This window comes from Caballeronia sordidicola (genome assembly GCF_000729995.1).
In the GTDB taxonomy this organism is placed as follows: Bacteria; Pseudomonadota; Gammaproteobacteria; order Burkholderiales; family Burkholderiaceae; genus Caballeronia; species Caballeronia sordidicola_A.
In genome coordinates, this window is record NZ_JNFG01000009.1 from 115344 (window position 1) to 230686 (window position 115343).

Annotated in this window: 89 protein-coding genes and 9 pseudogenes (1 of these 98 only partly in view); 37 read left to right on the forward strand and 61 right to left on the reverse strand. The window is 56.9% G+C overall.

The window, feature by feature from the left end; genetic code table 11:
- The first annotated feature begins 51 nt into the window (after positions 1-51).
- The 6 genes and pseudogenes from FH08_RS48295 (at position 52) to FH08_RS53985 (ending at position 4982) form a co-directional block, all read left to right on the forward strand.
- A complete protein-coding gene (locus FH08_RS48295; RefSeq protein WP_051888060.1) occupies positions 52-423 on the forward strand; it encodes a DUF805 domain-containing protein in 372 nt (123 codons plus the stop codon).
- Between the two features lie 7 nt (positions 424-430).
- Positions 431-2692 (forward strand): FAD-binding protein, encoded by a 2262-nt coding sequence (locus FH08_RS0109960; RefSeq protein WP_031358180.1) that lies wholly within the window; start codon positions 431-433, stop codon positions 2690-2692.
- Positions 2689-3783, forward strand: coding sequence for a hypothetical protein (locus FH08_RS0109965; protein ID WP_031358181.1), 1095 nt, complete (start codon positions 2689-2691; stop codon positions 3781-3783). Before FH08_RS0109960 ends, FH08_RS0109965 begins: the two co-directional genes overlap by 4 nt.
- Before the next feature lie 168 nt (positions 3784-3951).
- Positions 3952-4341, forward strand: a pseudogene (locus FH08_RS48300) (tyrosine-type recombinase/integrase); the annotation flags it as partial.
- A 117-nt stretch (positions 4342-4458) separates the two neighbouring features.
- The gene (locus tag FH08_RS0109975; RefSeq protein WP_035565811.1) at positions 4459-4857 is read left to right on the forward strand and encodes a hypothetical protein; all 399 of its coding nucleotides are present in this window, start codon (positions 4459-4461) and stop codon (positions 4855-4857) included.
- On the forward strand, positions 4854-4982 hold the full coding sequence (locus FH08_RS53985; protein WP_268810826.1) for a hypothetical protein: 129 nt from the start codon (positions 4854-4856) through the stop codon (positions 4980-4982). Before FH08_RS0109975 ends, FH08_RS53985 begins: the two co-directional genes overlap by 4 nt.
- On the opposite strand, the pseudogene FH08_RS53290 reads toward FH08_RS53985, so the two are convergent.
- Positions 4935-5267: pseudogene (locus FH08_RS53290) on the reverse strand (IS4 family transposase); the annotation flags it as partial. The gene FH08_RS53985 and the pseudogene FH08_RS53290 overlap by 48 nt on opposite strands.
- 203 nt (positions 5268-5470) lie before the next feature.
- The gene (locus tag FH08_RS0109990; RefSeq protein ID WP_031358184.1) at positions 5471-6541 is read right to left on the reverse strand and encodes a helix-turn-helix domain-containing protein; all 1071 of its coding nucleotides are present in this window, start codon (positions 6539-6541) and stop codon (positions 5471-5473) included.
- 469 nt (positions 6542-7010) lie between these two features.
- Here FH08_RS0109990 and FH08_RS0109995 point away from each other — a divergent pair, with 469 nt between their 5' ends.
- Entirely contained in the window at positions 7011-7229 is a 219-nt protein-coding gene (locus FH08_RS0109995) for a hypothetical protein (protein ID WP_031358185.1), read from the forward strand.
- A 95-nt stretch (positions 7230-7324) separates the two neighbouring features.
- Here the strand turns inward: FH08_RS0109995 and FH08_RS0110000 are convergent, their stop codons facing one another.
- The gene (locus tag FH08_RS0110000; protein ID WP_031358186.1) at positions 7325-8410 is read right to left on the reverse strand and encodes an IS630-like element ISBmu8 family transposase; all 1086 of its coding nucleotides are present in this window, start codon (positions 8408-8410) and stop codon (positions 7325-7327) included.
- Between the two features lie 68 nt (positions 8411-8478).
- Positions 8479-8984: pseudogene (locus tag FH08_RS51755) on the reverse strand (IS4 family transposase); the annotation flags it as partial.
- Between the two features lie 125 nt (positions 8985-9109).
- Here FH08_RS51755 and FH08_RS51760 point away from each other — a divergent pair.
- Both FH08_RS51760 and FH08_RS53990 read left to right on the forward strand, forming a co-directional pair.
- Positions 9110-9235, forward strand: a pseudogene (locus FH08_RS51760) (IS6 family transposase); the annotation flags it as partial.
- A gap of 144 nt (positions 9236-9379) precedes the next feature.
- Positions 9380-9451 (forward strand): hypothetical protein, encoded by a 72-nt coding sequence (locus FH08_RS53990; RefSeq protein ID WP_268810825.1) that lies wholly within the window; start codon positions 9380-9382, stop codon positions 9449-9451.
- Between the two features lie 84 nt (positions 9452-9535).
- Here the strand turns inward: FH08_RS53990 and FH08_RS0110015 are convergent, their stop codons facing one another.
- Complete coding sequence (locus FH08_RS0110015; RefSeq protein WP_031358187.1) at positions 9536-9916, reverse strand: type II toxin-antitoxin system VapC family toxin; 381 nt, start codon at positions 9914-9916, stop codon at positions 9536-9538.
- Positions 9916-10119, reverse strand: coding sequence for a type II toxin-antitoxin system VapB family antitoxin (locus FH08_RS0110020; protein WP_031358188.1), 204 nt, complete (start codon positions 10117-10119; stop codon positions 9916-9918). Before FH08_RS0110020 ends, FH08_RS0110015 begins: the two co-directional genes overlap by 1 nt.
- Before the next feature lie 431 nt (positions 10120-10550).
- Here FH08_RS0110020 and FH08_RS0110025 point away from each other — a divergent pair, with 431 nt between their 5' ends.
- The 5 genes from FH08_RS0110025 (at position 10551) to FH08_RS0110045 (ending at position 15341) form a co-directional block, all read left to right on the forward strand.
- The gene (locus tag FH08_RS0110025) at positions 10551-11954 is read left to right on the forward strand and encodes an ISNCY family transposase (RefSeq protein ID WP_031358189.1); all 1404 of its coding nucleotides are present in this window, start codon (positions 10551-10553) and stop codon (positions 11952-11954) included.
- Positions 11955-12230: 276 nt separating this feature from the next.
- Positions 12231-12629, forward strand: a complete 399-nt coding sequence (locus FH08_RS0110030; RefSeq protein WP_031358190.1) for an MbcA/ParS/Xre antitoxin family protein — start codon at positions 12231-12233, stop codon at positions 12627-12629.
- Positions 12626-13027 carry an RES family NAD+ phosphorylase gene (locus tag FH08_RS48315; protein ID WP_235210325.1) on the forward strand — a complete coding sequence of 134 codons (402 nt, stop codon included), beginning with the start codon at positions 12626-12628 and terminating at the stop codon, positions 13025-13027. The genes FH08_RS0110030 and FH08_RS48315 overlap by 4 nt, the downstream gene beginning before the upstream one ends.
- A gap of 196 nt (positions 13028-13223) precedes the next feature.
- Positions 13224-13511, forward strand: coding sequence for a hypothetical protein (locus FH08_RS0110040; RefSeq protein WP_051888066.1), 288 nt, complete (start codon positions 13224-13226; stop codon positions 13509-13511).
- A gap of 459 nt (positions 13512-13970) precedes the next feature.
- Entirely contained in the window at positions 13971-15341 is a 1371-nt protein-coding gene (locus FH08_RS0110045; protein ID WP_031358192.1) for a hypothetical protein, read from the forward strand.
- Between the two features lie 922 nt (positions 15342-16263).
- Here FH08_RS0110045 and FH08_RS0110055 read toward each other — a convergent pair.
- Both FH08_RS0110055 and FH08_RS0110060 read right to left on the reverse strand, forming a co-directional pair.
- Positions 16264-18000 carry an IS1634 family transposase gene (locus FH08_RS0110055; RefSeq protein WP_031358193.1) on the reverse strand — a complete coding sequence of 579 codons (1737 nt, stop codon included), beginning with the start codon at positions 17998-18000 and terminating at the stop codon, positions 16264-16266.
- Between the two features lie 507 nt (positions 18001-18507).
- Complete coding sequence (locus FH08_RS0110060) at positions 18508-19653, reverse strand: integrase domain-containing protein (protein WP_160172451.1); 1146 nt, start codon at positions 19651-19653, stop codon at positions 18508-18510.
- A 1974-nt stretch (positions 19654-21627) separates the two neighbouring features.
- Between FH08_RS0110060 and FH08_RS0110070 the strand changes: the two genes are divergently transcribed.
- The 5 genes from FH08_RS0110070 (at position 21628) to FH08_RS0110095 (ending at position 25456) form a co-directional block, all read left to right on the forward strand.
- Positions 21628-22458 carry a hypothetical protein gene (locus tag FH08_RS0110070; protein ID WP_031358196.1) on the forward strand — a complete coding sequence of 277 codons (831 nt, stop codon included), beginning with the start codon at positions 21628-21630 and terminating at the stop codon, positions 22456-22458.
- A gap of 6 nt (positions 22459-22464) precedes the next feature.
- Positions 22465-23031, forward strand: coding sequence for a hypothetical protein (locus FH08_RS0110075; RefSeq protein WP_152602784.1), 567 nt, complete (start codon positions 22465-22467; stop codon positions 23029-23031).
- Positions 23032-23987: 956 nt separating this feature from the next.
- Positions 23988-24317 carry a hypothetical protein gene (locus tag FH08_RS0110080; RefSeq protein ID WP_051888069.1) on the forward strand — a complete coding sequence of 110 codons (330 nt, stop codon included), beginning with the start codon at positions 23988-23990 and terminating at the stop codon, positions 24315-24317.
- A 43-nt stretch (positions 24318-24360) separates the two neighbouring features.
- A complete protein-coding gene (locus FH08_RS0110085) occupies positions 24361-24618 on the forward strand; it encodes a hypothetical protein (RefSeq protein ID WP_031358199.1) in 258 nt (85 codons plus the stop codon).
- A 607-nt stretch (positions 24619-25225) separates the two neighbouring features.
- The gene (locus FH08_RS0110095) at positions 25226-25456 is read left to right on the forward strand and encodes a hypothetical protein (RefSeq protein WP_031358200.1); all 231 of its coding nucleotides are present in this window, start codon (positions 25226-25228) and stop codon (positions 25454-25456) included.
- 165 nt (positions 25457-25621) lie between these two features.
- Here the strand turns inward: FH08_RS0110095 and FH08_RS52935 are convergent.
- Positions 25622-25822: pseudogene (locus FH08_RS52935) on the reverse strand (tyrosine-type recombinase/integrase); the annotation flags it as partial.
- Between the two features lie 1340 nt (positions 25823-27162).
- Between FH08_RS52935 and FH08_RS0110105 the strand changes: the two are divergent.
- Positions 27163-28167: a LysR substrate-binding domain-containing protein gene (locus tag FH08_RS0110105; RefSeq protein WP_051888070.1), complete on the forward strand. Its 1005-nt coding sequence runs from the start codon at positions 27163-27165 to the stop codon at positions 28165-28167.
- Positions 28168-28608: 441 nt separating this feature from the next.
- Here the strand turns inward: FH08_RS0110105 and FH08_RS0110110 are convergent, their stop codons facing one another.
- The 10 genes from FH08_RS0110110 to FH08_RS0110155 form a co-directional block, all read right to left on the reverse strand.
- A complete protein-coding gene (locus tag FH08_RS0110110) occupies positions 28609-29766 on the reverse strand; it encodes a nuclear transport factor 2 family protein (RefSeq protein ID WP_031358203.1) in 1158 nt (385 codons plus the stop codon).
- Positions 29767-29918: 152 nt separating this feature from the next.
- The gene (locus tag FH08_RS0110115) at positions 29919-31463 is read right to left on the reverse strand and encodes a methyl-accepting chemotaxis protein (RefSeq protein ID WP_031358204.1); all 1545 of its coding nucleotides are present in this window, start codon (positions 31461-31463) and stop codon (positions 29919-29921) included.
- Positions 31464-32434: 971 nt separating this feature from the next.
- Positions 32435-33334 carry a hydroxymethylglutaryl-CoA lyase gene (locus FH08_RS0110120; protein ID WP_031358205.1) on the reverse strand — a complete coding sequence of 300 codons (900 nt, stop codon included), beginning with the start codon at positions 33332-33334 and terminating at the stop codon, positions 32435-32437.
- Positions 33331-33549, reverse strand: coding sequence for a hypothetical protein (locus FH08_RS0110125; protein WP_031358206.1), 219 nt, complete (start codon positions 33547-33549; stop codon positions 33331-33333). The genes FH08_RS0110120 and FH08_RS0110125 overlap by 4 nt, the downstream gene beginning before the upstream one ends.
- Positions 33550-33690: 141 nt before the next feature.
- Positions 33691-34761, reverse strand: coding sequence for a porin (locus FH08_RS0110130; protein WP_031358207.1), 1071 nt, complete (start codon positions 34759-34761; stop codon positions 33691-33693).
- A gap of 91 nt (positions 34762-34852) precedes the next feature.
- Positions 34853-36034, reverse strand: coding sequence for a thiolase family protein (locus FH08_RS0110135; protein ID WP_031358208.1), 1182 nt, complete (start codon positions 36032-36034; stop codon positions 34853-34855).
- 25 nt (positions 36035-36059) lie between these two features.
- Positions 36060-36836 carry an enoyl-CoA hydratase/isomerase family protein gene (locus tag FH08_RS0110140; protein ID WP_031358209.1) on the reverse strand — a complete coding sequence of 259 codons (777 nt, stop codon included), beginning with the start codon at positions 36834-36836 and terminating at the stop codon, positions 36060-36062.
- 8 nt (positions 36837-36844) lie between these two features.
- The gene (locus FH08_RS0110145) at positions 36845-38218 is read right to left on the reverse strand and encodes an MmgE/PrpD family protein (RefSeq protein ID WP_075583313.1); all 1374 of its coding nucleotides are present in this window, start codon (positions 38216-38218) and stop codon (positions 36845-36847) included.
- Between the two features lie 26 nt (positions 38219-38244).
- Positions 38245-39465 (reverse strand): CaiB/BaiF CoA transferase family protein, encoded by a 1221-nt coding sequence (locus FH08_RS0110150; RefSeq protein WP_031358211.1) that lies wholly within the window; start codon positions 39463-39465, stop codon positions 38245-38247.
- The gene (locus FH08_RS0110155; RefSeq protein WP_075583314.1) at positions 39462-40748 is read right to left on the reverse strand and encodes a CaiB/BaiF CoA transferase family protein; all 1287 of its coding nucleotides are present in this window, start codon (positions 40746-40748) and stop codon (positions 39462-39464) included. The genes FH08_RS0110150 and FH08_RS0110155 overlap by 4 nt, the downstream gene beginning before the upstream one ends.
- A 420-nt stretch (positions 40749-41168) precedes the next feature.
- Between FH08_RS0110155 and FH08_RS0110160 the strand changes: the two genes are divergently transcribed.
- The 4 genes from FH08_RS0110160 to FH08_RS0110180 all read left to right on the forward strand — a co-directional run bounded on the left by FH08_RS0110160 (position 41169) and on the right by FH08_RS0110180 (position 45343).
- Complete coding sequence (locus tag FH08_RS0110160; RefSeq protein ID WP_031358213.1) at positions 41169-41777, forward strand: flavin reductase family protein; 609 nt, start codon at positions 41169-41171, stop codon at positions 41775-41777.
- A gap of 100 nt (positions 41778-41877) precedes the next feature.
- Positions 41878-43236 carry an MFS transporter gene (locus FH08_RS0110165; RefSeq protein ID WP_051888072.1) on the forward strand — a complete coding sequence of 453 codons (1359 nt, stop codon included), beginning with the start codon at positions 41878-41880 and terminating at the stop codon, positions 43234-43236.
- A gap of 213 nt (positions 43237-43449) precedes the next feature.
- The gene (locus tag FH08_RS0110170; RefSeq protein ID WP_051888074.1) at positions 43450-44373 is read left to right on the forward strand and encodes a LysR family transcriptional regulator; all 924 of its coding nucleotides are present in this window, start codon (positions 43450-43452) and stop codon (positions 44371-44373) included.
- A gap of 244 nt (positions 44374-44617) precedes the next feature.
- Positions 44618-45343 carry an enoyl-CoA hydratase/isomerase family protein gene (locus FH08_RS0110180; RefSeq protein ID WP_031358216.1) on the forward strand — a complete coding sequence of 242 codons (726 nt, stop codon included), beginning with the start codon at positions 44618-44620 and terminating at the stop codon, positions 45341-45343.
- Positions 45344-45419: 76 nt separating this feature from the next.
- Here FH08_RS0110180 and FH08_RS0110185 read toward each other — a convergent pair whose 3' ends face one another.
- On the reverse strand, positions 45420-46217 hold the full coding sequence (locus FH08_RS0110185) for an enoyl-CoA hydratase/isomerase family protein (protein ID WP_031358217.1): 798 nt from the start codon (positions 46215-46217) through the stop codon (positions 45420-45422).
- 152 nt (positions 46218-46369) lie between these two features.
- Positions 46370-47887 carry a DHA2 family efflux MFS transporter permease subunit gene (locus tag FH08_RS0110190; RefSeq protein WP_031358218.1) on the reverse strand — a complete coding sequence of 506 codons (1518 nt, stop codon included), beginning with the start codon at positions 47885-47887 and terminating at the stop codon, positions 46370-46372.
- Between the two features lie 6 nt (positions 47888-47893).
- Between FH08_RS0110190 and FH08_RS0110195 the strand changes: the two genes are divergently transcribed.
- Positions 47894-48145: a hypothetical protein gene (locus FH08_RS0110195; RefSeq protein ID WP_031358219.1), complete on the forward strand. Its 252-nt coding sequence runs from the start codon at positions 47894-47896 to the stop codon at positions 48143-48145.
- A gap of 126 nt (positions 48146-48271) precedes the next feature.
- Here the strand turns inward: FH08_RS0110195 and FH08_RS0110200 are convergent, their stop codons facing one another.
- The 4 genes from FH08_RS0110200 to FH08_RS0110215 form a co-directional block, all read right to left on the reverse strand.
- Positions 48272-49123 (reverse strand): oxidoreductase, encoded by an 852-nt coding sequence (locus FH08_RS0110200; protein WP_031358220.1) that lies wholly within the window; start codon positions 49121-49123, stop codon positions 48272-48274.
- Positions 49124-49140: 17 nt separating this feature from the next.
- Positions 49141-49839, reverse strand: coding sequence for a dienelactone hydrolase family protein (locus FH08_RS0110205; protein ID WP_031358221.1), 699 nt, complete (start codon positions 49837-49839; stop codon positions 49141-49143).
- 130 nt (positions 49840-49969) lie between these two features.
- Complete coding sequence (locus FH08_RS0110210) at positions 49970-50956, reverse strand: aldo/keto reductase (RefSeq protein ID WP_031358222.1); 987 nt, start codon at positions 50954-50956, stop codon at positions 49970-49972.
- 126 nt (positions 50957-51082) lie between these two features.
- A complete protein-coding gene (locus FH08_RS0110215) occupies positions 51083-52183 on the reverse strand; it encodes an alkene reductase (RefSeq protein WP_031358223.1) in 1101 nt (366 codons plus the stop codon).
- Between FH08_RS0110215 and FH08_RS0110220 the strand changes: the two genes are divergently transcribed.
- From FH08_RS0110220 to FH08_RS52510, 5 genes are all read left to right on the forward strand, one after another.
- The gene (locus FH08_RS0110220; RefSeq protein ID WP_031358224.1) at positions 52182-52403 is read left to right on the forward strand and encodes a hypothetical protein; all 222 of its coding nucleotides are present in this window, start codon (positions 52182-52184) and stop codon (positions 52401-52403) included. The two genes, FH08_RS0110215 and FH08_RS0110220, sit on opposite strands and share 2 nt — an antisense overlap.
- 354 nt (positions 52404-52757) lie before the next feature.
- On the forward strand, positions 52758-53660 hold the full coding sequence (locus FH08_RS0110225) for a LysR family transcriptional regulator (protein WP_235210326.1): 903 nt from the start codon (positions 52758-52760) through the stop codon (positions 53658-53660).
- A 142-nt stretch (positions 53661-53802) separates the two neighbouring features.
- The gene (locus FH08_RS0110230; RefSeq protein ID WP_031358226.1) at positions 53803-54495 is read left to right on the forward strand and encodes a dienelactone hydrolase family protein; all 693 of its coding nucleotides are present in this window, start codon (positions 53803-53805) and stop codon (positions 54493-54495) included.
- Between the two features lie 509 nt (positions 54496-55004).
- Positions 55005-55475: a hypothetical protein gene (locus FH08_RS0110235; RefSeq protein ID WP_031358227.1), complete on the forward strand. Its 471-nt coding sequence runs from the start codon at positions 55005-55007 to the stop codon at positions 55473-55475.
- On the forward strand, positions 55472-55633 hold the full coding sequence (locus FH08_RS52510) for a hypothetical protein (protein ID WP_160172452.1): 162 nt from the start codon (positions 55472-55474) through the stop codon (positions 55631-55633). The genes FH08_RS0110235 and FH08_RS52510 overlap by 4 nt, the downstream gene beginning before the upstream one ends.
- A 9-nt stretch (positions 55634-55642) precedes the next feature.
- On the opposite strand, the pseudogene FH08_RS0110245 reads toward FH08_RS52510, so the two are convergent.
- From FH08_RS0110245 to FH08_RS0110255, 3 genes and pseudogenes are all read right to left on the reverse strand, one after another.
- Positions 55643-56179, reverse strand: a pseudogene (locus FH08_RS0110245) (IS30 family transposase); the annotation flags it as partial.
- Positions 56180-56284: 105 nt separating this feature from the next.
- A pseudogene (locus tag FH08_RS0110250) lies at positions 56285-56542 on the reverse strand (IS6 family transposase); the annotation flags it as partial.
- A 239-nt stretch (positions 56543-56781) separates the two neighbouring features.
- On the reverse strand, positions 56782-58686 hold the full coding sequence (locus tag FH08_RS0110255) for a tannase/feruloyl esterase family alpha/beta hydrolase (protein WP_160172453.1): 1905 nt from the start codon (positions 58684-58686) through the stop codon (positions 56782-56784).
- 1142 nt (positions 58687-59828) lie between these two features.
- Here FH08_RS0110255 and FH08_RS0110265 point away from each other — a divergent pair.
- From FH08_RS0110265 to FH08_RS0110275, 3 genes are all read left to right on the forward strand, one after another.
- Complete coding sequence (locus FH08_RS0110265) at positions 59829-61133, forward strand: SGNH/GDSL hydrolase family protein (RefSeq protein WP_051888077.1); 1305 nt, start codon at positions 59829-59831, stop codon at positions 61131-61133.
- A gap of 990 nt (positions 61134-62123) precedes the next feature.
- Positions 62124-62384 (forward strand): hypothetical protein, encoded by a 261-nt coding sequence (locus FH08_RS49400; RefSeq protein ID WP_051888081.1) that lies wholly within the window; start codon positions 62124-62126, stop codon positions 62382-62384.
- Between the two features lie 713 nt (positions 62385-63097).
- A complete protein-coding gene (locus FH08_RS0110275) occupies positions 63098-64003 on the forward strand; it encodes a phytanoyl-CoA dioxygenase family protein (RefSeq protein WP_051888083.1) in 906 nt (301 codons plus the stop codon).
- 264 nt (positions 64004-64267) lie between these two features.
- On the opposite strand, the pseudogene FH08_RS48325 reads toward FH08_RS0110275, so the two are convergent.
- Both FH08_RS48325 and dld read right to left on the reverse strand, forming a co-directional pair.
- Positions 64268-64904: pseudogene (locus tag FH08_RS48325) on the reverse strand (IS6 family transposase); the annotation flags it as partial.
- 280 nt (positions 64905-65184) lie between these two features.
- Positions 65185-66972 carry a D-lactate dehydrogenase gene (gene dld, locus FH08_RS0110285; RefSeq protein ID WP_051888085.1) on the reverse strand — a complete coding sequence of 596 codons (1788 nt, stop codon included), beginning with the start codon at positions 66970-66972 and terminating at the stop codon, positions 65185-65187.
- Positions 66973-67127: 155 nt separating this feature from the next.
- On the opposite strand from dld, the gene FH08_RS0110290 reads away from it, so the two are divergent.
- Positions 67128-68027, forward strand: coding sequence for a LysR family transcriptional regulator (locus tag FH08_RS0110290; RefSeq protein ID WP_031358235.1), 900 nt, complete (start codon positions 67128-67130; stop codon positions 68025-68027).
- 668 nt (positions 68028-68695) lie between these two features.
- On the opposite strand, the gene FH08_RS0110295 is transcribed toward FH08_RS0110290, so the two are convergent.
- The 16 genes and pseudogenes from FH08_RS0110295 to FH08_RS0110380 all read right to left on the reverse strand — a co-directional run bounded on the left by FH08_RS0110295 (position 68696) and on the right by FH08_RS0110380 (position 87768).
- Positions 68696-70021: an aspartate aminotransferase family protein gene (locus FH08_RS0110295; protein ID WP_031358236.1), complete on the reverse strand. Its 1326-nt coding sequence runs from the start codon at positions 70019-70021 to the stop codon at positions 68696-68698.
- Between the two features lie 87 nt (positions 70022-70108).
- A complete protein-coding gene (locus FH08_RS48330; protein ID WP_200878725.1) occupies positions 70109-70939 on the reverse strand; it encodes an alpha/beta hydrolase in 831 nt (276 codons plus the stop codon).
- Positions 70940-71332: 393 nt separating this feature from the next.
- Positions 71333-72973, reverse strand: coding sequence for a fatty acid--CoA ligase (locus tag FH08_RS0110310; RefSeq protein ID WP_031358237.1), 1641 nt, complete (start codon positions 72971-72973; stop codon positions 71333-71335).
- Between the two features lie 210 nt (positions 72974-73183).
- The gene (locus FH08_RS0110315; protein ID WP_031358238.1) at positions 73184-73960 is read right to left on the reverse strand and encodes an SDR family NAD(P)-dependent oxidoreductase; all 777 of its coding nucleotides are present in this window, start codon (positions 73958-73960) and stop codon (positions 73184-73186) included.
- Positions 73957-74505: pseudogene (locus FH08_RS0110320) on the reverse strand (acetyl-CoA C-acyltransferase); the annotation flags it as partial. The gene FH08_RS0110315 and the pseudogene FH08_RS0110320, both read right to left, overlap by 4 nt.
- A gap of 52 nt (positions 74506-74557) precedes the next feature.
- Positions 74558-75409 carry a hydroxyacylglutathione hydrolase gene (gloB, locus tag FH08_RS0110325; protein ID WP_035565818.1) on the reverse strand — a complete coding sequence of 284 codons (852 nt, stop codon included), beginning with the start codon at positions 75407-75409 and terminating at the stop codon, positions 74558-74560.
- Between the two features lie 386 nt (positions 75410-75795).
- Positions 75796-76245 (reverse strand): cupin domain-containing protein, encoded by a 450-nt coding sequence (locus FH08_RS49405; RefSeq protein ID WP_051888087.1) that lies wholly within the window; start codon positions 76243-76245, stop codon positions 75796-75798.
- 52 nt (positions 76246-76297) lie between these two features.
- Positions 76298-76765, reverse strand: a complete 468-nt coding sequence (gloA, locus tag FH08_RS0110335; protein ID WP_031358242.1) for a lactoylglutathione lyase — start codon at positions 76763-76765, stop codon at positions 76298-76300.
- Positions 76766-77409: 644 nt separating this feature from the next.
- Positions 77410-78891 carry an NADP-dependent succinate-semialdehyde dehydrogenase gene (gene gabD, locus FH08_RS0110345; protein WP_031358244.1) on the reverse strand — a complete coding sequence of 494 codons (1482 nt, stop codon included), beginning with the start codon at positions 78889-78891 and terminating at the stop codon, positions 77410-77412.
- A 53-nt stretch (positions 78892-78944) separates the two neighbouring features.
- The gene (locus FH08_RS0110350; RefSeq protein WP_031358245.1) at positions 78945-80102 is read right to left on the reverse strand and encodes an iron-containing alcohol dehydrogenase; all 1158 of its coding nucleotides are present in this window, start codon (positions 80100-80102) and stop codon (positions 78945-78947) included.
- 41 nt (positions 80103-80143) lie between these two features.
- On the reverse strand, positions 80144-81100 hold the full coding sequence (locus FH08_RS0110355) for an alpha/beta hydrolase (RefSeq protein WP_031358246.1): 957 nt from the start codon (positions 81098-81100) through the stop codon (positions 80144-80146).
- A gap of 47 nt (positions 81101-81147) precedes the next feature.
- A complete protein-coding gene (locus FH08_RS0110360) occupies positions 81148-82629 on the reverse strand; it encodes a flavin-containing monooxygenase (RefSeq protein WP_031358247.1) in 1482 nt (493 codons plus the stop codon).
- 139 nt (positions 82630-82768) lie between these two features.
- Positions 82769-83572 carry an SDR family NAD(P)-dependent oxidoreductase gene (locus FH08_RS0110365; protein ID WP_031358248.1) on the reverse strand — a complete coding sequence of 268 codons (804 nt, stop codon included), beginning with the start codon at positions 83570-83572 and terminating at the stop codon, positions 82769-82771.
- Positions 83573-83609: 37 nt separating this feature from the next.
- A complete protein-coding gene (locus FH08_RS0110370; protein WP_031358249.1) occupies positions 83610-84425 on the reverse strand; it encodes an SDR family NAD(P)-dependent oxidoreductase in 816 nt (271 codons plus the stop codon).
- Between the two features lie 494 nt (positions 84426-84919).
- The gene (locus FH08_RS0110375; protein ID WP_035565892.1) at positions 84920-85861 is read right to left on the reverse strand and encodes an aminotransferase class IV; all 942 of its coding nucleotides are present in this window, start codon (positions 85859-85861) and stop codon (positions 84920-84922) included.
- A gap of 446 nt (positions 85862-86307) precedes the next feature.
- Positions 86308-87768, reverse strand: coding sequence for a TetR/AcrR family transcriptional regulator (locus FH08_RS0110380; protein ID WP_160172454.1), 1461 nt, complete (start codon positions 87766-87768; stop codon positions 86308-86310).
- Positions 87769-88154: 386 nt separating this feature from the next.
- Here FH08_RS0110380 and FH08_RS0110385 point away from each other — a divergent pair, with 386 nt between their 5' ends.
- Together FH08_RS0110385 and FH08_RS0110390 are read left to right on the forward strand one after the other, a co-directional pair.
- On the forward strand, positions 88155-89189 hold the full coding sequence (locus FH08_RS0110385) for an AraC family transcriptional regulator (protein ID WP_160172455.1): 1035 nt from the start codon (positions 88155-88157) through the stop codon (positions 89187-89189).
- Between the two features lie 755 nt (positions 89190-89944).
- A complete protein-coding gene (locus FH08_RS0110390; RefSeq protein WP_031358253.1) occupies positions 89945-90829 on the forward strand; it encodes a phytanoyl-CoA dioxygenase family protein in 885 nt (294 codons plus the stop codon).
- Positions 90830-91228: 399 nt separating this feature from the next.
- On the opposite strand, the gene FH08_RS0110395 is transcribed toward FH08_RS0110390, so the two are convergent.
- The 14 genes from FH08_RS0110395 to FH08_RS0110460 form a co-directional block, all read right to left on the reverse strand.
- A complete protein-coding gene (locus tag FH08_RS0110395; protein ID WP_081889425.1) occupies positions 91229-92254 on the reverse strand; it encodes a WD40/YVTN/BNR-like repeat-containing protein in 1026 nt (341 codons plus the stop codon).
- 10 nt (positions 92255-92264) lie between these two features.
- On the reverse strand, positions 92265-94625 hold the full coding sequence (locus tag FH08_RS0110400) for an efflux RND transporter permease subunit (protein WP_075583322.1): 2361 nt from the start codon (positions 94623-94625) through the stop codon (positions 92265-92267).
- A gap of 47 nt (positions 94626-94672) precedes the next feature.
- Positions 94673-96475 carry a DUF1302 domain-containing protein gene (locus FH08_RS0110405; protein ID WP_031358256.1) on the reverse strand — a complete coding sequence of 601 codons (1803 nt, stop codon included), beginning with the start codon at positions 96473-96475 and terminating at the stop codon, positions 94673-94675.
- 590 nt (positions 96476-97065) lie between these two features.
- On the reverse strand, positions 97066-98439 hold the full coding sequence (locus tag FH08_RS0110410; protein WP_326928949.1) for a DUF1329 domain-containing protein: 1374 nt from the start codon (positions 98437-98439) through the stop codon (positions 97066-97068).
- 897 nt (positions 98440-99336) lie between these two features.
- Positions 99337-100218 carry an NAD(P)-dependent oxidoreductase gene (locus FH08_RS49410; protein WP_152602787.1) on the reverse strand — a complete coding sequence of 294 codons (882 nt, stop codon included), beginning with the start codon at positions 100216-100218 and terminating at the stop codon, positions 99337-99339.
- Between the two features lie 153 nt (positions 100219-100371).
- Positions 100372-101880, reverse strand: coding sequence for a cytosine permease (locus FH08_RS0110420; protein WP_081889427.1), 1509 nt, complete (start codon positions 101878-101880; stop codon positions 100372-100374).
- 11 nt (positions 101881-101891) lie between these two features.
- Positions 101892-102110 carry a hypothetical protein gene (locus FH08_RS0110425; RefSeq protein WP_031358260.1) on the reverse strand — a complete coding sequence of 73 codons (219 nt, stop codon included), beginning with the start codon at positions 102108-102110 and terminating at the stop codon, positions 101892-101894.
- Positions 102111-102766: 656 nt separating this feature from the next.
- Positions 102767-103669, reverse strand: coding sequence for an NmrA family NAD(P)-binding protein (locus FH08_RS0110430; protein ID WP_031358261.1), 903 nt, complete (start codon positions 103667-103669; stop codon positions 102767-102769).
- A gap of 96 nt (positions 103670-103765) precedes the next feature.
- The gene (locus FH08_RS0110435) at positions 103766-104653 is read right to left on the reverse strand and encodes a phytanoyl-CoA dioxygenase family protein (protein ID WP_081889428.1); all 888 of its coding nucleotides are present in this window, start codon (positions 104651-104653) and stop codon (positions 103766-103768) included.
- A gap of 313 nt (positions 104654-104966) precedes the next feature.
- Positions 104967-105653 (reverse strand): PAS domain-containing protein, encoded by a 687-nt coding sequence (locus FH08_RS54130; protein ID WP_051888093.1) that lies wholly within the window; start codon positions 105651-105653, stop codon positions 104967-104969.
- Between the two features lie 350 nt (positions 105654-106003).
- Positions 106004-107839, reverse strand: a complete 1836-nt coding sequence (locus FH08_RS0110445; protein ID WP_031358264.1) for an acyl-CoA dehydrogenase — start codon at positions 107837-107839, stop codon at positions 106004-106006.
- Positions 107836-109020, reverse strand: coding sequence for an acetyl-CoA C-acyltransferase (locus tag FH08_RS0110450; protein WP_031358265.1), 1185 nt, complete (start codon positions 109018-109020; stop codon positions 107836-107838). Before FH08_RS0110450 ends, FH08_RS0110445 begins: the two co-directional genes overlap by 4 nt.
- 30 nt (positions 109021-109050) lie before the next feature.
- The gene (locus tag FH08_RS0110455) at positions 109051-111138 is read right to left on the reverse strand and encodes a 3-hydroxyacyl-CoA dehydrogenase NAD-binding domain-containing protein (protein ID WP_031358266.1); all 2088 of its coding nucleotides are present in this window, start codon (positions 111136-111138) and stop codon (positions 109051-109053) included.
- 378 nt (positions 111139-111516) lie between these two features.
- Positions 111517-112899: a TetR/AcrR family transcriptional regulator gene (locus tag FH08_RS0110460; protein ID WP_051888095.1), complete on the reverse strand. Its 1383-nt coding sequence runs from the start codon at positions 112897-112899 to the stop codon at positions 111517-111519.
- 398 nt (positions 112900-113297) lie between these two features.
- Between FH08_RS0110460 and FH08_RS49415 the strand changes: the two genes are divergently transcribed.
- A complete protein-coding gene (locus FH08_RS49415) occupies positions 113298-114413 on the forward strand; it encodes an AraC family transcriptional regulator (protein WP_051888097.1) in 1116 nt (371 codons plus the stop codon).
- A 336-nt stretch (positions 114414-114749) separates the two neighbouring features.
- On the opposite strand, the gene FH08_RS0110470 is transcribed toward FH08_RS49415, so the two are convergent.
- On the reverse strand, positions 114750-115343 hold the 3' portion of the coding sequence (locus FH08_RS0110470; RefSeq protein WP_051888099.1) for an acyl-CoA dehydrogenase. 1197 nt of this gene lie beyond the right edge of the window; 594 of the gene's 1791 nt are visible here — the last part of the coding sequence; the start codon falls outside the window, past its right edge; it ends in the stop codon at positions 114750-114752.

Here is a 115343-nt window from a genome sequence, read left to right on the forward strand (position 1 = left end):
TAGGGCGATTCAGGCCAACAATTGATTCCCGGGAATAGGCAAAAAATAAAAATGCTTTTATCCACTCTCGCCCCCGCTTTCTTTTTGAGCCGCGGCCGGATTACGCGCAGTGAATGGCTGACACGGATCATATTTGCCGCGCTCATGTGCGCTGCCTTCGGCGATCTTGCCGGTTCCTGGTTTGGCGAGATGGGCGCAGCCCTATTTGCGCTCGTCTTCCTTTGGAGCGCGCTCGCACTTTCTACGCAGCGCCTCCACGACATCGGCCGTTGCGGATGGTCTTTGCTGACTGTCATTGTCCCGGTGCTCGGGCCGATCTGGGTGCTGATCCACCTGCTGCGCCGCGGTGTCGATCACGAAAACCGCTTCGGCCCCGATCCGGCAACCCGCTCGGATTACCTCAAAGTCAATATCTCGGAGTGATGCGGACATGGCAACCGTCAACGACGTTACTCAACTGAACCGGATTCCCGTATTTTCAATCGCCACGCCCACAACGACCCAGGAGGTCGTCGAGGCACTTACCAAGACCACCCTGCCGGTGTCCGTGGGCGGCGGTCACTTCAGCATGGGGGGGCACACCGCGAGTCCGGGCACCCTGCATCTGGATATGCGGAAGATGAACAGTGTGCTCCGCTTCGAGCCGCAAACGTCGGTGATTCGAGTGCAGGCCGGGATCCGCTGGTGCGACATCCAGCGCTTTATCGATCCGCACGGTCTGTCGGTAAAGATCATGCAGACCTACGCGAACTTCACGGTGGGCGGCGCGCTGTCGGTCAACGCGCACGGCCGCTACATGGGACTGGGGCCGGTCGTGCTATCGATTCGGGCCATCAGGCTCGTGCTGGCCAACGGCGAAGTAGTCGACGCAAGCCCTACGGAAAACACCACGCTCTTCAACGCGGCGATCGGTGGATATGGCGGCGTAGGCATCATCACCGAAGCGGAACTCGACCTTGCGCCCAATACGCGGGTCAAGCGCAGCGACCGCACGATGCATACCACCGAATACAAGGCGTGGTTCGACACGAACGTGCGCAGCCGTCAAGATGTGATCTTCCACAATTTCGACCTCTATCCGCCGCGATACACGCGCGGCCGTGCGATCAGCTGGACGGTCACCGACGAGCCTGCCACGTCGGCGCGACTGCAGCCGCTGAGTCGCGGCTTTCTTGCAGCGAAGTACTTTCTATGGGCAATCACTGAAACGCCGCTCGGCAAGTTCCGGCGCGAATTCCTGTACGACCCGCTGCTGCATTTTGGCAAGAAGGTGCATTGGCGCAATTACGAAGCCGGTTACGACGTCGCGGAACTCGAGCCGGTCGGTCGCCGCCGGCGCACGTATGTGCTGCAGGAGTATTTCGTGCCCGTGGACGTCGTCGCGCGATTTGCCGAGGCGCTATCGGTGATTCTCTCGCGGCACCGGGTGAACGCGGTCAACATTTCGATCCGCCACGCACTTGCCGACAACCACACGGTCATGGCTTGGGCGCGCGGTGAGACGTTTGCCTTCGTGCTCTATTACAAGCAACGCACCCGGGCGAATGCCATTGAACGCGTGGCGGTCTGGACGCGCGAACTGATCGACGCAGTGCTCGCCGTGGGAGGCACCTACTATCTGCCCTATCAGTTGCACGCGACACACGAGCAGTTTCATCGCGCCTATCCGCGGGCACGCGAAATGTTTGCGCTCAAGCAGCAATTCGATCCGGAGTATCGGCTGCGCGGCGCGCTGTGGGATCGGTACTATGCGCCCGAACGTAGCGCGCCCGAGGCGACGCCATTATCGGAGACGCCACCTGTTTCTTTGCCGGCCGTTACGGTGGACCAGGCAGACCGCGATGGCACCCTGTTCGAGACGATCTATCGCAGCGAGCGCGAAGCCGATCGTTTCTATGCGTTTCTGCACAACATTTTCAACGTGTTGCCCGAAGACCGTCTGCATACGTTGATCAAGGCTTCAACGACCGAACACACTGGCGACGAGCACATCTATCGCGCGATCCAGGCGGGCCTCAAATCGATCACCCCGCGCCTCGCGATGCTCACGCACGCGCTGCCGTCACTGTCGATGCAGAAGGCCGAAATGGGCCGGCAGACCGCCATGCTGCTGGGCGATGCGCCTTTGCAGGACTATGTGGAGATTGGCACGACAGGGCGCTACGTTCGGGCCATGAAGAAATTTCTGCGCCTCAAAGGCAAGGTGACCCTGCTGCATGATGTGCGGCCGGGAATGAGCCCGGTCGATATTGTCGAGCGCGGGCAAATCGGCTCGATAGGCGATTTCCAGTCGTTGAACGACTACGCACCCATCGAGCTGCCTGCCGCCAGCGCGGACCTGGTGAGTTGCTTTGTCGGCTTGCACCACATGGCGCCGGAGAAGCTTGCGCCGTTTCTCGGCTCGATCGCGCGAATCGTCCGACCCGGCGGCTATTTCGTGGTCCGCGATCACGACGTCACATCACCGACCATGGATGCATTCGTTTCGCTTGCCCATACGGTGTTCAACGCGGGCCTCGGCGAAAGATGGGAAACCAATCGATCGGAGTTGCGTCATTTCGCCAGCGCGGACGATTGGATCGCGCGTGTCGAGGCGGCAGGCTTCCGCCATACCGGAATGCGCCTGACCCAGCAAGGCGACCCATCGGACAACATCCTGATGGCGTTCGTGCGCGATGGAGGGGCAGCATGACGCGGTTGTTGCGCAACACGCTGCTCGCGATCTGCGTCGCGCTTACGTTCGCGGCGCAGGTTGCGCGTGCGGCGGAATCCTCAACAGCGCCTGAGACACCGGCTGAGACGCCGGGAGCGTCATTTCAAAGCGCCGTGCCGAGCGCGGATCGCCGTGGCACTGAGCAGACGTTGCTGACTTTTCCCGAGTGGTATCTGGTGCATAGCCCTGCGGAGTACGCGCGGATCGTACAACACGCGCCATCGCACGACTTTCCGTTTCTGGGTCAGATCGGTCAGCTCTGGTCGAGTTACGCGACCGTCACGCGTGAGCAGATGCACGACAACTTTCCGCTCAATCCCAGTTACCACGTGATGATCTGGGTGATCGCATCGAGCACGACCGTGGAGTATGCGCTGCGCTCGCTCTACGAAAATACCGTGGGTCGCGCGAGCTGGCTCCTCGGCGGAAAGACGCTTACCGACGAGGACCGTTATGGCGCCCAGGCGGCTCAGGAGTACGTGGACTTCATCCGTCAGGAGCCCTGGTACCTGTTCGATTTCAGCGCCCGGCTTCATCACCTCTGGAGCGACGTCCCGGCGTGGGGGCCGGGGCTCGCGCGCAAATGGGAACGCCGCTACGCGCTGACCACTGAATATGCAATCAAGGCTGTGTACGGAAAACTGATCGAGAAAGCAACGCGGGCTGCCTACACGCCTGCCCTGATGACGACCGATGTGATCGTCGATCACCTACCCGACGGGTGGTCGGCGCCGGCTCACGTCAGCGTGCTTGCCCGTCTGCCGGACGGTCGGGCGTTGCTTGCGTTGCCGCGCTATTTCGACTTCAGGCTTGCGGCGACAGTGCTTGCGCAACAGGGTATTCGTCTCACCGATATCGCCGGCAACACATCGAACATTCTGGTCACAGTATGGGTGAAAGACGACGCCCCGTTGCCGCCCGGCAGCGGCCGCGTATTGTTCGAACAGCCCCTGACAATGCCCGCCGATACTCGACGCGTCGCGTTGTTGATGCCGGTCGGCGGCCTGTCCGATTTTCTGGCGGCCGCCGGGAAAAACGGCTTCGTGACGGAGCATGTGTACGACTACTGAAGCGGCAAAGGGTGTGGAGACAACAGAAAGAGTGGTCGTTCGACTTATGGAGACCGATCATCCCTTCATGGCCGCGCCAAGGTGGCTGACGCCCATCTTGGGTCGGTCACAACCGGTCAATCGACACGTCCATGAGAATCGCTGACACCCATCAAATAGTTGCACGCCAATCCGAACACGCGACGCGCGTATGCGCACGCCGTCGGTGAGTTTTTCGCCTGGTGCGCGCAAGCGGGTGTGACGTCGATTACCGCTGTGCAGCCGCTGCACGTAGCGGCCTGGATCGAACTGCAAACACAAACGCTGTCAGCGCCCACGGTCAAGCAGCATCTCGCCGCGATTCGCCATCTGTTCGACTGCCTCGTGGTCGGCCAGGTCGTACCGCACAATGCGGCCGCATCCGTGCGCGGACCCAGTCATACGACCCGCAAAGGCAAGACGCCCGTGCTCGATGCAACAGAAGCGCGGCAGCTGCTCGACAGCATCGATGTCAGCACACCCATTGGCCCTAGGGAACGGGCATTGATTGCTTTGATGGTGTTTTCGTTCGCGCGGATCCGCGTCTAGACGCGTTGAAGGTCGATCTATAGATTGCCGCCATCCCGGCATTGTGGTTTCTAACTTTCACTTCAAAGCACGATCGCTTTTGCTTCATTGAACACTAGGAGAAGCACGATGACGATGCTCAGTCATGATTGCCGCGTCAGCTTGTATCGAATCATCTGGGAAAGCGGGGAGGGCAGTGTCCAGGTGTTTGCACTCGAATCCACGCGAGATGCCGCGCGGCGGTTTTTTGAAGCGACGATCGCGCTGATCGCCGGGCGGCCTGGCATCGATCTGGAGTTGTACAACCTGGTCTCGTACCGCGACCTGGTCGACAACGGTGTGAGCGAAGACGAAGATCTGCGCGTGTTCGAGATCGGCTCACGTGGCGACATGGTGACCGTATGGGCCTATAAACCGCTCTTTCTGACGACCGACCCGACGCTCGTAGGCAAGTGGGCCGAACTGCAGGCGGAACTCGCCGCGCAGGCCGTACGAGCGGCGATGCGACGCATCGGAGGAAAGCGATGACGCAGCGCATTTTGAAAACCGCGATCGGTGGTCGGGCGGTGACGGCTCTGATGGGCTGGGACAAGCCTCTGCAATATCACTTTATCTCCGCATGGCAAGCACCGGTTGTGCTTGGCACGCACTAGCCAATCGGCCGGCGTGCCCAGTTCGCGCGCGGCACATCATCGCCACCAGATCGGCGTCGCGATCGGCGACGTACACCAGTCGCGTCTGCGGCAGGTCAACGGCCATCCCGGTGACACGTCCGTAGCCTTCGATCCAGCGCGTACACCGTCGGCATCACGCTTTTCACGCGCCCACATCCAGGCATCAAGCACGCCCAGCGCTTCGCGCTCCGGCCTCATAGCATAGATAGGATGCAGGTACATGCTGCATCGTGCTTTGTAGTACAGGGGGCGGCCCACAGAGCTTCTTGGCGGCTATTTTCTGCTCGAAGCCACCGATTTGGGCCCGGTTGCTATAGAACTCAAGAATCTCGACAGGCTGCACGACCGGATTACAGTTCGAAACGACGAATAGACACTACACTCGCTCGGATACTCGGATGTAGTCTACTTGCAGACAGTAGACTGGGAATGTTCGGCTTGGGAACCTTGAACCGATCCCGTCGGCGTTAACGCTGCGGACGGGATCGGCTAGGCTCCAACTTCGTCCTGCTCGACCTGCCGAGTGTCGTGGAGGGAAGTTCGCCAAATTGGTGGAAATAATCTTGCGCAAATCTAGCAAAATGAAAGAACCCCCAGCGCATAGCGATGGCCGTCACCGTGGCGCTTGTACCGCGCGCCGCTTTCAGGGCGCGCCGCGCGCAATTGAGCCGTCGCATCCTCAAGTATGCAAGCGGCGCGACACCGTGAATTTGCAGGAAGCAGCGCTGAAGCGAGGCACGGCTGACTCCCAGCCCCTGGCACAGAGTCATCACCGTCAACGGCTCTTCAGGGCTGCTTTCGATCAATGCTCGCGCCGCTTGGGTGATTCGATGCGCATTACCCAACGGCATCTGAGAGGATCTGGCGGTCGAGTTGCAAAGGATGCGCAGAGTGCGCTCTAGCACGACCTTTTCCAGGTATTCGTGATTCAATCCCTCAAGCTGGCTTGAATCAGGCGAATGTCGAAGCGACATCAAGGTCTCGAGCATGTCGTTTAGATCACTGGAATCAATGCTATCGAACAACAGCGCCTGGCACCCGTCTCCCGCCAGGTCGTAACCCAAGGTGTCGGCTGCTTGTAAAAATCGGTCCTGGCGGATCCGAAAATAGGCGATCTCACTTGGCGGTAAAAGCACTTCGTACTCGTTGTTTCCCGGCAGGTAGGCGACAGTCCCTTGGGAAATTGCATCGAGGTCGCATCGTGCCCGACCTGAGACCGAACGGACGAAGCTCACCGAGCAGTAATCGGGCGGGAAATGTAGCCGCTTCAGCACGGTGCGATTCTGTCGTTCAGCAGCCACGAGTGTGTCTTGAAAACCCAGTTGCTGAAACCGACCGGCAAACGCGCCTCCATCAACCTGGTCATACTCGGTCGGCATCCATTGACGCTGAACGACTGCGGCGTCCTCTGCATCGGTCGTCGCAAGATCCAGCCACGAGAGCCCGACATCGATATCCGCCACGTGCTCCTCCGATGCCTGTTGGGTGACCGCGTCGCCTTGGGCAGCCACATCCACTGATCGGTCGGGTATATCCATGCGTAAATTTCCATGCGTGACTAATTTCGGATATACGAGGGGTAAACAATCAAGTAATTTTCTTCTCGATCAGCAATTATCTCTCGGCTCAACGCTTTGGTGTGCAGCCCGCGATAACCTAGCGTCGCCAAGGGATGAATGCCGTTTATGCCAATATAGTGATGGTCGATTTTTTTCCTGGTTTTGAGCGGTGATACCGGAAGCCATGGAAACAAAGGGATCCAGACCGTAGCCAGCTGGAATTGGTGCGGCAAGCTTAAAGATAGGCAAGTGTAAATATTCACTTTGACGGGGTCGTGGATAACGACATCCCTTTAGGGTCTGTGCTGCCTTCCTCTGGCCGCACGTGCCGCGCATTGCACGAACGGGACCATGCAGTTAGCGACACCGAAACGGTTATCTGTTCCGCGTGTTGCTTCGAACTCGTTCCATAAAAAGCAAAAAATAACATCTACCCGGGGAGTAGTGAATGAATCATCGGCAAATCGAAACGGATATTCTTCATCTGGAGCAGGTAATCAGAAAAATTTCCGCTGATGACCGAATCCCGTTGTCCTACTGGCGTAACCGGGTTGATTTGGTCGCATCCAGTGCGCTTGTGCCCGCGCAGCAATCGCGCATGCAGCGAATCAACGACCGGCTCGAACAGCTTGAGGCCAGCATCGGATTGAACTGCTCGCTGGCTTAAAGCATCTCCTTACACAACTGACGTCGTCGTCGCGTGACAAGCTCAATGTATTTGCGGCGATAGGAACTCCTCTGGGTCTGGGCTAGTGGTCAGCGTCAAACAGATTGCATCTTATTCAGTTTGGCCCTGGCACGCGTGACTTTCGCGAGGATGTCGGAGGCTTTTGCTGTCCAGATGAATGGTTTCGGATGACGATTGTGCTTCTGCACGTACTGTTCGATTGTGCTGACCAATTCGGGTACCGAGCGGAACGCCGCACGTCGCAACTGGTTCACTGATAAGTCACGAAAGAAGCGTTCGACCATGTTGAGCCAAGAGGCACTGGTGGGCGTGAAATGCATGTGGAATCGCGGGTGCTTGGCAATCCATGCCTGTACTTCGGGATGCTTATGGGTTGCATAGTTGTCAGCGATCAAATGCAGCTCCTTGTCCTTGGGCGTGTTGCGATCGATCTTGCGCAAGAAGCTCAGCCACTCCTGGTGACGATGTTTAGTCTGGCACTGGCCAATGACACTGCCATCGAGCGTGTTCATCGCGGCAAACAGCGTCGTCACACCATGGCGCTTGTAATCGTGCGTCATCGTTTGAGCGCGACCTCGCTTGAGCGGCAAGCCCGGCTGGGTCCGATCAAGCGCCTGGATCTGGGACTTCTCATCGCAGCACAGGACCAAGGCGTGCTCCGGGGGATCGAGATACAGCCCGACGATGTCCTCGAGCTTCTCGGCAAAGTGCTTGTCGTTCGATACCTTGAAGCTCTCTAACCGATGCGGCTTGAGGCCATGCGCCTGCCAGATGCGCCGCACGCTCGCCTCACTTATGCCGGCCACCGCTGCCATGCTGCGTGTGCTCCAATGCGTCGCGTTATCCGGACGTTGCTGCGTCGTCAGTGCCACAACGGTCTTGACCTTGCGCGCGGAGATCTTCGGCTTGCGCCCGGGTCGCGTCTCATCCCGCTCGATCCCCGTCACACCGTCAGCTATAAAGCGAGCGCGCCAGCGTGCTACTGTGCCTCGCCAGATAGCCAGGTCCGCACCTATCTCTTTGTCTGTCTTGCCCTGCGCTGCAAGCAAAATCATCTTGGCGCGCTCAGCTAGTCGAACCGGAATCGTTCGGCCAGTAGCCCACGTCTTTAACTGTTTGCGCTGTGCTTCACTTAGCTCAACTTTCGCCGCGATTCGCATGAGTTCTCCCTCCGTATCAAGGAGACTCGTAAATCGCGATTAAGTTGCATTATTTGTGACGCACTACACTAGATCGTTTTCGCACCGGGTTCGCCGTCCCCTTGCGCCCGAGGAATCCGCCCACGCGTGCGATCAGTCGCGACACTTCGTTGAGCTTCGGCTGGGCAGGGCGGCGCACTTTCATGAGCAGGTAGGCACTGCGAATTTCATCTGGATCAAAGAACAGATGCGCGTCCAGATCAGGGCAAGTGCGTTCCTGGCGCATCAGAAGGCCACGCGCCAGGCCGCCACCAGGAACAGCGCCAGCGCTCGCTCAAGCTGTTGGATCGAGCCGAGCTGAAGCGCCTAGACGCGGCAAGTATTCTTCAAGATGTTGAACAATATCTCGATTTCCCAGCGCGCTCGGTACCAGCCAGTCGGCCGGCGTGTCCAGCGCCTGGGCGCGCTCCATCAGATCCGCTTCGCGGTCTGCCACATACACCGGGTGCGTGGACGGTAGACTCGGCGCCATATCGGCAATGCGCTCATAGCCCTCGATCCAGCGCAGACTTTCCTTGAGGCCGCCGCGCTTGCCGGACTAGACAGGCCGCGACGCGGTTGCGTCGATCAATCGGCTAAATCCTCGAGTACAGAGCGGCAAGCGGCGTTTCGCGTGGCGATTCACCAAAAGTCCTAAGGGCTTTTCGGACGGCTTCGTGGCTGTATGTCGCGACGCTCCTCGTATATCTGCGCTACAAGCTCAGCCCGCGCGATCTCGTCGACATGATGGCTGAGCGAGGTTTGTCGCTTGCTCACACGACGATCCTCCGTTGGGTGCCGCGCTATCGGCGCATGCAGCATACTTCCCGGATCCTTTAGCTCAAGCAGTGTGAGCGCGATTGGCTACGATCTGGATAACCAGACCCTTCAAGTGGAGTTTCTCCAATGTACAGATACGCGGGCATCGGTCAGGGCGAATATGAATACTTCATGGGTGCAGACTCTAAGGGAAAGTATTTTGTTGCCAACATCAAGGATCGCTACGCATGTGTGAAACTGTGATCGGCCCCGTCCATTTGGACGAAGCAGGGAATCAAGGGTTTTGGGTGCAGTCTTCGCTGACCGATCCCGATGAGCGACGGGTATTCAATGCGCGTCGCGCGGATAGGCGACGCCGAGTCGGCGCGCGAGCGTCGCGAGCCGGTTGTCCAGCGTCCAGACCTGGGCACCAGGGGTCATCAAGGTCGAGGCCAGCAGCGTCAGGTCGACGCCGCCGCATCCTTGGCCATACAGCCGCTCGGTTTCGATGAACCGCATGACCTCGCTCCATGTCGCTTGCTGTACATGCCGCAGCAGCCCGATGTCGTGGAGGGACCGTGCCCGTGGTGCGGGTGGGGTTCCGCAGGCGAGTTCAAGGAGCACGAGCGGATGGGTAAGCGCCTGATCGGTGCTGACCAGATGAACGAGCGTTTCGTTGCGTCGGCGGAAATGGTCAACCCACACCGAGGTATCGATCAGGACGTTCACTATGCGTCGGTCTCTGGGCGACGTCGTGGAATTTCGCGCATTTCGGGGATGGTACCGCCAAGCATGGCGAGGCGCTTGGCTGCCTGGATGCGGACGAAGGTCTGCATCGCGACCCGGAAAAGATCGGCCTTGTCCGTCCCGGGATCGGCGAGTTCCAGCGCTTCTTGATAGAGCGTGTCATCGATCGTAACGGTGGTTCTCATGGCGGTCGCCTCCTCATTTGATGCATTCAAGCATCAATTGTAGCATCAAACCAGACGGCTAATTGCCCCGTCCGGCGGGTTCGTCATGGCGGCGGCCGGGCGGCGCCAAGATTTCAAGCCACAGTGGCGCCGACGTTGAACCCGTTGACCAGCAGAGGGACTTTTCGGCCCGTTGAACCTCTGCCGGATTCGGGCAAAGAAAGAGCATTTGGCATTCGCTAAGCGCTTGATAATATCGGTGACGAACTAGGGATTCGCGCCCCGGACCTGCGGATTACGATGCCACCCTGTGTGCTTAATTTGACATAATCTTATTTATCAATTTTAAGTATGTCAGGGCTTTTTAGAAATGTCCGGTTCTAGCTAATTAGAAATGTCCGATTCCGTCCTCCTGGCGCACGCTGACAAAGCGCGTCGTCAAGGGGCCGATCATGAATGAGCGTGGCTTTGTCACGGTGAGTATGCGTGAGCTCGAGCGGATCAAAATTATCGCAGCGGTGGCCGAGCATCGACTCAAGGTCGTGCAGGCGGCTGAGCGTCTGGATCTGTGCGAACGGCAAGTGAGCCGATTGGTCCGTCGCTATGAGACCAGCGGTCCTGCCGGACTGGTATCAGGCCGGCGTGGGCAACCAAGCAACCGCGAGTTGCCCATCGATTTACGGGCTCGGGCCATGGCGCTGGTGCGCGAGCGTTACGCGGATTTTGGGCCGACGCTGGCCTGCGAGAAGCTGCGCGAATGTCATGGCGTGGAGCTAGCCAAGGAAACCGTACGGCGCTGGATGCGTGACGCAGGCCTCTGGATTCCGCGCAAGCAGCGCCCGCCCAAGATCCACCAGCCGAGGAACCGGCGTTCGTGCGTGGGCGAGCTGATCCAGATCGATGGCAGCGACCATCGCTGGTTCGAGGACCGGGCGCCGGCGTGCACGCTGCTGGTGTTTATCGATGATGCGACCAGCCGCCTGATGACGCTGCACTTCACCGCGACCGAATCGACCTTCAGTTATTTCGAGGCGACGCGCCAGTACCTCGACACGTATGGCAAGCCCGTGGCGATCTACAGCGACAAGGCGAGCGTGTTCCATTGCAACAACCCGGCGAGCACACCCGGCAAGGGCGTGACCCAATATGGGCGGGCCATGTTCGAGCTGAACATCGACACTTGGTGCGCCAACAGCAGCCAGGCCAAGGGCCGCGTGGAGCGCGCCAACCTGACCTTGCAGGACCGGCTCGTGAAGGAGTTGAGATTGCGCCACATCGACACGAAGGAAACCGCGAACGCCTATGCGCCGCACTTCATCGCTGACTTCAATGGCCGCTTTGGCAAGGTCCCAAAGAGCGCATTCGATGCACATCGGCCACTGCGCGACGACGAAGACCTCGACCTGATTCTGACCTCGCGTGTGCCTCGGCGCGTGTCAAATTCGTTGACGGTTCAATACGACCGGGTGATTTACATGTTGGCCGATACGGTCGAGAATCGAAGCCTGATTCACAAGTATCTGGACGTGTTCGAATACCCCGACGGACGCATCGAAATTCGTGTCAATGGGGCCGCTCTCCCCTACGTCGAATACGACCGCCTGTCGCAGATCGATCAGGGTGCAGAGATCGACAATAAGCGCCTGAGTCACGCGTTGCAGTTGGCTCAGGTGATCCAGGCGCAGCGTGACGACAGGCGTGCATCAGGTTCCCCCTCACGAACCAACCAGGGGCAAGCGCCACGGACGAAGGAGCGTAAAGCGGGGACCAAAAAGCAGCGCGAACTAACACTTGATGACCTGAATGCAGCGGTCTTGAGAACCGCCGAAAGGCGCCTAGCCGCGGTGGGGAAATGACCCTTTTAAGAGAGATTAAACCAGCTGAAACCAGCCTAAAACCCGACATTTCTAATTAGCTGGAGCCCCGACATTTGAACTTAGCGGGGACAAAGTATGTAACGGACTACCTGATAGAGTGATTGAACCCGGATTCAACAACGAGGGCTGCCTTTGCCCTGGCGCTGCGAGTCTGTTTGCGTGAACGTCTGCGCGCCAAACTCCAGATAAACGCCACGAAGTATTGTGCTGTTAAGCTGCTATAATAGTGCAAATGTTGTGCACCAAGGAGTTGAGATGGACCCATCGCTCTCTCAAGCCGTCGGTCATCGCGCAAGCTTCGAGCAGTTCATGGAATCCCTTCGTGACTCGGACTCGCCGGCGTTGTCTGCACGTGCATTTGGACAAGCGCTGAAAATTGACCTGCAAACCTTGGCCCAGCAAGCCCATGTGCACCGAAATACGCTCAGCCGGGCGCCTGGCTCTGAGAGCGTGCAACGGTTCTTGCGCGAGGCTATACGTGTCCTTCGCGCTGCGAGCGATGTTTGCGGCGACGTCGAGCGCGCGATGTTTTGGTATCGAAACGAACCGCTGCCCGTATTTGGCTACAAGACCGCCGAACAGCTCGTCTCCGATGGGCGGGCTGACGATGTGATCCGCTATGTGGTGTCGCTTGAGGCGGGCGCTGCCGGATGATTGTCACCCAGCTTGACCGCATCACCGCCTACCGGGTTCACACGCCAAAGTGGGCTTCGATGCCTTTAAGCGGCGCAGGCGCAGCCACCCACGGTGGCCGCGTCAATCGGCCCGGGATCGAGGCGCTTTACCTCGCGCTCGATGTACAAACGGCCATCGATGAATACAAGCAGGTCTCGACGCTGCTGCCACCGGGTACGTTCGTAACCTATCAGATCAGCGCCGCACCGGTCGTTGATTTTCGTGAAGGGTTTAACGCGCGCGAATGGGACCCGCTCTGGGAGGATTTCTATTGCGATTGGCGCGCGTTGTGGTTCAACACTCGGATTGAACCGCCCAGTTGGGTGATTTGGTGCTCAGTGCCGGGGCCAAAGGTATTCTTTTCAATTCACGCGTAGCCTCAACGGGCACCAACCTTGTGCTCTACCCGAGCGTGTTGAACGAGGCCGATACACTGTCGGTGTTTGATCCTGCCGGCGCACTTCCGAAAAACCAAACGTCGTGGGAATAATTGTTCGTGATCTTGGATCGCCCAGTTGGCATATCCTTAGAATGCCGCGGCGCGTCGTCTATCAATCAAGTTGAGAGGGCTCTGTGAACAAACTGTCCGATGAGTTGACCCGTGTTCTCGCGGAAGCCGGCGAAGGGCTCAAGGCACTACAGGAGGACGTCATCACGACCGGCTTCGATCCGGACGATCCGGTGAGTGTCGAAGCCGCCATTCAGCACGTGGAAGACACGATCGACGCGAAGGTTGCGCGTTTTTACGGCAACGCGTTGGTCAGGGAAGCGGCGAACCAGATCAAAGCCGAGTGTCGCGCGAATATCCTCCAACAGGTGCAGTCCGCAGGCACGAATCGCGGCGCGCGGACTCTGCATTAACCAATGGCGGCCGTTTCGAAATTAACGCGCGATGCAACACGCGTCATGCTCAACGGATTGCCGAGAGAAAAGCCGCCGAGGAATTAGGCTCTTCCATAGATTTTGCGATTTCATTCGGGGAGATTTGCTTAGTCGCTAGACTTTCCGAATGCGTCCCTGAGGACTGAGTTCACAAGCTTGGAAGTCGCGTCTTCTCACGCTCAAGCTCCTTCCTGACCAACCTCACTTCGCGTTGTACGGCACATTCGGCACTTATGAGCAGTTCGCCCAAGCGTAGAGATCCTCGCCGTTCGAATCTTCGCTGAAGGTTATCGCTATATGGTGACATGCGTGGCCAGCTTCACCGCGCGCTGGACCGATGGGAAGATCGCACGCGGCCTCTCAACAACGGCGGCACCGCTTCGTGCTCGCCTATAATGCGCGAACTGATAGTGATTTCACGGCGGGGAGCCCCACTTTATGAGTCAAGCACACGGGCGATACTCGGGATCTCGAGACAAAGGCCAGCGTCAATCGCGCCAACCTGCAAAAGCGACATCCCACCGACAGAACAAGCCATACGTAAAAGCTCCACCTACTCGAGACCCGGCCCACACGGCGTCCATTTTCAAAACACGTTCGTTTAAGTTGTTGGTAGATGCAGTGGGCGCGGAGAACATCGCACTGGGACTCGACTCCAACTTAACGCGCGTAGCCGAATTGGTGAATGGCGAGAGATTCACACCTGAGACAGCCTTTCATATCGAAACGACGCTTGGGCTACCCGATGGGTTTTTCGATCAGCCCAATCCTGTCCTTACACCCGAGACCATTGGGCGCTTGAGGTCACCACTTGACTTCATTCATGCGAACGCCGAACCGGAAATTGCGTACGAGCAAGTATTGAAGCCGGCTTCTGTTACACAGGCCAATCAGCACTCTACCCTCACCGATCGCTTGCCCAGAGAATCAGAAATGCCAAAGAAGACAAATGGTGGGTCGCCAAGGACCGTCGCGAAGAGCAACACTACGGCGGCGAAGCCTGCCACAGCAACCCCACTGAAATCGGCACCTGCGAAAGTCAAAGCGTCTTCAAAGTCGGGGGCTCAGCAAACCTTGCCGTTGAACGACGTCGCCGCTTTGGAAAACATTCGTCGCGCCAACTTGCACGTGCTCACGTCCCGCAAAGGATCGAAGGTGCGGCTCGGCGCAGTGATGGAAATCAGCGACTCCAACATGGCCAATCGTTTCTATGGACAGAAACGTATGGATGATGCTGAAGCAAACCGGTTCACCGAACGTCTTGGTTTGCCGACTGGCTGGTTGGACGCTCCGCGTTCAGTCACGGACGTCCCTGAGTCGGTGTCGGATTTGCTTGTTCCCCCGTCGCGTCGCCACGCATCCGATCAGCAAGAACTGCCGCCCGCGATTGAGCCAAAAGCGACAGCGGCGAAGAAGCCTGCGGGTACGAAGGCAAAAAATGCGGGTACTCGACTCGCCCTACTCCCTGATGCGAATGGCACAGGCGGTCCAACAGGCGTCGCGGCTGAGACGAACGTGGTCATGGGGCAACTAAACCAAGCGGCCCCATCCGCTGCCGATCCCGTGACTCGGCAAACCGTTGATAACGATGTCTTGACCTCCACCGCCCGTCAGCAGTTCGCCCCAGCCCCCGTAACGCGGATCATCACGGAGCCGCACCGTCTCACTTCGGCAACCGGCTCGGACGATCTACAAGGGATTGAACCGATAGCGGAAGCGCTGATAAAGACACTCGCGGGCAAAGCACGTACTGGTCGCCTAGATGAAATGAAAGCCTTGGAACTATTGCGACAAATCGTGTTGCTCTGATTTGAATCGACATCGCAATTGACATCACCGATTCGGACGCTTTGGGAGACTCACTGTGATAGCCCGCGTCATGTTGCATGGTGCCCGCAAACCGCTCAAGTTCGCAGCCGGGTTCGCATACCGCAATCAAGATGCTGTCTTTGTGCACGTCAGATCCGACAACTTGAGAACCTAGTCCATGGCCCATTTCCTGAAGGCCGGTTCCTGGCTCGTCCAGGCAGATGTGGCTTGGCACCTCTCGGTGCGCAACCCCACGATATCCGAGACAAGCTCTCGCGTCGTTCACTCAGCAGCGACCATTGTGTCTAGGCGCCGTTTGCATCGTCTGCGAATTCGACACGGTTACGGGCCGCCGCCTTGGCTTTATTGAATGCGCGATCGGCCCAAACGATCGTATCGTCAACCGACGGGCCTAAGCGGCGACTCGCGACGTTAGCCGAGAACGTAAAGTGCATGTCTCCTTTCTCGCTTGTGACACTTATCACGGCGATGCGCTCACGTAGTCTCTCCATCGTTTCCAACGCGTGAGTGTTAACAAATCAGAACGGTGCAAACGCACGTTTTAGCCCGTGAAATGGCTGCTGGAACAAGATTCAACGAATTCGCGTAACGCGAAATCACCGACTAATCCTACCCCGCCACGTACGGGTTTTGGTCCGGTGTCTCTGTCCACCTGTGGGCGTGCCGAAGGGTCTAGGGCGGCGAGCCGCCGCTTACTTCGGCCGCACCTGATAGCTCACAGCGCCCTCGCAGCTAGCAAGTGCAGCGCGATGGATAAGTTCGCGCCCTACACTATCAATTGTGAAATCTTTGTTCGCTCAAGGCGAAGTCTTGTTTCCTTAGTCCGAAGTTCCGCGATGAGGGAGACGAGTTTTCTTTGTGATTCAAGGGTTCGGCTGGAAATCGGGGTTCGGTTTTCTGTCTACGGGCGGATCGTTTGGACGAGGGCGAGAGCACGTTCGTGCCTGGGCTCGGGGTTAGTGGTGATTTCGAAAGTGGGTGCGTCGGGCCCGGCGTTTGGCGTGCGGCAGGTATTGCGCACGAGGTTGGCGAGCTCGGCCATCAAGGTGGCGAAGCTGTGTGCTGGCGTGCCGTCGCTGAGGCAATGGGTAGCGGCCTTGGCCTGTGCCGACGCGGATCGCTGGGCTGGCGCCACCGGGTCGCGCGTGGCCTTGGCCTGCTGCTCGGTATCGGCGAAGGTCAACTCGCGCCATGCCTCACGCAGGTGCCACTCAACGTAGTAGGCGAGCATGCACAGGAAGATGTGCGCGCGTACCCGATCGGCCTTGCGGTGGTGGATCGGGCGCACCTTCAGGTCGATGGTCTTGATCGAGCGGAAGGCCCGCTCGACGTTAGCCAGCGACTTGTAGTTGCGCACGCACTCGGGCGCATCCATCTGCGTGGCGGGCACGGAGGTGCGAACGATGTACAGGCCGTCAAGCGCCGCCTCGCTGGCGAGGCCGTCTTGCTTGCGCGCCCAACTCAGGGCTGCGTCAGCGATGCTCAGATCGAAGTGCTTGGCCACCTTGTACTGATTGATGATCTTGCCCACCCGCACACCGATCGCGTCCTGCCCACTGAGCTTACCCGCGTCCACGCGGGCCTTGATCTTCTCGAGGTGGCGCTCGGTGGCCGCCAACAGCTCCTCACGCTTGTGCGCGCGCAACCGGGCCAGCGCTTCATTGCGGCAGGCCACCAGGCGCTCACCGGGGTAGTCCGGCGAGCTCAGCTCGAGCAGATTGCGCTCATCGAACAAGTCCATCTGAAGATGCCCCTGCTCGAGCAGCGCACGGATCGATGCGCTCTTGAGGGCCGTGATCCAACCGATGCCGTCGGTCTCGCGCATCTCATCGATGGCCTTCTGCGAGACCATCCCCCGATCACCGACCATGACCATGCGCTCGATGCCGAAGTCCTCGCGCAACTTGTGCACCGCGGGCATGAAGGTGCGGCTGTCGGCCGTGTTGCCCTCGTGCACCGACACCGCCACCGGGCAGCCACGTGCATCGGTGAGCAAGCCGTAGTTGACCTGCAGCAGGCCCTTCTTGCCGTCGCGGTTGTAGCCGAGCTTGGCCAGCTCGCAAGTGGTGCCCTCAAAGTAGCTCGACGACAAGTCGTAGAGCACCAAGCCACCATCGCACAGATGGCGCGAGGCTAGCTTCTTCTGGATCGCGTCCTGGCGCTCGAGCAGCCAGTCCATGGCGGCGTACAGATCGTCCTCATTGGCATCTGCCACGCCGAAGTCTTCAGCCAGCGTCGTGGTGTGCCACCAGCGGGTGGTGGCGAGCTTCGTGTGGGGTGCCACGATGCGCGAGGCAACCATGGCCAGCGCCAGCTCACGCTCGCGACAGGGCTTAGAGGCGATCAACGAGGCGAGCCCCAGGCGCTGCATCGCCATTGCCACGGCCTGCACATGGCCGTGCGGACGCGAGCGCGTGATCTCGAAGGCCTGTGACAGAGGCACAAAGGTCTCGCCCTGCAGCGAGCGACGGATGATCTCGATCAGCGGCTCGGGCAGGTGCGAGATGTTGCCCAGCGTCTCGTTCTTGACGGTGCCGCCCTCGCGGTAGCTGCGCCGCAGCAGGTGCGTGCGGTAGACCCGATCCTTGTACTTGCGGGTCGTAGTGACGACGTGAGCGGTGCCAGTTCGTGCTGTCATGCACTTAAATATAGGCGAATTCAATAAAAATTCAAATATTTTAGTGACTACAGATTGAACTCAAAAAAGACCGCTCTCCGGACAAAATCATCAGCACCGACAGGTACTTGCCGTCATCCATGGGACTACAAAATGGACTGAACTCCCGCTTAGTCGTTGGGTTCAACAGCGAAATCACGATCCGTTGGAAAATCATCCTAGCAGTTCCAGGGCTATCCTGACGCAATTTGATGGTCACGGCCGGCCTTTCGGATACGTTCGCGTCACTCTACCCTTTAGCGCATCGAGGAGCGAGTGAATGATTGGACGTACCCCCAGCCGCACTTCTTGGGCCTTTTACTTTTTGCGCCGCCTGAGGAACCACGAGAGAGGTTCCTCAGGCGGCAATTTGCCTTGACGCGCATCCAGTACTTTTGACTTGCCGGTCGACCGTTCTGCTTGAATGGACGACTGTGGACTGTCTGGGGCCACGCCAGACGATGAAGAGGGCGATCCCTCCAGGCGGCCCTACGACAAATCGTTACCGGCAGCAACCGAAACTTCCGGATCCGCAGGCACTCCAATCACCGTGTTTCCCGGCGCCGATGGGGCGGCGTGTTTTGCTGCCTCCGCGGCCTTCTTCTCCTGCCGTGCCTGAGCCATGCCGCCCACGTACGCGCCAAGAATCTGAATGCGGCTATGACCGAGGTCTTCGCTCAACTGTGCGAGGATGCGGTCCTGATCCTCCTTGGGCATCTGGTCTGCGGTTCCGCCGAGCGTCGCCGGCAACATGCCCTTCAGCATCATGCCGTCTTCTGTGAACTGTGCGCGGAGTCCATGACCGCACACGTTTGCGAGCTCCTTGGTGATCCCGATCTTGCGCAGGCAGTAGTAGTAGTGATCGATGTTGGACTCGAGCGTCGATTCCTTTCCGTGTGCGTTCTTGCTCCAGCCGAGGTACCCGCGCTTCGTGGTAATGCGCTTCAACCCATCCAGCACCATGCGCTGCTCCATGCAACGAATTTCAAGGAACCGGTCGCGACCGCCCTTCGGGCCGTCGCTGCCGTAGACCTTCAGCCCATTGCGGTGATCTGCCTTGTGAGGCTTCAGGCAAAGTGCTTCCTGCACGCGCAAGCCAAACGCCAGTTGAGTGAGCAGTATGTACCCGAAGCGTTCGTCTTCCAGAAATGCCTCCTCGATCTTGGCCTGGACATCAATGCCAGATTCGGCCCACGAGGGCGAGACCTTCTTCATTGCCGATATCCGCAGATCCTTAGCCGGGACATCTGGAAGGTAGTCCGCCATTGTCTTGACCATCCCTTCTTTCCCGATCCACGTGGCGAATTTCCGCCAGACCGATAAGTCCCCGGCAATGGTTTTCGGTGCCTTTTGCTGCACGTACCACCAGTGATGCACCATACGGGCGATGTGTCTCTCACCCAAGTTGTACGGATTCTTGATGTGCATCCCCAGCTCGCCGTGGAGCAGTTTCATACCTGCTTCGAGCACAATCGAGTTGTGCTCTTTCGTGCGGTGCGACGCGACTTTTCCGTTGACGCGGGTCCCCCCATATTGGTTGATGATCCCTTGGAGAATGGCTTTCCAGCCAGTCTCCGCAGGTTGGCCATCTGGGCGAAATCCTTCAACCGGGGGCAGTTGGTTCTTCGTCGACATCTTCAACTCCACATTGTGAAATATGGGCATCGGCGTGGTGCCGCTACCCGTTGCGGTCGCAACCATTCCCGCCGCGATACGCATAGCTACGCATCCACCTCAGCGTGGAGGTGTTCGCCTAGCGCACAAAACGCAGAAATGCCTGCACCGGTATCACCGTCCCAGTTCTCGCTCTGGTCTGGTTTCGCCCGACCTGTACTACTTCGGGCATGGAGAGCCGGTTTGCTCCCGCATTTCACATCGTGGTGGACGGGCCCGTGGAGGCGGGTGTCTTAAAAACGTGCGATTCGGCGTGCGGCTCCAGTCCAACTGCTCCAGCACTTCCGCCCCAGCCTTACGGGTGTGGGGTTACCTAGTCCGAGAGAGATTCTTGGACAGGTGCCGGCCCTTTAGAGGGGAGCCACGCCTACATCCTCCCGCTGGCATTGATAGCCGCGAGTTCGGTGCGATGGGATGTGCATCGGTTAATGATCCTGCCTCAGCAGGCGGGGCCCTCCGCGACTCGCCATGGCTGGCGATATCTCGGCCCGTCGCGGGGGACGGCAGAAGCCTCTTATCTCGGGATAGTTCCAGCGGTATGCGAAGCGTGTCTGTCGTGGCGCAGTCTTGACAACCGCCCGCTCGTCCGCACTGGGTAAGGGGTTTGCCTTACCTCTGTCTGGAACTGTTGATGAACTACCCTTGCTTCAAAAAAAACGCCGAGCGGCGTTTTGGACATTCACTTCATGCGTGCAGAGGCAATGGCTTGCGCTAAACACGGGTGGACCACGGGGCGGCGACCTGATCGAGTTCAGATCCCCTCATGCCGCAGAGCGGCGCACAAACCGGTTCGGACGGGTCGCGCAGATGGCAGACGCGTGCGATGGCTGGAGTAAATCACAGGTGTCCTACCTTTGCAAGCTGGGAAAAAGGCTCACTTCGGCGTCACTTTCAGAATATATCGCGCCACCAAAACTTTGAGAATAGCAACAACCTGATGATATTCCTGATGCCCCTGAAACGAGCCCTGAATAGAGACCTGATGCGAGACCTGAGGCCCTTGATAGCAGCCCTGATTAGAGTCCTGATGTCCCTGATACCAGCCCTGATGATAGACCTGATGCTCCTGATGCCATCCCTGTCGGCTCTGATGCTAGCCCGGATGACAACCCTGATACACCCAGCCGTGCGGACCAACATGTCGCCGCCAATCCTGCGTGGGGCAGGCATGTTGCGGGCGAGCGCTAAAGGCGGAAGAACAACCCAACACCGCAATTCCTTGAGAATTGGCTACCTATGGACGTCCACGATTATTTGAAGCGAACGGCAGCGCGGGTCGATAGCAAACTGGCTCCGCACATAGAGGACCTTCGCGTCCTCTATGTCGCCGATGCGTCATTCAATACGATGCGCAAGTACCTTGGTGACGTACATGGAGTGACCGTCACCGTCCAGTCCATATGGGAGTTTTGCAAGCGTCACTTTTCGAAGGAAACCCGTCCCACTAAGGGGGACAAAAATCATTCTGCGTCGCCATTAGAACCGCCTACTGTAATCACGTCTTCGCCACACCAAGGCGCGACTCCTTTTATTCGTGGAGCTGGAGAGGAGACAGGGTTCACTCGGACCTCGGGAGAACAAGGTTCATTGCCGCGACAGTTGCAAGAACAGGCTCCCGAGCAGGGACCTGCCGAATTGCCGAGCCATGAAAGCCAGGGTCCTTTCCCAAATGACGCATCAGAAACACCTGCATTTCAGCCCACTCCGCACGGACAGGCTCCTAACATTGAGCAGTCGCAGCCTCGCGCCCGAGACGCTAGCAAGCTCATGGCATTCTTGTCTGCGCCGGCAATGCCACGGCGCTCTGAAACGGAATCGCAAGAACTCGACGAACGGTCCGAGGCACTTAAAGCAGCGGATCGGCAGCAACGACGCGAACAACCTCGCTAGCGCCTGATGGGCGCGCGGCAATCAACCATTGATGAGGAAGAAAGTATGTCAGAACCGACTCTGGTCGCCCCCACGTCTGCCGAAAGTACCCAGGCGCCGACATCGCCCATTAAGACCTCTCTTGCGGTGCCCGCCCTTCCTCTCACTCCGATTCGAATTCTCCTCCTTGCACAGGTAGGAACGATCGGCAAAAGCACGGTTGGTGCTGTTGTGCTGCACCCGCACCTCAACGGCTCCTTCTATTCGATTGAGTCCTTCAACCAGGACGCTGCGCGGTATGGAATTAAGGTGCAGCGCTTTCTGGCCGAGCAGGATGACCTGAGAGACTTCCAAAAAGCGCTTACAAACGACCCACACAACGCAGTCATCGACATCGGACAGTCCGCTCTGGACGTATTCCTCAAGCGGATGGCCGTCGACCGAATGGTGGAAGACTTCGACTACGTCGTCTCGGTTGCCGACACCACTGATCGCGGGCAAGATGAAGCCATCAATGCATGGGAGCAGTTGATGGCCCTCGGTTTTGCGCCAGAACAATACCGTCTCGTTCTAAACCGCTCTCAGCCAAAGAAGTTAATTACGGCACAATACTCTCGGCTTTTCGCATACAAAGAACAGCATGAGGAATTTTGGATTGACCCAGCTTGCATCCTGCCAGACCTGAACGTCTTCAATGAAATGGCGTCCCAAGGGGTTTCGTGGAACGACGCTCTCAGTCCAGGGATCGACTTTCTGACGCAGTCGCGTCAGCTTCGTCACAACGGCCGTGAAAAGGAAGCTGCGAAAGCCGCTGAGCGAGCCTTGCTGCAGAAGTGGGCCAGAGGGGCAGCTGTCTTCACCGAAGCAGCCTTCGAAGCGCTTGATATTCCCATCTAGATCACCATGAACGGACCGTTGCGGTTGGCGCACGATCAGCCTCTTACAGTCGAAGGGGCGAAATTGTATCTTGTGCTGGAAGAGGTGGATCGCATTGTCGTTACCCTCCAGACTCTTCACGATGCCACCATCCAAAGGGAGACGGACCGGCAAGATGCCACCCTTGCAGCGCAGCGGGGCCACTCGATCGCGGAGAAGGCTTTGGCCGCCTCCATTTCGAAGGCAGTCATCCTCAATATATACGCCGAGCTGACGCCTCTACTCAAGGAAGATCTCAAGGAAGAGAGGGAGAGAAACGCTGCCGCGTCATCAGCGCTAGCAAAAGAGATGACGTCCTCCGCCACTGGAATCATCAGGGACAATGCGGCGGTGATCGCCGACGCGGTCGCTGGCAAGCCGCCTCTGCCGCCACTACCACCTGAAGACGCGCGACTCTTGGAAAAGGCAACGGGGCACGCGATCAGATGTCTGGCTGAAGCGAAGCGGTTTATGGTCTCCGCGACGCATCCTCTCGTATGGTTCACCTGCTGCGTCGTGCTGTACGCCGCAGCACACTCTCTCAAACTCTGGTAGTCCCAATCCCGGGTTCCCTTAGCGGAACCCTCGTACCGTCCACTGCATATCCGCTCGCCGCCATTCGGGAATCCCCGTTAGGGGTCTTGCACACGTACCTAACATCCAATCATAAGCGCCGCTTTGTCGCACAGTGCGACAAAGCGCTTCGCTAACTCATTGATTTTGTTATCCCCGCCACCCCCCCTGCTACTCCATTTCTGCCGCGACCTGAAGGGCAGGCCGTTTGCTCGACTGTTCTCTGAACCCGCTGGAGCGCCCCAAATTCAGCACTAAAAAAACCCTAAATTCCCGTCGCATTTGTCCGATAGGTGAAAGAGCAAGGATTCGGACCGCTTCTTCGCTCGCGCAAGCCGCGGATTCCGAATGCCGGTTTGAAACTCACCGTTTTCGATTCTTGGGTGCCCAGGTCGCGTGGCACTCTGGTTAACCACAACACTTTCAGCATTTGGGAGAGCGACAAATCGCTCACAGAAGTCACTCAGTTTCCCAGACGGGCGACAAAATGTCAGAGAGCATGTCGACACCGGGCGCAAAAAATACGTTAGGCCCTTCTCTCCCGGCGCATTGAGCAGTTGAACCAAGAACACTGATCAAACAGTATGTAGAGGAACTCGATGATGCTGGCGGTGATAACCCTGGTTATCGCGGTAACCTGCCTACCTGTTTCTTGTGGTTGCGGCTCAGCCCGGGGCCATCGGCGCAGACCGAGCAGTCAGCGCGCCCGGAAATGGTATGGCGATCCTGAACGGAGCGAACGGCGCACGCCCAGGGCGATCTACAACGAGGCGATGACTCAAGGAAAACTTCGATGTCCGGTCGTCGGTGGGTAATTGACGCCGCCGCTCTTTCCGCCTGCGCGACCGCTGTTGAGCGCCTTTTGGTTTAGGTGATGTCGCCGATTTAGCTGTGCAGCTAATGCTATCGAATTGTTCCCCCAGACAGGACTACGGAACATGGCACTTTCTGCGCGTGACATCGAGGAAATCTCCGGGCACTTCGCAGCGCTGACGGCGAAGGTGCCCCTGCGCCCCATCACGGACGACCGTGAATATCACGAGGCGGTACGGGCTCTCAATGCGCTGCTTGATGCCGGCGGGGCCGATGAAAAACATCCAGTTGCCCCGCTTGTCGACCTGCTGGGAGACTTCATTGGAGCCTATGAGAATGTCCACTACAGGCTGCCGGACATCTCTTGCTACCTTTGCACATATCGCGCGGTTGACCCTCGGACCACCAACTATTGCCGTCCTTATCTCGGTTACGATCGGAATCTGTCTGTGTGAGTTCGCTACACTGGCCATTCCATCACGCGATCACAGGCAAATCATGGGCACCAAAGCCACGATCCGGTTCCAGCAGAAGGAAGATGATCTACCGGGCTGGCAAGTTTATACGGAGCTGTTTGAGCCGGCGGACGTCGTCTATCTGGAGGTCGAGGGCATGCAGGCCGATGTGACGATGATCGGCAGCCCGAGGGGCAACGTCGCGGGCACGGTACTGTTGCGTCTGCCCGCAGCCACCGCGCGGCAACTGGGCCTCCTGCCGCCCGACTGGACGAATGACACAAGCTGGTCGAAGGAGTAGGACATGATCGAGTATCAGGGCAAGGTGGTCCAGGAAATGGCCACGTGCACGTGTGACCGCTGCGGCCGACGCATGACGCCTGACGCAGCCCAAGGAGAAAAGTCATGAGGTAGATATCACTACCGAGCCCATCATCCGCGGGTTCGAGTACGCCCGATGGCTTCTGGCAATGTAGTCGACACCGGCAAGTTTTGACGCGCGTCGCTCGGCGCGCCGGTGCCGCCGATGCCATATCGACTTGTCTGTGGCTTCAGAGACACTGGTCGTTTGTCCGAAGTGAGGCGTCGCCAGTGATGGCGGGCCTCCCAGTCGGCGAAGAGCTTGCACCACTCGAGCACCGCGATATCGACGAAGTTGCTGTTGCGTGCAGGGCACCGAAGCGCGCACCGCATTCCGCACGCCGCTGCTCGCGGCCGTCGGGCTCGACCTCGCAGGCTGGAAGCAGTACCTCACCGACGTGAAAACGTACCGAGACCACTTCGTGCTCCGGTGCAAGTCTATGCCGAGCGCACGCCAACTGACGAATTCTTGATTGAGGCTGCGCCCAGCCCGGGACGTCTCCTCACGGCCCTTGACACCATCGCGCGCGCAAAAGGAACGCGAAACGATGACGTGGTCCCGACTGCTTGGAATCATGGTGCTCGTGCTGCTGGTCAATGCTGCCAGCGTCGTGGGAATCGTCCTGAGCTTCGCGCTCGTGATGCGCTATCTGGGATCGCTAACGGTGTGGAACGAGATTTTCCCGTGGGCAACTGACACGCTGGACATGATAACGAGCGCTATCGCCGCCATGCAACCTTTACCCGTCCTCCTAAAACGACTGGATCGCGTTGGCTGACCCCACTCGACCGACGCTTGCTCCCCTCTGATCGACCGATTGTTTATGGGAACACGATCGGCCGAAGTCGACCCGCAGCGGCCCGTCAACTTTCTCCATAAGGGGCGGCTTCAGAATTCGGAATTTAAACCATGCTAAGCCGTCCGCGAGTGTGGCCGGATCCAGCTACTGCGTGCCGAATGCTTGGTTCATCTGCCTGGCGTGCTTGACCTCGTCTCCTTGTAGATAAATCGAGGTCGTCGCGATCGACGCGTGGCCCAAGTTGTCGCGTACGGCGGTGAACTCGGCACCGCGGGCGAGCGCATGTGTGGCGTGTCTGTGCCTCCCGTGCGGGCTGGCGCGGCGTAGCTTTTCTGGGATCGCCGGAGTACAGGACCGATGGCGGCCGGGGTTTCGTGCTCCAGGCGGTTCCCTGGCCGTCGCTTTGCCTAATCTGCCGGTGTGGGTAATCGTCAATATCTGAAGCTTCAGATATTTGCGAATCCCGGCCAGACCTCGGAATCGACCGAGGTTGTGAAGAAACGGGCAGAGCAAATCGGCGAGGGTCCGGGTGGACGCGATCGACGGGAGCAACTCTGTCGCTTTTTTTGATTTATAGCGGCACGGTGCACGCTCTTACGTAGTCACCGCGTCTATCGATGACTTCGTACCCAGGACATTCGGATATGCATTGCTCGCTTCAAGTTGTACGCTAGTACGTGAAGGCTCACCTCGGTTCGAACACGCGGAAACGTCTTCGTCAGGAAGTGTGCGGAACCCCTCCAGAACTTGAGCGTTCCAAATGGCTGCTCGACTGTCTGTCGTTGTGGGGCGGCTCAGAAGATATGTGGTAAGTCGAGACGATTCAAACCGCCTCACCGATAATAGCCGGCTGACATGCCCTCTTGGCTTCGCGGATCGCGGCATCAAACGAAACATTAGTCGCTCGATGCCGATGGTCGACCGTTACAAGCCAGACACCGTTGGCACGACACCAAATAAGCCGAGCCTCGTCGACTAATCCTGAAAACCAACGCCAAACATCGGCGTCGGATGAGTTCGCCAGATTCGCTGCGGCTATCCTATTCATTGTCGGCGAATTCTCCATATCGCAAATCTGGTTTGCTCGTGACTGTTTCGCAGTAGGCATTGTCAAGTATCGTGTTTTCGAGAAGGTGGAATGGGCTCGCTATTTTCTTCAAAGCGGTAGATCGCTGGCCTGAATTTCAGCTCCGGCGATCTCGCTGCGTAATTTTGCCAATGGAGCTCTAGAACTTGTGATACATCCCAACGCGCAACACAGCCTGATGGTTATTTGATGATGCACTTCCAATGGCGCTATCAAAGACATCTGCTCGAGTCGCAGCCCCCAAATTTTTCATAAACGCCCGTCGCATAGAGAGAAGTGTGTTTACTCAAAGAATAAGTGGTTGCCAGTCCTACTTTCTGAAAAAGTGGAATCTTCTGACTGTACCCGCCACGATAAGCTATCCGAACGATTCTTCTCATTCGTTGCGCTCTCCGCTGCTTTCATCTGGACCTGCTTATTGTCAACAGTACCTTCTAGGGAAGCTCAAAATTAGGGTGCCAAATTGACGGGTGCAATGTCTATTCAATTTTCGACTAACGCCATTCGAAAATAGATATTGGCAGTTAGTCGACCTGTGGCACGCTAGACAAACTTATTGACCCATGTCAGCGGTCGACGTCCTTAAAGAGCGATGACTATGGAAACAAAATGGCTGGAAGATTTTCTCAGTCTCGCGGAGACAAAAAGCTTTTCCCGGTCGGCCCGCAGCCGTGATTTAACGCAGTCGGCATTCAGCCGGCGCATTGTCGCGCTCGAGACATGGATGGGAACGAAACTGGTGGACCGCAGCGTCAACCCGATCTCGCTCACACCCGCGGGCCGGATGTTCCGGAGCCTGGCAACGGACATTTTGAAGAGCATATATGCTGCCCGTAATATGGTCGGCGGTTATGAACAGTTTGCCGACAGCGATCATGTGATTCATTTTTCGGTCGCTCATACGCTGGTGTTCACGCTTTTCCCGGACTGGCTCAAACGGCTTAACGGCAAATTCGGCGACATCATGGCCCGGGTCCAGGCGGTCAATGTCCCTGAGGGCGTGCAACATCTCCTCGCCGGTGACAGCGACCTGCTGATGGGCTACCACCATCCCAAGCTTCCCCTTGGACTGGACCCCAATCTCTTTCCTTTTCTTACACTCGGCGTCGAGCGGGTCTTGCCGGTCTCTGCCGCCGACAGCAATGGCAAACCATTATTCGAGCTACCTGGAAAAAGCGGCAAGCCTTTGCCTTTGCTGGCTTATTCGTCGGGGGCATTCCTTGGGAACGTGGTCGAAATGCTATTGCTGAATGCAACCGAGCCGTACGCTCTGTATAGATGCTTCGAGACCCATATGTCCGAAGCGTTGAAAGGCATGGTGGTAGCAGGTCACGGTATCGGCTGGCTACCGGAGAGCTGCATAACCAAGGAATTGAGCGACGGCACGCTTGTCAGGGCGAGCTCTGATGCCTGGACTACCGAACTGGAAATACGTCTGTACCGTTCCGGCAAGCAGCGAGGTCGAGCCGCCGAGCAGCTCTGGTCCTACGTTGAAAAACAGATAGTTAAAACGGACGTCAATGGGCCATCGGAGAGCCGGGATCCGTATAGACAAGAATTCGATTCCGCGGAGATTACAGCGCAATCCTCTTCTTCTAGATAGCTCTTTTTGAATGGCCAATTGCCTCCAGTCAATCGGTCGGAGGCTTCTTCATGGTGCGACCATACCACCACGCTGTTATTCGAGTGCAGATCTATTCCGCTGAATTTCATCTCGGCCTCCGTCAAGTAAAAGGGGCTCACCCCGCCTTGACTTTACCCCCGCGCCTCTCGGCACGCGGCTCAGGCTGGCTATATGATTATCAATGCTCCCGCACGCAATGCCCCGCCTGTCGAGGTCGATGCAAGTGTCAAACCTACCGGTCCAGCTCCAACAATGACGACTTGAGTTTCCAAACCAGATCTCCGTTTTCTAGCCACTCCCTACCGGACACAGCAACATGCCCAGTCGGGATAGCGGCTAAGAGTGTCGGGTCAAACACAGGGCGATCTTCGAGGAGCGCCTCGGACCTAGCGCAGCATCGTGGATCCTGTGAATAGTTAACTATCCTTGCTGCAAACGCTGCTCATCCTGATCAACGATTCCGGCAGCGAGCAGCTTTGATCGGATGAAGTTATACGACGACGGTTGAAGCTGGTAGGTGTCGAACTTCACCGACATCCAGCGAATTTTTCCGTTGTAAAGCTCTATGGCTGTGGAACCATTGAGGCCGTTGCGATTCACGCCGGTATTGGAATATGGACCTCCGGCCTTCCACTCAAAGCCCCCGCCAGTTCGCCCGCCGACGATGTGCAGGAGTGTTGAGCCGAAGCAGTCCGGAAGCTCTCCCTGAAGGGTGAAAAACAATTTGGAAATTAGCTCGAGTCCCTGAATCTGTATCGTCTGGTTGTAGTTCCCATAGAGGACAGGACCTTGATGAAGCAACGGATTGACGTAAATCGCATCATCAGTGAAGAACGCTTGAATCGCATTGAAGTCGCCGCTGCTGAGAGCGGAGTGAAACCGTTTCGCGAATTCGATCATCTCTGAAGATGCAGAGGGCTGGCCTGTCGCGCTGGTCGTGAGGGCAAGTTTCCCGGGGGCCGCGAGCGAACTCGAGGAGAGGGGTGTTCCGCCAGGGTGGACTGGAGCAAATGGGAATGCGACGCCTTGAGTGACTGCGGGACCGACGATGTCGCTCTCACCGAGTTCTCTGGAGTCCCAGTAGTCTGTCATCCTTACAACCAGGCCGTTGTCGAAATCAAATACTCTCTGTTCCGTCCCTCCGTTCGTAGAAAAAAAGGCATTGCGTACGGTGACCTGCTCAACGATGGCGCCGAAGTTGATGTCGCCCGTAACACGGAAGGGAGTGACGACGTTTGCAGTGCCGAGCACGTGCAACTCACTACTGAACAGCTGATCTAGCACAGGAGCGAAGGTATTGATTCCCTGGAAGAAAATATTAATGGTGGCATCGGAAAACGACACTGCGCTCGATTGAGTCAGACGTGCGAGCACGGGGCTCGGATTTCCGCTGTTCCAATCCTGATAGAACGCTCGAAAAAAAGCCCAGGTTTTTTCCTGGGCGATTTCTGCCGAAATTGCCGATTGGGTTCCCACGATACCTTGATCGGAGAAGCCGAATGCACGGCCCGCTGTAAGAGCGAGTGGCATGGTTGCAGCGAGAGATCCAATAAATTTGCGGCGGCTGAAAGCAGTCATGCGAGTCATCTCCTGAAGGGGCGCAGAGCCGATACCCTGCGCATGCGATGGCCAGGTTTCATGGGGCGATCCAACTCACTATGTCGAGCGAGCCACACAAGACATTTGAAAGACACTTGATGACGGTCGATGCAGTGGTTCGAGCACCACGTTTATACGACCGGAACGGAGAACGTACCGACCGCATCGCGGAGCGCATCAACCTGATCTTTTAGCGAATGCGCGGCGGCCGCGGCCTGTTCGACGAGCGCCGCGTTCTGCTGGGTGACCTGCTCCATCGCGCCGACTGCGCGATTTACCTGGTCGATGCCGGCGCTTTGCTCGGTCGACGCGTGACTAATCTCGTCGAGGATGTCGTTGACGCGCCGTACCGACTGCACGATCTCACCCATCGTCGTGCCGGCGTTGGTGACCAGTGTGGCACCGACCTCGACCGCACCGGTCGACTGCTCGATCAGCGCCTTGATCTCCTTCGCTGCCGCAGATGAGCGCTGGGCGAGATCGCGCACCTCCGAGGCAACCACCGCGAAGCCTCGCCCCTGCACGCCGGCGCGCGCGGCCTCGACCGCTGCGTTCAGAGCAAGGATGTTGGTCTGGAAGGCAATACCGTCGATCACGCCGATGATGTCGCCGATCTGCCTCGAGTTGCTGGTGATTTCTCCCATCGTGCGCACAACGTCGTCAACCACCTCGCTGCCGCGCAGCGCAACCTTTGCCGCCTGCTCAGCCATCTGCGCTGCATGCGTCGCGCTCTCGGCGTTGCGCTTCACGTTTACGGTCATCTCTTCCATACTCGACGCCGTCTGTACGAGCGCCGCGGCCTGTTGCTCAGTGCGTCGCGACAGATCGTCGTTGCCCGTCGCGATCTCCGACGCGCCTACGTTGATGTTGTCGGTACTGCGGCGCACGTGGTCTATTGTCTCGATCAAGCTCGACTGCATGGTGGCGAGAGCATACATTAGGCTCACGCGATCGCTGCCGTCCAGCGCGACGCGCTGCGTCAGGTTCCCGGTGGCGATGCGCCGCGCGACCGCGACCGCGTCTTCAAGTTCACCGCCCAGGTTGCGCCGGATGCTGCGTACTACCACCAGCATCAGCGTAGTCGCCACCCCTCCGAGCATCAGGGTCATGGCCGCCCAGCGTAACAGGAACGAGACGAATGCCGCGCGAATGTCGTCCATGTACATGCCGGTGTTGATGTCCCAGTTCCAGTCGGGCACGTGTCCAGCGTAGCTCATCTTCGAGACCGGCTCGGCACTGCCCGGTTTCGGCCATACGTAGCTGATGAAGCCACCGCCATTGCGGTCTGCCTCGGCGATTTCCTGGAACAGATGGTTACCGGCCGGGTCGGTGAAGTTGCTCATGTCGCGGCCATCGAGTTCCGGCTTGATCGGATGCATCAGCATCACCCCCGACTTCCCGTCGACGACTGCCAGGTAGCCGTCCGTGCCGTAGCGGATCGCCGACAGCGCCGCGAGCGCACGCTGCTTCGCATCGCTCTCCGACATCTTGTTGTCCTGCGCGGCCTTCTGGTAGTGGCCAACTAGCGTCAGCGCCTCATCCACCAGATAGTGCAATTGCTCCTTGCGATCGTCGACTAAGCGCTCGTGAGCTTGCCATGCGCCCATCGCGCCGATCGCCAGCAGCCCACACCACAGCACCACCACCATCGCCCACAATTTTCTATTCAGCGTCATTTTCCGTTGTCTCCCCCTCACTGTACTTCCCCACCCTATCTGCTATTGCTTCCTTCATGTTCATGTCGTGCTTTGACCCCGTCGTTCATTCGTCAACGGAAATGTGACTCCACGCCCTGTATTTCCAGGGAATCATCGTCTCGAGCAAGGTAATACGCGTAGGGGCATGCCCATGTTCATCGTTTCGCTAAGTCCAATCGGCGCAAGGTTTCTTCTGAGTCAACACGGACCTTCTTTCACCTCCTAGCGGCCTAGGCCAAACGCGGTACAAGTTATAGCGGACGCCTGGGCGGCTCGGGAAGTCGATTTGGCGCACCCGGTGCAACGATGCCCTTCCGAGCACTAACCGGGACGCAAGCCTCCCCTGCCAGGTGGTATGGAAATGCGACGGGTAGTGGCTCGAAATCCGATGATGGTCAGCGCTCTCGATACGAACGCTATGCCCACTCCGACAACGGAACAACAACGAAACTCTTCTTTCTGTTATACGACTACGGTATCGCGGTCCTACGGCCCCACATCGACGCACTATCCCTAATTCTGGTTTCCGCTCGCACATGCCCTAACGCAAGGCCAACAATGCAGCAGTTCCGATATTTATCCGCCTCTAGCGTATATAGACGGACTCGCACCGCGGTCGACCTCAATGTCGAGACGGTTTTTGCTCATAGGTCGCTAGCGAAACGGTCTCTACAAGGGCGACCCGGCCACAGGTGTCTGAACTTGTGTACGCCCATTTTGGGGACGTGTGTTGGTGATAGACGTTTCACTACTAGGGTGGTGCCCGAACATGGACCACGGATGCAGGAGCACCAAAGGCCCGTCCGCTGCGCGCATTGAATGGATTCATCGGGGTCTTGACGTTTGCGATATCCCCGCCGGTGCCATCGCCCTTGACGCCCACCTTCGCGTTTTAATCGACCATCCGCTTCATGGGTGCAAAGATCTTCGCGTTTCGCCCTTGCTCTAAATCACGAGCGCTTCGCGATGACAGCACGCCCCACTCGCGATCCATTGTCGCGGCCGAGTTGTGCCGAGATCCACGCGCCGCAATCGACCAGCGCGTCCAGGTCGACGCCGGTGTCAGCGCCCAGTCCGTTCAGCAAGTAGACGACGTCCTCGGTCGCGACGTTGCCAGTTGCCCCCTTGGCGTAAGGGCAGCCCCCCAACCCTGCAACAGAGCTGTCGAACACCCGTACCCCGAACTCATACGACGCGTGAATGTTGGCGACCGCCATGCCATAGGTGTCGTGGTAATGCCCGGCAAGACTGCTAACAGGTACCCTCGCTGCCACCGCCTCCAGCATGTGTAGCACCGAACCCGGCGTGCCAGTGCCGATCGTATCGCCGAGCGACACTTCGTAGCAGCCAAGCTCTTGCAGGCGTGCCGCCACGTGCGCGACCTGCTGCGGCGCGATCGCGCCGTCGTACGGACAAGCCACCACGCAGGAAACATAGCCGCGGACTTTGACGCCTTGACGCCTGGCGGCGTCGAGCACTGGAACGAAGCGGTCGATCGACTCGTCGATTGAACAGTTGATGTTCTTCCGCGAAAAACCCTCCGATGCAGCAGCGAACACCGACACCTCTGTCGCGCCTTCGACAACTGCGGCCTCGAAGCCCTTCATATTCGGCGTCAGCACCGGATAGTTAACACCTGCCCGGCGTCGCAACCCACGCATGACCTCAGCTTGATCCGCCATCTGCGGAACCCACTTTAACGACACGAACGACGTGACCTCGATATCGCGCAGCCCTGCCGCCCCCAGACGGTCGATCAGTTCGAGCTTGATTGCGGTCGGAACGTTCTGCTTCTCGTTCTGCAGGCCGTCGCGCGGACCGACTTCGACGATGCGCACCTGCTCCATCATTCGACTCCTTCGAAGTCGGCCAATTCGGCGCCGTCCGCGACCTGACCGCCGGGTGCGAATCGGAACGCCTTGACGTTACCCTTGCCAAGCGTGCTGATCGTGTGCTCCACCTCCGTCGCCTTAGCGCGCAGGTCCTCGACCAACCTACTCATCGCATCGGCGTTGGCACGGAACGCTGCCGATCGCGGGCTAACCTGCGTATCTATAACCTGCATATGTCGCTCCGTGGCTCCTTGGCAAATGTTTCAGCTAACGTCTGCGACGATTCGTGACACCTGACAGCGCTCATTGGAGGACCTTCCGGCGCAGCCCGCCTACGCCGGAAGTTGCCGAGTCGATGATGATTGATGAAGGGATCAGAACTTGGTCCGCAGACCGACTATCGCTCCCGTCTGCGTTTGCCCGACGACCGAAGTTCCAAACCCGTTCACGCCAAGATTGGTGTGCTTCTTATTCAGCACAGTCGCAAGCTCGAGATACACATCGGTTCGCTTTGACAACAGATAACTTGCCAGGAGCGACGCCATAACGGGATTGCCGGTTCCAGTATTTTTATCGTTCTGGTACAGGATATCTGACGATATATTGAAAGCGGGTGTCGCCAGGTACTGCGCCCCGATCCAATATAAGGATGCGTATTGATTGCCTGTGCCGGCTCTGACCGCGAGGAATCGGTATGCGCCGTATAGCTTGACCGTATCAAGATCAATTTGCGTTCCGGCACCAAAGCGTTGAGTCTTGTTCGACTGCGTTGCGAGTGTGTTACCTTTTTGCTCGTCAAAGAGCAAACCTATGCTCAGAATTCCCCGCTTATAATTGAGCAACGCGTTCTCTTCTTTTCCCACCCGGTAGTCTCCCGCCACCGGACCGACGCCGGCCACGCTGTCGTAGCCGAAGCTATAGAGCGCGTTCAGTGAGAGTTTGCCGCCAAGAAACTGAACATCCTTGCGGTATTCCACTGAATTGTCTGCCCGAGAAACGAACGCGGGATCAAAGGCTGGGCTGGAAAAAATGGCAGGCGCGACAGGATCGTAGGCAAGGGCGAATTCATACGTCAGCGTCGGATGCCGTCCGAGTGTCAGCTCCCCCATCGGAGTGGTCAGGCCAACGTATGCCGCTCTACCAAACAGTCGGCCCGAGTTGTTCAACGTTCCTTTCGTTGCATCGAAGCCGTTCTCGAGGACGGCCGTCGTGCCGTAACCGCCGCCGAGATCTTCCTTCACGCGAAGACCCCATCGAGAAGTTTGCGCGCCACCGGATATCACTGAAAACTGCGTGCCGCTCTTGCCCCCTGCCGTGGGAACGTGGTTAATAAATTCGACACCTACGTCCACGATTCCGTAAAGCGTCACCGAGCTCTGCGCTGCGGCATAGGAAGCCGTCAACGACAGACCGGCTAACAATCCAAACCTTGCTTTCTTTTTCATACGTCTCCTCCTTTGTTTAAACAACGCAAAGATTGAACCCTGATCAAATTTTCTAAAAAACCAAGTTCAATCGCCCAGTCCGCCTATTAGGTCATTTGAAGTTGGTGAGTATCGTCACCGCCGCGAGTGCCGAATCGGCACCGAGCTGCCCGCCGGAGCACTCGGCCAGCGCTGCCGTCGCCCCTGCCCGCTGACGGGCGCCAGCCGTTCCCCGCAGGTGGGTCGTGAGCTCGATGATCTGTGCAATTCCGGTGGCACCGACAGGGTGCCCGCGGCTCAAGAGCCCTCCCCCCGGATTCACCGGACGCCGCCCGCCGACAGACGTGTCGCCTGCGCGCAGCAAGCTGACTCCTTTGCCGGGTGCCGCGAATCCGAGTCGTTCGTACAGCATGATCTCGGCGGGCGCCGAAGCGTCGTGAACCTCTGCGACATGGATATCTTCGGGACCCAATCCCGCGGTGTCGTAAGCAGCCTTCGCAGCTCTTTCCGCACACGTCGGACCCAGGCCGTCCTTGTTTGCGGAAACAAGTGAGGATGCCCTGACATATACGCGCGGCGCCTTAATACGTTGTGCGAACTCTTCGCTAACTAGAATGGCCGCCGCTGCACCGTCGGCGATCGGCGAGCACATGTTCAGCGTCAGCGGTGCACTAATCATGCGGCTGCCAAGCACCTCATCCACTGTCACCGGAGCACGGAACTGCGCCCATTCGTTCATCGACGCAGCCTTCCGGCTTTTGATGCAGACAAGGGCAAAGTCCTTGAGCGTTGCGCCGCTGAACTCCATGTAGCGGCGCGCCCTCTCCGCGTAAATGTCCATAAATACGGAGTGCCCTTGAGGAGCTTTCGTTTGAAGCCGCGCACGCTCCTCGACGTCCACGCCGGAGGCGAACGCCCCGAAGGTCACGGATTTATCTTCATGCGTCAGCTTCTCCGCCCCGATGGCCAGAGCCACATCTGTCTGACCGGACGCGACCGACAGCCATGCCAAATGAAACGCCGTCGATCCGGATGCACACGCGTTGTCGATATTGATGATCGGACGCCCCATCACGCCGGTATTGCGCAGCGCGACCTGTCCTCGAATCGTTTCTTGCCCCGTCACCAACCCGGACAGCGCATTCGCGAAATACGTCACGCCTATTTCGTCGTAGCCGATACCGGAATCGGCGATGGCGGTAGACAGCGCTTCCTCGGCAAGCGATCGCACCCCGCGGTGCAAGAATTTGCCGAATACCGTCTGCCCAATGCCTGCTACAACTACCTGTCTCATCGCGCCTCCAAAGTGCTTGCACCCGTTACTTACCTGCGAATACGGGCTTGCGTTTCTCCTGGAAGGCACGCCGTCCTTCCAGCCGATCCTCGGTATCGCGAAGCAAACCGAGTGCGAACTGCTCTGCTTGAATGGCTGTCAACAGAGGCAAGTCAAGACCATCGCGTACAAGCCGCTTCACGGCCCGAACAGCCAGCGGCGCATTGTCGGCAATGCGCCGGGCAATTTTCATCGCTTCGTCCATCAGACTCTCCAACGGCACCACCCGGCTCACGAGGCCGATCCGCAGGGCGGTTTGCGCGTCGACACGGTCGCCGGTCAACATCATCAGCATGGCGTCCGACATCCCCACCATCCTGGGAAGACGTTGGGTTCCGCCCGCGGCCGGAATACTTCCGACACACACTTCCGATTGCCCGAACTGGGCGTTGCTGGAAGCGATCCGAATGTCACAAGCCAGTGCGAGCTCCATGCCCCCGGCAAGCGCAAAGCCGTTCACAGCGCAGATCATCGGCTTGTCGATCTCCATTCCAGCGAAGGGATAGAGCCACCGCGGTTTCCCAAACGTGAGCTCTGCGAAGCTTTCTTTGGGCGGCATGGTCTTCTTCAGATCGGACCCGGTGCAAAACGCCTTGTCACCGTTGCCCGTCAGCACGACAACGCGAACGCTTGCGTCTCGATTGGCGATCTCAAATACGCTGTTCAACTCCACAAGCGACTCTGGGTCGAGCGAATTCATCGCCTCCGGTCGATTGAGGACGATGGTCGCAACAGAATCCTTCACTTCATAAAGAATGCTCATCCGATACCTCATTCCGGTAAAACTTGTGTACTCTCGATCGCGTTCAAGACTTCGCGCACGCTGGCAGTTCTGATCAGCTTCGCGCCTCGATAGAGCCTCGTGGCTTCGATCGGACTGCCCGCCCATGCAAGACAATCCGAAACCTTTGCGTGCAAGTCGTCATCGGAAAGCGGATTGGAGGCGCCGCCGCGGAGCGCGTCGATACGCTGTGATAGCTGGCGCCCGTCTTTCGTTTGCACCGATATTTCTGCCCAACGCGGCGTGATCTCGCCGGGCGATTCGACGGATTTGATGGAAGCCATGACCTTTCGGAGTCCTGGTCGACACACCGCCTCATCGGTAAATGTAGAGAGGCGAATCTCGTTGTCTTCCAGAGCCGCCGCAATCACATATTCCATGCTGAACTTCCCCTCGACACCGTTTTCGGGCAAGCGTCGCAATAGAGGGGATAGCGTCCCATAACTCGTCCTGATGTAAATCGATTCGACGTCGTCCAGCCCCACATCGAACTCTCGCTTGAGCTGGAATAGGCCATCCAGCGGCCGATGAACCGCGTAACAGGCGGGATACTTCTTTATCTCCACCCCCGCACGATCGATTTCAAGTGGTGCTGTATTCAGCGTGAGCATCTCCTGCGAGATGTCTTCCGACTTCGAATACAAGGACGTGTAGCCGGCCTGACCATCCATCGCGAGCGGTGACGCGGTAAAACCCTGCTCGGCGAGCAGCGCGGCGCGCAGTGCCGCCGCACCGCACTGGCCGGCCTGAAACGACTTTGCGTCGAACCCGAAGTGTTGACGTGTTCCGGCAGCTTGGGACACGGCAAGACCAATCGCAGAGACCGTTTGGTCGAACTCCAATTCCAATAGATGCGCACATGCGCCGGCGGCAGCGATTGTCCCGACCGAAGAGGTCATATGCCATCCGCGATCGTAGTGCGCTTTACTAAGCGCACTACCCAGTTTGCTTGCGATTTCATAGCCGACCACATAGCTGCTGGCCAGTCGCAAACCGCTGATATCCCGCCACTCAGCCAGCGCAATCAGCGCCGGCAGCAACGCTACACTCGGATGTCCCCCCATCGACGATGACGCGTCGTCGAAGTCCAGCACATGAGCGGCCGTGCCATTCAAAAGCGCTGCGCACTCCACCGTCGTCGCAGTGCCCCGCCCCCACAGGCGAGCGGCTCCATAGCCCAGTTGTTGTTCACCACCGGAGCCAAGAGCCAGGCCGTAGATGTACTTCCGCATGCGAACTGCCGCTAGCTCGTTAGCGCCGGCTATGCACACTGCGTATGTATCCGTAATCGCCCTGGCGCACGTCCGGAGATGCTCATCATTGACTGTAGACGGGTCAAATGAGCAGGCGAATTTCGCAAGCATCTCGCTCGTGGAAGGCCGTGTCGTCGTCACGTCAACACTCCGTTTTGGCGCAAGCTGGCAATTTCAGCTTCATCCATGCCGAAAACGTCCCGACATATCTCGTCCGTATGCTGGCCCAATAGTGGTGCCGGCAAGCGAACGGTTTCGGCGTGTCCACTGATACGAAACGGAGGTGCGTTGTAGATTGATTCACCCATTTCGGGATGCTGCAGCCGGACCCAATGACTTCGATGTTGCAACTGAAGGTCGTGCTCCACGATATCTTCTGCAGTCCATACTACTCCAGCAGGCACACCGTGATTCTGCAGTTTCGTCATCAGGTCCTCCGCTTCGTAGCTGCTGGTCGCGTGTGCCAGTGCTACGTCCAGGTCGTCCCGGTTTGCCAAGCGATCGTATAATGCCGAGAATTTTGTCGCGCCCAAAGCGTCCGCTTCGGGAAGCGCCGCGACAAGGCCTTTCCATGCCTCTTCTTGCCATGCCGATATGGCTATCCATCGGTCCACGCCACGGCAGGGATACACGCCATGCGGTGCACACGCCGTGCGCTGATTACCCATCCGACTGGGCACATTGCCGTTCGCTGTGCAATCCATCATCGTAGGACCAAGGAGTGCGACAGTCGGCTCGGTCTGAGCCACGTCGATGTACTGCCCCCGCCCTGTGCGCCGGCGGTGACGCAAAGCCGCCAGCACCGCAAATGCGGCGTGGCATGGATTCGGAATGTGGTCCGGGAAGTTGGTCCCTGTACCAGCCGGCTCCTTGTCCGGAAGTCCAGAGAGAAACTGAACTCCAGTTAGTGCGCCGATTGTCAGGCCGAATCCAAGATACTTGTGCTCGGGGCCGGAGGAACCTGCCATCGACATGGCCAGATAGATGACGTCGCGACGAATCTTCTTCACGTCTTCGTAGCCGAGGCCAAACTTCTCCATCGTCCCCGGAGTGAAATTATTTGCAACGATGTCACTCGTCTCGATCAGTTGCCGAGCAAGCGCCTGTCCCTCAGCCGTCTTGAGGTTCAGTGTGATGCTTTTCTTGTTGCAGTTGCGATCTGCGAAGTATCCACTCCGATTGATGCCAGGCACGCCCTCTGCGTACGGTCGGCTACCGCGTAGCGGATCAAGGCGATCCGTGCTCTCGATTTTGATGACATCCGCACCGTGATCTGCAAAGAGCTTGGTCGTGAACGATCCCGCTCCGATCCACGTGAAGTCGGCAATTCGAATGCCTTCAAGAGGAAGTTTTTTCAATTCAAAACTCCTGCCTGTTGTAGCGCCGCACGATCCGCCTTGCTATATCCGAGATCGGCAAGAATCTCATCCGTATGCTCACCCATGAGCGGTGCATGCGACGGTGCACTCCACGGTGTTTCGGAAAGTCGATACGGCGCGCCCGGAGCAACGATGCTCCTCTCGGACGGTAAGTGCTTTATCGAGCTGAAGAAATCCCTGTATGCGAGCTGCCGGTTCTCGAGAATGTCTTTTGGCGTACTGATTGGGCAGACCGGGATGCGGCGCTCCTGGCCGGATTGATACAGCCAGGTCTTGTTGTGCTTCTTGGCGAACGGCACGAATAGTTCGGAAAAGAGATTTTTAGCTTCGTCGGTGAGCAGATAGTCATGGTCCTTCCATTGGTCTTCAAGCAGTCTCGCCGCCTCGGGGAAACCATCGTCGATCAGCCATTGCACTGTCGACTCCCAAAATCGCGCCGACGCGATACCACCGGCCATCAGGTAGATTTGGCCATCCACACACTCAAAGACGCCGGTTCCGGCCATTTTCAGCTGACCGGACTCCCGCTTGCGCACCACGCGTTCGAGGTCGTAGAACTGAATGGCGTTTTCCATTCCCATTACCACGCATTCCTGGATCGACACGTCGATGTGTGAACCGCTTTCGTGTCCCGACGTTTCGGTTTGACCGAGGAGGGCAATCATCGACGCGACGGAGGCAAATTGCGCAGCAGCGAGATAGGCCAGGTTTCCGTGCGCCGCGATCGGGGGGCTATCCGGATAACCGCCGAGATAGAGCATTCCGCCGAGCGCGAGGGCCACGATGTCCTCGGACTCGTAGTTCGAATACGGCCCGGACTGCCCGAAAGGGGTGATGCTGGTCATGACGAGGCCAGGGGCGACAGACGCGAGTGAAGCGTAGTCCAGGCCGCGTCTTTCCATCACACCCGGCTTTTCAGATTCGATCAGAAGGTCTGACCGCTTGACGAGTTCCACGAAAATGCGCTGGCCTTCCGGCTGATCGAGGTCAATACAGAGGCTCCTCTTTCCAGCATTGAAATACGTGAAGGAGAGGCTGAATTCGGGATGAATGTGGTTGTCGAGGAACGGTCCTTCATAACGTACATTGGACCCGTTGAGTGGTTCGACAAGGATCACGTCTGCGCCAAGATCCGAGAACTGCTTCCCGCAATACTGTCCGGCAAGCCCGGACATATCCAATACCTTGAGCCCCTCGAGCGCCGCGGGCGTCTCCGACCCATCGCGGCTTCCGGCGCGATGACTACTCGCTTTGTTGTCCATGCAGATACCTTTTCTCTACCTTGTTGACATGTGCCTGGAAATAGTCCGGCAAGCACACGTCGATGATTGAGCACGATTCGATAAAGGCGCAGGCCGTCCTGTCGAAGGCCGGCAAACAAACCGGTGGTGGCCAACGCTTTCGTGATGAACGTTATGCCCGGCGTTGCAGCAGAACAAGAACGAAAGCTTTCTTTCTGATATGCGTGTGCGATGAGAGTCACCGTATGGCGGGGTACACGAAATCCGTGTAATGCCGATGCACCGCTGCTGCGGCCGGTGTAACCTCGACCGTAAGAGCGGTCGAAAAAAGACATAACAGATAGAAAAGTTCTGTTCTTGTTGGGATCGGCCTCACTGCCTAGGATGTCAGCAACCACCCAAGGTGGAAGCGATTCAACCTACTCAGCTCTTCATAGCCTTATGGTCCATTCATCTTACGAAACGGTCGACCTCCTTGATTTCACCCACGAGAACCGCTACAAATTTCTCACCGGCTCCGTCGTCCCTCGACCCATCGCGCTTGTCACGTCACAGAATGACGAAGGCGTTCTGAACGCGGCCCCGTTCAGTCAGTTCGTGATCCTCAGTGTCACGCCTCCGCTACTGGGCATCGTGGCCCAGACCCTTCCCCGAGGGTACAAGGACACGGTGCACAACGTGCTGCGTTCCGGCCAGTTCGTTATCAACGTAGTATCGGAAGAAATGGCAAACCAGGTGCAGCAATGCGCGGTCGAATATCCGTCGACGGTCAGCGAGGTCGACGCGGTTGGATTCAGCACGCTGCCGTCTGTTACGGTCCTTCCCCGAAGAATCAGCGAGTCGCCCCTCCAATTTGAATGCCGCTTGCACGAGCATCACGAATTCGGTGCGCCGGATTCGCGAACGACGATGCTCGTCGGTGAAGTCATCCTGGTTCACAGCGCACAAGGCGTTCGCGAGGGGCACAGGGTGAATCACGACGTACTCCGTCCTTTGGGTCGGATTGCGGGAAGAAGCTATTGCCGGACGCAGGACACGTTGACTGTATGAAGCCGTCCACGGACGCACCGCTCAAAAGGGAAACAACGGCCATCGAAGCCGAAAAGTAAAGCCCGAGCTATCCTCAATTGCCGTAAATATGGAGACGTTCATGGCAAACAGCTCTGCGCCGACAGCCGCGCACGCGCCATCAAGTGATGAAACGCAAGTCTATTCGCGCATCGGATGGCGAATCTTTCCGCTGGTTCTTCTTGGCTACATATTTGCGTATCTCGATCGCATCAACATCGGTTTTGCCGCCTTGCAGATGAAATCGGATTTGGGATTCACTGACGCCGTTTACGGATTGGGCGCAGGTATCTTTTTCGCGAGCTACCTCATCTTCGAGATACCGAGCAATTTGCTTTTGCAGCGAGTGGGAGCGCGGCGCACGCTCGCCCGAATCATGATCTGCTGGGGAGCGACGTCAAGTTGCATGATGTTCGTCCGCACACCCGGCATGTTTTACGCGTTGCGCGTCCTGCTCGGAATGTTCGAAGCGGGGCTTACACCTGGCGTCGTCTTCTATCTCACGCTCTGGTATCCGAAACAAAGGCTCGCCAGGGTGACCGCGCTCTTCCTGAGCGGCAGTATTATGGCTGGGCTTTTCGGTGCACCAATTTCCGGCTTCATCCTTGACACGGTTTCCGGCATTCAAGGGCTGCGCGGCTGGCAATGGCTCTTTTTGATTGAAGGGATACCGTCCGTGCTGTTGGGGCTGGTATGTTTTCGGATCCTGCCGGATGGGCCAGATCAAGCTCGGTGGCTTTCGGACGACGAGCGCCGGATCGTGATCGCCGGTGCGTCCGGTGGGGATCGCCGGGGGCGAGGCGGTTTTGGCGGTGCATTTCGCGACCCTAATGTCTACGCAATCGCATTCGGCTGGTTCACGATCATCTGCGGCACGTATGTCATTTCGTTCTGGCTTCCGCTGATGCTTCGGCATGCAGGCGTCGGCACGGCATCGGCAATCGGCCTATGGTCCATCATTCCGTACGGTCTTGGTGCAGTGGGAATGCTTCTCCTCTCTCGCCATTCCGACCGCACACTGGAGCGCCGCTGGCATGCCACTGCTTGCGCGTTGGCGGGCGCTGTTGCCCTCGGTTCGCTTTCATTCGTGTGGTCTAATCTTCCGCTCACTCTTCTTGCCTTGAGCGTCGCAACAATTTCGGTCTTTAGCGCGATGCCGATTCTATTTTCTGTACCGATGACGTTGCTTCCGCGATCTTCGGCTCCCGGGGGGATCGCGTTGATCAACTCCGTCGGCCAAATCGGAGGATTCCTGAGCCCCTTCATCATCGGATGGGTGAAGACGACGACCGGGAGATTCGATATTGGTTTGTACATCATGGCGGCGCTACTTGTGGCCGGAGCCGCTGTCATCGCGTTTGTCGTCAGAACCAACCCCGACGTCTCCAGCGAACACGCAGGCGAGCGTTCGAGCGCTACCGACGGCACGTCCAGGTCCTGAACGAGAAGGATCCGCGCAACGCCGGCGCGGATCCTTCAAGTAGCGAAGTGCCGCTCCGCGGCGGGTCTCACGTTTTGTTCGGTAGCCTCGAGGCGTAACCGGTAAAAGCGGATTCCTGTATGATTAAATCTTGGGTTGGCGTGCCGATCGACGATCGCACTATCCTCATGGTCGCGAGCATATCGATAATAAGAATCGGACCTTTTACCAATCATGGACATCAAGCAGCTTCGCTATTTCGTTCGCATCGCGGAATTGGGCAGCGTCGGCAAGGCGTCTGACGTTTTGGAGATTGCGCAACCCACCCTCAGTAGACACGTCCGAGCTCTCGAGGTTGAGCTCAAGACATCGCTTTTTTCGAGAAACGGACGCGGCGTCATTCTGACGCCAGCGGGCCGACGGTTTCTCGATCACGCTCGCGGCGTCCTTCACGCTGCCGACACCGCACTGATAGCCCTAAAGGAAGAAGGTGCATCCGCCTATGAAGGACAGGTGGTAGCGGGCTTTACGCCGAGCGTCGGGCGAACTTTGATACCGTCGTTCGTTGAACGCTTTGTCGAACGATTTCCCAAAGCATCGCTGAGTCTCGTCGAGGGCTATTCGCGATCGTTGTATGAACAGGTGCTGGTAGGAGGTCTCGACTTTTCAATCCTTCTCAATCCTGCGGCGTCACCTAACCTCGTCATAGAACCCATCGCCACGGATAATCTTTACTTGATCAGCTTAAATCCGATAGGTACTTCGGCGAGTGAGGTCGCGCTGAGCGAGCTTGTGCGAATCCCTTTGATTATGCCGCACGCTTCAACTGCCACCCGGTCGCTGCTGGAGTTTGAAGCCGCGCGGCTGGGCATCATGTTGACAATGGCACTCGAGATAGATTCGGTACGCTCGATCATAGAACTGGTCGAGCGTGGAGTCGGCTACACGGTAATGCCGCTCAATTCTCTGCGGCCCGGTGACCATCCATCGCTGCATTGGCAAAGGATCGTCTCGCCGCAAATCGAAGTTACCCTCTCGATGATCACGCCCGTCAAGCGGCCTCGCACGGCGTTGCCGGTGGAGGCCGCGCGCCTCGCGAAGGAAATCTTGATTTCCCTGCTGAAACCGTCTGCAACACCTGGTGCCAGCCCTGACTAGGACACCGAGACCCCGTGCATGCGACATTCACCACGCGCCGGGGCATAGTTCCAGCCGTCCATGAGCGGTTCGATGCGCTCGTGCCCGGATTCAACAACCTGAACCAGCAGCGCTAGCACCACCGCCCGCACGGAGCACACCCGCGCGACAGCGCTCCGATGTGCTCACGGGGTCATTTTCCAGCGTACTTCAATGCGCCCTGACCCAGGGTGGTACCCGCCCCTTCCGATACTAGGAGCCTAAAGTGAGTGGACAGATTCTTGCCGAACTGCGAGACGGTATCTTGCATGTCTCGATCGAGCGCCCCGAGAAGCGCAATGCGCTCGACGAAGCGATGTTCTCAGCGCTTGCCGATAAGCTGACCGACGCCAACGAAGCTGCCAACGTCGCCGTTGTGCTGATCCGGGGAACGGCAGACTGTTTCTGTGCAGGTCACGACCGGCAACTCTTCGGACATCTTTGGCCGCAACCGGACAACGGCGTGGTCGCGCGCTGCATGCGAGCGTTCCTTCAGCTCGACAAACCGCTCGTCGCAGCCGTTTGCGGTGCGGCCCACGGTTTTGGTGCGACCTTACTGCTGAGCGCAGACTATGTTGTGTGCGGTGAGAATGCGGTATTCGCCTTTCCTTTTGCAACGCTAGGAATTGTTCCCGAAGCGGCTGCGACCACGCTGCTCGCCCGGCGTGTCGGCGACCTCCGAGCACGTGACTGGCTGCTATCCGGCCGTACAGTACAGCCGCAAGAAGCACTGCAGGGAGGTCTTGTGACCCACGTTGTGGCCAACCGATTCGTGTTTCAGGAAGCTGAACGCTATGCGGCCGACCTTGCACAAAAACCCGCAGGCACCCTTAGCCGCATTCGCCGCCTATTGCGGGACGGCGCAGCACGCACTCCCGAAGCAGCGCTCGCAGCCGAACTCGCCGCTCTGAACGAACTCATTCCGTTGCTGGCGGCATCGCGCCCAACGTGAGGCTCACACGGCTGCCAGAGTGGCAATCTCGTTGCGTCCGCGCGCGTTACTCAAGTAGAGCTGCCTATCGCGAACATTAACCTTGCCCAGGATTACGTTGACCTTCGCGGAAGCGGCTCATGCCGTCATCGAATGCCTGGCTGCGCGCGCGAATATCCGCCACAAGATTCTTCGCGTACTCAACCGCCGATGTCCACTCCGAGATTTCGCCTGGAATCTTCCACAACGCCTGCTTTGCCGCCTCGAGGCCGATGGCGTCGAATCCCGCAATACGTTTCGCAAGGGCTGTTACCTCGTTGTCCAGGTCCGCGAGCGGTACCGAGCGATTGACGAGCCCCCACTCCGCCGCGGTCCGCCCATTGATTCGCTCCGCTGTGAGAATCAACCAGGCAGCTCGCTTCGGGGACAACCGTAGTTGTACTGCTGGTCCGGCCAACACCGGATACAAGCCAAATCCTATCTCCGGCATCCCGATACTGGCCTCGTGCGCTGCAATCGCGAGATCTGAAATATTGATCAGTGTCGAACCGCCCCCCAAGGCGAATCCGTTGACCGCCGCGATTACTACGGCTGGATGCCGTCGAATCTCCTCCAGAACGGCGCCCCACTCACTTCGCCTGTCCATTTCGGCGTCACCCGTGCTCGCCTGGTCCTCTTTCAAATCTACGCCCGCGCAAAACGCAGGTCCGTTGCCTGTGAGGACGATTACTTTCGCTCTACCTCGGCACTCGTCGAGTGCGTTCACCAGGCCGACGCGCGCGGCGCGGTTCATTGCGTTGCGTTGCGCTGGCCGATTGAACGTAATACGCGAAACACCGTTGTCGCTATGCTGGACCAGAATGGCACCTCCGTCATTGGTCTGCCGGGTCGTCATCGTTGCCTCTCCTTGCGTTTGGGAATTGCGCGATCGAGTCAGCCACGGAATTCGCTTCGGGCTCGGCCCCAACAAGTCGCTGAACAACTCGCGATAGTCTACAAAGTTGATCGTGTCATTGAGGAACCACGGAAAAGTCGGCGAAGAGCGGGCTAGTCCGTCAACGTCGCCGCAGCAGCCTCTTGTCCTTGCGTTTTCACTAAATTTCTCCGTGGCAAAAAGCTTGCGGCCACCAGTCCGAGCACGGTGATTCCCAACGACCATGCGAAGGTGTGACCGAAGGCCCTACTCAGTGCCGGTAAGACCAAGGTTCGCGTCGCAGGTGTCATGGTTTGCATTAAGTGCATGCCTGCGCCGCCTGTCGTCGCACCTGACATGATAAATGTCATCTGACGCGACAAGACGACAGCCAGTAATGCGGTGCCGATTGAGCCGCCGACGCGTTGCATCGCGTTCATGCCACTGGTTACGCGCGCAATTTCGTGGCGTTGCAAAGTCGAGAGCGATGCACTCACCGACGGCATCATCGTGGCACCCATGCCGAGACCGAGCACGAACAGCGTGCACTCGATAACCCACATCGCTGTGTCGCTGTGAATCTGAGTGAGGCTGAGCATGCCTATGCCTACTAATGTGAGGCCGATCAGCACGATGCGACCCGGCCCCGTTCTGTCGGTCATGCGCGTAGCAATCGGCATGGAGACCATCGCGCCGCAGCCCTGTGCTGCCAGCAACAACCCAGTGTGCGACGCCGATTCGCCGCGCACAAGTTGGAAGTAAAGCGGCAGCAAAAATGCCGCGCCAAAAAACGCCGTCGCGAAGAGAAAGTTGGTCAACGCTGCAACGCCCACCGCACGGCGTGTAAAAAGACGTACGTCGATCAAGGGATCATCCCGGTGTTTGGCGTGCCACACGAACGCAACTACCAGCAGCAAACCGACGACTACGCCACCGAGTGCATCGATCGACTGGAAGCCACCGTGCTCCGCCGTTTCGGCCAGGCCGTAGACAAAAATCGCCAGGCCCGGCGACAACATCAAGAGGCCGCGCCAGTCCAGCGCATGGTGTGGCTTGGGTACGTCACGCTCCAGAATGCGCGCAGCCGCGATTAGCGCAATGACACCGATTGGCACATTGACGAAAAAGATCCAGCGCCAGGAAAAGTCATCGACAAACCAACCACCGAGAATCGGACCGACGATCGGCGCCAACAGCATCGGCACACCGACGATGCCCATCACCCGACCCATGCGGTCACTGCCCGCCGCATGCGACAGAATCGTCATGCCAGCAGGCATGATCATGCCGCCGCCGACACCCTGCAGCACGCGGAAGGCAATCAATGAATTGGCCGACCACGCGATGCCGCACAGCGCGGAACCGAGCACAAAGAGCAGAATCGAACCGATATACAGGCGCTTGGTGCCGAAGCGATCAGCCGCCCAACCGGTCAGTGGAATCACTGTGGCCAGCGCGAGCATGTAACCGGTCGATGCCCATTGTGTGACCGCTAGCGACACACTGAAAGAGCGGGACAGCTCCTTGATTGCAACATTGACGATGGTGGTGTCGAGAATTGACATGAAGCTGCCAAGAATGACCACGGCAGCAATACGAAACACGTTGCTATCGAGCGCTCTTACGGCGCTAGGTTGAGTAGAGGAAGTCATTGGGAAGTGTCCGAAGAGGAAATCGATAAGTGCGCGCAGATGTCGGGGAAATGGACGCGCGTCAGCACACCCAGGGTCGTCGCCGCGGTCGCCAGTCCCGCGCGCTCAGCGGCGTTCAGCGGCGTTCAGCGCGCTGACGAAACGCTCAACTGCCAGTCGGCGCGCCGCAACGATCTGCTCGATTGCTCGATCACCCGTAGGGCTGAGTCCGATGCGTTTGATGCGCCGGTCCTCAACGTCCTCGCGGCGAAACAATAGGCCGGCGCGGACGTACAATTTTCGACGATTGATTTTTCAGTAAATCATTAATCCCACGGCCTGGACCGCTCTCCGATGGTGCTCGGCCGCCTAAAATTGGAGCGAGGCCACCGTCGTGGCGCTCGATTACATCGTCTTCGGGAGTCCGAAGAACCAACGGACAAAGGCGTCCCGATTACGGTCGCTGCCCATTAATGCTGACATTATGAGGAGGACCTTTGCCATTCGGGGAACCATATAGACGGGTTTGGGGCGCTTGGCTGATAGGATGTTGTCTACGACGTCGGCGACGACACTCGGATCGGAAAGATTTTTTTCGAATTGGGGTGACATGATTTTCGCGTAAGCTGTCTGCGTAGCCTTGGCGTATGGGCCCTCGCCTGAATGGGCAAGAAGGGTTTCGCCAGCAATGGCACGCCATCCCGTCCTGATTGCGTCAGGCCGAATTATGACGACATCAACCCCAAAAGGGCTGAGTTCTTGGCGGAGCGACGCCGAGAAGCCCTCGAACGCGAACTTCGTGGCGTGATACCAGGCGCCGTAGGGGGAAGAGACAACACCGCCGACAGAGGTTATGTTGATGATAGTACCGGACCGCCGAGCGCGCATCTGGGCGGCAAGCTGTTGAACCAGAGCTGCCGCGCCGAATAGGTTGGCCTCGAAAAGTCTCCGAGCCTCGGCCATCGGAGTTTCCTCGACTGAGCCATAGAGTGCCGTCCCGGCGGCGTTCACCAGAATGTCCACTCCCCCGCTTTCGGCGATGATCGACGACACGGACGCTTCGATTGAGACGGGGTCTGCCAAGTCGATTTTTATAGGATGGCCGCCGGCCTTTTCCAGCTGCTCCATTCGCTCGGTACGGCGCGCAGCGCCATAGGTCTTGATGCCGTGCGAGGCGAGCCGGACGGCTATTGCTTCGCCGATGCCCGACGACGCTCCGGTGACAAGAGCGACCTTGGTCTTAGTGGCTGTGGTCATGGTCGGGTTCGCTTCTGTTAGGCGAGATGGCGCGCGAAGAACGCCTGGATGCGGCCTCGCGCATCAGCCGCGTCCTTGTCTTTGTAAGTCGCCCCTATGACGACACCAAGCACCCCTATCAGGCCCTTGTGATCATCTAGGAAGGAATGTCCGGCGTCCGGGTATTCCTTGACGTCATGCTCGATATTGTTACGCTCGAGTGCGCCTTTCAGCCGCGCCGCCGCGCCCTTCAGCCTCCTGTCGCGGCCACCGTAGCCAGCGACCACCGGACAGGCACCGTCCATGATCGCATCGATGTCGTTCGGGACCGGACCGTAGTTCGGGGCGCTTGCCGAAAAGCCATGTCCGGCCGCCAGAAGGATCGCAAAGCTGCCGGTCACGCAGAAGCCGATGACCCCGGTCTTGCCGGTGCAGTCCTCGCGGCCTTCCAGCCACTGCCGCACGGCATCGACATCGTCGAACACCGGTCCCTTGCGGGCTGACAGACCCGCCATCAGGGCCCGGATGCAACGGAGGCGGCCGCCCCACGAGAACAGGTCTAGCGCCACCGCAAGATACCCTTCCCTGGCCAGCCAATCGGCATGACCACGCGTCACGTCGGTCAGGCCGAAGATGTCGTGGAGCACGATGACGCCGGGCCAAGGCCCCTCGCCTCGCGGGGTAGCCACGTAGCCCTTCAGCAAGTGATGTGGTGTCGAAATCGAGACCTCGGTCATATCGTCTTCCGTACAGGATGATTAACTTGCCATTCCAACGTCTCCCGGGACCGGGGGCTTACCTCCGAAGCGTAGACGCTGGTCCTCTCGGACCAACATCTCTTAGGGAGGAAGATCCTAAACACCCTTTCTATTTGGCCGCCAAGTGTTTGAATTGAGCGGGGTAGCGGTCCCCTGTGATTGCTCCCAGTGCAAAGGTCCGATCGAGATCATCGAGATCTTCTTTGCTAAGCGTCACATCAAAGGCCTTCAGATTTTCCGCCAAACGTGCGCGACGGCTCATTCCGACGAGCGGCACAATGTCTTCGCCCCTAGATAGCACCCATGCTATTGCCAATTGCGTTGTCGTACAGTTTTTCCGGTGCGCCATGGACTCAAGCAACGAAGCCTTTTCCAGGTTCTTCGGAAGGTTCTCCTGATCGAATTTCGGAAACTGGCGACGAAAGTCGTTTGCCGGAATGTTATTTGTAACTGAACCAGTAAGAAGCCCTTGACCGACCACCCCATAAGCCACCAGCCCGATGTCAAGCTCCCTTACGGTAGGCAGGATTTCCTCCTCGATGAAACGTGTTCCAAGGGAATACTCGATTTCAAGAGCAGTCACGGGATGCACCTTGTGGGCACGCCGAATATTTTCAACGCCTGTTTCGGACAAACCCAGGTATCGAACTTTTCCTTCCTTGATAAGATCGGCGATAGCCCCAACCGTTTCCTCAATCGGCACGTCCGGGTCGATGCGAGCAGGCTGGTAAATGTCGATGACATCTACGCCGAGTCGCTGAAGGGAGTAAGCCGCGAAGTTCTTCACGGCGTTTGGCCGAACATCAATGCCCAACACTTGCCCGGAAGGAGCACGAAGAGCGCCAAATTTCACGCTGATAAGCGCTTGGTCTCTCCGACCTTTAATCGCTTTACCGACGAGAAGCTCGTTGTGTCCCATTCCGTAGAAGTCGCCTGTGTTCAAGAAATTGATTCCTGTGTCCAAGGCAGCTTGAATGGTAGCGATACCTTCCTCATCGGCGCCTGATTTCGGACCCGCTAAACTCGACATCCGCATGCAGCCGAGACCCATCGCGGAAACACGGGGACCATCTTTACCAAGCGTTCTCATTTCCATAGCTATCTTCCTTTCCGATTTGCAGACTAGCTCGCCGCTGCGCTACAGGTTGTCGTGCGTTCAGGGCCGCCTTGATAAAAGCGGCCGGATTGGCTTCCGACACTTCAGCGTTTGCCGGTAGTCGCCTCAGGGAGCGGCGGGGTAGTCGACATATCCCTGCGGTCCACCCTGGTAGTAAGTCTCCACGGATGAGGATGCGAGCGGCAGGCCCTCGCGGAGGCGTCGCACGAAATCGGGATTGCCGATGAACGGTTTGGCAAAGGAAACCAGATCGGCCTGTTTGTCTTCGATCGCCTTATTGGCGGAGGCACCATCAAAGCCGAAGTTCGCGATCAAGGTGCCGTTGTAGCGGGCGCGGTAGTAGCCGATCGTGTCCTGCAAGGCGGCGATGGGCGTGCCCGACAAGTCGTCCAGCGTTCTACCGACCTGAAGGTGAGAGAGTGGAAGTTCATTGAGACGGTCAACAAGATAGTCGTAGGTTTCGATCGTCTTGTCGGTCAGTCCGAGGCCACCCATTGCGAGCGCCGGGCTGATCTTGATGCCGACACGCCCTGGTCCCCAGACCGCGATCAGCGCGTCGAGAACCTCCAGGACGATCCGCGTTCGGTTCTCCGCGCTGCCACCATAAGCGTCTTCGCGGATATTCAGCGTGCTGTTGAGGAATTCAGGCAGGAGATACGTGGTTGCCGCATGCAGTTCCACGCCATCGAAGCCGGCCTCCCTGGCATTCTTCGCAGCTGCGCCATAGTCGGCGATGGTCGAGCCGATTTCTTCAAGCGACATGGCACGCGGCGTCACCGTGTCCTTGAACCCTCCAGGTGTGAATGCTTTCAGGCCGGGGTTCACTGCGGACGGGGCGACTGGTAGCTCGCCGTCGAAAAAGTCGGGATGCGAAATCGCCCCGGAATGAGCAATCTGCGCGAAAATTGTCCCGCCTTCGGAGTGCACGGCAGAGGTGACGGGCCGCCAGCCCTCGATCTGGCGTTCGGTAAAGAGGCCTGGAGCGTTGATGAATCCGATTGCTTGCGGGCTGATCCAAGTGCCTTCGGTGAGGATGAGGCCGGCCGCCGCCCGTTGGCGATAGTATTCGACGTGAAGTTCTGTGGGGGCGAGTTCGGCATTGCGCGCGCGGCCGCGCGTCATAGACGCCATCACCACACGGTTTTTGAGTTGAAGTTCGCCGAGCGCGTAGGGAGTGAAGAGAAGCGCTTGGTTAGAAGAGGTCATGGCTGATACTCCGGAAAAATGGCTTTGCTTCTTGGAGGCTCTCACCGCATCAGGCTGGCAAGAGGCCGGTAGCTCGAACGGCACGCAGGTCACGACTGCGACGCAGATCATTCCGGTCGGTCGCGAGAGTGAACGCAGTGCACGGGTCTTCAACCTGCAACCTCGCGTGAAGGTCGCGCGTAACACAGCGCAGACGCCGGCCACGGGCGGCGTCCGTTGATGGCTGGTGCCAAAGCGCGGCGATCACAGCGCACACGTACATCGCGGCGGTTTCGAAGTTGTTCCTCGGTGCGAGCACCGAGCGTCCGACAAACCCGTCATTGCTCACCGCTTTCGACTGGTCGCTCATCACCCGTTTAGTGCCATGGCGATCAGGGTCCAGACATCCCGGGCGATGGCTGATATCCACACCCCGCCGGCAATGGCCGGAGCGGTAAGCGTGCTGGATCCTTCATTCGTGTTCGGCATGTCGGGGGTAACTCGAAACAATTATTGGTTTATTCAGAAATTCGCGGTAGTCTGAAAAAATGACTTTGATAAATGCGATTTCTGAATGAATGACAGGTTCTTCTCGTTGCAACTGTTCGCCCGCGTCGCGAGGAGCGGGAGTTTTTCCGTTGCTGGGCGCGAGATGGGCATTTCGCAGCCTACGGCGTCACGGATCGTGGCCGCCCTCGAAACGCAAGTCGGCGTCGCGCTCCTCGTTCGAACGACTCGAGCCGTGACACTCACCGAGGCAGGCTCCGACTATCTGTCTCGTATTGAGTCCATCCTGGCGGCTCTCGAAGAGGCCGATCACGCCGCTCGCGGAACCGGTGAGCTGCGCGGCCTACTGCGCGTCGCCACATCCTCCGGCTTTGCAATACGTGGTGTCCTGCCGCGTCTGGCGCGTTTCACCGATCTGCACGCCGGTCTGCGCATGGAATTCGTCCTCAATGATGATCGGCAAGATCTTGTCGGCGAATCGGTCGACGTCGCTGTCCGCATTGGCGTTCTTAGCGATTCCACGGCCATTGCCCGCAAAATCGGAACGGTGCACCGTGTCGTCGTTGCAGCACCCTCTTACCTGGCCACGGCCGGAACTCCGTCGGCCCCGCGCGATCTTGCGGACCACTCGACCATCGTCAGCCCTGCCGGCCGAGTCATAGAGGGATGGGCGTTTCAGCGTGACGGAATGACCCGCTCTGTGCGCGTCGAGGGCCGCTTTATCCTGAACGGCACCGACGCAGCCGTCGCGGCGGCTGTCGCCGGGCTCGGCATTCTTTCGACGGGAGATCTCAGTGTGATCAACGAACTGGAAACGGGCCGATTGGTGCGCGTGCTGCCCGATTGGGAGATGGGATCGGCGGACATCAATGTCGTGCTTCCGGCGGGCCGAGCCGCGAAGCCGTCCGCCCGCGCATTCTCGGATTACATGGCGGCCGAGTTTCGGGATTTGCGAACCGCCAGTAGCGGCGCAGAACGCATCGACAGTTAAAGGCAACTGTCTAAACTGTTCGGCTTTGCCGAATCATTCATTCAGGAACTGTATTTGTGAAAGTCATTCGTTGGGCCTACCGGATGAAGACTGATTGAGACATCCTGAGTCCGATTATTATCTCGCTCATCAGGAATTCAACGTGGCTACTCAATGGATCGACATCCCGTCCGGCAACGACAGTTTCGGCGGCTACCTTTCACTGCCCAGGCACGGTAGCGGGCCTGCCGTCATCATCATCCAGGAAATCTTCGGCGTGAACGGGCACATCCGCGCGGTCTGCGATCAGTACGCTGCCGCCGGCTACGTCGCGCTCGCACCCGATGTATTCTGGCGTACGCAGCCGCGTGTCGAGCTGACCTATGAAGGCACTGACGTCAAAACAGCTCTCGAGTTGGCACAAGAGACCGACGTCGACCTCGCGGTCGCCGACATCGCAGCCACGGCAGATCTGCTACGCACGCTTCCGGAAGTCTCGGGCAAGGTCGCCGCGGTCGGCTTTTGCATGGGCGGCCTCTTTTCGTATCTGGTTGCGTCGACCGGCAAGGTCGACGCGGCCGTAGCATATTACGGCGGCGGCATCCAGGGCCGTCTCGATGCCGCGAGCAAGATCACCGAGCCGATCCTGTTCCACTACGGGGAGAACGATCACGCCATCCCTCTACCGGCAGTCGAGGTTGTGAAGAGCGCGTTCGCAGGCCGCCATAACGCGTCGTTTTACCTCTATTCCGGCGCTGAGCACGGATTCAGCTGTACGGACCGCGCGTCATACAACCAGCGAGCGGCCGCGCTCGCGCACGGCCGCTCGCTGACGTTCCTCGCGGAGCACCTGTAATTCGTAAGCGGACAGGGTGACCGGTGCTGTGTCGGTCTTCAGATTGCCCTCGGGCTTTGCGAGGACGTCGACATCGCGTGCCCCGAAAGCGCGTCGGCGCTTCGCTCGCGAAGCTCGCATCTGTGACGATCCAGAGGCTTGGTCGATAGCACATATTGCGCTGCGTGGACCCGATGGTTTTGCTACCCATTCGGCTCACAGGTGCGCTACGCAGTCTCGATCGGCTAACTACTTAGATGCGCATAGGTGCGAATAGCCATAAGGGAATGGACTACCCAGTTGGCGGTTCCTCGGTCCAGGATGTCCCGGCCGGCCGGCCAGCCCGTGAGCTATCCGGTTGCGCGGGTTGAGTCCATTGGCGTCTGTGTATAAGGACTCGGGCCAACAGCCCAACTGGCCGATAGCGCCGACTCAACTAAGCCCCCCGAAGCCGCCCTGCCCCGACGCTACTCGGCGAACGTTGCCGCGATAGCGTTGCCGTGATAACCCTGGTTTATCAAGAGTAGTGGATGGCCCACAGCTCCCTTTGGGCCACACTTCAAGAGGTGAGCAAGATGCCCGCGAACGGTATGGTGGACGGGAGCAGTGACGGGAGCGCCGCAGAACTACGGGATGCCGCGAAGGTTATTGCGGAAGCGCTTTCCCGGCTCGGAAGCAACTTTGATCCAGCCAGCCACGACGACCTTGATCGTGTGGTCCAGTACATGTCGGACCTGATGGCCAACGATCGAGCGATGTACGACGAGCTTGTTACTGCTCTAATAAGAACGGAAGATCTCCGCCCAAAAAGCGTGAGCGGGTTTTCTGTGGGGCACTTGCCCCGCGGAAAGCCGAGGCGCGCGAAACCTTTTGCTCCGGTGCGAATCTATGCCGAGCGCACGCCGGCTGACGAATTCTTGATGGAGGATGCGCCCAGCCAGGGACGTCTCCTCAATGCCCTTGACACCGTCGCGCGTGCAAAAGGAATCGCGAAACGATGACGTGGTCCCAACTGCTTGGAATCATGGTGCTCGTGCTGCTGGTCAATGCTGCCAGCATAGTGGGAATAGTCCTGAGCTTCGCGCTCGTGATGCGCTATTTGGGACCGCTGACGGTGTGGAACGAGATTTCCCCGTGGGAGACTACAGGCTGGACATGATAACGGGCGTTATCGCCGCAACGAGTTCACGCTATGTTTCCCCGAAGGAGCATCGACTAACAACAGCACACTCGCGCGAGTAATTTTAGTATGTATCACTAATTCCAAGGTTGCAGCGAAGACCTCGAATGGCGAATGGAATGCGTGAGTGGCGCTCGGCCGGCTGTTCAGGCTGTCGGCGATCGCGTCGAGTTCGTCCTGACTGTGGACCGATAGGTCCGTGCCTTTAGGCAAATACTGACGCAGCAACCCGTTGGTGTTTTCGCAAGTACCGCGTTGCCAGGGACTGTGCGTGTCGCAGAAGTACACGTTCAGGCCGGCCGCGGCGGTGAGTTCCTGATGGCGCGACATTTCTTTGCCCTGGTCGTAGGTAAAGCTTTGCCGTAACGGCGCGACAATCGAATTGAGTTTGGCGGAAAAGCCCGCTAGCGCTGACGCGGCGGTGGCGTCTTCCATCTTGGCGAGCAGCACCAGGCGGCTGGTCCGTTCGACCAGAACGCCGACGGAGGATTGGTTGTTGGCACCCTTGATGAAGTCGCCTTCCCAGGGCACGCCCCGGTACTGCAACATCAACTCCACCGGGTTTTGCATTCCAAACATGCTCAAGCAACTTCACCCCCGTGCGGCCGGGATGTGTTGACTGGGCGTACGGTACGTCTCGTCAACCCGCCACGACCGTCCCGCAGGTGTTGCGAAATGGTTCCAGCGCTTGACGAACTCGGGCGTATAGCGCTGCACCCAACGCAGGATCGTCGTGTGAGCAAGCGACAACCCTCGTTCAGCCATCATCTCGACGAGATCGGGCAGGCTGAGCTTGTAGCGCAGATACCAGCGCACACAAAGAATGATCCCGTCACGGTCAAAGTGACGGCCGGCGAACAGCCCGTCCAGACTCTTCAGCTTTCTCATCGCCGGCTCTCAAATCGGTCAGGCCGATACTCTAACCGATTCGTTGATCGCTATTTGCACCACAGCCGAACGGGGCAAGGCATGGCCGCTGTGGGGCATATACCTGACGCTAAGACCTAAAAGTAGCCACCTTCATGTGCGTCTGTGAGGATCCCAATGGTCGCGCGGGCAACGTCGGCGATGCTTTACGACCGAACGGTGCTCACCACGCTCACAACGATGACGCATACACGCATGCGCTATAGACCGGCCCTTGCTCCGGATTTTCCGACTTTGAGTAGACCGGCGTCATTGTCTGGACACGACCACGACGCTGCGTCATTGACGTTGCCTCTCCCGTCATAGCGCGCCTTCTCAGGGAATGGGCAAAGAGGCATTGAGCGGACAACCGGCTTTGTCATATCGTCGTTGAGATACTTGGAGGCAATGATTATATTCGGAGGAACCCTCCCCTCAACCCATTTCTCCAGCGCAGACAGCATATCGTGGTCAGCATCAATCACCGGCGGTTGCATCGCCCATGGGACATTGTGATATAGCGTCATGAACGCGTTTGGCCCCGCGCCGCCCAGTCCGCAATGCCCGACATCCGGGGCCATGAATAACCGTACGTTATCCTGCAAGTCCTTGTAGCCACCGTTCAGTGTGGCCAATCGTTCGTAATACCGGACGGTGCTGTACGGGCTAATAACTCCGTCGCCGTAACCGTGCCACATAATCAGCTTTCGGTTTTGCGCAATGAAATTCGCAAGCAAGTATGGGTTGCTCGACGTCTCTTCTTGCAAAGAGAACTTGATGCGCTCGGCAACATCGAACGGCAGCACGCCAGCATACGAGCCGTTTCTGGGTTGGCCTGCCTGTATGTACTTCATGCCTAGAGTTGAAAGACTGGCATAAGCGGGGTCGCCCACATAGGTAAGGTTCCGAAGAACGCCATCGCTCACAGCCCACGCCCAGAAGTTTCCTCCTTTCGAAGGTGTCGGACCAAATGGATACGGTCCGACTGTGGTGTGGGGCTGGTAAGGGAATGCAGCCCAACTAGCAAGCCCCCATCCTCCGTGGTCAGGGCCGGATGTAACTGTCGCAAAGCCGGGTGCCACAACATGCCCTCCCGTATCCCTTACTTCGTTGAACATTGCGGTGACCGCATTGATTTGAGGAGCGGTGAGGCACCGACTACTACTGCCACCGCCAAGCACAGCGCACCGAGGAATGTCCTTTTGTGGATTGAAGTTGCATGCGGCGGGATTTTGCACGATGCCGTCGACAACGCCATCCGATGCGTCGCATTTGGCGACAAATGCTTTTGCCACCAAGTCAAACGCAGCCGCAGGCACTACAGAAGCTGCCGACTGGAACTGCGCAAGCTGTGTATTGATACCGCCAACAACGACGGCTGTGGCGTCAAGAAATGGCGCTCCCGCTACAAGGCCGTCGAAGTCTTCGGGGTAGAGAGTAGCCTCTCGCATTGCTTCCTTTCCGCCATCGGAACATCCAAGGAAATAGGACCGGTCTACCCCAACTGCCGCATAGAATCGGCTGGTGAACGTTTTACCCAGATCGGCAACAACGTGCACGCCGCGATGGAAGTAATCGAGCATCGAGTCCACGTCCGGCCTGCCAGGCCCCTTGACTGCCCAATCGGAATCCGTGCCAATAGGTTGGCCATTATCTGCATAGCCGGAATCGATATGGCCGTCGTCTGTCGTCCACACGGCATATCCTCTTCGGATGACCGACGGTGCGGGTGGACCATTGTCGAACACGTCGCCACATGTGCCTCCGCAACCTTCCATCAGGAACTTCTTGTTCCATGTCGTAGCAGACGGTAGCGCCGCACCGAAGTTTGCCGTTTTTCCCGTCTTCCAGTTGGTTACCATCGAACCGGTTACAACGCAGTATGCTGGTGCGTCATCTCCAAATGCATTCGCAGGGATATAAACCGCCCCCCCTTTGGTGTTTTTGAACAGCGAGGCAGCAGGGTTGACATTGGTGATGTCTTTGACGACGACCCCAGGAGGCGCGGCCGCCTGCATGACGTCGTGGGAACACTGCTCGACCAATGTATTTGAGGAAGCCGTTACAGCGAGCGTGGCCGTTGGCTCATCCGCGGAGCAGATCGGAGCGCGGAGCAGGTTCAACATCAATATCACCGCTGTTATCGCACCAGACGTCGGGCCGCGGTATCTCTTCGAAGCATTGCATTCCATGTTCTTCCTAGTATCAAGTATCAAACAATTGGCTCCGTTTCATTTTCTGCAGTAGGCGCTCGAAAACAGTGAGCTCTCCATCAAGGCGACTGAGGCCAAGCCGTCTTGCGGACTCGAATGGAGTGTCATGCGACAGGCCGTACTCGGTTGCCTAGGGAGGATGAAGCACCAGCTTTGTGCCTATAGAGTCCTCGGACTCGTGCGCAGGCCACCCGACCGTCGTTCGAAAATACCAGCGAACATTACCTCTGCGAATGTGGCGAACGGCCATGTCGACGCGGTAGATCGACAAATTGTCTATCGAGGTACATCCTCTGATTTCACGCTGCGCCAGCCACTTAGTCTTACTGCAGAAAAAGGGTTCTCGTCATTATCACGACGGTAACGAGGGTTATAGCGAGGGCCAATATGAGCAGGTGTCCCGCTGGAAACATTTCGCCGCCCCGGTGATTTACGACGCAATTTGGGCGAGCGAGGTCGCAAGCGGCGCTGTGACAAGTATGGGACGAAATTTTCACTTGTGATCTCTGCAGCAGTTGCAAGTGCCCACTTTTCTGAGCCGTAACGCTGGGCAAACGGTATGATCGTGCTCGCGATCAGGCCGCCCGATAGTCCGGCGCCTAGCGCGATCTGTGCGTTAGCCCAAGCCTTTCTCGCCTCAGACCTGATTGCAAACATGCTTTCGTAACAGTCGCTCGCTTTGCCAAGCTTTTCCAAAAAGAGTGCGATGTGTTTCCGCATCCGAATCAGAGAAGGTATATCCAAACCTTCCATCTCCAAAAAACTCAATCCTTAGAGTTGTCAAAAGGCAGCCGTCGCTTCGGGTTGTACCAGTGCACCAGACCTCAACGAACAGTTATTGCAAACAGGAATCCGTAATACGGGGTCTGTCGAGCAGTGGAACAGATAACCGACTTAAGGATTTTCGTTCGAATTAGGAAGCGTCCGCGACTCAACCCGACTACGCTGAGACTTGGCGATTGATGACCGCTTGGAACAAGTATTGACCGGCGAGAACCTGTCCAGCGGCGACACTTACCAGCTATCCTTCTCGCTGACGCTGACAGGAGAACGCAATGAATACGAGAGCATATCCAAGCGAGAAACGGATACGCCAATATACGGCGCGCATGCTGGTCGCCGCAATCCTTGCCGCTGGATCGCTCGCCGCGCATGCAGCTGACCCATCAGAAAAATGGGCGGCTAGCTGGTACACCGCGCAGGCCGACTACTTGGAGGGGATGCCGCCGACCTACCCTGCACCGGCAGTCAAAACACTGTCCAACCAGACCATACGCCAGATCGTGTATGTCTCCGCGGCCGGCAGCAAGGTTCGCCTGAAGCTGTCCAATCAGTTTGGCGACGCGCCTGTCACGTTTGACTCTGTCACGATCGCTGCCAACACCGGAAGCGCCGCCAGCATCGATGCCGCTAGTGTTCGTGCTGTCACCTTTAATGGTGCATCGTCCGTGACACTGGCGCCGGGTACCGACATCGCAAGCGATCCGGTCAATTTCGTGCCTAAGGCCAACTCCTCTGCCGCCATATCGATCTACGTGAAACATGCTGCGCCTATTCGTACTGTGCACAACCTGGCCATGCAGCGCAATTTCGTTGCCTTCGGGGACGTCACCAAGGTACCCGCGCCGGCATGGAGCGAGATCAACGACAACCCTGACGCGACCGATCCCGGTGGCTACACTGCCTGGATCACTGAACTTGACGTCTTGCGCAAGGATAGACCGAAGGTGGTGGTGGGATTCGGCGATTCGATTACAGACGGGTTTGGTTCTTCCCTTGACTCCAACTATCGCTGGCCGAATATCCTGTCGCGTATAGTGGCTGCTGATCGGGCCAGCTATGGGCCGATCAGTGTCGTCGATGCGGGTATTTCGGGAAATCGCTGGAAGACAGGCTGGCAGGGACCGAAAGGAGAAGCGCGCTTCGGGCGCGATGTCTTGAACGTGAGCGGAGTTACCCATGTCGTGATTCTGCTGGGTATCAATGACATCGGCTACGACCAATGGGTGCCTGAGCAAATCAAGGAAGCCGCCGATATTACTGCGGCGCTGCAGACGGCCGTAGACAAGGCCAAGTCCAGAGGATTAAGGGTCTTAGTCGGTACATTAACGCCATTCAAAGCGACGACGCTATATTACTCTGACACACGCGAGATCAAGCGCCTGGAAGTCAACGACTTTATCCGCAGCAGGCTCAAAGGTGTGGACGCCATCGTCGATTTCGACCAAGCGTTACGCGACCCCACAAGACCTTTGCAAATGCTGGCGGTGTACGACTCTGGCGACCATCTGCATCCCAACGATGCCGGCTATACAGTGATGGCCAAAACGGTCGCAGACGCGCTTAAGGACATGCGCTAGTGCGGTGTTGCTTTAGCTACTTCTTTATAAAAATTATTATATACATGCATCTCGATGTTCAAATTCAATCCCATCGAATGTGTCCGTCGTGACGGGGGAAGCTCAAGTTCACCCCCATCAGTCTTCCCACATCACCGCACGAACGGTTACTGATGCTTTTGCTGCAAGGTTTGCAGAAAAAACGTCACGGCGGCTACATTACTCAGTATTCCTAGACTACACACAGCGCGCAGCCGCACTTGCCAGTGAGGGTTCTCCAATGCCCCAGTGAAGTCATTGGCGGGTGTCGTCCGGTGTAGTTTCTCGAGTAAGGAGTGCGGTATCTTGCGAAAAAAGATCTGTCCGACACTCAGTCGCGCCGTTCCTTTTTATATAAAATCGGCTTGAATTGTTTCTTTGCGTGACAGTTGAAAGAGATGCGCGTACCTGGTCAGATCGACCTCCACACAAATCTGGTGAGTGCGGAACTGGGAAGTCGAATATCCGCGACGCACCTTCAAGTCGCCTGACAAATTCACAAACGTGAATTTCAGTCAAGGCCGACCATGCGAAGTACAACAAGCGTGTTGTTGTCCGCACGGCCAGCGCGTTCTACTCAAAGATCAAAGCCGTTCCAGTGCAACGCCGGAGATGAGCCATGGGCTATCAGGGACAACATCCGGTACAACTCGTCCCTTTTGCACGGTTCTAGTACGTTCAGGAATGCGCGGGCCTTGCGACTCGGCTTCGGATTCTTCGATCCCTGAAGCAAGAAGCTCGGATAGCTGCTAGTGGAAGTTTCCGGCTGGGTGCGCAAGCGCTCTAGAAGGAGTAAACCGTATGGCTTAATCATATGTGGACGCAGGGCGTTGAGCAGCGCCCCCCCGTTCGCCAAACGCGCCCTCGGGTCGCTCGTCCAGAAGCGATAGTCGAACTCTACCTGGCCTGCGTCATGCAGATACATGTCAATGCCCCAATAGGTTCGATGGCGTGAAAGAAAGTCGCCGAAGTATGCTGTTTTCCGAAGCGTTTTTGATCGACTATGGCTTCGACGAGCGTTGGATCCCGGCGCCCGCAAAGCAGTGGCGAGATCGGATCAACCGACCGAAAGTGCTCTTCGTTGGCGACAGCCATACTGGATTCCCCTCCCCATTGAAAGGCTTGTTCGAACCGACCCGTCTGGAGATCCCGTACCGTGTCAATGAAGTCTACATGGATCAGGGACGCGAGCTTTTTCACTACCACCGGACGTTCCCCAAGGCTCAAGGGTGAGGGCTTACTGAGTAATCCGATGAAATCCTGTAAGAGGCGGAGGTGCACAGTAGTCAATTGCATGGGCAAGTGTGCTTGGTATTGCTGGGCCTTACCGTGAGCAGAAGCGACCTTGGTGCCTCTAATGCTGCGATAGGACCGAGTGCTTTCTGCTGCAGGGGCTGTCAATAATTGGTAAGCGACCCGCTTGCAGCACTGACCTCCTGTTGCTCAAGAGCAATTGTCGTAGGGAATTCTTGATATTTGTGTAGGAGTTTTCTAGCGGAATGCTGGTGGGGGTGCTCTGATTAGTTTTGAAGGACGATCTACGGCTTAAATTCTCATGGTTTCGGATAGGCTCCGCCTTCGCTGTGATCACCGCACGCACATTTGGCCGCGCCGCACATGTTAGAGGCAGTTCATAGTACCTATAGTGTACTCAAGGCAATGAATCGCGCAGGCATTTTCCTTAGGACCCAAGGAACAGATGTATAAATTGACGTTTTCATTCTCTGATTAGGTCAAGTGGGAAATGCCTGGATCGCCCTAACCCCTCGCGACGGAAATCACGTAATAGTTTGGAACCAAACTCCGGAGAAGGCAGCGCCAAACGGGGCGGCCAGAGCGACGATCGACCTCCTCAGACGATGAGGTTTCGCCGCAACCCGCTCTTCGCCAGGACGGCTATACCTCGGTCAGCGATCGGCCTCCCTTTAACTTAATGTGAATGAATCATGTCCATCAACATTCCCAGCCTTCCCTCTACGGCCTCCGTCGATGACGCCGTGGCGGCGATCAAGGATGCCGGCGGCGTCATCATCGAGAACTTTCTTAGTGGAAGTCTTCTGCAAAAACTCAAGGTCGACTTGGACCGCATTCTTGCCGATACACCGACAGGTACAGACGCCGAGTTCGCCGGGACGAAGACACGCAGAGCCAGTGCGTTGTTCGCACGCACTAAGTACATGACCGACGTCGCGCTTCATCCCACGTTCAAAGGGGCAGCGGAGAGAATTCTGAAGAGCAAGTTGGTCTACGGATGGATGGGTAGCGAGCGCGTCGAGCAAGTACCAGATATTCGTATCGGGGTGACGCAGGTTATCCAGATCGGCCCAGGAGAGGGTGGTCAGCCGCTGCATCGAGACGATTTTGCATTCCTGTGGCAGCATACGCCGACCAGTGGCGAAGCTCGTGTTCAGGTCATGGTGGCCATCACCGACTTCACGGCGGACAATGGCGCAACACTGGTCATTCCAGGAAGTCACCGCTGGGACGACGAACGCATGCCGACACGGGAAGAAACCATTCCCGCCGAAATGAAAGCGGGTTCGGCACTGATCTGGGTCGGCTCGGTCTATCACGCCGGCGGTAGTAACAAGACCGACCAACCGCGCACCGGCCTAACGATGACGTTCGATTTGGCACAGGTGCGCCAAGAAGAGAACATGTACCTCGCACTGCCTGTGGAGGTGGTCAAGACCTTCTCCGAGGAAATGCAGAAACTCCTGGGTTGGTCATGGATTCCCTCCAGCAAAATGGGCTTTGTCGAAATTGGTGGAGAAATGCGCAGTCCGATCGAATTGCTCCAAGGCAAACAGGTTTCGGGTGTGCAACCGAGTCCGCTACTGACGCTCAATTGAACAGGCCCACACCGATCGATCGAATCGAGAATCGCCTCGTCTGTCGCTTCCCAGGTTTTGTCTCTGTAAGACGCGGGGAGGAAATGCTCTCGCTATGAGAAGTAGTGCTTTTCTTGCCAAGCTATAGAAGCGATCAGCGGCAGACGGATGAATTCTGCGAGAGCACTTCATTTTTCCTTTGGCGATCATATGGCATTGTCCCGTTGAAGGAGGTGCGACGCGCCAACGCAAAACTGCGACAGCTTTTCAGAGAGCAGAGGGCCCTCGGGTGAGTTCCGGATCGCGAAAGCCACGCATGCGGCGCTCGCGTTCACGGGTAGGTTGACGACTAGTTTCGGCCCGGTAATTCAGTCGAGCGCTGCCCCTGACGGAGACATGCTTGACGTGTTTGAGTTGGGGGATCTCGGCCTTTGCCGCTGGATAGCTACGCAGTTGATCGGTCACGATCTTGCGCGGTGCCTCGGGACAGGAGGCCTGCACGCGCTTGAAAAACCGCTTGGCTGCAGCATTATCGCGACACTTTTGAAGCAGAATATCAAGCTTGACGTCGTGCTGATTGAACGCTTGCCACGCCGCGAACGAAGTCCACTTGAGGGACAGCAGATGCAGCTCGTCGCGCAGTGTCACAAAGATCTCGTCCAGATGCCATGTGGTGCCGGGCTTGAGACGCGCAGCCCTGACGCGATGCGCGAAGCCCTCACCAAATTTATCGCGCCGACGCTGGACCGTCTCATCCCTACTGGACTTCCTTCGGGGCGTAGCGGACGATCACCCCACGCTCGAACAGCAACTCTTCAATGTCGCGCAGACTCAACTGAAACCGAAAGTACCACCGAACAGCACACTTGATGGCCGGCGCGGGAAACCGATGACCGTGATAAAGCGATTCGGGATTCTTCATCAGACCATTCTATGCGTCCATCCCAACATCCTGAAAAAGCCCTCAACGCGAGCAATCCAATCGCCATAGCTGTTCAAGGATCGGGGCCGTGCCAGACCATCCCGCAGTTTCCTCCCTGGAGGCTTGTTGGACGCCTGCCAGCCGGCGGCCGGCGCACTCGCATACCTGATCCTCAGGACAGACATCTAACAATCCTGATCGAAGGAGACTTTCAATGAATATCAAGGGGCGTTCGTTCCGATCAGAACCGGCCCTCGCGCACGGCGCGATGCCTGTCTCCTTAGCAAGATTTTGCCGTTCCAGTTGAAGCAATAGACGGCAGCTGAACCGCCGCTTCCCGGTACTTCGCGAACTTCGACATCTGTCCGATCCCCGGGTTGAAACAGTTGCAAGGGTCGAGCTTTTGATAGAACGCGGCGAGCTGGGGTTTCGCGTGGTACAGATGACCAACGTTATGTTCCGCCGGATATTCGGCACCTCGGCAGTCTAGCAGCGTCCACATCTTGTGTTCAACGTCGAGGCAGTCGTTGCCCTTCTTGACGATGTAATCCTGGTGGAACACATGGCACAGGAAGTGGCCGTAATACAGCTTGATGGAGATCGTCTCTTCAACGTCAGGCGGCAACGTCTCGATCCAATCGCGATCGTTGCGGCGCAGTGCAATGTCGAGCGCGACGATGTTCTCCACTTCCCGGGTATGCACGGCGCGATAGCGAACCGCGGCGCCTGCGGTCGCGAAGCGGTGCAGAAACGCTTTCCTGCCTTCTTCGTCGGTGCACTCGAAATAGCCGCCCGTCGCGCGTTCGCTTTCGAAATAGCTTGAGAGGAAGGCACGCGTTTCTTCGACACTTTCTGCCGTCACCTTCAGCATCAGGTGATGTTCATACTTGTCACGGTACTGTTTCATGCGCGGCGGCAGATGGCTTGGAAACAGCCGGCTCGCAGCCTGCATGACGCGGTCGGTGAAATGCGAAGGGAAAAACCCTAGGCGATCGAACAGCGCATCGAAACGGCTTTTTAGTGCGAACAGCGCGGGCAACCGGGACGTGCCAAGGCAGTTGATTGCGAGGAAGGTATCTTTGCCGTACTCCTCAGCAATGTCGAAGGCGTCGCGATGAAGGTATTCGCCCGAGATCGGCAGATAATCGAAGTCGTTCAACGCGTGACGGCGGATCGCAGTGAGTTCATCGGGCCGGTTCGTGCCAATATAAAAAACCTTCGCGTTCTGCTCGATCGGAAACGTGTCGAGCCGTACCGCGAATACCATCACCTTGCCGGCCGAGCCTGACGCTTCATGGAGGCGCTGTGGATCGGCGTTGAAGCGCGCCGGTGTATCCGCATCGATCTCGCGCACGTGAGTCGCGTAGCCGTGGTCCGATCCAGCGCCGGCGTCGTGCCGGACATCGGCATCCGAGAACTCGCCGCGTTCAAGCCGCCCAAGGATGTCATCCGGTGCTTCTCCGAGCTCGACTCCCAGATGGTTGACGAGGCTCAGTCTGCCTGTCGCGTCGACCTGCGCGAATACCGCCATCTCCGTATATGCCGGGCCGCGATGCACCAGTGCACCGCCCGAGTTGTTGCAGACACCGCCGAATACTGACGCGCCTATACAGCTTGAGCCAATCACCGAATGCGGCTCGCGGCCAAGGGGCTTCAGCATTCTTTCCAGCTGGTCGAGCGTGGCCCCCGGAAGGCAGACGACCTGCTTGCCGTCGTTGATCACGTACACCTTTTTCATGCGGCTCGTGCTGACGATCACGATGGCGCGATCATAGTGGTCGCCATCGGGTGTCGAGCCGCCCGTGAGGCCCGTGTTCGACGCCTGCGTGATGACAATCACATTGGCCGCGATGCACGCCTGCAGCACATTCCATTGTTCGACGATCGTGCCGGGGCATACCACCGCGAGCGCCTTGCCCGCGCCAAAACGAAAACCCGTGCGGTAGCGGCGGGTCGCGTCGTCATCCGTCAAGGTGTGCTTCTCGCCGACGATGTTGCGCAAAGCCGCAATCAACGTGTGTGCCGCGTCGGCCGGGAGCGTGGCTAGGGGTGCGCGCGTTGTTGACATCGAATTCTCCTGAGGAAAAATTGAGCGTGACGCGCAGCGGCTTCGTCCAGCCGCTTTGCCTGCGGCCGCTGAGCGCATCAAGTTGAAGCAAAGGTTAAAATCAGGCCGATCATTAGTCCAATATCTTGAAGCTGCTTTTTGGAGACGAAAAAGATATGGAATTTCGTCAGTTGCGCTACTTCCTTGCCGTCGCCGAGCACCTGCATTTCACCGATGCCGCAGCGCATCTGGGAATCGCCCAGCCGCCCTTGAGCCAGCAGATCCTGAAGCTCGAGCGAGAGATCGGCACGCAGCTCTTTGTCAGGCATCCGCGCCGCGTGGAATTGACCGAGGCGGGACGGCTCTTTCGTGAGAGCGCACGGCGCATTGTCGAGGACGCGCAGCAGGCGTTCGTCGAAGTACAGAACGCGGGACGCGGGGAGACGGGACGGCTATCGCTCGGTTTCGCGGGCTCCACGGTCTTTCATCCCATGGTCGCGACAACGATGCAGAAGTATCGGCATGCATATGAGCACGTCGCGATTAGTTGTGAGGAAAGCAATAGCTCGCTGCTGCTCGACCGGGTCGCCGAGCGGCAACTTGACGCCGCTCTGGTGCGCATGCCGTTGAACTGCCGGGATCTGATCGTCGAACCGCTAGTCGATGAGGACATGCTGGCGGTGCTGCCGGCGAACCATCGCTTGAGCCGGCGACGGCGCGTCGACCTGGCAAACCTTGCGGACGATCCGTTCATCCTCTTTCCGCGGCCGATCGGCCCGGATCTATACGACTCGATCATCAGTGCATGCCGCGAAGCTGGCTTCGCGCCGTCGATCGGCATGGAGTCGCCACAGATATCATCGGCGGCGAATCTCGTCGCGGCGGGATTCGGCGTTGCCGTGGTGCCCGCGTCGATCCGGCAGATCCAGGTTGAAGGCGTGTCGTATCACGAACTGCAAAGCAAGCCGCTTTCGACCGGTATCGCGTTGATTCATCGGCAACGCGAAAAGTCGCCGACGGTGCTCAACTTTGTCAGGATTTTGCGCCAGCAGCGAGCGGCCACACGCACAGTGTGATGGTTTCGTGGAGATGGTGAGACCGAAGTGGAACACTGCGACGACATCCCAACTCAAGCATGGACCAGTGGTTCGAAGGATGCGTGCGCTTTCGTGATTTTTCCGTTTGACGCCGTCAGAGCGATGCCGGCTCCGACAAATTTCTTTCTCAAGGGCCTTGCCCCTGCGCTCGCCGGCGCGTGCCTCATACGTCTGTCTGTTGTCGCCTATACGTCAGTTCCCTCGACAGACTGATTTATGCAACAACGCCATCGCAAGATGACAAAGGAATGACTGGGACGAGCCGTGTAAATCGAGAGGTTTGCGCGCAATTATATGGACAATTGGCGGTGAAATGCAACCGGCCGATCCGCCTGAAAGCCTACTGTTCAAGGCCCAATTTCGTTTGAATCCCTTGCCAATAGGGCTTTCGGTCATTCACCGCATCCAGAATTCTGGACTTTAACCGATCGGGATTCACCCATCCAGAAATCCACGCCTACTGAGGTGCCCATACAAATTCAGCACCGACCTAGAACTAGCAACCGGCTGCTTGTCGTAGCGAAAGGCCTTACGCATCGCTGAATTCAGACGTCAGGACAATAGAAAGCGCACAAGCGGCATCTATTGCTGCGCGGCTGACCTTCTAGATACCGCGCAGTTTTTTATGACCTTGTGCTCGTAGCTGGTCAGACCTCGATCATCGCCTGTTTCGCCGCTCGCTCAGTCGCGGCAATAAAACCATCAACATCTTCCTCGGTCATGACAGTCGACAAGAATGCCTTGCCCGTCTTGGCGATGTGGTAGCCCTCAAGCACCAGATTTCGTTGCAGCTTGGTCACCCACTTCATTTCCTCCTTGCTCGAATAACCGGATCGGTAGTCGTGAATCTCGCGCTGATGACCAAATACCATGAACATCGATGAAAAGCCGGTGACCTGACCCGGGAAGCTGGCATTAGCAAACGCCTGGGTCACACCGGCGCGCAAATGGTCCCCCAGCACATCCATGCGATCGGACTCGGCCTGGGTGTACAAGTCCAGAGCGATCTTGCCTGCAGTCATGGTAATCGGGTTAGCGGTGAAGGTACCGCTCCACGGCAGTAGCGGCTTGCCCTCACGGTGATCGAACACTTGCATGAACTTACGCAAACCTGCCACGGCCCCCACAGGAAAGCCACCGCCGATGATTTTTGCGAGCACGGTAAGATCGGGTTTGATATTGAAACGCGTCTGCGCCCCGCCGCTGTGTACGCGGAAGGTGATGACCTCATCGAGAACAAACACTGCGCCAATTTCAGTTGATACACGACGGATCATTTCGATAAAGGCTTGCGACACCGGGACAAAACCGAAGTAACTCGGCGCTGGATCGATAAGGATCGCAGCAATGGAATCGCGGTTCGCCAGGATGATCCGCTCTGCCGCTTCGACGTTGTTGAACGGGATCACCACGACGTCGTTCTTGACGCCTTCGGGCGTACCGTTCGAATACCCGACGGACTTGGGGTCATCACCCCAGTTTTCCGGCGAAGAGTCCAGGCTGACTTCGGCATAATCGTAGGAGCCATGATAGACGCCTTCGGCCTTGACGATTTTGGAGCGGCCGGTGATCGCGCGTGCAGCCTTGATCGCGCACATCACCGCTTCGGAGCCGGAGTTGGAGAATCGGATCCACTCGAAGCCTTCGGCGCGTGCACAAATGGTCTCCGCCAACGCCACCTCAGGCTCCGTCGGCAGGGTGAACGCAGTGCCCTTCGTGACCTGCTCTTGAATAGCCACGACGATCGCCGGGTGAGCATGGCCATGGATGAGCGAGGCGAAGTTGTTCAGCAGGTCCAGCCGGCGCGTTCCGTCGACGTCCGTGACATAAGCGCCAGAGCCGCTCCCGGCGTAGACGGGGAAAGGTTCTTGCCACGGCAGGATGCGGGTAATACCTCCCGGCATGACTTTGCTGGCGCGGTCGTACAGAGCTTTGGACTGGCTATGGGTTTCTGGCCATTTTGCAGCGGACATAGGTGTTTCCTTCAAAGAGCAGTAGGCTTGATCAGAGGTGGCGCTTGAACCATTCGACGGCCGCCGTGCTGGAGGCCTCGAACTGGCTCAGATGGGGATCGAAGTGCCCGCAGTCGAGTGGCACCAGACACTTGGGCTCCAACGCCCGCTCGTGGGACTTGAGCGCAACGTCCGGAACGGTGACGGTGTCTTTCTGCGCAACGATGATTTGAAGTGGCGTGGGGCTGATGCGGTCGATGGCGTGCCCGGGTTCGTACTCGTTGCGTAACTCGATGCTCTTCGGGGCCACGCGTTTGTGGCTGTCGACGAAGGGCTGTCGATGAAGTAGTCAAAACAGTCCTGACCTGGCAACGCGCGATCGGATTTTAGATCTTCGCTGACAACGTTCATCAGTAGCGGATGATCACCCACATGACGCGCAGCGCGATTAGCTTCAAATGCTTCGACGAGGCCACGCATCAAATCTTGTCGTGCCGTCATGCGTACATCCACCGAGCCACTAATGGCTGGCACCTGGGACGACACGCATTTGACGCGACGATCTGAGGCGGCGACCTGAAGCACATGACCGCAGCTGTAGCTGGCGTCCCCAGATACCGAACCGCAAGCCATCGATGGTGTCGAGCCTACTGACGTAGGTGATCGCGTTCCGATAATCACGAATTTGCAATAAGGGGCCAGCCTGCCCTGACGCAGGAGATCTTCGCTCGTGCCGAAATTCCTGTTGTCATAGACCATCACTGCGAAACCGTGCTTGGCGAAGAGTTCAACGTAACGATCAAGGTATTGCTCTTTGACTGCCGTAAAACCATGCGCCATGACAAAGGCAGGGCGGTGAGCAATTGCATCGCCCGAGAGATAGAGCCAGCCTTTCAAGGTCAGGCCATCGGTTGTCTTGAAGCTGATATCGCTGCGCATGAGCATCCTGTCGTGCCGTGGCTATGGCCTTTTCGCAGATTTTGAATGCTCGCCATTTTTACGCACAGGTTCGCGGTGGCCAAACTGCTGCGGTTGCCGGCCAACCGAACTACTGGCCGTGAACGTGCCGTTATTTAGCCTTTATCCACTTGTTACTTCTACCTACAACTCTAAATGCGCGCGCGGGCTATAAAGGAACAATGGAGACCACAGTAACGCAAACCACCAAGGGCGTGATTCAAGCGAAATCGCTGATCACCAGCGCCGAAATACGCAATATGTAAGCAGAAAAACAAAAGTACCCTCGACAACGCGGACACGAAGTGTTGCAAGTTCCGCCGGCCGTCCCTCCGCATATTCGCGCGCGTACGAGCGTGAATCGACCCTCACCGATCATCCACCATATTTCTGCCTCAGCAGCTTCTTGTTGATCTTCCCAACGCTTGTCCGTTCAATGGAGTCAACCAACAGGACGCGATCCGGAATACCCATCTTCGACAGCGTTCCATTCACGACGTACGATAAAAGATGCGACTTGATCAGCGATTCATCCGCCGACAGGCCCTCTCGCAACACGACGAGCGCGAGTGGGCGTTCGCCCCATAACGAATCTTTCACACCAACGACCGCTGCCTCGCGTACGGACGGATGTCGACAAATCAGATCTTCGATCATGAGTGACGACACCCACTCCCCACCGGTTTTGATCACGTCCTTTAAGCGGTCTTTGATTCTCAGGTACCCATCAGGATAAAGTACCCCGATATCCCTGGTATGCAAATAGCCGCCCGACCATAGCTCTTCCGACGCTGACGGTTCGTGTAGATAGCCCTGCGTCAACCATGGAGCACGAACAACGACTTCCCCCATCGTGATTCCATCGTGGGCAACCTCTTGCATCCCTTCGTCAACGACGCGAAGCTCAACGAGAGGAATCGGCAACCCGGTCCTTGTCCGTAGCTCAAGCTCCTGTGATCCAGCGCCAAGTGATGCACTTTTGACCTGAGACAGGGTGAGGAAGGGACACGTTTCTGACATGCCGTATCCCGCAAAGACGTCAATCCCGCGTGAAAGCGCGGCCTCGGCAAGCGCTTTAGGTAAAGCTGCGCCGCCGATAATGACTTTCCAGCGCGAAAAGTCTGCCGTACGCGCGCGGGGATGTCCCAAGACCATATCGAGAAGCGTCGGAACACCGTGGGAAAATGTAACCCCTTCGCGTTCAATTAGATCGATGAATATTTCGGGACTGTACCTGCCGGGATAGACTTGCTTCATCCCCAGCAGCGTTGCGACATAAGGAACACCCCACGCGTGAACGTGAAACATCGGCGTCATCGGCATATAAACGTCATCCCTATGGATGCGTCCCTGCTGGGCCGCGCTTGTAAAAGCCACGGCAACCGAAAGCGTGTGCAAAACCAGTTGTCGATGACTAAAAAAGACGCCTTTGGGTAGACCTGTTGTTCCTGTCGTATAAAAGGTCGTAGCGCGTGAGTTCTCGTCGAAATTCGGGAATTCGAAGGATGTCCCGCTTGCTTCGAGCAAAGCTTCGTACTCCAGGGAAAAACTATCCGGCAGCGACGGCTCCGGGCTATCCTGCAACAATATGAATTGCTTGACCGTGTTCAATTGATCCCGAATCTTGTTCAGGATGGGAAGAAAATCGCGGTGAACAATGACCACCGACGCGCCGGAATGTTGAATCGTATACGCGATCTGGTCCGGTGAAAGACGAACATTGGCGGTCATCATCACGGCACCCATCATGGGAACCGCAAAGTACATTTCGAGGTAGCGGTGGCTGTCCCAATCCATCACCACTACCGTATCACCCATCGCCACGCCTAAGTGGTGGAGCGCATTCGCGAGTCGCGAAATCCGTTCGTCAAATTGGCTATACGTGAAGCGTGCAAGGTCACGATAAACGATTTGCTGGTCGGGGCAACTAGCAAGTGACGAGCGCAACAGTTGCCTTACCAGCAGCGGATAGGCATACGCGGACGTGATCGGGTCGATCGATTGAGATGTGGACATTGCAAGTCTCCCGGCCAACGGCGATCACCCATGACTCTGAACGATAGTTGGCGCAGTAATTTGATTTTTTGGTAGTTTCGACACTGCTCTCGAACGGCAAGCTTGTCCGCCTCACTGCGCTGCTTTTCGAACACCAGTTTACTTGTGAGCTGCCGTAGTCTTTCGGAGACGATACGGTCTCGGTCTAGCGATAGACATCATCTTTAACGCTCACATCCAACTCAAAGTCTGACCACCATCAACAACGACGACAGCACCGGTCATATAGCTGCCCGCGTCTGATGCCAGGAGGAGCGTTGCGCCGTCCAATTGGTCCACTTCACCAATCTTGCGCATTGGGATACGTTGCAGGATATTCTCCTCTAGTCCATTTTCCTGAAAGGAAAGATGCATTTCCGTCCGGAAGTTTCCCGGGCAGAGTGAGTTCACCCGTACACCCTTGCGCGCAAGTTCCAGAGCCATCGTTTGTGTAAGCTGGATAAGAGCCGCCTTTGAAGCACCGTAGCTCGACAGATGACCGGCCGCACGCAGGCCAGAGGTTGACGCGATATTGATGATCGATCCGCTACCACATTCGACCATACTCTGGGCTGCTCTCTGTGCCAGCAAGAATGCTCCCTTTAGATTTGTGTCAAAAATTCTCTCGATATCCTCGAGCTTCTGGGACAAGAACCGCTCTGCATACAGAACGCCGGCGTTATTGATCAAGATGTCGATCGGTGCACCGATCTCCTCCTGCGCGCTTTGCCATGCCTGAGTGATGGATTGCGGCGATGTGACGTCCAGAGCTACGCCACACGCGCGATACCCGTCCACACGAAGACTTGCGACCTCGCTTTGCACCTTGTCAACACGTCGGGCCGCCAGCACCACTGCTGCGCCAGCCTGAGCCAACACCCGGGCAATGTGAAGTCCGATACCGCCGGAGGCGCCGCTGATAAATGCGGTCTTCCCCGTCAGACTGAACAACGATTGAATATCGTTCACAAGATCACCTCGAAGAGTCCCGCCGCGCCCATCCCACCACCGACGCACATGGTCACGACGACGTAGCGAACACCGCGCCTCCGACCTTCGATCAACGCATGTCCGACCAGGTGCGATCCCGTCATTCCGTAGGGATGCCCAATGGCCACTCCGCCGCCGTTGACGTTGAATTTCTGGGGATCGATCCGCAATGTGTCGCGGCAGTACAAGGCCTGGCAAGCGAACGCTTCATTCAGCTCCCAAAGACCGATGTCGTCGACCGACAGACCACTTTGTCGCAGCAGTTTGGGAACTGCCAGCACTGGACCAAGGCCCATTTCCTCAGGGGCGCAGCCCGCCACTGCGATCCCCCGATAAATGCCAAGAGGCTTCAGATTTCTGCTGGCCACAACTGAGTCTGCCATCAACACACATGCGGACGCCCCGTCCGAAAGCTGGCTGGAATTACCAGCGGTGATGGAGCCGCCCTCGACAACGGACTTAAGTTGACCAAGCGACGCCAGGTTTGTACCAGGCCGATTTCCCTCGTCTTGCGAGAATTCGACAATTGTTTTGCGAGGTTCATCTGGCGCCTGCGCATCGGGTAGTGATGTTTCTCTAACTGAGAAAATCAGGGAGCAACCGTTCCGCGAGTTCCCGATAGTCCCCTTGAAACAGGTCCTTCCAGGCGCGCAGCAGTATGAACGCGGCGAGCCGATGAGGTACTGGCACACCGAAGCGTTCGATAAGCACATTGTGAATTTCATCCTGTTGTGCGCGCAGGAATGGATTGACGGTCAACTCGTGGCCGATGGTCGTCGGTAGCGTCGGTCGGCCCGCCAGACGGAGCGCGGCCGCTTTCGCTTGCCAGCGTCTGATGTCCTCGTTACCGGGTTCGCATACGCGCGCGAACTCCAGATTGGAGAGTGTGTATTCGTGAGCGCAATGCAGGAGCGTGGACGGCGGCAAGGTAGCTAGCTCGTCTAGAGACCCGAGCATTTCTTCAGCCGAGCCTTCGAGCAGTCGGCCACAGCCGCTTGCGAATAGGGTGTCTCCGGCGAAAAGATGGCCTGGCTGCCCATCGACTCCACGTTGAAAAAAAACAATGTGACCATGCGTGTGCCCCGGCGTAGCGATGACCGTCGCACGAAAATCTGGTTCGCTGACTTCGACTTCGAACCGGTCGCCCACCGGGCAGGTGACGCACTCTATCGATTCCCGCGCAGGCCCATAAACTGGCGTGTCCTGTTGTCCGCACGTGCGCAGCAATGTCCGAACGCCGCCGACATGGTCGCTATGATGGTGCGTGAGCAGTACCGCCGTGACGACCAGATTTCGGGACTTGCAGAACCGCTCGACTGGCTCAGCCGTTCCAGGGTCAACGACAATCGCGGAGGCACCGTCCGTGACCACCCACGCGTAGTTATCCTCAAAGAACGGTACAGGGATATATTCGAGGCTTTTTGCCATGTTGCTTGTCGGCTAGATCGATGAAGTTTTATACACCGGGCGCAGCGCCATGGCTCGGACCTGCCAGAAGAGGGTGGAAAAAGGCGCTGCACCCGGCCCGGGACGCGGAATGTAATAATCGTGCATCGGCGACTGTCGGCTCTCCCCTTTGCTCAACCCCGGCCCAAGCTGGACATGTCGCCCTCCGCCCAATCTTCGCTAAAACCGACCTCATAGCGTCATCGCCCCGTTCGCTTGACCGAAGGTAGTCGCGGGTGCACTACGCACTCCTACCTATGACCAAGCCAATCTCCGAGCAAGGCCCGAAGTCGACTGGGTTATTGGCGCCACCTCGCCCACAACTCCGTGTGAGATGTGTTTTAGCTAATGTTGTCGACTCATACACGCTACTCGCTGAGGTGAGGAACCGTCTTCGATTGACGAATAATTTCTTCCCAACTCTCGTACGCAACAATGCCATTATCGTCAAAGAAGAGGATAGCGCCCTCCATCATGAACAGATACTCCGTGTCCTCGAGCGCCGTCGTCGCACCGTGAATCATGCCATTTGGCTCGTAGACATAGTCACCGGCCTCCAGCGTCGCATCACGCACTTGTAGCTTCCCCTTGATTATCCAAGTGTGCGACGCTCCAATGTGCTTGTGCGGGGGTGCCTGGAACCCCTTCAACCAGCGATACAATAACGCGATTCTTCCCGATTCGTGACCTGCCCACAGTACTTTCGTGAAGGAACGTTCAGGATCATTCGGATCAGGATACCAACCCTTAGTATCACTATGTTTTACCAAAGTGTCCATCAATGCGGGGTTAAGCGGGGTAATATCTTGGAGGGCCATGGCTATTTCCTTATTCCCAGTGAAAACGACTGTGTGCAGGCTTGGTCGCTCCTCACGACACAACGCGTGTAAACGACTCCTTGTCAATGATTTCGACCCAGTAGCCATCAGGGTCTGCCACAAAGGCAATACCTTTCATGGATCCATCGTTCGGCCGCTTCACGAACGAAACATCCTTCTCAACAAGCTGATCACAAAATGCATTGACGTCAGGTACAGAAAAGCAGATATGCCCGAACCCGCGGGGATCCGCATTGCCGTTGTGATAGCCCGAAAAGTTAGAATCGGCTTCGGTTCCCCAATTGTGGGTCAGTTCTAGAAGCCCCTTCTGTTTTGGAATCCATTCCAAACTGCTAAAGTCTTCCTCGCAGTCCGAAGGAGCCAGAAAATATAGCGAGAACTTCCCCTGCGGAAAATCAAACTGACGCACCATCTTCATACGAAAGTGCTCTTGGTAGAACCGTACAGAACTTTGCGGATCACGAACCCGCAACATCGTGTGGTTAAGAACAATACTCATAACGAAATTCCATACGAATTAAGAAATCATATGATTGAGATCGAGGCAACGCCACCTTCGCTTCTGAATCAAGTCCGCGCATCCGATCGAGAAACGTTTGCTCGCAAATAACTGGGCGCTGGCACAGGATCCCTATAAACCCACGCTTTGACTAGTGAAACCAACACCAATGCTAGTCATTAGTTGTCCCTATTTCACTAACTCGGCCTGCGGTGAGCAGAACGTCGTTTCCCGGATTTAACTTGCTCTTCGCCATACGTCGCACACTCATATGCCGTTGAGATGGCGACGTCAAATCCACCTGCCTTTGCTCTACCGGACTTATTATGTTCTATGGAGTAAGGTTAGCTTACACGCCAGCGCTGAATTGGAACATGTTTTAGCGGGACACGGCTTGGTCATCAGAGGCCATTCATCGAGAGCGTTCACGTTCTTAATAAGTAACCGACAGGATTTGCAATTGATCGCTCCGTACATCGAGCGCTTCGAGCAGATCAGCGCAGAGGAAGGCGCTGATGCAACCGACGACAGCCGTAGTGATAGGGGCGCCAATCACGCAGGCGCATATCGCGTCTCGTCCGGTGTGCCCGGTTATGGAAAGGGCCGGCAAACCGCGCCGGCCCCGATTCGATAATGGAAACTACTTACTGCACACCACCAATACAGAGGTACTTCAGTTCGAGGTAGTCATCAATGCCGTACTTCGAGCCTTCGCGGCCCAAGCCGCTTTCTTTCACACCACCAAATGGCGCTACTTCTGTTGAAATAAGACCCTCGTTGATGCCCACGATTCCATACTCGAGCGCTTCGGCGACTTTCCAGACGCGCGCAATATCCCGGCTATAGAAGTAGGACGCGAGGCCAAATTCGGTATCGTTGGCCATCGTGATAGCCTCTTCGTCCGTCGAAAACCGGAAGACAGGGGCGACTGGGCCAAACGTCTCTTCGCGGAAGATGAGCATGTCCGGCGTCGTGCCGGAAAGGATGGTTGGCTCGTAAAAGTTCTCGCCGGCAGCATGTTTCTTGCCACCGAGCACAACCCTTGCGCCCTTCGCGACGGCGTCCGCGACGTGTTGCTCGACTTTCGCGACCGCCTTGCTGTCAATCAACGGCCCGATAAGCGTTCCGTTTTCCAGTCCATTACCGACCTTTAATTTCAACACCTCTCGGGAAAGCTTCTCCACAAATTCGTCGTAGACGCCGTCTTGCACCAGCAGACGATTGGCGCAGACACAGGTTTGGCCTGCGTTGCGATACTTGGAAGCAATCGCACCCTTCACAGCCGCATCAAGGTCTGCATCGTCAAATACGATAAAAGGAGCGTTACCACCAAGTTCCATCGACGCTTTCTTCACGGTGGTCGCGCATTGCGCCAGTAACACTTTGCCGACTTCGGTCGAGCCGGTAAAGGACAGCTTGCGTACCGTGGGATTGCTCGAGAGTTCCCCGCCGATGGCGCCGGACGCACCCGTTACGCAGGCGATGACACCCTTCGGCATGCCGGCGCGTTCGGCCAGCACACACAGTGCGAGCGCCGAGAACGGCGTCTGACTGGCGGGTTTCAGGACCATCGTGCAACCAGCGGCGAGCGCCGGACCAATCTTGCGCGTCAGCATCGCTGCCGGGAAGTTCCACGGTGTGATTGCTGCGCACACGCCGATCGGTTGCTTCAAGACGATGATTCGCTTGTCGCGGGCGTGACCCGGGATGGTGTCGCCGTAGACACGCTTGCCTTCTTCCGCGAACCACTCAAGAAACGATGCTGCGTAGCCGATTTCGCCCCGGCTCTCAGCGAGCGGCTTGCCCTGCTCGGCGGTCATGATGAGAGCGAGATCGTCTTGATTCTCGAGCATCAGTTCGTACCAACGCCGCAGAATGGCAGCGCGCTCCTTGCTCGTTTTTGCACGCCACTCAGGCAATGCCTTCTCGCATGCTTCGATGGCGCGACGCGTTTCATCGGCCCCCATCTTCGGTACGGTGCCCAACACTTCACCGGTGGCAGGATTCGTGACTTCAATGACCCGGCCGTTGTCGGCACCGACCCACACACCATTGATGAAGCAGGAATTTTTGACAAGGCTCTCATCCTTCAGAGCGACTGACGCAGCAAACCGTGTATTTGACATGATGATTCAACCTGAAATGGAGTCGTGTGAGACGATGGTCTTGCACAAAGCCTTTAAAACGCTGCCTGATAGATTGCCAGCGCGTCCCGTTCAGTCACCTCGCGGGGATTGTTGACCAGCAGGCGCGTCTGCTTCATCGCATCGGATGCCAGTGTTGCGAGCGTGTCCTCCGGGATACCGACGTCGCGAAGACGCTGCGGCACACCCAATTCGCGGCTTAATGCCTGCAGTTGCTCAATCAACAAGGACGCGCGCTCTGCCGCAGGAGCACGGGACAACTCAGGAAAGAGCTCGCAGGCCAGTTCCGCATATAAGCCGTCAGCGTGGCTCACATTGAAGCGCATAACGTGTGGAAGGACGAGCGCGTTCGACAGACCATGCGGCACGTGATAGCGCGCACCGACCGGATACGCGAGCGCATGCACCGCAGCCACCGGAGAATTCGCGAACGCCTGCCCCGCCAGGCAGGAACCGAGCAACATTGCGTTGCGGGCCGCTGCATTCCTGCCGTCAAACACCGCCGTACGAATGTTCGCTCCGAGCAATCTCAACGCTTGGATGGCCAGCGTCTTCGAGATGGGATTGTTGTTTGCAGATGCCGACGTGATGGCTTCGATTGCATGCACGATTGCGTCGATGCCAGTCGCCGCGGTCACTGCTGCTGGAAGGCCAAGAGTCAGGTCGCCATCGAGAATGGCGATATCCGGGAGAAGAAGCGGAGAGACTATTCCCTTCTTCTCGGATTCGCCCGTTGTAACGATGGCAATGGGCGTTACCTCTGAACCCGTGCCCGCGGTCGTCGGAATGAGCGCCAACGGCAACCTTGGGCCTTCTGCAACGCGCACACCGTACGCGTCGCTGAGCAGGCCCTTGTTGCCGGCAAGCAGAGCCGCGACCTTCGCAACGTCCATAGGTGATCCACCGCCGACGCCGAGCACGCCGGTCACTCGCGTCTCCCTCGCCATCTCGACCGCGCCAAGGATGTTTGCCTCAGGCGGATCCGCGACAACGTCGTCGTAAACCCAGACTTCGATTCCAGCGGCGCGGAGGTTCTCTTCAAACGGGGCAAGCAGTCCTGCTTTACGCAGACCCGCATCCGTGACGATGAGAACTCGTTGCCCAAGCGTCGGCGCGACGATTGCCGCAACGTCCTTACTGATACCGGAGCCACAGCGGATTGATGGGGTAGTTTCAAACGAAAACGGCTTCATGCGTACCTCTTGAAATTTCGTATACGGCCAGTGCGCCAGTGCTAGACGTCAACCGCGTTAAATTTTTGTCGCGCGTAGGCTGCCGCCCAATCGAGTACGGTTCTCGCGGCGTTGATACGAAGACCGAGCGTGAGAAAGCCGTGAATCTGGTCTGCAAGATAGAGATGGTTGACACGCACTCCAGCGTCCTGCAATCGGTGCGCGTATGCCGCGCCTTCCTCACACAACGGGTCGAAACCCGATGTGACAATCAACGTGTCGGGTGAGCCGGTCAAGTCCAGAGCATTCAACGGTGCGAGACGGACATCCTCTGCGCTCAGAGAGTGCTGCACATAGTGGTCGCGGAACCATCGCATGGTCACCGACGTGAAGGGCAACCCGGATGCAACGCGCGTATAGCCTGCGGATTCAACCGTGAGGTCGGTTACCGGATAGAACAACAGTTGCAGCTTCGGTCGGAGCTCTTGAGCGTAGTCACGTGCGGACAAAGCGACTAACGTCGCCAGAAAACCGCCTGCGCTGTCGCCAACAACACCTAAACGGGAAGAGTCGATGCCCAGTCCTTCAGCGTTCTGCGCAATCCACAGGTAGGAAGCGACTGCATCTTCACTAGCGGCTGGAAACGGATGTTCAGGCGCCAGACGGTAATCCACCGCCACAACGCGGCAGCCCGACGCACGAGCAAGTTCACGGCAGATCGAATCATGCGTGTCGAGAGAGCCGACGACCCAGCCACCACCGTGAAAGAACACGAGCCCTGGCGCGAGCGACCCTTCGGTGTCGTCGTTGATCCAGTATGAGCGGAGATTAAGCGGGCCGACTGACGTATGCGCGACCACGTCCGCTGTCGCTACGCGGGCGCTGTGCGGCAGCCCGTTCGTCTCGCACCCCAATGCGTATGCAGCTCGCGCTTCCAGCACGGGCAGTTGATGCAGAGGCGGCCGCTTCGCACGCTCGACCAAGTCCAGATAGGCTAGGACATCCCGGTCCAGGATCATGTGTCTCCTCTCTTTTGAGGTTCAAGGGCCTCGCCCCCTTCAATAAATTAGTTCTGGCGGGCAGTTTCAGAAAGGGACAGGATCATGAATTCGCCGCTTACAAAACGGCGAGTCTTATCATGATATTGATGCACCGTACCAGACCAGTTATTGATAACCTTCCCCTCGGCATTCTTGTACCAGCTATTGCAACCGCCCGACCATGCGGCGTCGTCCATTTCACCCTGCAGTTCTGCGTTGAAGCGCGACACTACGGTCGGCCGCACTTCCAACGCTTCGACGCCGAGTTCGTCCTGCGCGGCGAGAGCCTGAAGAACGTAGCTGAACTGCGCTTCAAGCATCGACAGAATCGAGTTATGACCCAGGTTGGTGTTGGGGCCATACATCACAAAGAAGTTCGGGAATCCGCTCACGCACATGCCAAGGTACGCGTATGCACCTTCCTTCCAGGTATCCCGGAGGCTGTGCCCTTCACGCCCGACGACCTCGACAGGTCCCTGGAACGACTGTGTCTCGAATCCAGTGCCATAGATGACGACGTCGACCGGATGCAATTCGCCATCGGCAGTGACAATGCCTTCTGACTCGATGCGAGAGACACCCGACGTGACCAGCGATACGTTCTCGCGGACGATAGCGGGGAAGTAGTCGTCGGAGCGCAGAATTCGCTTGCAACCAAGCGGATAGTCGGGTGTGAGTTTTTTACGCAATTCAGGGTTCGGTACCTGATTTTGCAAATGCTCCATCGCGACACGCTCGAGCTCCTCAGCCTCGGCGCTGCCTTGCTTCATGCGCAGGAAGGTCGTCTCTCGCCATTCGAACAGCTCCTCGCGGTGCGTCGCGAAAAAGTTCGGGATTGTGCAGTAATCCTCGATTTCCTTCTCCGTGTACGGACGGTCCATTCGGGGAACCACCCAGTTTGGACTGCGCTGGAATACATCGAGGTGCCCAACAATGGGGGCGATTTCCGGGATGTACTGAACGGCGCTCGCGGCGTTGCCGATGCTCGCAACACGTTTGCCGCTCAGGTCGATGTCATGCCTCCAGCGGGCCGAGTGGAACTGGACACCCTTGAACGCGTCCTGTCCTTCGATGACTGGAGTTTGCGGACGGTTAAGCTGTCCCCATGCAGCAACGAAATTGCGAGCCGTCAGCACGCTGCCATCGGCAAGCGAAACATTCCACAGCAGCGCCTCTTCATCCCACTTTACCGACGTGACCCTCGCTCCCAACCGGATATATGGGTGGAGGCCGTTATCGTCGACGATGCGCTTCATGTACGCCAGAATCTCCGGCTGGCGCGCGTACACACGGCTCACCGTCGGGTGCAGCGCGAACGAAAAGCAGTACAGGTGCGACTCTGTATCACAACCGGAGCCCGGGTAGGTATTGTCGCGCCACGTACCGCCGATATCATCGGCCTGCTCAAGAATTGCGAAATTCCGCTTGCCTGCTTCCAGCAACTTGACACCAAGTCCAATTCCGCTAAAACCCGCACCCAAAATGATGACATCGAGGTGGCTCTTCATACAACATCTCCAGTCTTGGCCCTTGAACTGCGATTCGAGAAACCCGCGCGCAAGGAAAACGCCGCGCGCTTCAGCTACGATTTGTGTAAAAAATAGCCCTGGCCGTTGCTGCAACCAAGACATAGCTTTCGTGTCTCGACTATTCGTCTTCCACTGAGTAGCGGCATAGCGTCTCCCCGCCGTCGACCGGAATCAGCGCGCCGTGGATATAAGCTGATTCATCACTGGCGAGGAACACCGCCAGATTCGAGATGTCATCGACTTCGCCCCAACGTTTCAACGGGATAGACTCCGCAAACGCTTTCATGTAGTCGGCGTCGTCAAAGTGCCCTCGCGTCATCGACGTCTTCGCGTAAGTCGGGCAGATGCCGTTCGCGCGAATGCCGTCTCGGCCATATTCGATGGCAACGCACTTCGTCAAGCTCGATACAGCACCCTTTGAGATGTTGTAAACCGATTGCTTTGGATGGCCACCTAGCCCCGCAGTCGAAACGATGTTGACGATAGTGCCGCCGCCCTTGCCGAGGAAAACCTTGATTGCTTCCTGGCAACCGAACCAGGTGCCCTTCAGATTGACGTCCCAGCAAGCATCGAGGTCCTCCTCATCGAACTCATGAACGAGCTTTCCAGACCGATAAATGCCCGCGTTGTTCACGATGACATCAAGAGTGCCGAACCGGCGGACGGCGATGCCCACCAGATCGGCCACCTGCTGCTGACTGGTGACATCGCACGTCGTGAAGAATGCAGTACCCCCGCTCTTTTCAATCTCTTCGACAGTCGTCGCTGACGCCGTATCTTCAAAACCGCCGTGATTCCGACCTTCGTGCAGGTCCGCAACGACGACCTTCGCGCCTTCTTTTGCATAGTGGACGGCGATTGCGCGGCCAATGCCGGAGCTTGCCCCGGTGACGATTGCCACTTTGTCTTTAAGTCGATTCACATCTGCTCCTAATTCGTCGAAATATTTGAGCGGCTTATTAACGAGCGACGAATCCGCCGTCGAGCGTGAGCATTGAGCCCGTCATCCATTCCGCGTCATCCGATGCAAGGAACAATGCGGCCTTTGCCACATCGTCGACCCTTCCCAAGCGTGGCCACGGCGTAAGACCATGCAGCCATTTGCTGGTCGCTTCGTCTTCGAGCGCTGAACGCACCATGGAGGTCGCGAGGAAACCAGGGCAAATCGCGTTCACATTGATTCGTTGTTCAGCGAAGTCAACAGCGATTTCCTTCGTCAGGCCGACGACCGCCGCCTTCGATGCGCAATATGCGGGCTCTTTAGCAAGACCTACAAGACCAGCCATCGACGCCATGTTGACGATACGACCCCGAACTTGCCCTCCATTCGCCATGGTGACTGGCTCCTGTTTCATAAACTGCTCGATGGCGTACTTGCAGCCCAACCATACGCCTTTGACATTGACCGCCATCGTGGTGTCGAAATCCTCTTCACGCTCTTCGACGACAGTGGCGAAATCAAACGCCACGCCAGCGTTGTTGACCATCACATCCAGCCGGCCAAACCTCTCAACGGATGCCGCAACCAGCGCCCGCACTTCATTCGATTTGGTGACGTTACAAGGAACAAAGTGCGCCGCGCCGCCACCCTGCGCGATTAGGTCATCCGTATCGATGTTGAGGTCGGATTCGTAGCCGTCCGCGTTCGCAGACTTACGGATATCGGAGCACACTATCAAAGCGCCTTCCTTCGCGAGCGCAAGGGCGATAGCGCGACCGATTCCGGAGCTGGCGCCGGTAACCACGGCGACGCGGTTTTGTAATTTCAAAGTCATTCGTGAAAGCTCCTGCCAGGAGTTATTAGGGGCGGGGCGACATCAGTCTTACGCTGCAACCGCTCGCGAATTTGAGGTCACGTAACCGCGTCAAATCTTGAGAGATGTTATGTATTAAAGAGGTAGAAACACAGGTTTTAGAGGGCCAAATTCCCGGGTGAATGGCCGACTGTCAAAGAATTAACCCAATGCAACTGAACTGCTTGAGCCGCGGATGCGCGGCGTCAGAAACGTACGGACGGTTGAGCAGACTACTGGCGCCCATCACCATCGACTCGCAGGCTGCCGCTCGCACATCGCAGCGGTCGGAAGCGTCGGGGAAATGCTGACACGCAGGCCATCGGGACCAACAGATATGCAACGGCTCGACACGCGCACAAACATCTCGCGGCTCGCACCCCCTCGTACTTTTTGCGCAGATATGGATTTAGCGCGACTGTCGCTGCGCCCCGTTTACATCGGGCCGTAACTGGATCGACTAGCCAGCGACGTCATCATTTGCCGTAGTCAACCTTGGTCCCCAGCCAACCATCCCAGCGTTTGGACCAGTACAGGTTATGCAACTTCGTGGTCAAGGCGCCAGGCCCGCGTTCTCCTCCGAGAATGATTCCGTCCACGCTATTGACTGGCATGATTCCGCCAGCGGTCGACGTGATAAACGCCTCGTCAGCATCGCGCAACTCATCAGCGGTAACCGGCTTGACGTGAATAGGAATGTCCAGTTCCTTCGCAAGCTCGAGCGTCGTTTTACGGGTAACGCCCTCAAGGCAGCCAGCGTCCGGCGTGAACAATTCGCCATTCTTGATGAAAAAGACGTTCACACCCGGCCCCTCGGTCAGGTTGCCCCGCGCGTCGCACAATACCGTCCACTCGTACCCTTGCTCTCCCGCTTCGAAGAGCGAGAGCTTCAAATCCATCCAATGGAAGTTCTTTGCGGTGGGGTCTACCGAGGCCGGCGGAATGCGGGTGTAACGTTTGCTGACCAGCATGTCCAGACCTCGCACGCGTTGTTCGTCGCTTGCGATGAAACGATATGGAATGGCGAACGCGTAAAAACGATTGACGTAGTTGTTCGGGTCGGTTCGCCCAGCAGGCGTCGGCCCACGCGTTACTGCCCACCAGACGTAAGCTTCACGCGTACCAGCGAGCTTCACCAGCTTGTTTAGAATCTCGGTTGTTTCATTCTTGTCATATGGACTGCGCAGGTAGAACTTTCTGCAAGCACTCTCAAAACGTTGGAGATGGTCCTCCAGCCGAAAAAAGAAGCCCTTACTAACGCTGACAACGTCATATGCCGCGTCCGCCTGCATGAAACCACCATCGGTAATTGGCACGCTTGCGTCGTCAATCGAACAAAAGGTGCCGTTGACGTGCGCGCTCCCATGATCGAACTCAGGGGCGTAATCAAGCCGCGAATGTGACGGGTCCGTCAGCATGACGTTTGCGGCGCACGTGATGTTCATATTTAACCTTCCCTCGTCACAGTTCAACGGCGTTGCGAAAGCCCCGGCAGTAATATTGCAAAGGGCGATGCGTTAGACGATAGGTCACAATCGTCTGATTTACCGAAGATTATCCGGCACATATGGCTTTTACCATGTGCCTCACGGTCAAGCGGCTGTGTCATTAAGCACATGCGCCCAAGCGCAGAGAGCGAAGGTAGTAGTGATTTGAGAAGCGTTATAATATGGAGTACACATTGTCTGGCGCCGCGCACCAGATTCGAAGAAATCTGGAGTAGGCAGCGAGATCCCGCTGTTATTGGATCCAACGATTGCTGTCTAGCGTCGCCGCCTCAAAGAGGAAAGCGCGTCGACGCACTAACGACTTTCCGCCCATCTTTGCTTCATAGTGCGCATGTGCACTGCAAATTCCAGCATCGTCAAGACTGCGAAATGGTCTCTTTGCTCTTTCCAATGGAACCACGAGCAATATCAACGGATATTGCTTTGAAGAGCCGTAGCACTCTATCCAGGCCCGGCGTCTGCCGGCCAGCACTGTAGGTATAGACCGGCAACCCTTCAAGTTGAGCTGCGATGAGAGTTGCGCGGGCCAGACACTCGCGGCCGGAGGCCACAGGGTCAATTTCTCGCACGAGATTGACGTAAATCTGACGGTACTCAGTGTACGTCTTGTTGAGCAGCTCGCGAGTGATAGCCGAATGCTCAGCCAAAGCAAACATCTCAAACGAGAAGCGGCATACGCGTGGGTCACATGCCTCTTCAAACACGTCTTCAATGATTGCACACAACCGGTCAACCGCGGGCTTGTCGCTAGACTGGCTCATCTCCGACCAGCGGTCATAGTACTCTAAGAAGAGCGCGTTAATTGTCGAACTCAGAAGGTCTTCATGGGTCGGAAAATAGTGTTGCAGGCCCGACGTGAGGATTCCAACTTCCTTGGCGATTCGCGCCAGCGTAAAGTTTGCGTACCCTTCCGAGGCCAGCACATTGGCTGCTGCCGCAACAATTTCATTGATTTTTGCCTCCCTCCTCCGGCTCTGCATCGTCGGACGAAGGTAACTCGGTTCTGAGGTATTCTGCCGGATGGCAATCTCGTAACGCCCACGCCGCATGTGCTTTTCAGAGCCGAACAAGCCTTCTCGAACACCTGCGCCTGCCGGGCCCTGTGCGATCGAAGTCGCTGAATGGACGTCACCAAACAGGTCAGCACCAAGCATTGAGGCGGTCAATCCAGCTACCGATTTGACGCTTCGCTTTGTTGTACGAACAAATTCCTCATAGTCCTTTTCGGAATCGTCGCTTCGAGCCGAAAATATCATCATGCCCTCGGCCTGCGCTGTGAGCACCAACGCGCGTGCCTGACATTCGTCGGCTGAAAGCGCGGGATTAATCTCGGACAATAGCCCAGCAAAGATATTCCGGTAGGCCGCATAGACTCCTTCGACCAAAGCAGAAGCATAAGTCTCGTGCTGAGCGAAAGCCCACGTTTCGAACATGAACCTTTCCGGACTGGCCTTGTTTATGTCCTCAAAAATTTGCTCGATAAGCGCGGCGCACCGACGCGGCGCCGTGACGCCACGTCGGTGCGCTATGCGGAGATACTGGTCAAGAAAGCCGTGCAGGAAGTTTTTGATGATGATGGACAGCAACTCTTCCTTGTCCGGGAAGTAGTACTGGAGGTTGCTTAGCGTGAGGCCGGCCTTTACCGCAACCTTCCGCGTCGTAAATCCCGCATACCCTTCGTCGCGAAAAATCTCGGTGGCAGCTACCAATATGTCGCTGATTCGACGCTCGCGGTTGCGCCGCTGCACCGAACCTCCGTCTGCGATCTCACCCTGCACCTTTGCCGCGCTGGCGCGAGGAGCTAACTTCTCTTGCACGTGAACGTCCCCCACGAAACTTCTTCATTGTCCAGCCGACATTATAGGTCAAATTACCAATTTACTCTGGTAATTTCAAATCTTTCCCCTGCATGTTATGCACCACAAGCAAGCCTCATCACGCCCTAAAACGGAGCGTAATCGCTTTTTGATAGGGGATTCTACCGATATTCGACTTTATTTTTCAAGTTGATTCTTTGGTCATATGACCTCTACAATTAGGTCATATAACAAGTTTCTATCAGAAAATATGGTCGCGTGCCTCTTCGAACGACCACAACGCCTTTAGCGCCCACGGAGCAAGTATGGAAAGGCTACATATGGATTCGGCTGTCGCGTTCGCTACGCTGAATCCGGCGGAAATCGCATTGATCGCGGATACTGCAATGGCCATCGGCGTCCCCTCAGCCGCGACCCTGGAAGGAACCGGGCTCTCGCCGACCGCCTTACTTCACGGGAAGGCAAAGGCGTCGATTGAGCAGCATGTTACGGCGCTCAATAACGCGGTAAGTCTATCTGGCGACCGGCTCCTTGCTCTACGAGCGGGCTCGCGCGCTCACATCACTGCCTTCGGCATTGTCGGTTACGCGCTCTGGAGCAGTGCGACATTGCGCGAAGCGCTCACGGTGGCCCGTGAATACGCACCATTGCTCAACTTCAAGTACGGCCCAACGCTTTCCGTCGAGGACGGCACTGCGGTTCTGCGCTTCACCGATTCGGGCGGGCTGGGCATTGAAGAGGCCGAATTTTCCATTGAATTCGAACTCGCCAAGGTCCTAACGTTCCTTCGCGACCTGCAGATACCGCACTTCCAACCGTCGTGCGTGCGCTTGCTCTCCTCGTGCGGGGAGCACCACAGCAGAGCGGGCACGTTGCTGTCCTGTAACAATGTCAGCAACGACACAGTCGCACAAATTCGCTTCAACGCCGCCTGGCTTGACCACTCGCTGTCACAGGCAAATCCGCGTACCCATAAGGCGTGCACCGAAGCATGCGACCAGCTGCTTGAGGTCCAGGGAAATCACGTCGACCTGGCATCCAATGTGCGTTCGATTTTGTCAAACGCTTCAACACAAATCCCAACGCTACCGGAGGTAGCGAGCACACTATGCATGTCCGCTCGCACACTTCGACGCCGACTCGACCTAATGAACACGTCTTATAGTCAGTTACTCGATGACGTGCGCAAAACGCTCGCAATCCGATATGTTGGTTCTACCGGCCTGACCACGGAGATTATTGCCGAGAAGCTCGGCTATAGCGATGCGGCCAATTTCAGTCACGCATTCAAGCGCTGGACCGGCCAAGCCCCTCGCCAGTATCGCGCGACCTCTGTCGCCCAAATCGAACTACCGAAGAATGTATTTGTAGGCAAAACTCGCGCCCCCCGGCACATCCAATTGCACGCAGCTGCGGCATGATTGGAGGTTATCTTGCGCTACATCAAACGCAATATCATCCCAAGGAAAGCTGGGGAACCGGCAGGCGTCGAACATGGTCTACTGCGAATCCATTCGGATTACTTAATCAAGACCGATGACAGCGGCTATGAACCATGTGAATTATCGGGAACCTTCTAGGGAGTTTCCGAATGCGCTTACTGCACGCACAAGCCGTCCAGGGGAGCTCGCTTGGCGTGGATTCCGTCATTGACTAGACCAGCGCAGGCGAGCCAGCAGTCCACATTTTCCGAACACCCACAGCGAATCACGGGAATCAGCACACCCCCTGTCGACTAGTCTCATGGGCAAATGCCGATGACGAGGATTTCCGATGCCTACGCACACTATGTATGCGATTTTTTCGATTATGCAAGCATAAGCAACACTTCATCCAGTGGACCATAAATACTATCAACGACACACGTTTTCGCTGCTACCGCACGCTGAAGAATCGCAATCGGACTAACCAACCGAGAGGGTCGTATGGTGGCCACTAAATCCGATGCGTCTAACTACCAAATCGCGCCAGCAGCGCCACGCCACGACTCCTGTGCAGGAATACCCATAGTGGATTCAAATGTCCGTTTCGCACATTCTCAAGCTTTTAGAACAACCTAGACTTAATGGGCGACTCAAACGTTCTTTTTGATTCTCCGGTAGCGAATAGTTGCCGGCGCAAAGGGAAGCAATGTCGTTAATTTGCAAACCCAAAATTTCAGATATGGAGTATGTTCATGCCGTCTGCTATCACCGTCACAAGCCTCCAGCACGTTCTCGCAGGTACGCCCGCGGATGAAGTGTCTAAAATCATCCAAGCCGACGGCGGCGTGATTGTCGAAGGTCTGTTCGCCAAACAGGTAGACCGCTTTAACGCCGAGATGGACCCCATCGTGAATGAGTGGGCTGAGGGAGTCAAAGGCAACGAGTGGATGATGGAGTTTGCCGGGTATAAGACAAAGCGAGTGACCCAACTCATCGCGCGGAGCAAGGTGTTCCGCGAAGAAATGATCGACAACCCGACCATGCTGTCTTACATCGATACCATGATGCTGCAAACATCCGATTCCTACTGGATGAATGCTGCACAGGTCATTCAGTTGCAACCCGGGGAGAAAACTCAAATGTTGCATCGCGACTTGGAGAACTACCCGGTCTTCCGCGGATATGGCCCCCAAGCTCCAGAAGTTATGTGCAATTGCCTCGTTGCTTTGTCAGACTACACCGAAGAAATGGGAGCGACTCGCGTCATCCCGGGGAGCCACCTGTGGGATAACTTCGAAGACCGAGGTGACCAGGCCCAGACCATTTCAGCCGTCATGGAAAAAGGAGACGCGTTGGTATACTCCGGCAAGCTCCTCCACGGCGCAGGCGAAAATCGAAGCAATCGTGCGCGTCGCGCGCTCGCACTCGCGTTTTGTCCCGGCTGGCTTGTTCCCGAAGAAGCTTATCCGTTCGTCATTCCCATGGAAATCGCTCGTACTCTCAGCCCAAAGGCCCAACAACTTACCGGTTTCAGGTCCTTTCACAACGGCAAGCTTGGGGGCGGCAGCCTTTGGCAGGTTGACTACCTCGAGCTCGCTGATTTCCTCGGCTTTAATCAAGGAAAAGTGGCTTTGTAACCGGAACCAGCATGAAGGCCAGAAGTTCCCGAGTCGCGTTAGAAGTCGCTTCGTTTCGCAAAATGCGCCCACAGGGAACTTCACCGTAACTTGGTTAACCTCCGCACATCCGCACGACATCAACCAGCGCATGGAGCCGAGCGAGACTCGCATGCGTAACTTCCTCGCCCTCAGCACGACTACTTTGAGTATGGTCCAACGGACAACCCCTCTTGGTGCAGCTCATTCGCCATGGCAGGCTGAAGTTGAGGGGTAATCGTATGGAAGAGAAATGCGTTGACGCATAGTCGGCGTGTGGGCCTATTGACTTAGGAGCCAAGAGTTAGCCATGCCATCACGTTGTTAGACTGGGCTCAAAAACGGGCGGCTAAGCTAGCACCGCCCTGCGCCAGAAATGAACTATTCCTTCACGGGCCCGCTATCCGAAAACAAGACCAGCTTCCCGTCATGAGTCTCCGTAACCGCAGTAAGTGGCATACGGTCGGAGCGTTGAACGCCGACGAACGTCTTGCCGTCATCTTTGCTCAGCAGAGAAACACCGTCAAGCGCTACGCCAACGACCGCTCCATTCGATTGCTGGACGAGGTCGGTAACCGAACTATGCAGATTTGACGAGACGTTGCTCCACGTCGCTCCCTCGTCCGCGCTTCGGTAAATCGAGCCACGAAGACCACCGACCAGAACGGTTCCATCCTTCAAGGCCACACCGCTCCAAAAGCTTCCGGCATATCCAGTGTTGACATAGGTCCACGATTTTCCCGCATCCGAGGACTTCAGCACGATTCCCCGCTCCGCACTGATAAACAGGTCCCCTTTCTCGTCAGCGAATATGCTGTTGAGATTGATATCCGCTTTCTTGCTTCCTGGCGGCGGTGGCAAAGTTACAACGTCCCAAGTGGCTCCGCCATTGGTTGTGTGAAGCATCAACGACCACAACCCGACGGCCCATCCTTCCTGCACACTCTTAAAATAGACCGAGAACAACGGCCGGTCATTTGCAAGGTCGACGCGCTGGACCTTCCATGTCTCACCGCCGTCATCGGTTCGTAGAATGGCGCCCCACTGGCCGACAGCCCAACCTCGCTTCTCGTCGGTAAAATGCACGGCCGTCAACATCGACCCGATTGGCACCGATTCCGCTTGACGAAAATGCGCACCATCGTCGTCGGACAAAAGTACAGCACCATGGTCACCAACGCTCACGATGCGCTTTCCGGCCTTAGCCACCCCAAGTACTGCGGTACTCAATGCGCTTGCCGTGCGCTCCGCCGGGTGTACGACTAGTTGGGGCTTGTCGTTGGGCAGGTCAGCAGCCGTCGCATAGCCTTGAATAGCAAGGAAGCAGGCCAAGGCGATAACCGTCTTACCCCCTGCAAGCCTCGACACCGAAGGGAAATCACCAAATTTTGGAAGTAGACACCACATTTTTACCGCCTTAATGACTGAGAACGCCAGGCGCCCGAACCGGCCTGCGGCGCGGGAAGAGCTTTTCCAGCACCACCGCCAAAGCCGGCAAAGCGGTCATTGCCATCACCAGGTTGACGATAAACATGAACGCTAGCAGCTTGCCCATGTCGGCCTGGAACTTCAACGCCGAAAATGACCATGTCGCCACCCCGATCGCAAGCGTAATTGCGGTGAAGATGGTTGCCATCCCGACCTCGAGAATCGAGTGCTCCAATGCCTTAACAATTTGCTCTCCCGCTGCTAGATGGGCCTGCAGGCGGTTGTATATGTAAAACGCGTAGTCAACGCCGATTCCGACCGCTAGCACCATTACCGGGAGGGTTGCGACAGTAAGCCCAATTTCGAACTCTTTCATAAACCAGTAGCCGATGAACGTCCCCACGGTCAGCGGCAAACAGCAAGCCACGACGGCACGGAGGTCACGGTAGACGACGAACACGAGGACGACGATAGCGAGGTAGACATACAGCATCATCGGCAGTTCGCTTTTCTCAACCTCGTCATTGGTGGCAGCCAGCACACCAGCGTTCCCAGCTGCGAGCCGCATATGGACACCGTTGACCTGATGCGTCGCCGCGAACGTCTTCGCAGCGGCTATGACGCGATTGATTGTCGTAGCCTTGTGATCCGCGAGGTATAGATGAACTGCTGTCATGCTGCAGTCAGCCAGCATGTATCCCCGGACCCGTGCAATTTCCGCGCTTAGCGACGAATAGTTGCCGGGGTCGATAGGGACAATGCCCATCTTGGGGTTACCTTCGTTGTAGCCCTGATTGTAGTTACGCAGCATTGTCGCGTATGAATTAACCGATACGACTCCTGGAACAGTCTGAAGGTCATACGCAAGCGCATCATCGTAATGCCCGACGGCCGGCGACTCGCAAGAATTAGGCGGAGCCTCGACGACGACCGTCAACCAATCCAGGCCCACGTCGAAACTGCTGGCGATGGACACCGCATCTCGGTTGAACCGCGCTTCAGGCCGAAGTTCCGGAGCACCCGGTTGCAGTGTGCCAACCACGCGGTCCCGGCTTTCCCAAACCGCGGTCGCGAAAACGCCGGCTACTATCACCAACGTAATCACGGCATTGCGCGGCTCAGCAATCCGCGCAAGCACACGTAACCAACGAGCGCGACTCTCCCGCTTCCTCATGGCCTTCTGCGCATACTCACGCGTGAAGTTAAAGCACGAGGCTGCGACTGGAAGCATAACGAGGTTGGTCAGAATCTTGTAGCCGACGCCCAACGATGCGGTGATAGCAAGCTCCCGAATCATCGGGATAGGAATCAGGAGCAGTGTGACAAAGGAAACCAAGGCCGTTACCAGCGCGAGCGTTCCTGGAATCAGAAGGCCGGTAAAACTCAGACGCGACGCTTCCTCCGTCGTCTTGCCGTGCGCGAGTTCGCGAACGATGAAGTTAATCTGCTGCACGCCATGTGATACGCCGATTGCAAAGACGAGAAACGGGACAAGAACTGCAAGCGGGTCGAGTCCAAATCCGAGCAGTCGAAGGGTTCCGAATTGCCAGACCAGCGAAGTCAACGAGCACACAATCGGAAGGACTGTGAAGCGTATCGAGTGACAGTACCAGTAGACAGCGATAGCGGTCAAAACCAATGCGATGCCACAGAACAAAAGAACGCCTTGCGCACCGTCTGCAATATCTCCAATCTGCTTGGCGAAGCCGATAATCTGGACCTCGTAGTTTGCATCCTCAAACGGCTTACGAATTTTCTCTTCGATGAGCTTGTTGTAAGCAACATAGTCAAGGACCTTGCCGTCCGCACCTACCTCGTTGATTGATGCCGTAATCATGGCGCCGCTTTGGTCGCGCGATACCAGCGAGCCCATGAACCCACCCTGGTCAGTGGCTTTTCGTGCCGCCTCAATTGTGGCGATATCGAGGCTTCCCGGGGTGACGGTCCCCGGAATGATCGGCTCGGCTCGAAACCCTTCTTCGGTGATTTCGTTCACGAAACTATTTGGTGTCCATAACGACTGAACGCCAAGTCGATCCACATTGGGTAGGTACGTTACGGCTTGGGTGACCTGGAAAAGTCGTGTAAGGCCCTCCTTGTTCCAGATGCTCCCATGCCTCGCCCTTACGACAACGGTTAGCCGGTTCGCTCCGAGCAGGTCATTCCGATACTTCTGGAAGGTCTTTATGTACTCGTGACCGATTGGGATTTGCTTTTCAAACCCCGCCTGCATGCGCAATTGAACAGCGAACGCAGCCATTACGAGCGTAAAGACCGAGAACGTAATGAGTGTTATCGCTCGATGGGAGAACAACCACCCCTCAAGCTTTTGAATGACACGTATTAGCACGTTCAAATCCTTAAAAATTTCCGCCACCGCCCTGGACGGACGTTATGCTAAAAATTGCGAGTTACGAATGCACCGACGAAATCCCGGTCCGCATAGTATTGGTAGGGCTTCGGACCCATGTAAACCGTTACGTTGATGCCTGCCTGCCAGACGGTCGGATTCTGATTGAATAAAATATAGAAATTGGCCGAACTTGCGTCTTGCAGATAGTTCGCGCTGAATGTCGGCGTATTGCCAGCCAACGTGCGGGAATACGTCACGCCGGGCGTCACCTGCCATCCGCGGATGAGCGTCCCGTCGTATGTCCAGTTGAAGTCCGCTACCATGCCGGCCGACGTGGAGGTCCCAACCCCGACGGGCGTGGCGTTTGGACTGGATGGGTCGTTGAGCCAGGTCACGTAACCCGCCGCCGGAATTTGCTGCACTGTTTGGCCGTTGATTGTGCGCGTGATGACGCTATTGGAGCTGATGCCCGGGAACTTCGTGACCCCGACTTCCAGTGACACGTTCGCTGTGTCCGCGCCGCCCAACGCCTTAAGAATAACTGGATAGTTTGCCGGCGTGATACTCAGTAGTGCATTCACGTCCAGGTTGATATTCTTCTTATCCTCCCACAACGGGCAATACCCGCTGGCAGCGTTTGTGTTCGCGTTAATAGGCCCATTTGCGCCGTAGCAACCTGACAGGGAGACAGCATCATGGGGGCGATACGCGAGTTCACTGCCGATAGCCCAATCGCCAAGTTGGAAGTTCGAGCTCAAGCCGATAAGTTGTCGGTCGTTCAAGTACTGATACTGATATGCCCCAGCCGACGTAACATTCAGGACAGGGCTTTTATCGTTGTATTTCATGTAGTACAACCCAAAGTCTGCTTGAATTGACTTGGGTTTATAGTGAAATGAAATGCCGTACTGGTTGCTATTTTGACCATTCACACTTCCCGCGATTGGGACGCCTGCTGCGTAATAAGGCGCTCCGGCATAGGCCCCTGACAAGAGATTCGAATATGCACTTCCCGTCGCAGCTCGGGTGCCGCTGCCGGCAATGGTTGCACCGTCCAACCCAGCAACATTTCCATTCTGTGTACTAATGCTGGCCGGTACTCCGCCGTTTCCTAGAGTATCGTTCGTACTGAAGTACGAGCCCACCGCCGGATAGATGTTTTGATTCCAACCGACTTGATAGTACGCCGCCACGCTTAGACCATGCCCTAACGCCGCCTCAAACTCGGCCATTGGCGCCGGAAGAACAGCTTCCTTAAGCTGCGTGCCAGGAATCAAAAGCTTCTGGTAGTCGTAAGCGTTGGTGGCATTGATACCCCCCGCAAGGAACAGGCTTTCACCCCAATTGAGGACCTGGTTACCGACACGGACGTGCGCTGATTCATCATTCAACGTGAAGTCTTTTTCGGCCCAAAGGTCAAGCAGTCGGATATTACGGACCATCTGCGCATACGCCGCAGAGCTAAGCTCTGTTCTATCAGTCTCGGCTGCGGCGAAGTCATAGAAATACGTTGCCCGAGCGAGGAATTTAACTCCAAGAGTCGGGTCGCTAAGGTAAAGCTCATTTGTACCTTTAAGGTACGCTGTATAAAGACTATTTTTTTTGTAATTCAGGTCGCCGTCGTCGCCATTCGCCCACTGCGCAGTATTGGCCGAGCCGCCGCAATAGCCCGGGTCTCCTGTCAACTGGCAGCTGGGGCTTTGAAGGCGGTAGCCCAGACCGGCCGTGTAAGCCGAATCGAAATTTCCATCGATAGTTCCGACGCTAAATGTAAACGCATGTGCCATTGACGCTGACATGGCAGTCATGGCACCGACGGACAACGCTTTGGTAATTCGACGCTTCATACCTCTCCCCTTTTCCCTGGATTTTCCTGTGCCGTTCGCTTAAAAATAAAATCCGCCCAAACCCCACCGCAAAGACGTGCGCCAGCAACCATAAAGTTGTACTTAAGAGCTCTTATTGATTAGTTCTAAGTAAGGTACTCACCGTTTCGCATCACACGTCCGATATACGCACAGTAATAAGCGAAAATTTCAGCAACCATGTTGCGGTCGGCCAACCAAGCAGTCCTGAAGGGCCAAATTTTCCGCCTCCATTGCGACCTTCCGGGCCATCCAAATCAGCCTTTTAAGTCCGCTTGGCTCGACCGTAGCTGTTCAGCCGCTTTTCAGTCAACGCGTCATCTTCGAGAATCCGCCTGGCGCGCGGAAAGGAAATTTCGGTCAGGTGCGGCGCGGTGAACTAGCAGACAGGCCACGCGCCAGCAGGACGCGACCCGACAGCCCGAAAATTTCCGCCACTATGGTAGTTCACCAACAGTTGAGAAAAAAAAACGCTGCGCATCCCTGGTGGAAGTCACGCAGCGCCAACAATGGGCCGACAACTATTTAAAACGCTTAAGCCTCAGGCTCTCGGAATCGGAATCGCTTTGCGTCTACCGCGAGCTCTGTTGTTGCAAGCTCTCCATGGTGTAATAATCGTCCTTGAAGGCAACGTTCCCGTCATTTTTTTCATAGTATTTCGGGTCCTTGGACGCGCCGAACACCAAGCCATCTCCGACATAACGACCATCATTCAAGTCATACATAACGAACTGGTCTGCCGAGCAGGCGCCATGAAGTTCGGAGATTGGGATAACCGGAGACTCTTTGACCTTCCATACTTTTCCTTGGGTGTCGTAGTCATCGCCAACGACAGCGTTCCATGTATCTTCGTCGAGATACAGAAGCTTCTTTGGCATTGTATGGCGCATTCCAGATTTGACTGTCCCTTCGACCACCCAGACGCGGTGCAACTCGTAGCGGCGGTTATTCGGGTTGATAAAGTTCTCTTGAGCACCCTCGGCAATTGGCGTTTTTGTATCAAGCATCCCAAACGAGTTGTATGGAACGTAGATTTCCTTTTTACCCAACAGCTTCCAGTCGAAGCGGTCCGGTAGACCGAAGAAGTTAAGACTTTGGTCGACGGTGTATTGATTTTCGAAGCCAATCAGTGGGGCGTCGTAAGCATAGCTCGGGAGACGACGCACGCGGCGTTGTCCCGTGAAGTAATAGTACGACTCAGTATCATCCTTGAAATACACCCGGTTTATAACGGCTTGTCCAGACAGGGCCGCAGGCTGAGAGTATCCATACCAAACGCCCATCAGCATACCGTCATCCTTGAGAGGCGTCGGCTGCCCTTCTTTGGCCCAAGGATAATAATAAATCTGCTTCCATCTGACATCGATGCGGTTGCTCTGACCAGGACTTGCAGACACGATGGTGTAGCCATCCTGCCAATCGATTCCTATGCCGTGGTACCGTGTGAGGAAGTTCCACATTGCTTCGATTCCCGACTTGGGCTCAGGAAATGGCACGCTCGGCAAAACAGCATTTTTGATTGACCAACCATCGGAACCAATACTCGCCTTCCCAGCCGCGGCCTTGGTATTGTCCTGTACATATGCAGGCAATTCACAATCGCGATGCGATGGGTAAACAGGCATCGTGTAGCCTTTGTTCACCTTCACCAGTGCGACTTGGCCCGGGGTTAGCTTATCTGCATATTTATCGACGTTAGATGCGTCTATAACGACGAGCGGTTTCTCTCCTTTGTACTTCCAGAAGTCCACACGGTTTTTCCCCGATGTCCATCCACTTTCGAGACTGCTTGAGGTGTTGTAAGCAGGGATAGTGCCGTCCTTGTTCCCTGCCGCGTCAGCACCTGCCGCTGTCAGGTCGGCTGCAAATGCGGGAGTGGCAAAGTCAGAAACGACCGCCGCCAGCGCCATCGCAACAATTAGTTTGGTTCGGGAAATCGCCATCATGTCCTCAAATGTTTACGCCGTCTAAACGGCCGGTCCAATCGCAAGGAGGAGCAAGAAATCTCGTTCCGCTCCGCCTTCGGTGCAGCCAGACACGGGACCTGGCCCACCGCCCTCAAGAATCAAAGCTATTAGTTATAAGCGTAGATGACTAGACCGTGGCTAAACATGTTCCAGCAGGACAATTGATGGCGCTGGACGGTCATCTAACACACGGCCGCCTAGAACTCGTTGACATGGCCTTTCTTCCGAATACGAGGAGTAGATGTTTGACGTCGGAAGACCAGACAGCGAATAGGTGACGCTTGGTGGAGTACGTGTGAACCGTTGCTGCCCGAGCGCGGCCGGGCTCGCGATATGTGGACGCTCGCCGATAGACGACTTCGTGACATTAAATAGTATTCTGTCGAGCCGTGCCTTGGCATTCCGGGGAAAACCTGCCGCAGAAAATGTGGCTTCTGCAGCGGCATGAAGCGCCGGCGCCGACTGCGGCTCCCGTTGGACAACGGCGTACGAGAGCGCCAGCATCTGGCGCTGCTTGCCTGATTGAGTGGATATAATGCGATTGCTCGTGCCGTGTGAACGTCGATGGCGCGCGCGTAGCAAACCCCCGGGGTCGAACAAAGCACCCCGAAAGCCCGATCAACCGGGGCCAGCTCGTTAGCAAGCGGCATATCGCGGTAGACCGTCAAGGCATCGCGCCAGCCCTCGCGGTCAATGTTGACCAACCGGCATAACTCGACAGTGTCTGCCGCAGTGCTTAATGCGATATCACGGGTGATACGTCAAGCCCGTTCGGCCGCGGCAGCGCGGACACGTTACCGACCGGCAAACGGTGCGGCTCGCCGCGTTTCTTGCATCACAATCGGTTACGGCTAACTGAGAGCCCCGAAACCTACGTCACGGTGTACTCTTCACTGCACGATACATGGTTGCGATATCGTTGGGCCCATCACCCGCCTTTTGAGCCCTTTCTAGATATGCTATGTATGCGTTCGTCACCTTGCACACCATGTTTTCGGCCTTGTAGGCATCGCGCACTACCAACTGCCCCGCATGGTGTACATCAATAGACGCCTGCTCCCCAGAGTAGTCTTCGGACTTGATACGGCGCGTTGCATCCGGTAGTGCTTCATTCAGTACCTCGAGCATTATTTTCGAAGTCTCTCGAAACGCTTCCGGGGTTACGCCCGCCCGTTCAGCCAGCGCAGCGCCCTCGAAAAATGATGCAACGCAACCGAAGTAGAACGCGTACAGCGCAAGATAAATCGTCGGCGCTGTGCCGGGGTCACTTCCAAGATAGCGAACATTGCCGCCGAGGAACGCCAGCGCTTCCTTATGCTCTTCAAAGGCCGCTGCGTTGCCTGAATACAATACAGATGTCGCTGGCTTTCCGATATCGCGCGGATAGCACATGATTCCGCCATCAATGTAACTCCCCCCGCTGGATTCGACGAACTTAGAAATAGCTCGGGCCTCGTCCACGCTTCCCGTACTGAGGTTCACAACAGTCTTGCCTGCGAGCGATGAGGCGACGTCGGCCTGCTGCAGCAACGCAGCAGCCACTGATTTGTCTATGGTGCATATAACAATCAATGGGCTTGCAGCTACGGCAGCCGCGGCGTTCTTTGCACCGGATGCCCCGTCCTTGACAACCACATCCATCCGGGCCGCGGTACGGTTCCAGACAGTAAGACTGAAGCCGCCCCGAATAAAGGCTTGAGCTAATGCAGTGCCCATTGCTCCGAGCCCGATAAGCGCCACCGTTCGTACCTTTGACATTGAAGCTTCCAATTTAATCGCGCTGCCTGTGGTGAAATCGCCGATCGAACCAACCAACGCCGCCGTAACGGTGTCCTTGATTTGAACTGTCGCCGCAGTAGCGGACCATCGAAGTAGCGCGAAATTGATAAGAGCGAAAGGTCGCCAAGAACGTCACAAAGCGACCGTTACAGCCCCTCTGTCGGGTTGCTGACTCAGCGTTGCTCTACTCATTGCCCCCCCGCTGGCCGTATAACCGCCCCTACGCAGCGGAATGAGAATAGCCTTGACCGCAACGAAATACGCCAAGCCTGCGAGCACAATCATCGGGAGAGACGCGCCCAGATATTTGAACGGGCCGCTCGAGTCGGATGTGACCGGGTTGTAAAGCAAGAGATAGCCCCAGGTTGACGCGCCTGTGATAACGACAGCGATCCAGTTCACACCACCCCAGAACTCATACTTGCTTCCCTTCGTTGCGAAGAGATGAGCCGGATCCAGTTGCTCGTTCCGGAGAAAGAAGTAGTCGACCAGCGTGATGCCAGTCACGCCGACGAACATCACGCCGTTGTATGAAAGCCAACTCATGACGGCGGATAGTAACCACTCCGTTCTAAATGCGAAGTAAATCCCAGGGAGTAGCATTAGCGCGAGCAGAAGTTCCCATTTGATTTGGGCGAAAAACTTGACCTGCTGGATTGAAACCCCGGCTAGATAAATCATCACGACCATCGTCGCAATGTTTGCCATAAGAACGACCGCCATCGTGGCGCTGCCGAGAATCGGACCCGCCAGGGCAATCATCCAAATCGTCGGGTCGTGGGTTCCAGCACTGATGGCAGCAAGCGCAGCAACAGAAGAGACGAAAGCCGCACCCATCAGTCCTACGCCAATTATCGACGGCCCCATGATGTGCCCCCGGCGCTTCACGAGACGCGTCAGACCACCCATCACCGGCCACCAAGTCATCGCATTTGACATGCCAAATTCAACCGCCAAGGCTAAGCCACGCGTCTTGTCATGCGTAAGCATTTTGTCGGCAGACAGTTGGTTTATCCAAAGCGAGTGCAAACCAAACCGATGAATCAAGATTCCGAACATCATCACCGTAATCAGCATGTGCAAAGGCCCGATATAGCCGTTGAGTCGCTCGAACAGTTTTGGTCCTTTGCAAGCAATTAGCCAGACCAGGAGGAGTGACGCAAGCGCTACCCCAATCACCAACTTCTCATGTGCCCCACCTATCGCGCCTGCACCTGTCACGGATGCGGCAATGTTCGCTGCGCCGCGAGACGTTAAGGCTTCAACGACAAAAGACCAACCTATCAGCGTCGCGAGCAGTCCGAGCAACGGGACAACGATGCCCCGATAGCCAAAGCACGACTTGGCTGTGTCAATGACGTCGGTCCCGTACTTGTAGCTCGGGACGCCTGATGCCAGTGAAACAATTGCCATGCCGATAACAAGGCCGATGACATAGCCCATGACACCGAGACGCCAGTCGCCGACGTACGGAAGAAACCCGCCGATGAGAAACGCCCATGTCGCGGCACTGAATGCGCAGCACGTCCACAGGAACGATCCGTAAGTTTTGTAAACACGCTCGCTTGCAAGCACGGGAAGGCGACCCGAAAGCGCCTCTTGCTCGACACTACTGGCGTGTCCATGATTGGATTCGGTCATGGTATTTGTTCCTACGAAACAAGGTAGAGCGTGACTATCCAGAGAACAGCTCCGAGAGCGCTCCAGAGCAAACCTTCGAGCAGCATTGGGCGGCTGGAGGCCCAGCATTCCGAACTGGCGTGCTCGCCTTGTACCATCTCGTTTAACTGATTGACGAGGTCCCGATTTAGCTGGAGCCCACGGTCGCTCATATCCGGCGAAGCCTCAACGCCTGATGTTGTCATATTCATTTCCGCTCCTTGATCCCTAACAGGCTGTTGAAATTTTTCCGCGGTCGAGTGCCGGGGGAAATTGTTAAGTGCTGACAAGACTCTATAAGCCGCCCGTCCGACTTGGGTAAGATGAGCGCCGCCCGCAAATGGGCTTGATCTCTCAAGTCGCTTCAGCGCCTGGCAGGATAGTCGTGGTGTCGTAAAACGTCCTCATCGCTATCTGGCCTATCGCGCGATATCCCGCTTTCTAACTTCCCCACCGAGCCGCCCCGTAAGAAGCCGTTGTCGAAGAAAGGATACGAAGAAGAAAGTCGATGGGCAATTCCGAGTACCCCGCATTCCAGCCTCACTAGCTGCGACCCGACCACGCTCAACATCAGATTATTTCAACCAAAAATGAACGGTAATGTGTACCGCGGCCCCAATGACTGTGAATTGCGGCCATCGATATCGAAATAAAGTGATTCCGACCCTATGAAGCACCGTTTGACCGAATCAGGTTCCGGTTCGCAGTCAGGCACAACCGGTCCGGGAGGGTATTATCGTCGGTACGAGAAAGATGCCGCCTAACCATCGCCGTTGGGCGAAGCAGACCAGTCGCGAATAAACCCGACCTGCCAAGGCTTGTTGGCAGGTCTCCGTCCGGCTGAAGCGAGTGGTCGCTCCGAGGAGCTTTAGATGAATAGTTCTCGATTGGCCGCCAGGTATTGCCTGAGGGTCACCTGCGGGCGCCCGAGGAGACGAGCAACCGTATTCGTCACAGATACACCGTCGTAGTCGCGCGTCTCGTGGCGGAAGTACGTCATTAAAGCGTCAAACTTGTCGCCCATGGCGTCGCGTAGCGGGCGGTCGTCGTCGGCGAGTACGACCTCTTCGCCGATCACCTCACCGAGGAGCCTGGTAATCTGAGCGAAATCGATGCGCTCGGTCCCGGTCAGCACGTATTCCTCTCCGCCGTGCTTCGATGGGTCTTCCGCCAATATCTTGGCTGCGACCTCCGCGACGTCGGCCTCAGAAATCCATAACCGCGAGGAGTCAGACGAACGCGGCATCGCCAATCGACGCCTCGCCTTGATTTCAGGTGCGAGGAACCATGGCAGATTGAACATAATCCAGCATGGCACATTTATGTAGGTCATCGGAAGACCACTTGTATCCAAAAGTGGCTTGGCGATAACGCTTAGATTTGCCCCACATCGCGTTGCCAGAAACTCCGGCGACAGTTGCGCTGCGCTTAGTCCCGGAGGGATAGCAATCAACCTCACAACTTGAGAGATGCCGCCAACGGTCTTGACGGCACTGATTATGTTCGGAGTGACAATGCTTTCGTCCGTTGTAAAGTCGGGGACAACAATGAAGACAGAGTCAACACCCCGCATGGCTTCAACCAGACTGCTCAAGTCATACCAATCTGCTCTAAGAACCTCTGCGTTTGGATAAAGCTCGCGGAGCGAGTCACAACCCGACCCGCGGCTGCTTGTCAGCCTCAAACCGACTTCCGGATACTTTTCAGTCAAAACACTTGCAGCCAAGCCGCCAAGGTTTCCGGTCGCCCCGAGAATAAGCACAGTCTTCATAGTTTCCCTTACTCGATAACACTAAGAAATCGTCCACGCAATTGCCGCGCGATATATTGCGACGGCAACGTGAAACGGGCGGCATTATCCGGGACCCTATGCATTCTCGCCCAGCGGCTCGTTCAGCTTGAGGAAGTCGCCGAGCTCAAGGTAGTCGACCTGCCAAAGGCTACCCCCGCCGAGGGTGGAGTTGTGAAACGACCGAAAGCCTGCCAGCTGTTGAGCACGCGGGCTAAGCGTACGCGCAATCTCCATCGGAACGACAAACGGATACGCCTCTTCGGGAACCAACCATCCCGGACAGAAGGCAAGTGCCATGCCCCGCCGAGGCTTGTTGCTGCGGTTTGCTCCGCCGCCATGCAGCAACTTACCTGAGAAGACCAGAGCGTCTCCTTTCTCCATCTCCGCTGCGACAGTCTGCTCCGGGTCACCGCGTTCCTCGAAGTCTGACCACTTGTTGCTGCCGGGAATAACACGGGTCGCACCCATCTCCTCGGTGTAGTCGGATAACGCAACAAGGCAATTGCACATCACCTCCGGGCCCTCAGGGCCGTACTTTCTGAAAATTGGATAATTCTCGAGGTCGCGATGAAGGAACTGTGCTTTTTCTCCAGGTTGGAGCTGGATTACCTGCGCGGCATTCATCCAATATGAATCCGAGGTCCCGAGCATCATCGTGTCGATGTACGAGAGCATCGTGGGGTCGTCGAGGATTTCTTCGCGAAACACCTTACTCCGCGCAATCAACTGAGTCATGCGCTTCGTTTGCCGCCCGGCAAATTCCTCCATCCACTCATTGCCCTTTACACCCTCGTGCCAATCGTTCAGGAGGGGATCTAACTCAAGGTTCAGGCGTTCTACCTGCTCTGCAAAGAGACCTTGAATGATGACGCCGCCATCAGCGTCAATAATCTTTTTCACTTCTACGGCTGGGGTCCCGGCGCGGACTCGTTGCAGCTTTTGACCATTGGATGTTGACGACACGGTGCAGCTCCCGGAGAATTGATGATGGAACGTTCACGAGGGCGCATAGCGTTCTTCATCGAGAACAGCGTATGCTGTGAACAGACGAACAAGGTGTTCTGATTCGCGTGAAAAGTTTAGTCTTGCGGGAATCAATAGCAATGTGAGACAAGGCCATTTTGACGTTCGAAGGTGCTCGACGAAATGGTCTCTCTTTGCTTTTTAAGCTAACTCACTGCCCTCTTTCGCAATGAGATCGGGCGAAAAGACCTGAGTCTCGCCAAGTGAGAATTGGACTTGAATTTACTTAGCTGTATTTATCAGAAAAAAGGCGTCAGCCCGCCATAGTCGAGCGAACCTTGGTCGCACTGATAGAAATACGCTTGGCGAGCTTATCCGTTCCGTCAGCTAACAGTTTCATCTCGCTCGCCACAACCGAGAATCCGCGGCCGCTATCCCCAGCTCGCGCAGCTTCCACGCGTGCGTTGAACGACAATAGAGACAAGGTTCGTATGGTGGTGAGTATCTCGTCGGCGTCCGAGAGAATCGCGGCAGTGCCGGTTGAGAGGGCCTCCAAACGCTGAGCATTCTTCATTTCTGCCGCTCGCTCTCCTTCGACACCAAGAACCAACCCCTCCACGTAAAGCAGATTCCCGGATTCGTCAAACACGCCTCCCCCCACTTCGCGGACCCAAACTGACGTTCCAGACTTTGTCCTGAGTCGATAGTCAACGGTCCATGGCACGCGACGCTTTAGCGCATCATCAAGCATCTCGCTCAAGTGCGCTACATCGCTGTGTTCCAGTAGGTCGGCAAGACACCGACTCTTACCCGAGAGAAAATCCGTGGATGGATATCCGGTCAGCGTCTCTATTGAAGGACTCAGATAGATGGCTGAAAATTGATTGTCATTCTTGCAGCGGTACAAGAAACCGTTAATCCGACCTGTGATGCTTCTTAGCATCTCGAACTCGGTATCCGTTTCGTCTTTCTTGGCAGGAGCAGTTGTTTTTTGATGCATTGCAGTCAGTTTCGCGTTGGTGCGCCGACCTCATACCCGCTTCACTGCAACGTAGAGAATGGGCGAATGGTTATCGAGTCTCTATATGATTTACAGAGACCACGGATGCTATCCAGGACGCAGCCAGCACCTCCGAATCATCAACACCGAGTGAGAGTCAATGGTCTACCTAGCGCCGCGTCTGCAGGCAATTGCAACAGCATAGGGCACAACGTTCGCCAGCAACATGTGAGGAGCGGCCACGGCGGCGACAATCCAGAACAACAAGAGGCAGCACATCTCAAAACGAGAGACTGCAGACAAACCCTAGAATTGATGCGCCGCGCGCCTGCGTTACCCATGCGCTACTCTCAAAACCACTCGTTCTGCATCTCCAGACAGGCAACGCTTAGGGGTTCGAGCACAGCCAGCATGGAAGAGACCTTCGGAAGTTCCCATTCGAAGAAATACTTGCACGCCTGTAATTTCCCACGATAAAAGTTCGCGTCTGAATCATCGATCGCTTCTTTAAGCGCACGCTCGGCAACCGTCGCCTGCTGCAGCCATATCCACGACACGACGACATGACCAAATGCTTCCATAAAACTCGATGCATTTGCGAGCTGTCGTTCACGACCCGATTCCTCTTGAAGACGCGCTCCCACAGAGGCGACGCGCGCCATAACGGTCCTCAAACTTTCGGCGTATTTCTTCAGGGCCACGATGAGAAGCGCAGAGTCGACTACCGCGGCAACTTCCGAGGCAAAAGTTTGAACGAGCTCACCGCCTCGCATCGGGAATTTTCGACCCAGCAAATCGATGGCTTGAACGCCGTGCGTCCCCTCATGAATCTGGTTCAAACGGTTATCACGATAGAATTGTTCTACGTTGTAATCTCGCGTGTAGCCGTATCCGCCATGCACCTGAATCGCGAGGGTGTTAGCCTCGAGGCACCACTGAGACGGCCAGCTTTTTGTAATAGGCGTAAGCAAATCAAGTAGATGTCCAGCGCGGATACGCGCTTGCTCATCTGGTGCCGTCTGCTGCTCATCCACGAGTCTCGCGCTATAGAAAGCCAGCGCCAACCCGCCCTCTGCGTAGGCCTTCTGCGCAAGAAGCATCCTTTTCACGTCGGCGTGGTCAATAATCGGTACCTGGGCGCCTCCCGCCGACGTCCCCTTGCTTGAGGCCGCACGGCCCTGCCGGCGCGTTCGTGCGTAGTCGACAGAATGCAGATAACCGGTATAGCCAAGCGCTGCCGCCACCAGCCCCACGCCAATCCGAGCTTCATTCATCATGTGAAACATGTAGCCCAAGCCACGTCCAACCTCGCCCACGAGGTACCCCTCCGCACCGGCTTGGCCTCGTGGCATGTACTTACCCTCGCCAAAATTGAGTAAGCAGTTAGTAGTACCCCGGTATCCCATCTTGTGGTTGAGTCCCGCCACCGCGACGTCGTTGCGCTGCTTCTGCGTGCCGTCCGAGTCCACTATAAACTTTGGCACGGCGAACAGAGAGATACCGGAAACGCCAGCCGGCAATTTCCCTGTTTCGTCGGGAATTTTGGCAAGCACGAGATGGACAATGTTCTCCGAAATATTGTGGTCACCTCCGGAAATCCACATCTTGTTTCCGGAGACCCTGTAGGTGCCATCGAGCTGTGCGACCGCACGGGTTGTGATGTCAGCAAGTGACGAGCCAGCTTGAGGTTCCGACAAGCACATCGTGCCTAACGCCTTTCCTCTTAGAAGGTCGGTTGCAAAGCGTGTAACGAGATTCTCCCCGCCGTATTCCAGCAACAGATTGACATTCGCAGCCGTCAGGAACAGATAACCCGAAGTGGAGGCATTGGCAGCCATGGAGAAGGCCATCCCCGCTCGCTCGACGACGTTTGGGAGTTGCATTCCACCAAGGTCGTAATCGTGGACTGCCGCGAGCAGTCCCGCATCTGCAAAGGCGCGAACTGCAGTAATTATTTCCGGGTTGACGGTAACCACTTCACCGTCATAGGACGGCTCAACCTGGTCATTCTTTTTATTGTGCGGAGCGAAGAGTTCCGTCGCAACCTCCTCGTATGTATCGAGGGCGGCATCGAACGTTTCTTTCGAATGGTCCGCGAATCGCTCGCGATTGTTGAGAGACTCAACCGCGAGCCACTCATACAGCATGAAATTGATATCGCGACGGGACAGAATCAGAGAATTCATTTGACGACCTCGAACAATCCAGCCGCGCCCATCCCTCCGCCTATGCACATCGTGACGACGACGTACTTGGCATTACGGCGGCGCCCCTCAAGCAATGCGTGTCCTGTCAACCGCGAGCCGGACATACCATATGGGTGTCCGACCGCAATGGCCCCGCCATTGACGTTGAGAATCTCGTTGGAAATTCCTAGCCTGTCGCGACAGTAGAGCACTTGTACGGCAAATGCTTCGTTGAGTTCGAACAGCCCGATGTCGTCCATACGAACACCAGTCTGCTTAAGGAGCTTGGGAATGGCGAAGACAGGACCGATGCCCATCTCGTCAGGCTCGCACCCTGCTACAGCGAATCCCCGGAAAATACCGAGCGGCTGGATTCCCCGCTTCTCTGCAAGCGCACCGTCCATCACAACGCATGCCGACGAGCCATCAGACAGTTGACTTGCATTGCCTGCCGTGATTGTGCCGCCCTCTTTAATCGGCTTGAGCGCAGCCAGGCCGTCGATAGTCGTCTCGGGTCGATTGCATTCGTCCTTTTCAAGCGTCACCTTTTTTCGAGTGACCTCGCCCGTCGCCTTGTCCGTGACCTCCATCTCGGTCGAGATGCTGACAATCTCCGGGTCAAGCAGCCCGTCCGCCTGAGCCTTCGCAAATCGCTGCTGACTCTGCAGGGAATATTCGTCCTGTTTCTCTCGAGAGATTCCGTAGCGCTTCGCAACAACCTCGGCGGTTTCAAGCATCGACAAGAAATATTCCGGGCGGTGCTCCGCCATCCATTCGTCCTTGAAAGCATGCATGTTCTGATGCTTGTTCTGCACGAGACTGATCGACTCCAGGCCGCCAGCGACGGCCACATTGACCCCGTCGACGAGGATGCTGTGAGCCGCCATCGCAATCGTCTGCAGGCCCGTTGAACAGAAGCGGTTGACGCTCACTCCGCTCGTGGTGACCGGCAGCCCCGCTCTCAATCCAATCTGGCGAGCGATATTCCAGCTCGTCGTGCCTTCGAGCAGCGAGCCACCCATGATGACGTCCTCAACCTCTCCCGGCTCAACGCCTGCCCTTTCAACCGCCGCCCGAACTGAATGTGCGCCGAGCGTCGCACCTTTGGTCGCGTTCAATGCGCCCCTGTAAGCCTTGCCAATCGGGGTACGAGCGGTTGACACAATTACGGCTTCCTTCATTTTTTCCTCCGCGACGAGAAGTCTCGCCGGCTATGCGTGATTGAAATCTTTCTTTTCCTTCAACAATTGAGCGATGAGCGATGCTGGCGTCCAGAATTTGCCTTGGTAGCCTTGTTGAAATCGTTCCATCTGACTCACGACCTCCGGGATACCCAGTTTGTTGGCATAGAACATTGGGCCACCCTGCACAGCGGGAAATCCGTATCCGTTGAGGTACACAACGTCAATATCCGAGGCACGTTGCGCTACCCCTTCTTCAAGAATCTTGGCACCTTCGTTCACCAAGGCGAGGAGGCATCGCGATACGATTTCGTCGTCGGGGATATCACGCTTCGGAACATCGGTTTTCCCGCGAAGGCGGCTTATGACCGACTCAATCTCCGGGTCAACAACACGCTTGCGACTGCCGGACGGATATAGGTACCAGCCCGCACCAGTCTTTTGACCCAGACGTCCCATCTCGCAAACTACATCCGGAATATTTGAATATGGGCGATCAGGCTGCTCAACAGCGCGTCTCTTACGGATCGCATATGTAATGTCATTGCCAGCGAGGTCTGACATCGCGAACGGGCCCATCGCCATGCCCCATTGCTCGAGAGCGCTGTCAACCTGGTTCGGCGTTGCACCCTCGTCAAGAAGGAAAAACGCTTGGCGGCAGTATTCTTCGACCATACGGTTCCCGATGAATCCGTCGCATACACCCGAAACGACGGCGACCTTGCCAATCGTCCTTGCAAATCTCATCGTTGTGGCCAGCACGTCGGGGAGCGTTTGGCTCGGGCGCACGACCTCCAACAACTTCATGACGTGGGCGGGACTGAAAAAATGCAAACCGATCACGTCGCCCGCGCGCCTGGTGAAGCCGGCGATTCGGTTTACGTCCAGCGTCGACGTGTTCGAGGCAAGGATGGCGCCATCCTTCGCGTGCTCGTCAATCGTTCTGAACACCGCCTCCTTGACGTCCATCTGCTCAAAGACCGCCTCGATAATCAGGTCCACCCGAGCAATTGCGGCCATATTTGTCGTGGTCTCAATCGCCTCAAGCCGCTTCTTGTGAACAGCCGCCGTCAGCCGGCCTTTCTCCAGACCGGCGTCGTAAGTCTTTCTTATAGTCGCCATCGCTCTGTCGAGGACTTCGCGAGAGCGATCGACCAGCACGACAGGGTAGCCCGCGTTCAGGCAGCACATCGCGATACCCGCCCCCATTGTTCCTGCGCCGATGACAGCGACCGAGTCGATTGGGCGGATGTCCGGATTGGCAGGAACACCTTGAATCTTGCCCGCAGTGCGCTCGCTAAAGAAGGCGTATCGCAGCGCCGTGCTGTCGGCACTTTCCAGCAGCTCGCGAAAGCACTCGAACTCGACCCTCGCTCCCTCGTCGAAGGGAAGCGTAACGGCGGCCGTCACTGCCCTGATGCATGCCGTGTGCGCCAATCTGGCGTGACGGAGAGTAGACAGTTGCTCTTTTGCAATTTTCTCTGCGTTGGTGCGGTCATCTTCCGCGACCTCTCGATTTCGAAGGCTCGGTCTCTCATCGCGCGAGGCGGCCTCCAAGGCCAGTGCGGCTGCAAGACCTTTGGCATCCCCGTCAGCGAGGATTACCAGCCCGAGTAGCGCTGCTCTTTCTGCGTTTAGGGGCTCACCCGTGCAAATGATGCCAAGCGCTTCACGCATGCCAATTGCCCGAGTGAGCCGCTGCGTCCCGCCTGCACCAGGAAGTAAGCCGAGCTTGACTTCAGGCAACGCGAAGCGAGCTGCACGTTCAGCGACCCGGAAATGACAACCGAGCGCCAATTCCATCCCACCGCCGAGGCAAACACCTGAAATTGCGGCAACGACGGGCTTTTTGCAGCGTTCAATAACGTCAATCACCTCAGGCAACGTGGGGGATCGAAATGCCAATCCGCCCTCGTCGGCGAACTCCTCAATATCTGCGCCCGCCGAGAAACACCCGTTGGCGCCCGCAATAACTACAGCCTTCACTGTGCTGTCTGCCTCAGCTCTGCGAACCGCATGAACAATTGCCTCTCGAACTGCCAGACCCAAGCTATTTACCGGCGCGTGATTGAGCGTGATAAGCGCCACGCCACTTTGAGTTTCGAATTCAACGGACATAGATTTTCTGAGGTTAGGTATTTCCGGGATGCAGCTTAGCGAAGAAGTAGACCAACCTTGACGACAGAGCTGCGATGGTATGCAGCCTATAGAAGGCGTGGCAGTTCAACAGGTGGCCCGCGGCCAAAGACGGTGTGCGGTTTGACCGAGCAATGTGGGAGCCCGCGGCGAAGCTACCGCGCGCCAGGTGAAATACTGACGTGGCCTTGCCAGCACTTAGGAAGTGTCCCAAGGCTATTCGCAGGCATCCGAAATAGAGCCAAAAGATATGGCTATATTGGCGATTCGGCCAACGGCAGCGTGGGTTACGGCACGGATGTCCGCATACAGCACGCGGAGACGACTCGCTAGTCCCCCCACGCAAGAGCAACGCCCGAGTTAGACCGGCCGTTCTTCAGAGTCGTGGATCCGGCCCTTCGATGGTCCGACAGCAATTTGGACGGCGTTAGCCTTGATGACTTCGCGCACTCTGGAAATACCGTGCGTGCCTTTCCCGGCCTCGTAGGTATAGACCATCAAACCTTCTACCTGCATGGCTATCAACGTCGCTCGCGCCAGGCATTCACGATTGGTAGCAGATGGGTCGATTTCTCTCACCAGATCCACATACACGTTTCGATAAGCGGAATAGATGCTGCTCACCAAGTCGCGAGTGACATCCGAGCGTTGGGAAAGAGCAAACATCTCGAACGAAAATCTGCAGACACGGGGGTCACACGCCTCGTCCGTCACGTCATCAAGAATGTCAAACAGACGCTCCATCGCGGGCCTCCCGCTCGGCCGGCTCATCTCAGAGTACCTGTCCTGGTAGGTTCTCATTAGAGCGGAGATGGTAGCTTGCAGCAAATCTTCGTGATTCGGGAAGTAATGCTGCAGCGCGGACGTCAACATGCCTGCTTCGTTGGCAACCCGGGCGAGTGTGAAGCCGGAGTATCCCTCCTGCGCCAGAACGTTCGCGGCAGCGGTCACGATTTTGTTGACCTTCTCTTCCCTTCTCTTGTTCTGCATTGTCGGACGATAGGGACCGCTGCCACTATGAACCTGCCGCAGGCTCAACTCCATCCGGCCGTGTTGAAGATGGCCTTCTGAGCCGAAAACACCTGCCAGTGTGGGTGCGGGCTGAGCCTCGTCGTCGCAGCCGTTCGTTTCTGGCGCGAGCTGCGGGCTACGCTCCTCAGGCATGGCCCGCGCGCCGCGCTCGGACAGCCCGGCCACCAGCCTGACGCTACGCTTTGTAGTCCGAATAAATTCGGCGTAGTCCTTTTCGGAATCCACCGAAAACCCGGAAAATATCATCATGCCCTCGCCCTGCGCCGTTAGGACTAGTGCGCGCGCGGCGCATTCGTCGTCGGACAGGTCTGGGTTTATATCGCGAAGCAGTCCAGCGAACACGTCGCGATAGGCGCTATATGCAGCCTTGACGAGGCTTGAGATGTATGTCTCGTGCTGCGCAAGAGCCCAAACTTCATAGAGGAACTTTCTTGCATCTGTCGTTTGAATTTCTTCAAAGATACGGTCGAGAAGCACCGAGCAGCGGCGGTGCGCCGGGATGTCGCTTTGGCGTGCGATTGTCCGATAGTGTTTGAGCGAGTCGTCAAGGAACGCTTGCACGGTCGTGCGTAGCAAGTCTTGTTTCGTCGGAAAGTAGTATTGGACGTTGCTCAGTGTCAACCCAGTTCGTACCGCAACCTTGCGGGTTGCAAAGCCTGCATACCCGTCTTCCTTAAACACTTCAATCGCCGCGCAAAGTATTTCGCTCATGCGACGCTCTCGATTACGACTTTGCACCGTACCGCCGAAGTCCTCCACTGTCATATTCGCCACCTCCGTTTCCCCAGCTCTGTACACCACATCCTTCCCCCGGACTCACTACGTGGTTTGCCACGCAATTATAGGTCAATTCACAAGTTTACAGAACGTTTTCATATGGCATGGAATGCCTATACTGCACCATTTACGGGATTTTATAGTGTTCTTGAATAATTTGTCGCACCCTTATGTGGCATAGCGTTATAAGGGAAAACGTTTATTTTTTTCATCTTGCATGTTTGGTCGTCCAACTCATAAACTTAGGTCATTCCACCGGTTTTATATAATTAAAAATATGGTGGTGTCGAGGCCAGCACCATAAATTTGTCTGCAAGCGCGTAGGAGCGAGCATGAAACGACTGGATATGGACGCATCCGCAGGGTTTTCCTGCCTTAACCCGACGGAAATTTCGGTCATCATCGACTCAGCTAGCTCTGTGGGCGTGCAATCTATGGTCGCGCTGGCGGGCACAGGTTTGACGAGCGCCGCGCTACATCAGGGAAAATGTCTTGCAACCCTCACCCAGCATGCGACTGTAGTTGCGAACGCTACTCGCTTCACCGGCGACCGATTGTTGCCTCTTCGCACTGGGTCACGCGTCCATTTGACAGCATTCGGCATCATCGGATACGCGCTGTGGAGTAGTTCGACGCTGCGAGAGGCGCTGGCCGTCACTGCGCAATACAGGCTGCTGCTGAACATGAAATGTGGACCGACGCTCTCGATTGAAGGAAGTGAAGCCATCCTGTACTTCTCCGAGCCTGTCGGCCTTTCAGCAGAAGAGCGCGGGCTGTGCGTCGAATTTGAAGTGGCGAAGGTATTGACGTTCCTGCGGGACCTGCAGATTGCGGGGTTTCGCGCATCGTCCATCCGCCTTCCGGCGACATCGGCGGAATTCCAGAGTCGCGCCAGCACGTTACTGGGCTGCGAGACGGTACGCCAAGGGAATGTCGCCCAGGTTCGCTTTGATGCTGCCTGGCTCGACAGCTCGCTATCTCAGGCAAACCCGCGTACCCATCGCGCCTGCCTTGAAGCGTGCGACCAACTCATGGAGGCACGAGGCACTGACGTGGACCTGGCGACGAGCGTACGTGCCATGCTCACGAATGCCGCGGGTATCATTCCGACCCTTCCCGAGGTTGCCAGCTCGCTCTGCATGTCAGCGCGAACCCTGCGGCGACGGCTCGACCTGATGGACACGTCCTACAGCCAGCTTCTCGACGACGTCCGCAAAAAGCTCGCGCTTCACTATGTATCGTCGACATCACTCACGACCGAAGTAATCGCAGAAAAGCTCGGATATAGTGACGCTGCCAATTTCAGCCACGCATTCAAGCGTTGGACTGGGCAGGCTCCCCGTCAATATCGCACCAAAGAATGCGGCGGCGATATGCCGTGTGAAATGGTTGTGGGCAGTGAACGGCTGCAGAAGCACATCGAATTTCACGAGGCTGTGGCAGCGTAGACTGTTCATCGCGAACTGGCAATTCGGTGGCTCGACATGGCCGGCTCCACCGAATCAAGTTACTTTGTGCGCCTGCGCCGATTCCACGTTCTCGCTTCGTCTGGACCACGCCGCGATGCTGGCAGTCCGAAATTCTGTCAGATTTCCCTCACGTGCAACCGGTACAGAAGGACCGCCATGAGGGGGACGCAGCTTGACTTGTTGCTCGCCGAACTCCGTGCCACTGCGAACAGATTCGCGCCCAACCTCGCTGAACTCTCCGGGTAGTTCGTGCCATAACGCCGCCGTGACGGACGAAGAGCAGCTCCAGTAAACCAACCCTCCGAATGGGAACATTCAAACTGGAGCCAACGCCTGCCTCGAGGGTACGTGGTTCCCACTGCCATCCTCATTGCAGATGCCAATCTCCAGCGACGTACATGTCGGAAGAATTGTACGCATATAAAAATCTGCAATCTCCAGCTTGGATTGAAAGAACGCCCTGTTTTCGTTCATCCTTCGGGAGGCAGCCAACATCGTCCGTGCCATCTGCAATCCTCCAAGCGCGAGGCCAGACAACTTTAGAATCAGAACCGCGTTGCCGAGGACGAGTGCCCTGTTCGAATCGTAGTTCCGCACAACAAAGTCGATAACAATACCGAACGACCGACGAGCAAAGTAGAGCGAACGTGCTGCCGGTAGAAAGGTTATTCCGGCATGTGCCTGCAACTCCGAAATTGCCTCATCCATCTCGGTGATAAAGCTTGAACCCACCCGACCCTTGTCTCGCGCGATTTTCCTACCAACAAAGTCCGCGGCCTGGATACCAGTTGTTCCTTCGTAGATGGGAAGAATACGAGCGTCACGGTAATATTGCGCGGCACCAGTCTCTTCGATGTATCCCATCCCCCCATGAACCTGAACCCCCGCACTCGCCACATCGACCGCGGC

Excerpts from the sequence above, each read along its gene's own strand:
- FH08_RS48295 (WP_051888060.1), top strand. The coding sequence starts at position 52 with ATGCTTTTATCCACTCTCGCCCCCGCTTTCTTTTTGAGCCGCGGCCGG.
- FH08_RS0109960 (WP_031358180.1), top strand. The coding sequence starts at position 431 with ATGGCAACCGTCAACGACGTTACTCAACTGAACCGGATTCCCGTATTT.
- FH08_RS0109965 (WP_031358181.1), top strand. The coding sequence starts at position 2,689 with ATGACGCGGTTGTTGCGCAACACGCTGCTCGCGATCTGCGTCGCGCTT.
- FH08_RS0109975 (WP_035565811.1), top strand. The coding sequence starts at position 4,459 with ATGACGATGCTCAGTCATGATTGCCGCGTCAGCTTGTATCGAATCATC.
- FH08_RS53985 (WP_268810826.1), top strand. The coding sequence starts at position 4,854 with ATGACGCAGCGCATTTTGAAAACCGCGATCGGTGGTCGGGCGGTGACG.
- FH08_RS0109990 (WP_031358184.1), bottom strand. The coding sequence starts at position 6,541 with ATGGATATACCCGACCGATCAGTGGATGTGGCTGCCCAAGGCGACGCG.
- FH08_RS0109995 (WP_031358185.1), top strand. The coding sequence starts at position 7,011 with ATGAATCATCGGCAAATCGAAACGGATATTCTTCATCTGGAGCAGGTA.
- FH08_RS0110000 (WP_031358186.1), bottom strand. The coding sequence starts at position 8,410 with ATGCGAATCGCGGCGAAAGTTGAGCTAAGTGAAGCACAGCGCAAACAG.
- FH08_RS0110020 (WP_031358188.1), bottom strand. The coding sequence starts at position 10,119 with ATGAGAACCACCGTTACGATCGATGACACGCTCTATCAAGAAGCGCTG.
- FH08_RS0110025 (WP_031358189.1), top strand. The coding sequence starts at position 10,551 with ATGAATGAGCGTGGCTTTGTCACGGTGAGTATGCGTGAGCTCGAGCGG.
- FH08_RS0110030 (WP_031358190.1), top strand. The coding sequence starts at position 12,231 with ATGGACCCATCGCTCTCTCAAGCCGTCGGTCATCGCGCAAGCTTCGAG.
- FH08_RS48315 (WP_235210325.1), top strand. The coding sequence starts at position 12,626 with ATGATTGTCACCCAGCTTGACCGCATCACCGCCTACCGGGTTCACACG.
- FH08_RS0110045 (WP_031358192.1), top strand. The coding sequence starts at position 13,971 with ATGAGTCAAGCACACGGGCGATACTCGGGATCTCGAGACAAAGGCCAG.
- FH08_RS0110055 (WP_031358193.1), bottom strand. The coding sequence starts at position 18,000 with ATGACAGCACGAACTGGCACCGCTCACGTCGTCACTACGACCCGCAAG.
- FH08_RS0110060 (WP_160172451.1), bottom strand. The coding sequence starts at position 19,653 with ATGTCGACGAAGAACCAACTGCCCCCGGTTGAAGGATTTCGCCCAGAT.
- FH08_RS0110070 (WP_031358196.1), top strand. The coding sequence starts at position 21,628 with ATGTCAGAACCGACTCTGGTCGCCCCCACGTCTGCCGAAAGTACCCAG.
- FH08_RS0110075 (WP_152602784.1), top strand. The coding sequence starts at position 22,465 with ATGAACGGACCGTTGCGGTTGGCGCACGATCAGCCTCTTACAGTCGAA.
- FH08_RS0110080 (WP_051888069.1), top strand. The coding sequence starts at position 23,988 with ATGGCACTTTCTGCGCGTGACATCGAGGAAATCTCCGGGCACTTCGCA.
- FH08_RS0110085 (WP_031358199.1), top strand. The coding sequence starts at position 24,361 with ATGGGCACCAAAGCCACGATCCGGTTCCAGCAGAAGGAAGATGATCTA.
- FH08_RS0110095 (WP_031358200.1), top strand. The coding sequence starts at position 25,226 with ATGACGTGGTCCCGACTGCTTGGAATCATGGTGCTCGTGCTGCTGGTC.
- FH08_RS0110105 (WP_051888070.1), top strand. The coding sequence starts at position 27,163 with ATGGAAACAAAATGGCTGGAAGATTTTCTCAGTCTCGCGGAGACAAAA.
- FH08_RS0110110 (WP_031358203.1), bottom strand. The coding sequence starts at position 29,766 with ATGACTGCTTTCAGCCGCCGCAAATTTATTGGATCTCTCGCTGCAACC.
- FH08_RS0110115 (WP_031358204.1), bottom strand. The coding sequence starts at position 31,463 with ATGACGCTGAATAGAAAATTGTGGGCGATGGTGGTGGTGCTGTGGTGT.
- FH08_RS0110120 (WP_031358205.1), bottom strand. The coding sequence starts at position 33,334 with ATGATGGAGCAGGTGCGCATCGTCGAAGTCGGTCCGCGCGACGGCCTG.
- FH08_RS0110125 (WP_031358206.1), bottom strand. The coding sequence starts at position 33,549 with ATGCAGGTTATAGATACGCAGGTTAGCCCGCGATCGGCAGCGTTCCGT.
- FH08_RS0110130 (WP_031358207.1), bottom strand. The coding sequence starts at position 34,761 with ATGAAAAAGAAAGCAAGGTTTGGATTGTTAGCCGGTCTGTCGTTGACG.
- FH08_RS0110135 (WP_031358208.1), bottom strand. The coding sequence starts at position 36,034 with ATGAGACAGGTAGTTGTAGCAGGCATTGGGCAGACGGTATTCGGCAAA.
- FH08_RS0110140 (WP_031358209.1), bottom strand. The coding sequence starts at position 36,836 with ATGAGCATTCTTTATGAAGTGAAGGATTCTGTTGCGACCATCGTCCTC.
- FH08_RS0110145 (WP_075583313.1), bottom strand. The coding sequence starts at position 38,218 with ATGCTTGCGAAATTCGCCTGCTCATTTGACCCGTCTACAGTCAATGAT.
- FH08_RS0110155 (WP_075583314.1), bottom strand. The coding sequence starts at position 40,748 with ATGGACAACAAAGCGAGTAGTCATCGCGCCGGAAGCCGCGATGGGTCG.
- FH08_RS0110160 (WP_031358213.1), top strand. The coding sequence starts at position 41,169 with ATGGTCCATTCATCTTACGAAACGGTCGACCTCCTTGATTTCACCCAC.
- FH08_RS0110165 (WP_051888072.1), top strand. The coding sequence starts at position 41,878 with ATGGCAAACAGCTCTGCGCCGACAGCCGCGCACGCGCCATCAAGTGAT.
- FH08_RS0110170 (WP_051888074.1), top strand. The coding sequence starts at position 43,450 with ATGGACATCAAGCAGCTTCGCTATTTCGTTCGCATCGCGGAATTGGGC.
- FH08_RS0110185 (WP_031358217.1), bottom strand. The coding sequence starts at position 46,217 with ATGACGACCCGGCAGACCAATGACGGAGGTGCCATTCTGGTCCAGCAT.
- FH08_RS0110190 (WP_031358218.1), bottom strand. The coding sequence starts at position 47,887 with ATGACTTCCTCTACTCAACCTAGCGCCGTAAGAGCGCTCGATAGCAAC.
- FH08_RS0110200 (WP_031358220.1), bottom strand. The coding sequence starts at position 49,123 with ATGACCACAGCCACTAAGACCAAGGTCGCTCTTGTCACCGGAGCGTCG.
- FH08_RS0110205 (WP_031358221.1), bottom strand. The coding sequence starts at position 49,839 with ATGACCGAGGTCTCGATTTCGACACCACATCACTTGCTGAAGGGCTAC.
- FH08_RS0110210 (WP_031358222.1), bottom strand. The coding sequence starts at position 50,956 with ATGGAAATGAGAACGCTTGGTAAAGATGGTCCCCGTGTTTCCGCGATG.
- FH08_RS0110220 (WP_031358224.1), top strand. The coding sequence starts at position 52,182 with ATGGCTGATACTCCGGAAAAATGGCTTTGCTTCTTGGAGGCTCTCACC.
- FH08_RS0110215 (WP_031358223.1), bottom strand. The coding sequence starts at position 52,183 with ATGACCTCTTCTAACCAAGCGCTTCTCTTCACTCCCTACGCGCTCGGC.
- FH08_RS0110235 (WP_031358227.1), top strand. The coding sequence starts at position 55,005 with ATGGCCCACAGCTCCCTTTGGGCCACACTTCAAGAGGTGAGCAAGATG.
- FH08_RS52510 (WP_160172452.1), top strand. The coding sequence starts at position 55,472 with ATGACGTGGTCCCAACTGCTTGGAATCATGGTGCTCGTGCTGCTGGTC.
- FH08_RS0110255 (WP_160172453.1), bottom strand. The coding sequence starts at position 58,686 with ATGTTGAACCTGCTCCGCGCTCCGATCTGCTCCGCGGATGAGCCAACG.
- FH08_RS0110265 (WP_051888077.1), top strand. The coding sequence starts at position 59,829 with ATGAATACGAGAGCATATCCAAGCGAGAAACGGATACGCCAATATACG.
- FH08_RS49400 (WP_051888081.1), top strand. The coding sequence starts at position 62,124 with ATGCTGTTTTCCGAAGCGTTTTTGATCGACTATGGCTTCGACGAGCGT.
- FH08_RS0110275 (WP_051888083.1), top strand. The coding sequence starts at position 63,098 with ATGTCCATCAACATTCCCAGCCTTCCCTCTACGGCCTCCGTCGATGAC.
- dld (WP_051888085.1), bottom strand. The coding sequence starts at position 66,972 with ATGTCAACAACGCGCGCACCCCTAGCCACGCTCCCGGCCGACGCGGCA.
- FH08_RS0110290 (WP_031358235.1), top strand. The coding sequence starts at position 67,128 with ATGGAATTTCGTCAGTTGCGCTACTTCCTTGCCGTCGCCGAGCACCTG.
- FH08_RS0110295 (WP_031358236.1), bottom strand. The coding sequence starts at position 70,021 with ATGTCCGCTGCAAAATGGCCAGAAACCCATAGCCAGTCCAAAGCTCTG.
- FH08_RS48330 (WP_200878725.1), bottom strand. The coding sequence starts at position 70,939 with ATGCGCAGCGATATCAGCTTCAAGACAACCGATGGCCTGACCTTGAAA.
- FH08_RS0110310 (WP_031358237.1), bottom strand. The coding sequence starts at position 72,973 with ATGTCCACATCTCAATCGATCGACCCGATCACGTCCGCGTATGCCTAT.
- gloB (WP_035565818.1), bottom strand. The coding sequence starts at position 75,409 with ATGGCAAAAAGCCTCGAATATATCCCTGTACCGTTCTTTGAGGATAAC.
- FH08_RS49405 (WP_051888087.1), bottom strand. The coding sequence starts at position 76,245 with ATGGCCCTCCAAGATATTACCCCGCTTAACCCCGCATTGATGGACACT.
- gloA (WP_031358242.1), bottom strand. The coding sequence starts at position 76,765 with ATGAGTATTGTTCTTAACCACACGATGTTGCGGGTTCGTGATCCGCAA.
- gabD (WP_031358244.1), bottom strand. The coding sequence starts at position 78,891 with ATGTCAAATACACGGTTTGCTGCGTCAGTCGCTCTGAAGGATGAGAGC.
- FH08_RS0110350 (WP_031358245.1), bottom strand. The coding sequence starts at position 80,102 with ATGAAGCCGTTTTCGTTTGAAACTACCCCATCAATCCGCTGTGGCTCC.
- FH08_RS0110355 (WP_031358246.1), bottom strand. The coding sequence starts at position 81,100 with ATGATCCTGGACCGGGATGTCCTAGCCTATCTGGACTTGGTCGAGCGT.
- FH08_RS0110360 (WP_031358247.1), bottom strand. The coding sequence starts at position 82,629 with ATGAAGAGCCACCTCGATGTCATCATTTTGGGTGCGGGTTTTAGCGGA.
- FH08_RS0110370 (WP_031358249.1), bottom strand. The coding sequence starts at position 84,425 with ATGACTTTGAAATTACAAAACCGCGTCGCCGTGGTTACCGGCGCCAGC.
- FH08_RS0110375 (WP_035565892.1), bottom strand. The coding sequence starts at position 85,861 with ATGCTGACGGACCCGTCACATTCGCGGCTTGATTACGCCCCTGAGTTC.
- FH08_RS0110385 (WP_160172455.1), top strand. The coding sequence starts at position 88,155 with ATGGCCATCGGCGTCCCCTCAGCCGCGACCCTGGAAGGAACCGGGCTC.
- FH08_RS0110390 (WP_031358253.1), top strand. The coding sequence starts at position 89,945 with ATGCCGTCTGCTATCACCGTCACAAGCCTCCAGCACGTTCTCGCAGGT.
- FH08_RS0110395 (WP_081889425.1), bottom strand. The coding sequence starts at position 92,254 with ATGTGGTGTCTACTTCCAAAATTTGGTGATTTCCCTTCGGTGTCGAGG.
- FH08_RS0110405 (WP_031358256.1), bottom strand. The coding sequence starts at position 96,475 with ATGAAGCGTCGAATTACCAAAGCGTTGTCCGTCGGTGCCATGACTGCC.
- FH08_RS0110410 (WP_326928949.1), bottom strand. The coding sequence starts at position 98,439 with ATGATGGCGATTTCCCGAACCAAACTAATTGTTGCGATGGCGCTGGCG.
- FH08_RS49410 (WP_152602787.1), bottom strand. The coding sequence starts at position 100,218 with ATGTCAAAGGTACGAACGGTGGCGCTTATCGGGCTCGGAGCAATGGGC.
- FH08_RS0110420 (WP_081889427.1), bottom strand. The coding sequence starts at position 101,880 with ATGACCGAATCCAATCATGGACACGCCAGTAGTGTCGAGCAAGAGGCG.
- FH08_RS0110425 (WP_031358260.1), bottom strand. The coding sequence starts at position 102,110 with ATGAATATGACAACATCAGGCGTTGAGGCTTCGCCGGATATGAGCGAC.
- FH08_RS0110430 (WP_031358261.1), bottom strand. The coding sequence starts at position 103,669 with ATGAAGACTGTGCTTATTCTCGGGGCGACCGGAAACCTTGGCGGCTTG.
- FH08_RS54130 (WP_051888093.1), bottom strand. The coding sequence starts at position 105,653 with ATGCATCAAAAAACAACTGCTCCTGCCAAGAAAGACGAAACGGATACC.
- FH08_RS0110445 (WP_031358264.1), bottom strand. The coding sequence starts at position 107,839 with ATGAATTCTCTGATTCTGTCCCGTCGCGATATCAATTTCATGCTGTAT.
- FH08_RS0110450 (WP_031358265.1), bottom strand. The coding sequence starts at position 109,020 with ATGAAGGAAGCCGTAATTGTGTCAACCGCTCGTACCCCGATTGGCAAG.
- FH08_RS0110455 (WP_031358266.1), bottom strand. The coding sequence starts at position 111,138 with ATGTCCGTTGAATTCGAAACTCAAAGTGGCGTGGCGCTTATCACGCTC.
- FH08_RS0110460 (WP_051888095.1), bottom strand. The coding sequence starts at position 112,899 with ATGAGCGAAATACTTTGCGCGGCGATTGAAGTGTTTAAGGAAGACGGG.
- FH08_RS49415 (WP_051888097.1), top strand. The coding sequence starts at position 113,298 with ATGAAACGACTGGATATGGACGCATCCGCAGGGTTTTCCTGCCTTAAC.